The sequence below is a fragment of the Pseudorhizobium halotolerans genome (genome assembly GCF_902153235.2).
Lineage (GTDB): Bacteria > Pseudomonadota > Alphaproteobacteria > Rhizobiales > Rhizobiaceae > Neorhizobium > Neorhizobium flavum.
Map to the genome: position 1 here is coordinate 389,867 of NZ_CABFWE030000016.1, position 82,066 is coordinate 471,932.

Genomic DNA, 82,066 nt, shown 5'->3' on the forward strand with positions numbered 1-82,066 from the left:
GTCGGCGGCCGCCATCACCACCATGCCGGGCAAGGTGGCGAGGAAGGTCGTGTCGAAGGAGCCGGCATGGGTTGGGCCGTCGGCGCCGACAAAACCCGCCCGGTCGATCGGGAAGCGGACCGGCAGGCCCTGGATCGCCACGTCATGAACGACCTGGTCATAGCCGCGCTGCAGGAACGTGGAATAGAGTGCGCAGAACGGTTTGAAGCCTTCCGCCGCGAGGCCGGCAGCGAATGTTACCGCATGCTGCTCTGCAATGCCGACGTCGAAGGTCCGCGAGGGGAACACCTCGGCCAGCTTGTCGATGCCGGTGCCGTTCGGCATGGCGGCGGTGATGCCGACGATCTTCTCGTCGAACCTTGCCTCCTGCACCAGCGACTCGCCGAAGACGCTCGTGTAGCTCGGCGCATTGGGTTTGGCCTTGGCCTGTGTGCCGGTAATGACGTCGAACTTGTTGACGCCGTGGTACTTGTCGGCGGCTGCCTCCGCCGGGGGGTAGCCCTTGCCTTTCTGGGTGCAGACATGAATGAGCACCGGTCCCTGTCCGTTGTCGCGGACATTGCGCAGCACCGGGAGAAGATGTTCGAAGGAGTGACCGTCGATCGGGCCGATATGGTAGAAGCCCATCTCTTCGAACATGGTGCCGCCGGTCACATAGCCGCGAGCATGCTCCACCGCGCGGGTGATGGCGCGGTCGAAGCCCTTGCCGAGATAGGCCGTCAGTTTCTTGCCGATCTCCCGCACGCCCATATAAGTGCGTCCGGAGGCCAAGCGCGCGAGATAGGCGCTCATCGCACCCGTCGGCGGCGCGATCGACATGTCGTTGTCGTTGAGGATGACGATCAGGCGTGCGTCGAGGGCCCCGGCATTATTAAGCGCTTCATAGGCCATGCCGGCCGACATCGCTCCGTCGCCGATCACCGCGATTACGTGCCGTTTCGACCCGGAGAGGTCGGCGGCCACCGCCATCCCAAGGCCTGCTGAAATCGAGGTCGATGAATGGGCGGCCCCGAACGGGTCGTAGTCGCTCTCGGCGCGGCGGGTGAAGCCGGAGAGCCCGTTCTCCTGGCGCAGTGTGCGAATCCGGTCGCGGCGCCCCGTCAGAATCTTGTGCGGGTAGCACTGGTGTCCCACATCGAAGATCAGCCGGTCGTCCGGCGTGTTGAAGACCTTGTGGATAGCGATGGTCAGTTCTACCACGCCAAGTCCGGCCCCCAGATGGCCACCTGTCTTAGACACCGCATCGATCATCTCGTCCCGCACCTCGCGTGCGAGTTGCGGCAGGTCGCGATCCTCGATCATCCTGAGGTCGGCCGGGAACTTGACCGCATCGAGCAGGGGAGTCTGGGGAAGAGATGTCACGGAGTCTGGCCTTTTCTGCTCTTTCCGGAAGTGCTTGTCCCTCAAAATGAGGAGGAACGAGGCTTTTTCAAGTAAATGCCTTAGCGGATTTCACATATTGGGCAAGGGCACAAACTCTTCTTCGTCTCCCGGCACGATGTCGAAGCGTCCGGTTCGCCACTCTTCCTTCGCCTTCTCGATCCTGTCACGCGAGGAGGAGACAAAGTTCCACCAGATATAGCGCTTGGAGTTGAGTGCGGCACCGCCGACGAGCATCAGGTGGCAGCCCTGTGGGCCTGCTTCGAGGGTGATCTCGTCACCGGGGCGGAAGACGAGCAACTGGTCTGCGGCGAACCCGTCGCCCGCCACGTTGAGCTCGCCGGAAAGGATGTAGACCGCTCGCTCCTCGTGGGCTGCCGGAAAGGGAAAGCGCCGGGCCGGCGCGAGACGGAGATCCACGTAGAGCGTGTCGGTGAAGACCGGAACCGGCGATGAGAGGCCGGCGAAGTTACCAATCACCACCCGGCCGCTCGCTCCATCACTGTCGATCGCCGGCATGGCTTCGAAACCGGTATGGGAGAAGGCGGGGTCGATCTCCTCCCGGTCATCTGGCAGGGCGAGCCAGGTCTGCAGACCGGAGACGGAGAGCGGTCGCCCGCGCAGGTTCTCCGGCGTCCGCTCCGAATGGACGATCCCGCGTCCTGCCGTCATCAGGTTGATGTCGCCCGGCCGGATCACCAGTTCGGTGCCGAGACTGTCGCGGTGCTTGATCTCACCGTCGAAGAGGTAGGTGACGGTGGAAAGGCCGATATGCGGATGCGGCTTGACGTCGAGGGCTTCACCGGCGCGCAGCAGCGCCGGGCCCATGCGGTCGAAGAAGATGAAGGGGCCGACGAGGCGACGCTGACGGCTCGGCAGCGCGCGGCGGACAGCAAAGCCGCCGATGTCGCTCGATCGCGGGATGATCAGGTTCTCGATGGCGTCGCAGGCAAAGCGATCGCCGGCTTGTGGATCTGTTCCGGGGAAGAAGGACATGGCGGGCTCCTGTAGCGGAACCGTAGCGGAAAGCAGCCGTCTTTGCCAGTTTGGCGCGTTGGTAAGGGGAAGGCTTAGCTCGCGCCGCCGATCATGCGGCTCCATTGTTCGCCCGCCAGTCCATTGAGGAAGGCGTCACCGGATCTGGCCTTTTCCAGAAGAGCTTCATCGCGGGAATGGACGATGCTGGACCCGGTGTTGACGAGTGCTAGGCGGCGGCCGAGCATGGCGTTCATGAATGCCGGTTGCATGCGACCCCGCACGAGACTGGCGCCCCGTGCCGCCGCATCGACCAGGACCGCATCGAGGACCGGTCCTTCCTGCCCCGGCAGGGCAAGAAGCTGCAGGACCCGGGCAGTGGAGCCCGGCCGAACATGGTAGAAGCTGGCACCGATTGCCGTCTGTCTCCGGTCGAACATGCCGACGATGACAGCTTCACCGTAAGCCGGCTTTGTCATCGCCTGGCGGGCCAGTCGGGCGGTTTCTTCTGCTGGCCAGGCGGGCCGTAGCGAAAAGTGCCGGGTACAGGTCCCGAAGATGTCGGCGAACTCTTCCGGCTCGATGGTTCGTGTCGTCACCGCCTTCTGGTCGTTCGGAAAAGCCGCCCAGCGAAGCGGATCGGTCTGGACACGGCTGCGAACACGGCGACCCGCCATCCGGGCCAGAGGTTTCAGATGGCTGAGGAACGAAAGGCGGCACCCGGCACCATCCAGCAGCGCCATCGCCGGGTCGACGATGCGGACCCAGTCCAGGCTGTGTTGGGGAAGTGCCAAGCCGCCCAGGCCCCGCCACATGCGCAGGGAAACATCGCTGGCGGTATCGGTAAAGGAAAGGTCTTGGGGTCCCTCCAGCGCTGCCTTCAGCAGCTTGGCACCGGAAAGTGGTCCGGTTCTTTCCGCATCGACCATAATGGAGCTGCAGAGCGCCATGCGGAGCGGCCTGTCGTCGAGCGTCATGGCCAGCACGTGCCGCCCGATGAAGCCGCTCAGCGCTCCATCGTCCTCGACATGCACCAGGGATGGCAGTTCCGGGGCGCAGGCCTCGTCATCGAGATAGACGGCGCGGATATCCGCAAGCAAAGCGGCGGGTGGCGGCGTGTTCTGCCGGCGAAAGACGCGCTGGAAGAGCGCTGCCACGGCTCCAGCGTCACTCTCCGTCAGTGCTCGTATCCTGCCCATTTGGCTCCCGCGCCCGGATGTCTGCGCTGCAGCCTTAGGGCGTGAACCTCAAGAACGGGTTGACACCCGCTGATGAATTCCTGGTTATGGTGAAGATGACGTTATGGCTTCCCTGAAGGCTGGGTGCAGGGTTCAAGGACGACCGCGTCGCCGGCCGCGGCTCCGAGCTCCATGCAGCCACTGTCGTGGCAGAGCGTCCATCCCCTTCCGGTCGCGCCGGAGGCTGCAAGTGAGATCCGTTGCTGGGGCGCCAGTCCCGGCTCCCAGACCCACCAGCCTTCTCGCAATACGGCGTCAGGCCCGGGCTCCATGCCCGCCCCCGATCCCTTCACGGCAGCTTCCGCGAGTTCCAGCCCCGCCGGCGTCAGCTCCCAGTGCTCCCGCCATTCCGTCTTCTCGACGGAATGTGTCCAGGACAGGGTGAAGGCGGAGATGACAAGCGCGATGGTCTTGCCGCCCGCCAGCACGCAGAGGCTCACGGTACGGCGACAGGAGGCGACGATCGCCGCGCCCGCAGCCAGTGCTGACCCACCATGATGATGCCGAGCGCCCAGCCGAGTTCGTCGGTCCAGGGAAGGGCGAGCACGACGGAGGCCCCGGCAGCGAAGGCCAGAACCCGCTCCCACATCGCCAGCGGAGCGAAGAGGAAGCCTACGACGGCAACGCCCCAGAGGGCGATGCCGAAGCAGGCCTTGACGAAGATGTAGGCCACCTCCACGGGATATCCCCAGGCCGCGGCGATCGGCCCGGCATCCTGCAGCATCAGGGCCGGCGTGTAGACCGCCATGAAGGGCACGATGAAGCCCGCTGCTGCAAGCTTGGTGGCCTGGATCGATATCTTCAATCCCGATGTCTTGGCCATCGGCGCCGCGGCAAAGCAGGCGAGCGCCACCGGCGGCGTCAGGTCGGCCATGATCCCGAAATAGAAGACGAACATGTGGGAGACGAGAAGCGGCACACCGAGTTCCAGCAGGGCAGGGCCCGCGAGGGACGAGGTGATGATGTAGTTCGGGATGGTCGGGATGCCCATGCCGAGAATGAGGCACGTGATCATCGTCAGCACCAGCGACAGGAACAGGTTGTCCTCCCCCACCCGGATGATGAAGCCGATGAAGGTCGAGGCAATGCCGGTCAGGGTCAGCGTGCCGATGACGATGCCGACGATGGCGCAGGCGATGCCGACAGGCAGCGCGTTCTTTGCCCCTTCCGCCATGGCGTCGCGGCAGATCCCGAGAGTCTCGCGGCCTCCCTTGACGAAGAAGCAGGCGGCAATGAGTGCGAGGATCACGAGCGCCAGGAAGTTTACGCCGAACTTCAGGAAGGATGCGGCAGCAAGACCCACCGCCAGCCAGAACACCAGCCGGAAGACGAAGGGGCCGATCGACGCGGCTAGCGGCATGCCGAGGATCAGCACGACCACCAGCGCCAGTCCCATCGTGCCTGCGAAGATCGGCGTGTAGCCGGCAAATAGCAGATAGACGAGGACGGCGAGCGGCAGGACCAGGGGCCAGTGTTCCCTGACTGCATGCCAGGGATTAGGCAGTTCCGCCCTGTCCATGCCGCGCAGACCGGCCTTGCCGGCTTCCAGGAACACGGTCCAGAAGCAGACCCCGAAATAGAGAATGGCAGGGATCAGGGCCGCCTTGACGATGTCCGCATAGGGCACGTTCAGCGTCTCGGCCATGATGAAGGCAACCGCGCCCATCACCGGCGGCATGATCTGTCCGCCCATGGAGGAGGTCGCCTCCACCCCGCCAGCGAAGGACGAGCGGAAGCCAAACCGCTTCATCAGGGGAATGGTGAACTGGCCGCTGGCCACAACATTGGCGACGCCGGAGCCGGAAATCGTACCCATCAGCGCCGAGGACATCACGCAGACCTGCGCGGGCCCACCGCGCCAGGTGCCGACCAGTCCAAGTGCAAAATCATTGAACAGCGCCAGCATGCCGGCGCGCTCCAGGAAGGCTGCGAAGACGACGAAGATGAAGATATAGGCCGCGGAGACATAGATGGGCGTGCCGTAGATGCCTTCGGTGCCGAAGCCGAAATGCTCGACGATCAGTTCGAAATCGTAGCCGCGATGGATGAAGGGCGGCGGAAAATACTGGCCGAAGAAGCAATAGGCGAGGAAAATGGCGGCAATGATCGTCAGCGGCAGCCCCATCAGTCGCCGCGCACCTTCGAAGACCAGCACGATCATCACCGTCGCGACGGTCAGGTCGAGCGGCGTATGGAACCCGCTGCGCAGAATGAGTTGCTCGTAGAAGACCCAGTTGTAGATGCCGGTCAGGAAGCCGAGGATCCCGAGCGACCAGAACCAGACCTTCCCGGCCTTCGTCTTAGCGACTAGGTTGCCGAAGAGCACGAAGCCCAGCAACAGAAGGAAGCCCACATGCATGGCCCTTACGACCTGGCTCGGCAGAGTGCCGTAGGCGGCGGTCCAGAGCTGGAACAGCGAGAAGGTAAAGGCGATCCAGAAGGCGATCCGGCCGGCCATGCCGCTGCCGAAGCCAGAAGGCAGGCCCTCGATTGCCTCTTCCGCACTATGCGGGGCAGGCTTGCTCTCCACTGCTGCAAGATCGCTCATTCGTTCCTCGTCACCCGAAAGCTGAAACAGAAATCCCCGCGGCTGCTTTCACAGCCACGGGGATCGATGCGTTCCTGACCTTACTGCATCAGCCCGGCTTCTTTGTAGTAGCGCTCAGCGCCGGGATGAAGCGGAACGGGCATGCCGTCGAGCGCCTTCTTCGGGTCAATTGCCTTTGCCGCAGCGTGCGATGCTGCGAGGCGGTCGAGGTTCTCGAACAGCAGTTTCGTCATCTGATAGGCGGTCTCTTCCGAAACCCCCTCATGGGTGATGAGGAAGTTGCCGACGGCTGCCGTCGGAACGTCTTCGGTCTGGCCGTCATAGGTGCCGGCGGGGATGGTCACCGCCATATAGGGGGCGCCGATCTTTTCGACATCCGCCGCCGGAACGGCAACTACGTTGATCGGCAAGGAGGTTGCGAGGTCGCGGATCGAGGCAACCCCGAGGCCGGCCGACTGCAGTGTCGCGTCGAGCTGGCGGTTCTTGATCAGTTCAACGGATTCCGCAAACGGGAGGTATTCTGTCTTGCCGAGGTCCTCATATGACATGCCTGCAGCTTCGAAGATCGCCCGGGCATTCAGCTCCGTTCCGGACTTCGGTGCGCCGACGGACAGGCTCTTGCCCTTCAGGTCGGCCAGCGACTTCACGCCCGACTCCTGGCTGGCGACGATCTGGATGTAGTTCGGATAGATCGCTGCGATACCGCGCAGCTTGTCGAGCTTGCCGGGGAACCCTGCCTCGGTGTTGCCTTCCCAGCCCATCTGGACGGAGTCACCGAGCGCGAAGCCGATCTCTCCGCGGCCGGCCTGCAGCAGGTTGAGGTTTTCGACGGATGCCTTGGTTGCTTGCACCTGTGTGCGGACGCCCTCGATCTTCTCGCCATAGATTTCCGAAAGAGCGACGCCCAGCGGATAGTAGACGCCCGAGGTGCCGCCGGTCAGTACGTTGATGAACTCCTGCGCCCTGGCTCCCGTGGATGCGAAAGTGGCGGAAACCGCCAGGGTGGCGGCGAGCACGAGGTTGATTTTGCTTGATTTCACGATTGTTCCTCCCAAAGCCATCGTCAGCAGACGCTAAACATGCGGAACTGGAAGGGGGTCGTCAATCGCTTTGTGCCCGAAGTGGGGCAAACTTCTTACAAGCTTGAACTAATGCCGTGTTCACTCGCCGTCGAGGGGTTCCACGCCCTGCGGTTTGCCTGCTCGGTCGAGGCGGATTTTCTCGATTCGGTTCTCTGCCGCGGCAAGAAGTTTCTCGCAGTGTTTCTTCAAGGCTTCGCCGCGTTCGTAGATGGCGATGGACTCGTCCAGCGCCACGTCACCCCGTTCCAGCCGCGCAACGATGCTCTCGAGCTCCGCTACGGCCTTCTCGAAGGTGTAGCCGCTGACGTCGATGGTTTCCGCGGTCTCGGTCATGTTCAGCCCTTCATCAGTCTGCAGATGTGCAGCCCGGCTGATTCCGCCAAGCCTTCCAGATCATAGCCACCCTCCAGCAGGCTGATAAGCCGGTTCCCGGCATATTTCCCCGCTAGTTCCATGAGACGCCCGGTCGCCCAGTCGAAATCGTCGCCGACGAGGTTGATCTGCGCCAGCGGGTCTCGATGATGCGCGTCAAACCCGGCCGAGATGATCAGGAAGTCGGGGCGAAAGTTCTCAAGCGCGGGTATCACGCGGCTCTTGAACGCTTCCCGGAAATGCTCACTGGCGGAATCCTTTTCCAGCGGTGCGTTGACAATATTACCCTTCGTGCCGGTCTCGTCCTTCGCGCCCGTCCACGGATAGAGCGGCATCTGATGGGTGGAGCAGAACAGCACGGATGGGTCATCCCAGAAGATGTCCTGCGTTCCGTTGCCATGATGGACGTCCCAGTCGACGATCGCCACCCGCTCCACGCCATAGGTCTTCTGTGCGTGACGTGCGGCAATCGCGGCGTTGTTGAAAAGGCAGAAGCCCATCGCTTTGGTCTTTTCGGCGTGATGGCCCGGAGGGCGCGCAGCAACGAAGACATTGTCGGCGGCACCAGTGAACACGTCATCCACGGCTGCCGTGGCCGCACCGACGCCGGTCAGCGCCGCCTCCAGGCTTCGTGGACCGACGTAGGTATCGGCCTCGATCTGGTGAACCTCGTCCTCTTCCGGGATCTCGCGCACCACCGCCCGCAGGTGCTCCTCGGGATGGGCAAGCAGCACCGCATCCTCGCTTGCCTGCGGCGCCTTCTTCCGGTCCAGCTTCTCGAAATTGGGATGCTGGAGCGCGATAGCCAGCGAACGCAGCCGGTCGGCGCGTTCCGGATGACCTTCCGGCGTCCGGTGCTCCAGGAAGATGTCGTGTTCGTAAAGGCGGGTGGACATTCGGACCCTCGTATTCCGGTTTGCCACGAGATGGCGCAGATCACGCTCCATTTCAAGCAACTGCGCAGCCGCGCTTGTTTGAGGGCAAAGAATGGGCTTACATGATCAGGTCATGCCTGGAAGGTGCCGTGGATAGACAGCCCGCAGATTTCATCGAGTTTCAGGTCCCGTTCCGGGACGTCGACATGCATGGCGAGATGTTCAAGTCGGCTTACGTCGCGAGGGCGGAGGAAGCGCTGGCCTCCTTCTGGAAGCGGCGCCCGGCGGCGGCAGACGAACTCCATTTCACGGTCGGCAAGATCACCTGCAGCTTCCACGCCGCCCTGCGCCTGCACGATCAGGTTCGGATGGATGTTCATGTCAGCAAGATTGGCGGCAAGTCTGCCGGTTTCCTGGTTCGCATGGTCCGGGACGGCGAAAGCGACGCGGCGGCCGAGGCAGAGATCCTCTGGATTGCCTGCGATCGCCAGAACAAGGAGCCCGTCGCGCTCCCAGAGGACCTGAGGGACTGGCTATACGAGTTTCTGGATTAGTCTCTCGGCGACCTGCGAGCAGAACCCCGCGCGCCCTGGTTCAGCCGCCTGAGAAAACCGTTGACTCGGTATACAATCGACATCAAGATCACCAGCAGGGCGCCGTGTTGGGAGGCATCAGCGCCCGTGAAATATCCTGATACATAAATAGTTTACACACTGCGTAGGTCTCGCTGCGCGTGGCCTATGCATGATGCCGTGATCATTCTGGGAGGAAGTCATGAAGCATCTGATATCGTCCACGGCCATGCTCATGGTCACGACGACCCTGGCATATGCACAGACCCCGGCCGTGCCTGACAACCTGGAAAAGCTGTCGAATTTCCAAAGCACCGGCACGACCGAATTCACCGTCATTGAACAGAAGGGCGAGTTCGCCGACGGGGTCAAGAAGAACCTTGAGCGCATCAAGCTGCCCGAGGGGTTCAAGATCGAGCTCTACGCCATCGTGCCCGATGCACGTCACATGGCGGTTGGACCGCAGGGGATTGTTACGTTCGTAGGGACGAGGAAGGACAAGGTCTGGGCCGTCACCGATCGCAACAAGGATCGTGTTGCCGACGAGGTGAAGGACTTCGCGCCATCGCTGCAGTTCTCGATCCCCAACGGCCCCTGCTTCTCGAAGGACGGGTTCCTCTACATCGCGGAGCAGAACCGTGTCCTGCTGTTCCCGGCTGCGGAGTTCTTCTACGAGAGCCCGGACGTCGCTGCGTTCAACCTCGTGAAGAAGGGCGAGTTGATCCCGCCGGAGCATGAGAGCTTCAACCACACGGCGCGTGTCTGCAAGATTGGTCCCGATGGCAAGATCTACATCTCGCTGGGCCAGCCGTTCAACGTTGCGCCTGCGGAGAGCCTCGATACCTTCAAGGAGCACGGTATCGGCGGCATCATCCGCATGAACACCGACGGGACCGGACGGGAGGTCTATACCTACGGCATCCGCAATTCCGTAGGGCATGACTTCCATCCGGTGACGGGTGAACTCTGGTTCACCGATAACCAGGTGGACGGCATGGGCGATGACATCCCCCCGGGCGAGATCAACCGGCAGACGGAAGCCGGCCAGAACTTCGGCCATCCGTGGTATGGTGGCGGCTCCATCCGCACTACGGAATATGAAGGGCAGGAGGTCCCGGTCGAGGTTGTGATGCCGGCCGTCGAAATGGACGCGCATGCCGCAGACCTGGGGATGACATTCTACACCGGCAACATGTTCCCGGCGCGGTACAAGAACGCGATCTTCTCCGCACAGCACGGATCCTGGAACCGTACGACCCCGATCGGCGCCCGCGTGATGGTCACCTTCATCGATGAGGAAGGAAAGGCCACGAGCGAGGTCTTCGCGGAAGGCTGGATCGACGAGAACGGCGAGTATCTCGGTCGTCCGGTTGACGTCGCGCAGTTGCGCGATGGCTCTCTGCTGGTCTCCGATGACCTCGCCGGCGCCCTCTACCGCATCTCCTATGAGGGCAATTGATGCGAAGCGTGATGCTGGCATTCCTGGGTGGGGTTCTCCTCACCCAGGGCACGGTAGCCGGGGCGCAGGAACTCGCGGGCGATGTCGAAGCGGGTCGGAAGAAAGCCGGGATGTGCCGCACCTGCCACGGGATTGACGGGGTGGGCCGCATTCCGATCGCCCCCCATATCGGCGGCGAGAGTGCCGCATACCTGTCGCGGCAGCTTGCGGCCTTCCGCGACGGTACCCGCACCCACGAGATGATGTCCGTCGTGGCGAAGGGGCTTGATGATCAGGCGATCGCGGATCTTGCGGCCTGGTATTCGGCCCAGCAAGCGAGCGCGTCGCTGCCTTCGGACAAGAATGAAGACATGGCGCCCGCGGCCTGTGTCTCCTGTCATGGAGCGGATGGACTGGCGACCATCGACGATGCTCCGAATCTTGCCGGGGAGAATGCGATCTACATCGACACGCAGTTGAAGGCTTTCCGCAGCGGCAAGCGCAAGCACGAGATCATGTCGGAGATCGCTGCGGGCCTGAGCGACGCAGAAATCAGGGCCGTCGCCGACTGGTATGCCGGAACGAAGCTCGAGGTCGTTCCGGTAAAGTGAGGTGGGCGCAGGCGGATCGGATTATCGCCCACCTCATTCGATCAGGCTCTGGCCGGCAGCAGCGGATATCCGGCCATGACCGCGCGGCCGGCAAGCGCGGCCACGACTGCCTTCACGACATCGCCCGGGATGAAGGCCATGGATCCGAGGAAGGCCTTGGTAAAGCCCAGGCCGGAAACAAGTGCCAGATAGCTTATGCCGAAGACGTAGAGCACGACGACGCCGCCCGCCACGGCGGCTGCGAAGAAGCCGGCTGTCTGCAGCATGGCGCTCTGCGAACTGCGGACGAACCGTTCCGACAGATAGCCGGTTACGAAGGCAGCGAACACCCAGCCGATCAGGAAGCCGGTTGTCGGCGCAGCGAAGACGGCAAGACCACCGCGTCCACCCGAGAGTACCGGCAGGCCGATGGCGGCAAGCAGCAGGACCAGCAGCACGGCGATGGTCCCGCGGCGCGCCCCCAGGATTACGCCGGAAAGCATCACGCCCATCGATTGTGCGGTGATCGGCACTGGGATGAAACCGAGCATGATTGGCGGCAAGAGGCCAAGCGCTACGATGATGGCGGCGAAGAGGGCTGCGAGAACGAGATCGCGACTGCTCATATGGAAGCTCCTAGGAATCGGTGGAGTGCTTGTGCCCGCGGATGCCGCGAGCGTCAATGGCGGCAGCGATCTCATCCGCGGCCTTCAGGGTCTGGATCGTCAGCGGCGCAAGGACTGTGGTTGGGCGCAGCTTCAGCCCGCGAGCTCGATGCGCCTGCTTCAGGAGGTCATAGCGAGACAGGACCTCCGGTACGAAGCGGATGACGAGGCCGACCGCAAGCCCGATGTCGTCGGCCCGCACGAAGCCAAGCCGCTCCAGCGGTCGCGCCGCCCGGCTAACCACGTCGATGAAGGCACCCACCGGCGTTGTCGCGGTGACAGCGGCGGCAACCAGCATCAGCGTGGTGAGCCGCAGCAGCGCCACCATGCCCTCTTCCACCGAACCCAGAAGGACGGTCGCCAGCGCCACGACGACGATCGTCAGCAGGATTGGTCGCAGGCGGATCCAGCCGGCTCTGACGCCGATGCCGGTGGAGGCATAAAGGACAAACCCAGCGAGCGCTGAAGCTCCGAGGATAAGCGGCGAGCGCGTCAGGAACACCGCCAGGCTCACCACGAGCACGAGGATGAGTTTTGGTCCCGCGGAAAGCTGATGGAGCAGGCTTCTGCCCTGGATGTAGAGGGAATTCATGCCCCGGCGATCTCGCGGTAGCGCCGGATCGCGTCCGCCGGCAGCCCGTCCATCAGGATCTGGCCTTCGTGGAAGAGCAGGACGCGATCGAATGTTTCGACGAGTTCCAGATCATGGCTGATGACGACCACATCCTCCTCCAGCCGGTCGATTGTTTTCTGGACGAGGAGACGATTGCGCAGGTCGAGCTGGTTGGTCGGTTCGTCGAGGATCACTAGCGCCGGCTCGGTCACCAGGACCGATGCGAGCGCCGCAAGCTGAAGCTCGCCGCCGGAAAGTTCGTGCACCCGCCGGTCTGCCAGAGGCTCGATGCCGAAGCGGGCGAGCACGCCGTCGACCTTTGCTTTCACCTCGGTTCGCGTCAGCTTTTGGGCACGAAGTCCAAGTTCGACGTCCTCTCGCAGGATTGGCAGGATGATCTGGTTCTGGGGGTTCTGGAAGATGAAGCCGACCTGGCTGCGCACGCCTTCGCCATCTTGCGCTGTGTCCAAACCGTTGACGGACACGCGCCCATGGCTCGGCTGGACGAGCCCATTGATCATCCTGGCGAAGGTGGTCTTTCCCGAGCCATTGAGGCCGATGATCCCGATTCGCCTTTCCGTCAGGGAAACCGAGATCGGCCGCACTGCCATGCGGCCGTCGAAGCTCGCTCCTGCCTGGAGAAATCTGACGTCCAACTTGCGTCCTCTCGACTGTGGAGGGCTCCCTATAGACCGGATGCCGGGGCAGGGGAATGCAAAACATAAGGTGAACATTGAAGTGCGCCGATGATCGCCCTAATGTTGCGGACATGGCGATTCTTATCCCGAACGAGCAGGCGCGGCGGATCTTTCTTGAGCGGCAGGGCCTCTCCCTGCCCCCCTCCCGCAGCCTCGACAAGGCCGGACTGTTGAGCCTGATCGACAAGCTCGGCTTCGTGCAGATCGATAGTATCGCGACAGTCGAACGCGCCCATCACATGATCCTGTTCTCGCGCAACCAGACCTACCGGCGCGAGCACCTGCAGAATCTGCTGGAGAAGGACGGTGAGCTTTTCGAGCACTGGACGCACGATGCCTCGGTCATCCCGTCTGCTTTCTTCCGCTACTGGAAGCATCGCTTTGTACGCCGCGAAGCGGTGATCGGGGAGCGATGGAGAAAATGGCAGGGCGAGGATTACGACAGCGCCTTCGAGGAGACCTACCGGCGGATCGTCGAGGGTGGCCCTATCATGGCCCGGGAGATGAAGGCGGATGAGCACAAGTCCGGCGGATGGTGGAACTGGCATCCCAACAAGACGGCGCTCGAGTACTACTGGCACACGGGCAAGCTCGCCATCGCCGGGCGGGTGAATTTCCAGAAGGTCTATGACCTCACGGAAAGGGTGCTACCGGCGCATCATCACGAACCGGAGGTCAGCCACGAGGAATTCGTCGATTGGGCCTGCCGCAGCGCGCTCAAGCGGCTGGGATTTGCGACGTCCGGCGAGATCGCCGCGTTCTGGGCCCTCGTCACGCCGCAGGAGGCAAAGGACTGGGTCGACGCCCATCGCGACGAGTTGACGGAGGTGGTGATCGAAAGCGCCAATGGCAGCAGGCCGCGGGCAGCCCATGCCTTCCAGGATTTTCCCACTTCGCTGGATAATATTTCCGAGCCTCCGGGGCGCATCCGCGTCCTCAGTCCGTTCGACCCCCTGCTGCGCGACCGCAACCGGGCCGAACGACTGTTCAATTTCAGCTACCGGATCGAGATATTCGTGCCCGAGCCGAAGCGCCAATATGGCTACTACGTATTTCCGCTGATCGAGGGCGACCGGATGATCGGCCGCATCGACATGAAGGCGGATCGCAAGGCGGGATCTCTGGATGTCAGGCGTCTCTGGCTCGAGCCGGGCGTTCGCGCCTCGAACGGCAGGCTGGAAAAACTGGAAGCAGAGCTGTTACGCGTCGCGCGTTTCACCGGCGTGGAGCGCGTCAACTACCTGGCGGGTTGGCAGCCCTGAGGAAAGACATACATTGGACACTCTACATCAAATGATGTATATAGGAGCCATCATCTGAACGAGAGAGCGAGCGCATGGCAACAGCATTGGAACTTGTCTCACCGCAGAGCACCCGCCGACGCCAGACATTCGCATCGGAAGAGGACCGGGTCCGGCTGTCTGCCACCGCGCTCAAGGCTTTCGTACGTCTTGTGGAGGAATGGGATCTCACAGGGGCGCAGGCGGCTGCTCTTCTCGGCGTGTCAGTGAGCACCTGGGATCGGCTGAAGCCGGGAAGCGAGCGCAGGACGCTGAGCCAGGACCAGATGACGCGCATCTCCGTCCTGACCGGCATCTACAAGGGCCTGCATCTGCTGTTTGCCGACCGCATGGCCGACCGCTGGCCTTCTCTCCAAAACTCGGGGCCTCTGTTCAATGGCCAGACGCCGGTTGCCGCGATGATCGAAGGCGGTATCCCGCTCTTGCTGGACGTTCGGCGCTACATCGACGCAGTGCGTGGGGGACTGTGACCGGTGACGGATGACGTACCGGTCATCACCACGGCCTATTCGAGGACTGTTCGGCTGGTCACCACGGCAAGGCTGAGGGAGTCGGTGCTGGCGTCCCTGGTCGACGATGCCGACGAACTCGCGCAATTGGCCGAAATCGAAGGCGCCACCAGCAGCCGTAGCGTGGCCGAGACGACCGGCATTTCCGGCCTCGACGCGAATGAACTCGTCTACGACGTGCCTCATGCGCACTTCATCAATGCGAGTTTCGCCTATGCGAAGCCTCGCGAGCCCAATCGCTTCAACGGGGAAAATCGCGGTGCCTGGTATGCGGCACTCGAGGTCGAGACGTGCCTCGCCGAAATAACCTTCCACATGACCGAGTTCCTTGGCCGGACCGGTCATTTCGAAGCGACGGTCGAGTATGCTGAAATGTTCTGCAGCCTCTCCGGCGACTTCCTCGATCTGAGGCCGCTACCCAGTCACCCGGCGCTCCACCCGGACAAGGCGATCGGCTATCCCGAAGGCAATGCGCTTGCCGCCCAGGCTCGGGTACAAGGGCTGAACGGGATCATGTACCCGTCCGTCCGCCATTCCGGCGGCACATGTTTCGCAGTGCTTCGACCGGCTGCGGTTCAATCCGTCCGCCAGGGGGATGTCTACAGGTTGGTCTGGAGCGGGGACGCGTCTCCGACCGTCGAGGGGCCGATCAGCGCCTAGCCGCCACGACTGTGGCGGCCGATGCCAGCCTTAGCAGATCACCGTCTCAGCGATCCGGATGCCGAAACCTTCCAGCCCGACATAGTGCCGCTCGCTGCGGGTCAGAAGCTTGATGGATGTAATGCCGAGGTCCTTGAGGATCTGCGCGCCGAGGCCGATTTCTAGCCATTCGCTCTCGCGCGCCTGGGCCTGCTCATGCGCTTCCTGATCGTGGCGATACTTGCGCCCGTGATCCTTCTGGCCGACGCCGACGGAACCTTCGCGCAGATAGATGATCACCCCGCGGCCCTCGGTGGCGATCCTCTCCATGTAGGTATCAACCGCCCGCTGGGCGCCGAAGACATCGGCTGCCACGTTCTCGAGATGCAGCCTGACCGGGATGTCCACGCCGTCGCGTATGTCCCCGAAGACGATCGCGACGTGCTGCATCGGGTCCCAGGGCAGGGAATAGGCATGGCCCTTCGCCTTCCCGAAGCGGGTCTCCACATCGAAGCTCGACTGCAACTCGATCAGCGTTTCCTTGCGCTGCCGGTAGGCAATCAGGTCGGCCACGGAGACCTGCTTCAGGCCGTGCTTCTCGGCGAAGGCCGCGACCTGGGCGCCACGCGTCACGGTGCCGTCGTCATTGACGAGCTCGCAGATGACGCCAATCGGCGGAAGGCCCGCGAGCTTGCAGAGATCGACGGCAGCTTCCGTATGACCGGACCGCATCAACACGCCGCCTTCGCGCGCGACCAGCGGGAATATATGGCCGGGGCGGACGAAGTCCGAAGGGCCAACGTTGGGGTTGGCGAGGTTGCGGACCGTCAGCGTCCGGTCTTCGGCCGAAATCCCGGTCGTGGTGCCGTGCTTGAAGTCGACCGTTACGGTGAAGGCGGTGGTATGCGCGCTGTCGTTTTCCGCCACCATGGCATTGAGGTTTAGGCGCTTGGCCTCCTCGCGCGGCATGGGCGCGCAGACGATGCCGGATGTGTGGCGAACGATGAAGGCCATTTTCTCGGCCGTGCAGTGGACGGCGGCGACGATCAGGTCGCCTTCGTTCTCGCGGTCGTCGTCATCCGTCACGACGACGATTTCGCCGGCTTCGAAGGCACGGATAGCGTCCACGACGCGTTTCTGGTCATAGGCCATGAAGAAGGTCCTTATCGCTGCCGCCCGGTCTGCGCCCGGTCGCGGAGGTAGTGGTCGGCGATGGCGCAGGCTACCATGGCCTCGCCGATCGGTACGGCGCGGATGCCGACGCATGGATCATGCCGGCCCTTGGTGCGGACATCGACATTGTTTCCGTCGGCATCGATCGACTGCCGTTCCGTGAGTATGGAGGAAGTCGGCTTGATGGCGAAGCGCGCCACCACCGGCTGGCCGCTGGAAATCCCGCCCAGAATGCCGCCTGCATGGTTGGAGAGAAACAGCGGCTTGCCGTCATTGCCCATGCGCATTTCGTCGGCATTCTCCTCGCCGGAAAGTTCGGCGGTCGCAAAGCCATCACCGATCTCGACGCCCTTCACCGCATTGATCGACATGAGCAGCGAGGCGATGTCCTGGTCGAGCTTGCCGTAGATCGGCGCGCCCAGTCCGGCCGGGACGTTCTCGGCCACGACCTCGACGACTGCGCCGATCGACGAGCCCGCCTTCCGAATAGAGTCGAGATACTCTTCCCAGACCGGCACCGTCTCGGGGTCCGGGCAGAAGAACGGGTTCTGGTCGACCTGCGCCCAATCCCAGTTGGCACGGTTGATCTTGTGCTTGCCGATCTGCACCAGCGCTCCGCGGACCACGAGGTCTGGCACCACCTTGCGTGCCACGGCCCCAGCGGCCACGCGCGCTGCCGTCTCGCGGGCGGAGGAGCGTCCGCCGCCGCGATAGTCGCGGATGCCGTATTTTACGTCATAGGTGTAGTCGGCATGTCCCGGGCGATAGCGTCGCGCGATCTCGCCGTAGTCCTTCGAGCGCTGGTCGGTGTTCTCGATCAGCATGGAGATCGGGGTGCCGGTCGTGACCATCGTCTCGCCGTCCTCGGCTAGCATCACGCCTGACAGCACCTTGACGATATCGTCCTCGCGTCGCTGCGTCACGAACCGGGATTGTCCCGGCTTGCGCTTGTCCATCCAGCCCTGGATTTCGGCAAGCGTCAGGCGGATGCCAGGAGGGCAGCCATCGACGACACAGCCGAGCGCGGGGCCGTGGCTCTCGCCCCAGGTGGTAACTCGGAAAAGATGGCCAAATGTGTTGTGAGACATTGTGGATCGCCTGTGAAGAACGGGCCGTTGCCGGTTCCGACGGGGCTGTCTTAGGGAAAACGGCGCCGGGCGACAAGCGTTTCTTGTCAGGCTGCGGCACGCGCCCAACGGAGGATCGCCGACTCGGTGAACTCGGCGAACGACAGGGGTCTGGCAAAGGCGTAGCCCTGCAGCAGGTCGCATCCCAGTTCCCGCAGCATGGCGGCGTGCTGCATGCTTTCGACCCCCTCTGCCACGGTCTCGACGCCGAGCGAGCGGGCGATGTCGATGATCGAGCGGACAAGCGCCCGTTCCTGCGGCGAGTGCAGGATCGGCATGACCAGTTGGCGGTCGATCTTCAGGCGTTGCGGCTTGAGCTTAAGCACGCCGACGATGGAGGTATGGCCAGTGCCGAAATCGTCGATCTCTATATCGATGCCGAGGCCGCTTATCTGCTCGAGATTGCGCGCGACGACATCCTCATGTTCGTCCAGGAAGATAGATTCGACGAGCTCGAACGCGATCTGGCCGGGTCTGATATCCAGCAGCTTCAGGCCTTCGATCAGCTTTTCGTCATGCAGGCGACGGGACGATACATTGACCGACACGCGCGGCACGCTCACGCCAAGTTCCGCCCAGCGTTTGAGGTCCTTCAACACCGTTTCCAGAACGATCTGGTCAATGGTTGCGGCGACATTCAATTCCTCGGCAATCCGCAAGAAGCGGTCTGGGGTGAGGATGCCGAGATGGGGATGGTTCCAGCGGACGAGCGCCTCGACCCCCGCAAGCTGACTGGTGCGCGCATCGAACTGGGGTTGGTAGCGTGTCGTGAACTCATGGTTCTCGAGGCCCGCCAGCAGTTCGTCGGCCGTGCGCTTGTGGCCGACGATTTCGGCCTGCAGGTTCTGGGTAAAGAACTCGTAGCGGTTCCTGCCCATGGCCTTGGCCCGGTAGAGGGCAATGTCGGCATTCACGAGGACGCGGCGCGCATCGATGTTGACACCACTTGCCTGCGCGATGCCGATTGAGACGCCGCCGCGGCATGCAAAACCCTCGAAGTCGATCGGCTGGCGAAGCTCGCCGATGATGCGGGTCGCAAGCTGCGCGACGCGATCATGGCCGTTCTCATCGCGAATGAGGATGACGAATTCATCACCGCCGATGCGGGCGACGATGTCGTTCTCGCGAATATTGCGTGACAGCACTTCGGAGGCATGCACCAGCATCGCGTCTCCGGCCGCGTGTCCAAGCGTATCGTTGATCTGCTTGAAGCGGTCGAGATCCAGGTGGAGGATCGTGAGCTTCTGTCGTTCGGCTCGGCTCTGGCGCGACAGGAGATCCAGTTCCGCGTCCAGCTTGCGCCGGTTCCCTAGACCCGTCAGGGGGTCGTGCAACGCGTTGTGTTCGATGCGGCTCTTGGCGAATTCGAGTTCGATGTTCTTGGCATCAGACTCGGCCTTGGCAGCCTTCAATTGGGCCGTCAGAACGGCGTCTTCTGTTACGTCGAAGGCAATGCCAACGACCTTGCGGCGCCCGTTTCGATCGACCTGAAGCTGCCCGACGGAACGGATATAACGGACATCGCCCTCGCCCTGCGGAACGCGCACGACGAGCGTCTCCTTGATGCCGGAAGTCTGGAACTGATAGGAGACCGTCTTCGCCATCTCCCGGTCGTCGGGGTGCACGAGCTTGGACCATTCGTGGTGCGAGACGATCCCGTCCGTGTAGGGGATGCCGTAGAGCTGGCACATGCGCTCGTCCCATCGCTCCGTCCGTGTTTCCAGATCGACCTCCCAGATGCCGCAGTTGTACGAGGCGAGAGCGAGATCGAGCTTGTTCGAAAGTTCCTCGAGCTCCTGCTCGCGCTTGGAGAGCTCGTCGAGCGCCAGCTCCAGTTCGGCGTTCTTGATGTCGCTGACCGCCTTGGCGTCGCGCAGCATCTGCGCCATCAGCATGTCGGCCGTCACGTCCCAGACAATGCCCGTGCTGCGGAGACTTCCATCCGGATTGCGGTAACTTGCGCCGGCGGATCTGAGGTAGCGGACCGCCCCGTCCTCCGTCCTGACGCGATAAGTTTCTGTGCATGCAGTCTTGGCGCAGATGCAGTTGAAGAAGTGTGCTTCCGCCGCTTCCAAGTCCTCGGGATAGATCGCGCCGTGCCAGTCATCCAGCCTGTTGCGCACCCCATCTTGTTCGCAGCCATGCAGAGCAGCAGAACGGTCGTCCCAGAACAGGTGATGCCCGTTGTCGGTCACCTCCCAGATCCCGATATTGGACGCTTCCATGGCGAGGTTGAAACGCTGTGACAGTTCCAGAAGGTTCGCCTCGCGGGCCTTCAACGCGGTGATGTTGCGGTTGCGTTCGCCGATGAGGACACTCGCCAGCAGGATCGGGAGCATCACGCCGAGGCCGCCGAAGACCAGGGAGAAGCGGTATTCGGCTTGGTCTGGTGCGGTCACGTCCCACCCGGTCGATGGCGCAACGACGACCTGCCAGACGGCCGTCGCCAGCGGTATCTGCCATTCGAGCGGCTGAAGATCGCTGACGTTCGCTTGTCCGACGAAGGGGATCTGCACGCGGCTGTCGCGGATGGCTATCTCCAGTCCGGGAGCATTCGTCAGGCGTGCTGCATCGAGATCCGGGACGAACTCAATGCCGGATGCTGCCATCAAAGCGATCTTGTCGATCAGCAATGCTACGCTGATGGGCCGCTCCGCGCTTGCCGGGGCTTCGATGGGAGAGACGATGATGAGGAACGGGCTGTCAGGTTTCGACATGATCGCCGATGCCCGCATGGCCACCTGCTTCCGCACCGCGACAGCAAGCCTATCTCCATCGAGAGGTGACCGGCTGAGGAATGTGTCAAGGCCGTTTTCCGATGCGACCGCGATCGCCGCTACACTGGGATTCCGCTGCAGTTCGTGTTCCGCAAGCGCCTGGAAGAGCTCCTCCGACCCGAACGCTTGCGATTGATGCGCGAGAGCCAGCCGCCCGGTCGCCGCTACTTCGTCATCGATTTCCGATTTGATGCGCAGGGAAACGAACATGATCGCTCGCTCCGCGCGTTCGCGCAATTCTTCCTGATATTGTCGCCGGTGTCGCTCATCGAGCGATACGGCCAGGAGCAGGACCAGGCCGGCAACCGCCACGGTTGCTACTGCAAGAACCGGAGTCCTTCCGACGATTGGCCGCAGATGCGCGCGCAGCATTCCCCAGGCAGTCAAACTCGCCCCTTTTTATCTCACCTGACAAGCGACGGTTTTACATGGTCCGGGTTAATGGCTGATTGCGCCGTCCAGGAGCCTCATGCGCCGGGAGAGACAACATCCCCGCGTTAACGGAGGTCTGCGCTTAGAGGCTTGATCGGAATTAACAATCAGGTCACTACTTGCACGGAAAAAGTCATGACCGCGGGCGAATTTCGCCACAATCCGGAGACTATCTTGCGCCTCTATCAAGCCTGTCTGATTTGCCTGAAAGTCCCCGCCATGCGCTTCCTGATTGCTGCCCTGCTCGGAACTGCCAGTCTCCTCTCGCCGCTGAGCGGCTTCGCACAAAGTTCGGACGTGGAAGCCACCATCCAGTCGGTGGATCTCAACGACCTGACGCTGACACTGGATGACGGAAAGACCTACAAGGTTCCGGAGGAGTTCAATTTCGAGGGCTTGGAGTCCGGCGTGAAGGTGCTGGTCTTCTACACCGAAGTCGATGGCAGCCGCGTGGTGGATGATCTGGAGATCGTCCAGTAGGTCAGTGCCAGCCGAGGCTGCCTGAATCCAGGTCGACTTTCAGGATCTTGTCCTGTGGGACGTTCATCTTGGCCGCTTCCTCTTCGGTGGTATCTGCCACCAATCGGAAGATGGATCTTACGACGCCGCCGTGCGTGACGCAGATCGTCGGCCGGTCCAGTGATTTCAGCCAGGCCCCGACCCGCCAGGAGAGGATTTCGTAGCTCTCGGCATCCCTGCCCGGCGGAATGAAGTTCCACTTTTGCGCATCTCTCGCCAGCAGTCGTTCCGGTGCGAAATCGTGCACCTCTGCCAGCGTATGGCCTTCCCAATCCCCGAAGGAAAGTTCGAGCAGTCGCTCGTCCGTACGGTAGGCCGATGGGTCGAGCCCCATTGCGGTACGCAGCCGCTCCATGGTCTCCCGTGTACGGGAAAGAGGGCTGGCAACGAAATCGTAGGAGGACGGATCTCCGATCATCTCCAGGAGAACCCGCCCGTTGCGGGTCGCCTGAGAACGACCGCGCTCGTTGAGCGCAATGTCCTTTTGTCCCTGGAGGCGCCCTTCGGCATTCCAGTCCGTCTGGCCGTGGCGGACCATGTAGATGAGCACGGCCTTCGTCCCTGGCGTCAATCCTTGATGACGGAGATGTCCGGAGCATCGACGGCTTTCATGCCGACGACATGATAACCGCTGTCGGCATGGTGGACTTCGCCAGTAACCGAGCGCGACAGGTCGGACAGCAGGTAAAGGCCGACATCGCCCACTTCCTCGATGGTGACCGTGCGACGCAACGGGGCGTTGTACTCGTTCCACTTCAAGATGTAGCGGAAGTCGCCGATCCCGGAGGCAGCAAGCGTCTTGATCGGGCCGGCGGAAATGGCATTGACGCGGATATTCTTGGGGCCGAGATCCACCGCCAGATACTTCACGCTCGCCTCCAGTGCCGCCTTCGCCACGCCCATGACGTTGTAGTTCGGCATGACCTTCTCGGCGCCGTAATAGGTCAGGGTCAGCATCGAGCCACCGTCTGACATCAACTTCTCGGCGCGTCGCGCCACCGATGTGAACGAATAGACGGAAATCCGCATCGTCTTGTCGAAATTGTCGGCCGTGGTGTCGACGTAGCGCCCAGTCAGTTCATCCTTGTCGGAAAAGCCGATGGCGTGAACGAGGAAATCGATCTTCCCCCACAGCTTTTCGATCTCCGCAAATGCGGCATCGATGCTTGCCTCGTCGCCGACATCACAGTCGCCGGCAACCACGGCGCCGATCTCTGCGGCAAGCGGTTGGACCCGCTTGCGAAGGGCATCACCCTGGTAGGTAAGAGCGACTTCGCCCCCTTGTGCGTGGATGGCCTTGGCAATGCCCCAAGCGATCGAGCGGTTGTTGGCGACGCCCATAATGACGCCGCGCTTGCCTGCCATGAGGCCTGAAGCCTGAACCATGCTGTGTCCCCTGAGACCAAAGTCGAAACCTGAAAAAGTCAGGCCTGCCTATGGCATAGGCGGTTCAACCGTTCAAGTTGACTTGGATCATCTCATGTAGCCACTCGTAACAAAGAGTGCATGGCGAGGGGATGGGGCCAGCCAGGATCAGACGTAGAGGCCCTCGCGCATGTGCCGCATGAGGTCCGTCACTTTCGCGTCGGGTTTTTCCCACAGCATCACCCGCAGTTCGACCACAAGCTTGCCGCGATTGCCATCACCATCGGGGAGCCCGAGTTCGTCCAGTTCGATGGCCCGATCCGACCCTGACCATGGTGGGACCGTGATCTGTCTGGGTCCCTCCGGTGTGTCGACCTGGGTTTCGGTTCCGAGCACGGCGTCCTCGAGCGAAATCGGCATGATGGTGTGGATATCGTATCCCTCGACCCGGAACTTTGCGTCTGACACCAGTTTGAGGGTCACGAGCAGGTCGCCGCGCAGCATGCCCGGTACCTTCAGTCCCTGGCCCTTCAGGCGCGCAACATGGCCGGCGGTCATGCCGGGCTCCAGCCGGAAGTGAACCTCGCGATCCTCCGGCAGCTTGATCGCCACCCAGCTCTGCTTCAGAAGTTCTTCGAGCGAAACATGCGCTTCGACGGCATGATCCGGCGCCTTTTCCGGCGGAGCATTTACCCCGCGAATGCGGCGGACGAGTGACGCAATGAGATCAACCGCCTGCACGGGCAGCGGCCGCGGCTCCGGCGCGATATTGCCGCCTTCCGACGGATTTTTGTCCGTTCCGGCAGCTGAACCCGAGGAGAAAGATGAAGGTTGGGACTGAGCCCTTCCGCTTGCCTCGCTGTCCTGCCTCGTCCGGCCTTCGTCGGCGCTCGCACCTGCATCCTTCGCGGCGCCAAATATCCGTTCGACCATGTCTTCGGCAGCTTCCGTGTCGGGCGCTGCCGCCTTGGCATTCGCCTGTGCCTGCGCGCGCTGGGCATTGGCCCGTGCGAGCTCCTCCATGACCTTCTCGGCATTTGCCTTGGCCGCCTTGGCGCGCTCGGCAGCTTCGCGTGCAGCCTGGCGCTGCTGCAGGATCGTTTGGTGGGCGTCGACGGCGCGGTCGTAGCGCTTGCGGCGCTCAGGGTCCTTCAGAACCTCATAGGCCCGGCCGACTTCTGCGAAGCGGCTCGAAGCGCCGGGGTCGCTTTGATTGTGGTCGGGATGGACGGATTTGGCCTTCGAGCGCCAGGCAGCCTTGATCTCGTCTGCATCGGCATTTCGTTGCACACCAAGAACAGAGTACGGATCACGCATGAAAATGACCACCGGTTCAAAGAATGGCGTAACCCACGATGCGTGGCCCCGCCTGTTATAACGACGACAACGTTCACGGAGTCGACCGGTTCCTTTCCCGGTGTCTCCGCGGCACTGAAGGTTATCAGGACAATTGTGAATCAGTGGTTACGCGTGCCGTGCAGGGTGCCGGACGGTTAAAATTCTACTGACGATCGAAAGCAGTCAGCAACCAGTCGCCCCGACCGGTCATGCATGCCTGGCCGGAGAACATCGCTATTCCCTCGTAGGAATGACGGGTGGTCTTGAAGTCGCGACAGACCCGGCCTGCATTTCGCGCTTCCTTGATGGTCGATACCACGCCTGCGCTGCCGGTGGCCGTGTTTGCCCAGGGTAGGGGCGTATCGCCGACCTTGGCAAGATCGGCCGATGTCACGGCGTTGCGGACGGTCGCCTCGTCCGACTGGACGTCTTCTGATCCGCTGCGTGGCACGGTTCCCGTCGAGATCGAGCGGTCGACCTTCGATGCGCTGCCGAGCAGGTCGAGACTGCTGGTACATGAGGTCAAGGAAAGCGCGATCGATATCAGGGCGAACGCATGCGTACTTGTTCGGACCAGCCACTTTGAGCGCTTGTTCGACTTTGCTATCAGTACCACCTTGCGTCCTGTCCGGGCTGAGTCACGGGCAAATTCACCAGTCGGGAGTGTTTTAGTCAATATGTCTGAGAGTGGGTTAACAACGAGTGACTTCACCGAAGAACACGAGCCCTTTGCCCTGTTCGGAAAATGGCTGAAGGAAGCGGAGACATCCGAGCTGAATGATCCGACGGCCGTGGCGCTCGCCACGGTGGACGACCTTGGCATGCCCAACGTGCGTATGGTCCTGCTGAAGGGATATGACGAGCAGGGCTTCGTCTTCTACACCAACTTCGAAAGCCAGAAAGGCCGGGAAATCCTTGGCCAGAGGAAGGCGGCAATGTGCTTCCATTGGAAGTCCCTGCGTCGGCAGGTGAGGCTGAGGGGCGAGGTCGAGGTGGTGACCGACGCCGAGGCCGACGCCTACTACGCGACCCGTCCCCGCGGCAGCCGGATCGGGGCCTGGGCGTCGAAACAGTCCCGGCCTCTCGAAGGTCGGTTCGCGCTGGAAAAGGCCGTGGCTGAGTTCACGGCGCGATATGCGATCGGGGAGATCCCGCGCCCGGCGCACTGGTCCGGCTTCCGTATCAAGCCCGTTTCCATCGAATTCTGGCACGACCGCCCCTTCCGCCTGCATGACCGGATCGAATTCCGGCGTCCCTCTCCCGAAGGCGCTTGGGAAAAGGTCAGGATGTATCCCTGATCCTAACGCATCAGCTTGAAGGGGATGCCGGAAGCCAGCGCCGAAACGTAGCGGGGACGCTGGAAGTGCCCGTTCAGGGAAATCCGGGGCAGGGCGCTCAGCCGACCTGCTGAGCTTTCGTCGATCGTCCCGGGCTGCGTGGTGACCGCTACCTCGAAGCCGACCTCCCGTGCTATCTCCGTGTCCCGCTCAGTCACGGCAGCTGGAAATCCATAAGGATAGGCGAAGGCACGGGGGCGCTTGCCCGCGAGCGTCTCGAGCCAGTCCGCCGATTGCTCCAGCTCGCGGCCCGCCTCGGCCGTCGGAAGCCGGGCGACGTTGCGATGGCTGAGTGTGTGGGCGCCCGGGGACGCTAGGGGATGCGACGCGATCTGTCGAAGTTCGTCGCAACTCATGACGAGATCACCGGTGATCTTCAACGGATCGATCCCATGCTCGCGCGCAAGCCCATCGATCCGGGCAACCGCGACGTCCTCGGGCTCGGTCTCGACGAAGCGTGCGAAGCGATCGAACGCCTGCAGTTTCTGCGGCTCCGTGGAAAGGTTGAGGCTCTCTTCGCCTTGGCCGAAATCAAACCGAAGTGTGTCGTTGCAAGTGAGAAGACGTCCGAGCGTCTCCCACCAGAGCGTATGGGTGCGCTCGCAAAAGCCGCGGGTGAAGAAAATCGTGAAGGGAACGCCATGCCGCTCGAAGACCGGCAATGCGTGCTCCGCATTGTTGCGATAGCCGTCGTCCAGCGTAAAGACTGCGAACGGCTGTGTGCCAGGCGACCGCAGCCGCGCAGGAACCTCATCCAGCGGAATGAAGTCATACCCATCCTCTCGGAGCTGCGCGATCGCCTGATCGAGGAATTCGGGGGTGACTTCCAGATGCCTGTTGGCGGCAAAGGACGAGGCGTCTGCCGGGCGGACGTGGTGCAGCGTGAAAATTGCACCACGGCCCCTGGCCCGCCCGATGGCTCCGGCCCGTGAGAGCAGCGCCGCTGCCTCGAGTGCGCCGGCAATAGCCAATCGCTTGCCTCGTCGCTTCAGCAGCGCCTTCAACCGCATATTCATAGATATGGACCCGCCCCGTTGCCCCACCTGCCGGAGAAGTTAGACGGGATTGTCTTAATCGTTACTGAACCCGTTATCGGGCATCGGCCGCTCGTATCGGACCGAAAAGCCGATCACGTCTGAGTAGAAGGCGCGGCTCGTTCGCCAATCCGAGACGGCGAGTTCCGGAACCAGGGCGTTTGCCGCCAACGCTCTAAGTCCGCGTGCCGCCGACCGTGACCTGGTCCATGCGGAGATGCGGCTGGCCGACGCCCACGGGTACCCATTGCCCCGCCTTGCCGCAATTGCCGATGCCGGTGTCGAGCTTGCTATCGTTGCCGACCATCGAAACGCGCTTCATGGCCTCTGGCCCGTTGCCGATCAGCATGGCGCCCTTGATGGCCGGGCCGATCCTGCCGTTCTCGATCATGTAGGCCTCGGTGCACCCGAAGACGAACTTGCCGGAGGTGATGTCCACCTGCCCGCCGCCGAAGGAGACCGCATAGATACCCTTCTTGACGGAGGCGATGATCTCTTCCGGCGTCTTGTCCCCGCCCAGCATGTAGGTGTTGGTCATGCGCGGCATGGGCACATGCGCATAACCCTGGCGGCGCCCGTTGCCGGTCGGCGTCATACCCATCAACCGGGCATTCTGCCGGTCCTGCATGTAGCCGACGAGCTTGCCGTTCTCGATCAGGACGTTGTAGCCGGAGGGGGTCCCTTCGTCGTCGATGGTGATGGAGCCGCGGCGATTGTCGATCGTGCCGTCGTCGACGACGGTCACGCCGGGCGCGGCGACCATTTCGCCGAGCAGACCGGCGAAGGCGGAGGTTTTCTTTCGGTTGAAGTCGCCTTCAAGTCCATGGCCAACGGCCTCGTGCAGCATCACGCCCGGCCAACCGTTGCCAAGCACGACATCCATGGTGCCTGCAGGTGCCTCGATGGCTTCAAGATTGACCAGCGCCTGCCGGAGCGCCTCGTCGGCACCCGTCTTCCAGTTGCCGCTGGCGACGAAATCGCCGAAGCCCATGCGACCGCCGGTGCCGAAGGAGCCCGATTCCTGCCGGTCGCCATCACCCACCACGACGGAAATGTTCACCCGCGTCATCGGCCGGATGTCCTGCACCCGGTGGCCGTCGGCGCGCAGGATGTCGACCACCTGCCAGCTGGCGGAAGCCGTGGCGGTCACCTGCCGCACCTTAGGATCCTTGCCCCTCAGATAGGTGTCGATCTCCGTCAGGAGCTTCACCTTCTCCTCGAAGCTCGGCTGGCCGATGGGGTTCTCGTCGCCATAGTATTTCTTGTTGGTCCGCTGCGGTGCCGCGGCATAGGAGCCGGCATAGCCGGCCGTGACTGCCCGCACCGCATCGGCTGCGCGTGATAGGGCCGCCGCTGACAGTTCGCCCGCATGCGCATAGCCAACCGATTCCCCCGCAACGGCACGAAGTCCGAAGCCCTGGTCGGTGTTGAAGCTCCCGCCTTTCAGCCGGCCGTTGTCGAATGTGAGCGATTCCGCCTGGGCATGTTCCACGAACAGCTCGCCGTCATCGGCAGCCGAAAGGGTTTCAGAGAGAATGCGGCGCAGCCTTGCCTCGTCGCAGTCGAAAAGGCTCAAGAGGTCGGTGTTCATCAGTAAAAAGCTCCCTTGCTCCCCGATGACGGGAAGCGTGTGAAACCGATGTAGGTCCGGCTACCGGCCGAAGCAAGGATCAGGGCAGGGCGTCGTAGCCGGCGGCGAAGCCGGTCAGCTCGATCGGAATGCCGACGCGGTCCTGGTCGACCGATTCCCGCAACGCGAAAACGGCGTTCTTGCCGGCCCGCAGAATGCGCATCAGCTCGTCGTCGATCTCCACCTCCACATAGCATCCCTCGGAGAAGCAGCGGGTGAAGTAGGCGCGACCGATATTGTTGTTGTCGACGAAGAGTTCCATGCCGTCCTTGAGCAGGACGCCGAGCGGCGCGAGGATGCGAAGGATCTTCGCCTTGCCGTCGGCAGTCTTCAGCACAACCACCGAAAGGCCGACTTCCGGTCGGTCATCGGCGATGACGTTCTGCATTAGCGCACACTGCTCCGACGAGGCACCCGCAGGCTGGTCGCAAATGATCGACCATGCGCCGTGGTTGGAGCGCACTGCGCCGGGCTGCTGCCCCGATGGCGTCGGTACGCGATCCTCGGGGGAAGGCGCAGCCTCCGTGCCGGGCGCCGGTGCAGCAGGTTGCTGTGCCTGCGCGGAAAGCGTCGAGCCGGCAAGGACAGCAACGAGACAAGCGGCAATGATCGAGGAGCGACCCATAAAACCCTCTGGACAGCGAATCGGTGCGGCTATTCTTGGCGTTGCAGGCGCGAAATGAAAAGCCCCGACCTCTTCCCAATCGAGTGAGGCGAAAATGGGACTGGTGTCCCGAGGGAGGGAGGTGGCGCACCCGGATTTTGTGCCAAAACCCGTGAGACTCTTGGCATTTGACGAAGCGCAAAAATGCCGCACGGCGTTTTCCCGCCAGATATTGCGGCGACCGTCAAACTGTGATTGAAGCAGGTCACATAGCCTGGATTCTGCGTTTGAGGTTGATCCAGATCAAACGCCTGAGGAGAATTAGTGATGAACAGAGCTTTTGCGGTGATGACGGCGCTCATCTGTCTGCTCTTTGCTTCTGCCGGTTTCGCCGATCAGCCCACGCCGTGGCAGGTTGACCTGCAGGCCCCCGCCACCCCGATCATGCAGGAAATCAAGTGGTTCAATAACTACACACTGTGGTTCATTGTCCCGATTACCTTCCTTGTTCTGATCCTTCTGGTCGTCGTCGTCATGAAGTTCCGCGCCAGCGCCAATCCGGTGCCGTCGCGCACGAGCCACAACACGATGATCGAAATCATCTGGACCATCGGGCCGGTTCTCGTTCTCTTCCTCATTGCGATTCCTTCCTTCAATCTCCTAAACGCGCAGCTGACGATCCCGACCAACCCGGATCTGACGGTCAAGGCAACCGGCACCCAGTGGCTGTGGAGCTATGAATACGAGGGTGGCGAAACTCCGCTCGCCTTCGATTCCTATATCCTCAGGGACGAAGACCGTGCCGCGGCCGGCAAGGAAGATCTCGCCGCCTATCCGCGCCTGCTCGCCGTCGACAACGAAATGGTCGTGCCGGTGAACAAGACTGTTCGCCTGCTGGTAACGGCAGCGCCGACCGACGTCATCCACGCATTCGCCATGCCTGCCTTCGGCCTGAAGATCGACGCCGTGCCGGGCCGTCTCAACGAGACATGGTTCAAGGCGGAGCGGGAAGGCATGTATTATGGCCAGTGCTCCGAGCTCTGCGGCAAGGACCACGCCTTTATGCCGATCGCGATCCGCGTCGTCTCCGAAGAGCAGTACAAAACCTGGCTCGCGGCCGCTCAGTCAGACCTGGCCGGCGCCAATCGCGCCCTGATGGCTGCAGTTGACGAGTCGGATGATGCCGTTCGCCTTGCGGCAACCGAATCCAAGTAACGAGGAGTGAGGACAATGGCTGGACCAACCGCTCACGACGATCACGCTCACGCCCGCACTGCCTCGCACGACGATGCGCACGGGCATCATGACCATAAGCCGGGCTTCTTCGCCCGCTGGTTCCTTTCGACCAACCACAAGGACATCGGCACGCTCTACCTGATCTTCGCGATCATCGCGGGCATCATCGGTGGCCTCATGTCCGTCGCGATGCGCATGGAGCTCCAGGAGCCCGGTATCCAGATCTTCCACGGCCTCGCGGCCATGGTCTACGGCTTCGAGGGTGACGCTGCCATCGACGGCGGCAAGCACATGTATAATGTGTTCACCACTGCGCATGCTCTTGTCATGATCTTCTTCATGGTCATGCCGGCGCTGATCGGCGGCTTCGCCAACTGGATGATTCCGATCATGATCGGCGCTCCGGACATGGCCTTCCCGCGCCTCAACAACATTTCCTTCTGGCTGTTGCCGCCGGCTTTCCTGCTGCTGATGCTGTCGCTCTTCGTTGAGGGGCCTGCCGGTGCCTACGGTGCAGGTGGCGGCTGGACGCTCTATCCGCCGCTGGCGACGGCTGGCCATCCGGGCCCTGCCATCGACCTGGCGATCTTCGCGCTACACGTTTCGGGCGCGTCCTCCATTCTCGGTGCGATCAACTTCATCACCACGATCCTGAACATGCGCGCTCCAGGCATGACCATCCACAAGATGCCGCTCTTCGCATGGTCGGTGCTGGTCACCGCATTCCTGCTGCTGCTCTCGCTTCCGGTTCTCGCAGGCGGCATCACCATGCTGCTGACCGACCGTAACTTCGGCACCACCTTCTTCGCACCGGAAGGCGGCGGTGACCCGATCCTCTACCAGCACCTCTTCTGGTTCTTCGGTCACCCGGAAGTCTACATTCTGATCCTGCCGGGCTTCGGCATCATCAGCCACATCGTGTCGACCTTCTCGCGCAAGCCGGTCTTCGGTTATCTCGGCATGGCCTATGCCATGGTCGCTATCGGTGCCGTCGGCTTTATTGTCTGGGCTCACCACATGTATACGGTCGGCCTGTCGCTCGATGCGCAGCGCTACTTCGTCTTCGCCACGATGGTCATCGCCATCCCGACGGGGATCAAGATCTTCTCATGGATCGCGACAATGTGGGGCGGCTCGCTCACCTTCCGCACGCCGATGATCTGGGCGATCGGGTTCATCTTCCTGTTCACCGTCGGCGGCGTGACGGGCGTCCAGCTCGCCAATGCCGGCCTCGACCGCTCGATGCACGACACGTACTACGTGGTTGCACACTTCCACTACGTCCTGTCGCTCGGCGCCGTCTTCGCCATCTTCGCGGCCTGGTACTACTGGTTCCCGAAGATGTCCGGCTACATGTACTCCGAAATGCTGGGCAACCTTCACTTCTGGGTCATGTTCATCGGCGTGAACCTGGTGTTCTTCCCGCAGCACTTCCTGGGTCTGGCAGGCATGCCGCGCCGCTACATCGACTACCCGGATGCCTACGCAGGCTGGAACTGGGTGTCCTCGATCGGCTCGTACATCTCCTTCCTCGGCGTCATCATCTTCCTCTACATGGTATGGGAAGCCTTCGCGAAGAAGCGCGTCGCCGGTGACAACCCGTGGGGCGAGGGCGCCAGCACGCTCGAGTGGCAGCTCTCTTCGCCGCCGCCGTACCACCAGTGGGAACAGCTGCCGAAGGTCCGCTGATCCAGGCCTGAATAGAACAGGGCACCGCTCCCGGCGGTGCCCTGAGCAATAACAGAACGGACAAGATGATGACGGTAATCGATCACGATGCAGTTGGCGACGAGAGAGGCATCAGCCTTTCTGAAGCCAGTGCGCGCGATTTCTTCGAGCTCCTGAAGCCGCGGGTGATGTCGCTTGTGGTCTTTACCGCGCTCGTAGGGCTGGTCGTGGCGCCGGGTAGCATCAACCCAGTCCTGGCTGCGATCTCCATCCTGTGCATCGCCGTCGGCGCCGGCGCATCCGGGGCCCTGAACATGTGGTATGACGCCGATATCGATGCCGTCATGTCGCGTACGGCGAAGCGCCCGATCCCGTCCGGACGGATCGAGCCGCGCGAGGCGCTGGCCTTCGGCCTCACGCTCTCCGTCTTTTCCGTAGCGATCCTTGGGCTCGCCGTGAACTGGGCCGCTGCCTCTCTGCTGGCCTTTACGATCTTCTTCTATGCCGTCGTCTATACGATGTGGCTGAAGCGCTCGACGCCGCAGAACATCGTCATCGGCGGTGCCTCCGGTGCATTTCCGCCGATGATCGGCTGGGCCTGCGTCACCGGCAGCGTCTCGCTCGACAGCATCCTGCTCTTCCTCATCATCTTCCTGTGGACGCCCGCGCATTTCTGGGCGCTGGCGCTCTTCAAGATGCGCGACTACGGCTCGGTCGGCATTCCCATGATGCCAAACGTCGCCGGTGAGCGCTCCACGAAGAACCAGATCGTCGTCTATGCCGTCCTGACTGCGGCCATCGCCGTCGCGCCCTATCTCACGGGGTTGGCGAGCCTCGGCTATGGCCTGTTCGCGGCGGTGCTTGGCGCTGTCTTCATCTACTGTTCCATCGCCGTCTGGCGCATGCCGGATGGCGACCAGAAGATGATCGCGGCAAAGAAGATGTTTGCCTATTCGGTCTTCTACCTCTTCGCGATCTTCTCCGCCCTGCTTGCCGACTATTTCGCGGCCGGGCTGGCCAATCTGGCGGGAGGCATACAATGATCGAGACCGTAAAGGTGACCGACAAGCAGAAGAAGTCGCGGCGCAACCGCAATGTTGCGCTCGGGCTGCTCCTCGCGGGGCTCGTCGGGCTCTTCTATGTCATCACCATCGTGAAGATCGGCGGCATCGGCGGTTGAGGAGTGGAACATGACGCAGGTTAAGGCATCACAGGACAGACGGGTCGGCAACGGCACGATCATGGCGATGTGCTTCGTCTTCGTCGGCGGCATGATCGGCATGGCCTATGCGGCGGTGCCCCTCTACCAGCTGTTCTGCCAGGTGACCGGTTACAATGGCACGACCCAGCGGGCGGAGCAGTATTCCGACGTCATTCTGGATCAAACGCTCCCTGTAACCTTCGACGCCAACACGTCGAACGGCCTGAACTGGGATTTCAAGGCGGCGAAGCGCATCGAGCCGAAGATCGGCGAGACCGTGCAGGTGACATTTACCGCGACGAACAGGTCGAGCGAACGCACCACCGGTACCGCGGTCTTCAACGTCACGCCCATGGAGGCGGGGGCCTACTTCAACAAGGTCGAGTGCTTCTGCTTCACGGAGACGACGCTCCAGCCGGGCGAGAGCCTGGAAATGCCGGTGGTGTTCTTCGTTGATCCGGAGATCACCAAGGCCGAGGAAACAAAGAACATCAAGACGATCACGCTGTCTTACACCTTCTACCCCTCGCAGCCGTCCAAGCCTGTTGCGGCGGTTCAGGAAAAGGGTAAGCCGGTCAATGGGCAACTTTGAGAGGATTCGCCGGTTTTCCGGCGAGCATGCAATGATCCGGGGATTCTGACATGGCCGACGCGCATCAGAAACATCACGACTACCACATCATCGACCCGAGCCCCTGGCCGCTTATCGCGTCCATCGGCGCCTTTATCATCACCTTTGGCGGTGTCGGCTACATGCGCTACCTGAACGGTGGCGAGTTCAACATGCTCGGCATCAACTGGGCGTCGCCGTGGCTGTTCTACATTGGCCTCGCTATCATTCTCTACACCATGGTGGGCTGGTGGAGCGACACCATCAAGGAAGGCCGCGAGGGCAACCATACGCGGGTCGTTTCCCTGCATCTCCGCTACGGCATGATCATGTTCATCGCCTCCGAAGTCATGTTCTTCGTGGCGTGGTTCTGGGCCTTCTTCGATGCGAGCCTTTTCGCCAACGAGGCGATCCAGGCTTCGCGCGTGGAGTTTACGGGTGGACAGTGGCCGCCGGCCGGCGTCGAGGTTCTCGACCCGTGGCACCTGCCGCTCTACAACACCGTCATCCTGCTTCTCTCCGGTACCTGCGTGACCTGGGCCCACCACGCCCTGCTGCACAATGACCGCAAAGGGCTCGTGAACGGGCTCGCACTCACTGTCGCGCTTGGCCTGTTGTTCTCCTTCGTGCAGGCCTACGAATACGCAACCGCTCCGTTCGAGTTCTCCAATTCGATCTATGGCGCGACCTTCTTCATGGCGACTGGCTTCCACGGCTTCCACGTCCTGATCGGTACGATCTTCCTGATCGTCTGCCTCATCCGTGCCATGCGTGGCGGGTTCACCCCGCAGCAGCACTTCGGGTTCGAGGCTGCGGCATGGTACTGGCACTTCGTCGACGTGGTGTGGCTGTTCCTCTTCTTCTCCATCTACATCTGGGGTGGTTGGGGTGCTCCGCTCGCCCATTGATCGGGCGGGTCCAGAAGACCACATAGTTTCGAGGGGGCGGCGCAAGCCGCCCTTCTGCTTTCGAGGACTGACGAGCGGCATGAACGGATGAACCACAACACGAAACCCCACCCAACGAGCCGGCTCAGGTCGGTCGTGACGTCGATCCTCGTTCTGCTCGCTCTTGCCATCCTTCTCTCACTCGGCACGTGGCAGGCGCAGCGTCTGGTCTGGAAGGAGCAGTTGCTCGCAGACATTGCGGAGCGTCACGCAGCGCCGCCGTTGGATGTCACGGAGATCGAGGCGCTGCTGGCCCGGGGCGAGGCTATCGAATACCGCGCCATGACGGCGAGGGGCGTTTTCGATCACGACCGGGAACGGCACTTCTTCGCTACCCATGAAGGACGTACCGGCTTCTACATCTACACACCGCTGACAGTCGCGGATGGCCGAAGGCTCTTCGTCAACCGCGGCTTCGTGCCGTATGATCTGAAAGATCCAGCTCTGCGCCCGCAGGGCCAGGTTGAAGGAGAGGTGACGGTGAGCGGTTACGCCCGCTCCGAGCTGCTGGAGAAGCCTTCGGCCATCGTTCCCGATAACGACATTGCCAAGAACCTCTTCTACTGGAAGGATCTCGAAGGGATGGCCTCGTCAACCGGTCTGGACCGACGGGAGGTCCTCCCCTTGTTCATGGATGCCGATGAGTCCGTGACAAATCCCGGTGGGTGGCCGCAGGGAGGCGTGACGCAGTTCTCGCTGCCCAATAATCACCTGCAATATGTGGTGACCTGGTACGGACTGGCAGCGGCGCTGGTCGCGGTTGTTGCGGGTGTCTGGTGGCGCCGCCGCCGGGGCTTGAACGACACCTGACGAAGTTTTGGTTGGCGGTCGGAGAAGGGCTCGCCTATATGAACGGCAACATCCAGTTCCCAGCCAGCGGGTCGCATGAACATCCATACCGAACAACACTTGGCCAAGCCGCCTCTGACAATCCGTCTCTGCGGCCCTCGCGGGTTCTGCGCCGGCGTCGATCGCGCCATCCAGATCGTTGTCCTCGCACTCAAGGCCTATGGAGCGCCGGTCTATGTCCGGCACGAGATCGTCCACAACCGCTATGTGGTCGAAGGGCTCGAAGCCAAGGGCGCGGTCTTCGTCGAGGAGCTTGACGAAATACCGCCGGAGCATCGCAACCAGCCGGTGGTATTCTCCGCGCACGGGGTCCCGAAGTCGGTACCGGCCGATGCGCAGGCCCGAAACCTCTTCTATCTGGATGCTACCTGCCCCCTCGTATCCAAGGTCCACAAGCAGGCCATGCGCCACCAGCGCCTCGGGCGGCACGTCATCCTGATCGGCCATGCGGGCCATCCAGAGGTGATCGGCACCATGGGGCAGCTTCCGGAAGGCAGCGTTTCCCTGGTCGAGACCGTGGAGGATGCCGAAGTCTATCTGCCGGAAGATCCGGACAATCTCGGCTTTGTGACGCAGACGACGCTTTCCGTCGACGATACCGCCGGCGTGATCGCCAAGCTGCAGGAGAGGTTTCCCAGTCTGCAGGCTCCGGCTGCCGATTCCATCTGCTATGCCACTACCAATCGCCAGGATGCCGTCAAGGAAGCAGCGCCCGGGTGTGACCTCTTCATCGTCGTCGGCGCCCCCAACTCCTCCAACTCCAAGCGCCTTGTCGAGGTGGCACTGAGGGCGGGCGCCCAACGCTCGCTACTGGTGCAGCGCGCCTCGGAACTGGATTGGGACGAAATCGGTCCGATCTCCACTCTCGGCATATCGGCCGGCGCGTCTGCTCCGGAAGTCATCGTGGATGAGATCATCGAGGCCTTCCGTGCCCGCTATGACGCGACCGTCGAACTAGCCATCACCGCCGAGGAAACGGAGAACTTTCTCGTCAATCGCGAGTTGCGCGGCGTGCCTCTCACGCGAGAGGACATGGCCTTCGTCAACGGGTGACTTTTCGGCCGCTGGCGCGATAGTGTAGCGCCGATTCCCGAGGCGCCTCAGCGCCTCGCGCCGTTCATTGCGAGACACAGCCTTGGCCGTTTATACAGATATCACCGAAGACGACCTCAGAGACTTCCTGACCCAGTACGACGTCGGTGAGCTTACCTCCTACAAGGGCATCGCCGAGGGCGTCGAGAATTCGAACTTCCTGCTGCACACCACCCGTGAGCCGCTCATCCTGACCCTCTATGAGAAACGGGTGGAGAGGGCGGATCTGCCCTTCTTCCTCGGCCTGATGCAGCATCTGGCTGATCGCGGTCTCTCCTGTCCGCTGCCTCTGCCGCGCCGCGATGGTGCATTGCTCGGAGAGCTTTCAGGACGACCGGCGGCGTTGATCTCCTTCCTTGAGGGCATGTGGCTGAGGAAGCCGGAGGCGAAGCATTGCCGCGAAGTCGGCCGCGCCCTGGCGCAGATGCATCTTGCCGGGGAGGGGTTCCAGCTCACACGCCCCAACGCCCTGTCGCTGGAGGGCTGGAAGACCCTCTGGGAGAAATCCGCCGACCGTGCCGACGAAGTCGAGGCGGGACTGGAGGAGGAGATCGGGTCAGAACTCGCCTATCTCGATTCATGCTGGCCCCGCGACCTGCCGTTCGGTGTCATCCATGCAGATCTCTTTCAGGACAATGTCTTCTTCCTCGGAGACCAGTTGTCCGGCCTGATCGATTTCTACTTCGCCTGCAACGATATGCTCGCCTATGACGTCGCCATCTGCCTGAATGCCTGGTGCTTCGAGAAGGACGGCTCCTACAATCTCACGAAGGGTATGGCGCTCCTGGAAGGCTATGACGCGGTTCGCCCGCTTGCCGAGCCGGAGAGGGACGCGCTACCCGTCCTCTGCCGGGGATCCGCCCTGCGCTTCTTCCTGACCAGGCTTTATGACTGGCTGACCACACCGGAAGGAGCGCTTGTCGTGAAAAAGGATCCGCTCGAATACCTGAGGAAGTTGCGCTTCCATCGGTCGATTGCCTCGAGCGTCGAGTATGGCCTGCCGGCGGAAGCGGTCTGATGAAGCACGTCGAGATATTCACGGACGGGGCATGCTCCGGCAATCCCGGCCCCGGTGGATGGGGCGCGATCCTCCGCTATGGCGAGACGGAGAAGGAGATGTCCGGCGGCGAGGCGCAGACGACCAACAACCGCATGGAACTGATGGCCGCCATCCAGGCGCTCAATGCTCTCAAGACCCCCTGCGAGGTGGATCTCTATACCGACAGCGCCTACGTGAAGGACGGCATCTCGAAGTGGATCTTCGGCTGGAAGAAGAACGGCTGGAAGACCGCCGACAAGAAGCCGGTCAAGAATGCTGAGCTTTGGCAGCAGCTGGAAGAGGCGCGCAACAAGCACAAGGTGACGCTGCACTGGATCAAGGGCCATGCCGGACATCCGGAAAACGAGCGCGCCGACGAACTGGCGCGGCTCGGCATGGCGCCTTTCAAGAAACGCTGACCAAGTTCTACCGCTCTCCTGCACTCACCCCGCAGGCTTCATCCGGAGCGAAACAGTCTCGATCCATAGCCGAGTTGCGGGGTTGCCCCACGCTCGGCGATACCTATTGTGCTCCACCGGACCATCGGGAGGTTGGAATGATCCTTCATTGTGTATTTCTGAGATTCAAGTCGGCCGTCCAGGCGCAGGAGAAGCAGGAGATCTACGACTCCATCAGCGCGCTCGTTGGCGCAGTACCCGGGATGATCGATGTGAAACACGGGCCGAACGTCTCGCCCGAAGGATTGAACAGCGGTTTCCGCGACGGGTTCATCGTCCGCTTCGAGGACGCCGAGTCCAGGGATGCCTATCTGGTGCATCCGGACCACGTCGCCGTCGGTGACCGTATCGTCTCGCTGACGGATGGAGGACTTGCCGGCCTCATGGTCTTCGACATGGACGTATGAAAAAAGGAAGCCGTTCGGCTCCCTTTTACAATGGGATGGTCGAGAGCGTTACAACTGCTCGATCATCGCCGCGGCGCCCGACACGGTGGCCTGGCCGGGGGAATCTTCGACATTGAGGGACTTTACGACTCCGTCCTCGACCAGCATGGAGTAACGCTTCGAGCGAACACCGAGGCCGCCGGCAGATAGATCCACATCGAGGCCGAGCGCCTTGGTAAAAGCGCCGTCCCAGTCGGACAGGTAGTGGATCTTGCCCATCCCGCCCGATGATTGTGCCCAGGCACCCATCACATGCCAGTCGTTGACCGCAACGACGGCGATATCATCGACGCCGCGCGACAGGATGGTGTCGCGATTTTCGAGATAGCCGGGCAGGTGATTGAGCGAGCAGGTAGGCGTAAAGGCGCCGGGCACAGCAAAGAGGACGACGCGCTTGCCCTTGAACAACTGCTCCGTCGTGATTTCCACGGGGCCGTCGGCCGTCTTTTCCTTGAAGGTTGCGGAAGGCAGCTTGTCGCCGATGGCAATGGTCATGGGAGTCTCCTCATCGATGGGCGCCCCAGCGCCTTCATCGGCACTATAGGTATGCTTCAGTTGAAGACAAGCGAGCTTTCCATTGCCCGGTCACCGGCAATTACCAGTACCCCCCAGGTCTTGCCTTTGACGTCATATCCATGGGGCAGTTTGTCGATCGGGATGTCGAGGCTGTAGTCGCGGCCTGTCACTTCTCCCTTGCCGCTGTCGAAAAATGCGTGGCCCTCCGGACCGGTTACGATCACCTGAGGGGCCCCGGCTGTCTCGGCTGGCAGTCGCAACTGAAGCTTCAGTAGATCCTCGTCCGAAAGGGCGTGATGGATCACCTTGAAATCGTCCGAGGCGGGCTCGGGTAGGCGTGTTTCGGCGGAGGCGAGCAGCATGGCTTCCTCCATCGACGGGCCGGTATCTGCAAGCTCGAGGGCAAAATCCGCTTGGAAGGGAATGCAGATGTTGCGGCACAGCCCAACGAAGGCCGAAACGCCCACCTTGACCGGCTTGCTAATATCTTCCACCTTGAGTTCGAACGGCAGCGTTACTGGGTGATCGTAGCCGATATCCCGCAGGTCGCCGCTGTCGATGCGCTTCGGCACCGGATATTCCATCTTCTTCAGTTGGACCGCCGCTTCTTCGGGAAAGGTCAGTTGCGGCGGGATGCCGGCGTCGCCAGGCTCCCTCCAGTAGGTCATCCAGCCTGGATTCGGTTCGATCTGCAGCGCGCCGCGGATCGTGCCATCGCTTGCAGGAGGCAGGGCGACAAGCCGCATTCGCCCGCCCTCATTCGTGGCCCAGGGTGTTGTCTCGGAAAAGGCAGGCGCTCCGAGACTGACTGCGATTGCCACGCCCAGAGCCACGCTTGTGGCCCGGCTGCTCGCGAAACTGTGTCTGACGGCGCCTGTTCTCATGGAAGCAATGCTCTACCTCAGCCTTTAAGATCAGGCCAGTCACCAGATTGGCGGCGCCGATCATTTTCGGTTGATTGAGCCAGGGCGCTGCCCCATCTTCAAAAGGTCAGGCTCGCTTCGGCACGGTGGGTCGAACGCGGCAAAGGAGGTCCAGATGGTCGAGACAAGTCTTCGGGATGCGGGCGAACCAGGCTTTCTGGATGGCCAGTTCCTGATCGCCATGCCTGGACTGCAGGACGGCAATTTCGTGAGGTCGGTGATCTACATATGTGCCCATTCCCCCGCCGGCGCGATGGGATTCATCATCAACCGCGCACAACCTGTGTCCTTCGTTGACCTCCTGCTTCATCTCGATCTGATGGAGGGGCGCGACATTCCCGGACTGCCTGAAACAATTTGTCGTTTCCCTGTGCTCATGGGTGGACCAGTCGAGACGGGGCGGGGTTTTGTCCTCCACTCCGACGACTATGAGAGCGAATCCAGCATTCCCGTCAACGAGGATATTTCGCTGACAGCGACGCTCGATATCGTGCGCGCGATCACTGAAGGACGGGGACCGAAGCGGGCTACCATGCTGCTCGGCTATGCGGGCTGGGGACCAGGCCAGCTCGAAGCGGAGCTTTCGAACAATGGATGGTTGAACTGCCCGGCGACCGAGGCATTGATTTTCGATACCGCGCTCGACACGAAATACGACCGGGCGCTGGCCTTGCTGGGCGTCACGCCCGAAGCCTTGTCGACAGACGTCGGCCACGCGTGATCCGTTTGGCGGAACGAAGCCCGGCCCGCCACGTTATCCTGACGAAGGCAATTGTGCCGTCGACAAGGAGAACAAGACATGGGTAGCACCAGCGACAAGATGGCAGGCAAGGCTAACGAACTGGCCGGCAAGGCGCGGCAGGCTGCCGGCGACGCAATGGACGATCGTGAGATGGAAGCCAAGGGCGCCGCACAGGAAGCCAAGGGCCACGGCCAGCAGGCCAAGGGCGAACTGAAGGAAGGCGTCAAGAACGTCGTCGACCGGGCCTAACAGGCTGGAGCTTGATAACAAAAGCCCCGCACCAACGATGGCGCGGGGCTTTTTCGTGCTTGGATTCCCCTATCCTATGCCCGCTTCGTCAGCGGGAACCGCTCCCTGAGAAGCCGCAGCGTCGCCTCGCTGCTGGTCGGTGGCCCAAACAGGAAGCTCTGGCCGAACTGGCAGCCCATCTTCGCAAGTTCGGCCGCATCCTCGTCGGTTTCGATGCCTTCTGCGACGACGGCCATCTCCAAAGCACGCGCCATCGCGATGACGGACCGAAGCAGGACAGCCCGCCTTTCTCGAACGTCTCGAACGAGCGCCTTGTCCACCTTGATGGTGTCGAACGGGAACTGCGTCAGATAGGCGAGCGACGAGTAGCCGGTTCCGAAGTCATCGAGCGCAAGCCCGATCCCCAGTTCCTTCAGCTTCGTCAGGACGAGCCGCGCCTGTTCCGGATTCTCCATCATCACGGACTCAGTCAGCTCCAGCTTGAGCTGGCGCGGGTCGCATTCGCTCTTTGCCAGCAAGGCCCGCACGTCATTGTAGAGGCCGTTGTTCAACACCTGGGCGCTGGAAAGATTGACTGCGACGAAGATCGGCAGGTCGCCCGTCTGGCGCTGCCAGCCGATCAGGTCACTCGACGCCCGTTCGAGGGCAAACATGCCGAGCGGCTCGATAAGGTCGGAGCTTTCGGCGATCGGAATAAACTCGGATGGCGGAATGCTGCCCTTGCGCGGGTGGTCCCAGCGCAGCAGCGCCTCAAAACCGGCAACCTCGCCATCGCTCAGCCGGATGACCGGCTGGTAGGCGAGCGACAGTTCCTTCCGCTCGATGGCGCGACGCAGGTCCGTCTCGATTTGCAGTCGGTCCGTACCCGAGGAGCGGAAGATCGGCCGGAAGGGCTCCACCCGGTTGCCGCCGCCGCGCTTGGCCCGATACATGGCGAGCTCGGCATTGCTGAGCAGCTCGTTGCCGCTTTCCTGCTGGTCCACCCAGGACGCCAGCCCGATAGAGGCCGTCAGGATAATCTCGCGATTGGCGAAATTGATAGGCACCATAATCGCCTTGGAAATCGCGTCGGCGAAATCAGCCACCTTCACGGGATCCTGCTCGGACACCAGGATCAGTCCGAACTGATCGCCGGCAAGCCTGGCCAGCGTATCCTGCGGGCGCAGGAGGCGGCGGAGGCGGCGCGTCAGGGCAATCAGGATGTTGTCGCCCGCGGCGATCCCAAGGGCATCGTTGACCTGCTTGTAGCGGTCGATGTCGATCGCCATCACCGTCGGCCGGACGCTATCGCTGCTCGAAGCGAGCGTCAGCACGGCCTGCAGCCGGTCGAGGAAGACCTGCCGGTTCGGAAGGCCCGTCAGGTTGTCATGCATGGCATCCTGCAGCAGCCGTTCGACCGAATTCCTCTGTTCCGTGATGTCGATGATGGTGCCGACGCAACGGATGATCTCGCCGTCGGAGCCGAGGACGGGACGCGCGCGGATCTGCATCCAGTGGAAGTGTCCGTCCTCCGCCCGCAGCCGGAATTCGTGGGCCAGTCTGCCGCGCCGGTGTTCCAGCAGGACGTCGAGCGTGGCCTTGAAACGGTCGCGGTCGTCGGGGTGGAGCCGGGGCAGCCAGTTGCGAACCGGCCCATGCATCAGTCCGGCGGGCAGCCCGAGCTTGAGCGAGACATCCGGGATCGTCACCACCCGGTCGCGTGCGACATCCCAATCCCATACGGTGTCGCCGGAGCCGGTCAGCGCCAGCGATTGGCGCTCCAGGTCCGAGAACAGGCCCTGTTGATAGGCACCGCCGGCAAAGGCGTGCTGCATGACCGTGAAGCCGATGAGAAGCACGATGAGGACCAGCCCTCCACCGAGTGCCGGCTGGATGATGTCGTTGTCGAGCTGGCCCGTCACGGTCAGCCAGGCGCCGAACAGCCAGACAAGGGTGAGCGCCCAGGTGGGGACGAGCAGGATCGCCCGGTCGTAGCGGTTGAGACCGAGGTAGACGATCAGCAGTATCCCGGCCGTCGCCGTCAGTGCGAACGACAGGCGCGCAATTCCTGACGCGACGGAGGGGTCGTATATGGCGACCCCGAAGAGGAGGGCGAGGCAGAAGATCCAGGCCAGTGTCGCGTAGCCGAGATTGACGTGCCAGCGATTGAGATTGAGGTAGGTAAAGAGAAAGATAACCAAGCTGGAGGCGAGGGCGACCTCGGCACAGGCACGCCATACGCGCTGGTCGCTGGCCGTGATGCTGATCAACTGGTCCAGGAAGCCGAAATCGACGCAGATATAGGCAAGCACCGCCCAGGCGAGCGCCGCTGCCGCCGGCAGCATGGATGTGCCCTTGACGACGAAGAGAATGGTCAGGAACACTGCGAGCAGTCCAGCGATGCCCAGTACAATGCCGCGATAGAGCGTGAAGGCGTTGACCGTATCCTTGTAGGCGGCCGGCTCCCAAAGATAGAGCTGCGGCAGGGAAGGGGTCGAAAGCTCTGCGACGAAGGTGATGACGGACCCGGGGTTGAGCGTGATCCGGAAGACGTCGGCATCGGGGCTGGGTTCGCGGTCAAGAGCGAAGCCCTCGCTCGGGGTGATGGCCATGATGCGTTGCGAGCCGAGGTCGGGCCAGAACATCTTCGAACCGACCAGACGGAAATGCGGCGCCACGATCACACGCTCGAGCTGTTCCTCGGACACGTTGGCCAAGGCGAAAACCGCCCAGTCCCCCTGGTGTGTCGGCGAGCTGGAGCGAACCTCGATGCGACGGCGGATGCCGTCGGCACCAGCTGCCGTGGAGACCTGGAAGGCCTCTCCCTGATTGGTATAAATGTCCGTCATCTCGGTGAGATCGAGAGCGGTATCGTCCCGGGAGATCTTCACCGGCTCGGCGGCGTGGACATCGGATGCAAAGGGGGCGGCGCTCGCTACGAATGCAGCGAGAAGGAACAGCATCACGCGCGAGGAAAGCCTGGTCAGACTGCGGACATTCATGGCCGCGTCATCTTCCCGAATTCACCATCTTCCGGCAGTCGGGAGAACATCACGTGATCGCGCCATTCCCCGTTGATCTTCAGATATTTTCGCAAAAGACCTTCTCGCTCGAATCCGGCTTTGTCCAGCAACCGGACACTCTTCCAGTTTTCCGGAATACAGGCTGCTTCAATCCGGTGCAACTGAAGTTGCCCGTAGATGTAGGGGATGGCGATTTTAAGGGCGGCGAGCATGTGCCCCTGGCCGGCATGGCGCTCACCCATCCAGTAGCCGATCATGCAGCTCTGGGCGGCGCCGCGCCGGATATAGCCAATGGTGAGTCCCCCGAGCAGCGTCAGGTCGGGACGACTGAAGAGCAGCAGTGGGATCGCATAGCCCGCCCGATATTCCTCGCTGCTGCGCTTCACCCGTGCCCGGAACGAGGCTTCCGACAGTTCGTCGTCCCGCCAGGTCGGCTCCCAGGGCTGGAGAAAGCCGCGGCTTTCCGCTCGCAGGTCCGACCATTGTGGGAAATCGCGGTTTTGCGGAAGGCGAAGCAGATGGCTTTCGCCATACAGAAGAGGGCCCTGCGGCTGTCGTGACAAAAACCGAAAGATCGATCCCGTCATGTCCACTCCAGATGGTCGTCGGGCGGCGAGCGCGCGGTCTGTGAAGGACGCTGCCGAGGGCCTCGGCCGCGTTGGTTTGAAGCTGAGACCGGGCTGAGGTCCCTTCAGCAGCGGTGCTTAGCCCGCGGCCCGCTCCCCCGCCTTCGCGGAGGGCGCAAGACTCACGGAAATCTCCTCCATCGAAGCAAGCTTGTCGATCGGACCGACGGCAGAAAGCGTGGGCTTGGTGTCGAAGAACAGTCTCCCGGAGAGGTCCGTCAGCCGCTGCGTGGTGATCCCCTGGAGCCGTTCCATCATCTCATGGTTGGGGATCGGCCGGCCGTAAAGGATCATCTGGCGGGCGATCTGTCCGGCGCGCGCGGCGGGGCTTTCCTGTCCCATCAGCAGCTGCGCGCGGATCTGCGCCCGGGCCCGGTCGATCTCCTGCTCATGGATCGTATCGGAGGCCTTGCGCAGTTCCTCGATGATGACCGGCAGCAATTGCGGAATGTCCTCGCCCCCTGTCGCGGCATGGATCCCGAAGATGCCGGTATCGGAAAAGCCCCAGTGGAACGAGTAGACCGAGTAGCACAGGCCGCGATGCTCGCGCACCTCCTGGAAGAGGCGCGATGACATGCCGCCGCCGAGGATGTTGGCGAGGATCTGCGAGCAGTAGAAGTCCCGCATGTGGTAGGCCTTGCCCTCGAAGCCGATGAGAAGCTGCGCATCCATCAGATCGCGCACTTCCCGCATCTCCCCGCCGGTATAACGGGCAGTCTCGAGAACAGGCGGGGCGCTGGGCGTCAGCGGCAGGCCTGCAAACCGCTCCTCGACCTGCTTGCAGAACTGGTCGTGGTCGACCGCGCCTGCCGCCACGACGAACATGCGGTCGGTGGTGTAGTTGCGTGAAAGGTAGTTGCGGATCTGCGTCGGCGTGAAGCTCTTCACCGTCTCGGGCGTGCCCAGGATAGGTCGTCCTATCGTCTGGTGCCGATAGGCGATCTCGGAGAACTTGTCGAACACGACATCGTCGGGCGTATCGTTCGCAGCGCCGATCTCCTGCAGGATGACGTGCTTTTCCCGCCGCAACTCCTCCTCGTCGAACAGGGACTCTGTCAGGATGTCGGCCAGAAGATCGACGGCCAGCGGTACATGGTCCTTGAGCACGCGCGCATAGTAGGAGGTCGTCTCCGTGGAGGTGGCAGCATTCAGCTCCCCGCCGACATTCTCGATTTCCTCGGCAATGTCGCGGGCGCTGCGCCTTGCTGTGCCCTTGAACGCCATGTGCTCGAGGAGATGGGCAATCCCGTGTTCGTCTTCGGTCTCGTTGCGAGAGCCGGACTTGATCCACACGCCGAGGGCGACGCTCTCCAGATGGGGCATTGCCTCGGTTACAACCGTCAACCCGGAAGAAAGCCGGGTTACCTGTACATTCATCGCTTGTCTTTCTGGCGCTGCCGCCATTCACTTACCTGCACGGGCATGGTCGCCGATGAACTTCTCGACGGCCCTGATCTCCGCAGGCAGGATGTCGAAGCGCTCCTCCCTGTTCATGAGATCGCCGAGCCATGATGGGAGCGCCGGGTCAATTCCGCAAGCGGATTTTACCGCGGCCGGGAACTTGGCGGGGTGGGCCGTGGCCAATGTTACCATGGGGCTGCTTGGTTTTGCGTGCTTCCTGGCCACGAAGACGGCGGTCGCCGTGTGCGGGTCGAGCAGGTACCCCGTATCGGCCAGCGTTTCGCGGATTGTCGCAGCGACCTGCTTTTCAGTCGCTCGTGCAGCGCGGAACTCACGTCGGATCGCCTTCAGGGCATTCGTCTCTATTTCGAAGGCGCCGGACTGCTTGAGGCCAGCCATGGCGGCACGAACGGCCACCGAGTCGCGTCCATGGGCCTCAAACAGAAGTCGCTCGAAGTTGGACGAGATCTGGATGTCCATCGAAGGCGAAGTAGTCGCCTTGACGGCGCGCATTTCGTAGCGACCGGTCTTCAGGGTGCGAGCAAGGATGTCGTTGTCGTTCGTGGCGATCACCAGCCGCTCGATGGGCAGGCCCATGCGCTTGGCGACGTAGCCGGCAAAGATGTCACCGAAGTTTCCGGTCGGAACCGTAAAGGAGATCTTCCGGTCAGGGCCGCCGAGCGATAGCGCTGCCGTGAAGTAGTAGACGACCTGGGCCATGATGCGGGCCCAGTTGATTGAGTTCACGCCCGAAAGCCTGACGCGGTCGCGGAAGCCCGCATCGTTGAACATCTCCTTCACCAGCGTCTGGCAGTCGTCGAAATTGCCTTCGATCGCCAGCGCATGCACGTTGGCATCCGGCGACGTGGTCATCTGGCGTTGCTGGACCGGCGACACCTTTCCCTTGGGGAAGAGAATGAAGATATCGGTCCGGTCACGCCCCGCGAATGCATCGATTGCCGCGCCGCCCGTGTCGCCGGATGTCGCACCGACGATCGTGGCCCGCTCGCCGCGCTCGGCAAGGACATGGTCCATCAGCCGCGCAAGCAACTGCATGGCGACGTCCTTGAAAGCCAAGGTCGTGCCATGGAAAAGCTCAAGAACGAAATCATTCGGCCCCGTCTGCACCAGTGGTGCAACGGCGGGATGCCGGAAGGTGGCATAGGCTTCGTCGATCATGGACCGCAGCTTGTCGGCAGGGATCTCCTCGCCCGTGAAGTGGCGCAGGATCTCGAACGCCACCTCCTGGTAGGACTTGCCGCGCAGGCCCCGGATCTCCCGCTTCGTCAGGACCGGCCACTCACGCGGCACATAGAGGCCGCCATCGCGCGCGAGGCCTGCGAGAAGCGCATCACGGAAGCCGAGAACCGGTGCTTCTCCGCGGGTAGAAATGTACTCCACTACCTTCAATCCCCAATCGATTTTTGTTCGCGCCGCTGATATAGACCACTAAAATCGGCGGCGAAAGGCCGGAAGACAGCATCTTTCGGCGCGTTTGGTGCAGACCCGAATGGTCGAGCCGGAATTGTATGGAGAGGATCGAGTACAGTGATTGGTACAACAGCGCGTAGTCTTCTGTCGGTATCGCTTCTGGCCGTGCTTGCCGGCTGCAACTCATCCTCACCCACTTCGGGCCTCACGGGCGCTGCGCCAGCCGCTACGGCGCAGGCCGAGCCCACGCCCGTCGTCCAGGCATTCTGCCCGCCCGTTGTGATGCGCGAGGAAACGGCGATCCATCGGGCCTATGCCCGCGGCGGTCAGGACAATCCCGAAAAGCTGATGTATCAAGCCTCGCTCGCCGATGCGACGCGCGCTTGCACCGCAAACGAGACGACGATAACCATCAACGTCGTTGCGCAGGGGCGTATCGTGGCAGGCCCGGCGGTGAGCGCCGGACAGGTGAACCTTCCCGTGCTCGTGGAAGTGGTTGACGGCGACAACGTGATCTATTCGCAGACCGTTAGCTTCCCGGTGGAACTGCCGACCACGGGCACTCAGTTCGTCTTCAGCAAGCCCGATGTGCAGATCCCGAATGCGCAAGGGGGCGCCTCACGCTTCACGCGCGTCCGCCTCGGCTTCGACACCGGCTCGAAGCGATAAAGCTGTTCCAGCAAACGTGGAAGCCGGTTTCACGTCCGGGATTGCTTTGGAATAGACAACCTCAGAGGGCGCCGGCCCATTCGGTCAGCGCCGCGGTCACGGCCGGCAGGTCCATCATCCGCGAGATCACCGTTTCAGCACCCGCATCGGTGAGCCGGTCGGCATGGCTCGGATAAGTGTGCGACGCGCCTGTGAAGCCCACGACTCGCATGCCCGCTGCCCGCGCGCCGTGGATGCCGTGGACGGAATCCTCGATGACCAGCACGTTTGAAGGCGACACGTCGAATTGCTGTGCGGCATGCAGGAAGATGTCCGGCTTCGGCTTCACACGGTCGGGCCCGAGGTCCTTCGCGGAAAAGATGTGCGGGGCGAAGTAGGGCTTCAGGCCGACCTTCTCCAGCATCATGTCCAGCCGGTGCGCGCTGGAGTTCGAGCAGATGCATCTCTGCGTCGTCAGCCGCGACAGTGCGAACGTCACCCCTTCGATTATCTTAACGTCGCGGGCGAGACGGGCATCGAGAAGCTTTTCCGACTTGTCGATGAGTGAAGCGGAGAGGGGGATGTCGACCTCCTTCTCGACCTGCAGAAGGATGTTGCGCCAGGTCATACCGGCAAAGCGCTCGCCCATCTCCTCGACGCTGATGGGATAGCCGGCCTCTGTCAGCAGCTTCGATTCGACCTGTGCTGCGATGATTTCGGAATCGACGAGCACGCCGTCGCAGTCGAAGATGATGAGGTCGAAACCGCTCATGATGGAAAACTCTTTGGCTGGGGAGGACGAGGGCGCTCTACATCACGGCGGCGCCGGCCACAATGTGGGGGCTGTCTATTCCAACGGAAAGAGGGCGAGAAATTGGCGCTCACCTGTCTGGGTGAAGTGGACCGCCCGGCTGTTGTCGCTGCGCTTTGCCCAGCCCTCGCTAAGAAAGCGGGAAAGCAGCGCCTTTCCGAGTGTGCCGGCGAGGTGCGAGCGGCGTTCGCTCCAGTCGAGGCAGGACTTGCACAGGGGACGCCGCGAGGCGGTCAGGGCATCGAGATCGACGCCGATCCTGTGCAGGCCTTCGCGGCCGGTCTCGGTGACGATAAGCTCGCCTCCCGTGTCCGCGATGGCGCCACTTCGAATGAGGCTGTCGAGCATGCGAACGCCATAGTCGCCAGCGAGGTGATCGTAGCACACCCGCGCCTTGCGGAGCGCCGGGTCTTTCGGGCCCGGTCGGTGGCGGAGATGCCCGCGGCTGGCAGCAAAGCCCATGATCGTCTCCAGCAGCGCTCCCGTCGCCGCATCGGCCAGCGCGAAATAGCGATGCCGCCCCTGCTTGCGCTGGTGCACCAGCCCGCCCTCTTCCAGTTTTGACAGGTGGGAGCTTGCCGTCTGCAGCGTCACGCCGGCGGCCTGCGCCAGTTCGGTTGCCGTCAACGCCTGCCCGCCCATCAGTGCCGTCAGCATGTTGGCGCGGGCTGGGTCCCCAATGAGGGTGCCGATGCGGGCAATGTCAGGGCCTTCTTTCATAGTTCGATCGTAGCCGAAGCATATGCGACAGACAAGGCGCTATCCTGTAGGCGTTCAATTGGAGATAACCATGATCACCTGCTTCATCCGCTACGAGCTTGACCCCTTCGCGAAGGACGCTTTTGCTGACTATGCGCGAAACTGGGGAGAGGCCATTCCCCGCTGCGGCGCCGACCTCATCGGGTATTTCGCGCCCCATGAGGGATCCGCCACCACTGCCTACGGCATCTACAATATCGAAAGCCTTGCCGCCTACGAAGCCTATCGGCAGCGCCTTGCGCAGGATCCGCTGGGGCAGGAGAACTACAGGTTTGCGAGCCGTGAGCGCTTCATCCTGCGCGAGGATCGCATCTTCCTGAAGAACGTCTCCCTGCCGCACGCTCCTGTGGTGAAGCCATGATCGCGGTTATCTTCGAAGTCGTGCCCTACATGGGCGAGCGCCATCGATATCTGGATCTTGCGGGAGAGCTGCGGGCGGAGCTGGAAAAGATCGACGGCTTCATCTCGATCGAGCGGTTCGAGAGCCTGACCATGCGCGGCAAGATCCTGTCGCTCTCCTTCTGGCGCGATGAGGAAGCAGTCCGCCAATGGCGGAACCTGGAGGCGCACAGGGCGGCGCAGCAGGCGGGCCGCAACGGCATCTTCGCAGACTACCGCCTCAGGATCGGCCACGTGGTCCGCGACTACGGCATGTTCGAGCGCGCGGAGGCGCCGGAGGACAGCCGGGCGCTGCATGATGGATAATCAATCTTTGGCTGCGGCCTCGTCTATGGCTTGCATGGCGATACGCAGCTTTTCGAAGCTCATCGACAACCACACCCCAGATAATCTTGTCCGAAAGGCCGTGGTACTCATGCCTCAGAACATTTCCGATGCCACGTACCCTCCGCCATTCGATCTCGGGGCGAACCGCCAGCAACTCGTCCGGTATTCTGCGGCTTGCCTCGGAGACGATTTCGATCGCGCGTTCGACTGCAAATCGTAGACGCTGTCCCTCTGGTAATCGTCGAATGATTTACCTCCGACTGCCTGATCTACGACGGTGATTGCTCGAACGATATCCGCGATGAAATGACGAACCTCCCGCGCCACTAGAACACTCGCAAAGCGTTCGTTTCGATCCGGCTCCTCAGCACTGGGTGAAGGCTGTCACGTGTCGTGATGTCAACGGAGTGGTGGAGTTCATCCTCCAGGAGAAGCTTGATGCCAACAAGGTCAAGCGCATTGAAGTCGCTTTCGGGATCATAATCGATGAACAGGTCGAGGTCACTCGTATCGCTTGCCTCGTCGCGGGCCACCGAACCGAACAGGTAAAGCGACGTGGCGCCACGCGCCTTTATGGCGTCCGCCTTTGCTTTCAGCTTCTCGATCGCCTCGCTTCTCTTCATGCGGAAATTCTACCGTACTCGAAGCTTCGTTGCCATAGAGGCAGATAATTCGCGAAATCGCTGTCACCTTCAGGCTTTGGTAACCAACATGGGTAACCATAACGGACAGTAAAGTACCGAGTAAGCGTAACAGCGAGTATCCCATGGCAGCAGTCCTTCCGCTTGCCGATCTGCGTCAGCAGGATCGGCCGGGCACCTGGCTCAATACCATCATCAAGGGCGACTGCGTCGCCGCACTCGAGGCGCTGCCCGATCATTCGGTCGACGCGATCTTCGCCGACCCTCCCTACAACCTGCAACTCGGGGGTACGCTTCACCGCCCGGACCAGTCGCTGGTCGATGCAGTCGACGACGACTGGGACCAGTTCGCCTCCTTCCAGGCCTATGACGCCTTCACCCGGGCATGGCTGCTTGCCTGCCGCCGGGTTCTGAAGCCGAACGGCACTATTTGGGTGATCGGCTCCTACCACAACATCTTCCGCGTCGGCGCCATGCTGCAGGACCTGAACTTCTGGCTCCTCAACGACATCGTCTGGCGCAAGACGAACCCGATGCCGAATTTCAAGGGCCGCCGTTTTCAGAACGCCCATGAAACGATGATCTGGGCAAGCCGCGACCCCAAGGCCAAATCCTACACGTTCAACTACGATGCCCTCAAGGCCTCCAATGACGACGTGCAGATGCGCTCCGACTGGCTCTTCCCGATCTGCTCTGGCGGCGAGCGCTTGAAGGGTGAAGACGGTAAGAAGGTGCACCCGACGCAGAAGCCGGAAGCGCTGCTCGCCCGCGTCATCATGGCCTCGACCAAGCCCGGCGACGTCATCCTGGATCCATTCTTCGGCACCGGCACGACCGGCGCCGTCGCCAAGCGCCTCGGCCGCAACTTCGTCGGCATCGAGCGCGAGCAGGACTATATCGAAGCTGCATCGGCGCGGATCGCGTCGGTCGAGCCGCTCGGCAAGGCGGAACTGACGGTGATGACCGGCAAGAAGGCCGAGCCGCGGGTCGCCTTCAACACGCTCTTGGAAAGCGGCCTCGTGAAACCGGGCCAGGTCCTGACGGATGCCAAGCGCCGCTGGAGTGCCATCATCCGTGCCGACGGAACGCTGGCCGCCGGTGGCGAGGCGGGCTCCATCCACCGGCTTGGGGCGAAGGTGCAGGGTCTGGACGCCTGCAACGGCTGGACCTTCTGGCATTATGAGGAAGCGTCTGCTCTGAAGCCGATCGATGAGTTGCGATCGGTCATCCGCAGCGGCTTGGCGAACCTCGACTGACGATCCACCGTCACGCGAGGCTTTGGCTTCCCCGGCCGGTTTTGTACCTCTAGTCCCGGCTGGGGATAATTGACGCCCGGAGGAGGCTGACCTCCGGGCGTCAATCTTGTTCAGTCATCGATGCCGAGGGAGGCAAGGTCGCACCTCAGTTTCTCGGCGCCGGTGAAATGCACCGCCTGCCAGCCGGCTGCTCGTGCGCCTTTGACGTTGGCCAACGAGTCGTCGATGAAGAGTGTCGCTTCCGGGGCGAGGTCGAAATCCCGCGCGTGCTTCTGATAGATCGCGACGTCGGGCTTGATGAGCTTGATCTCTCCGGAAACGGTCACGCCGCGCGGCTTGTTGAGGAATGGATACATCTCGCGGGCGTGACGGAACGTGTCGGCCGCGAAGTTCGTCAGCATGGTGACGTCCCGCCCGGCATCGATCAATCCTTCCATGATTGCGACGCTGTCCCCGTAGGCATAGGGCACCATCTCGTGCCAGTACCGCCGGAAGTAGCGGATCTGCTCCTCCTTTTCGGGAAACTGCTCGATTAGCAGGGCCTCGGCATCCTCCCAGCTCCGTCCGCGGTCCTGTTCGAGGTTCCAGTCGTGGGTGCAGACATTCTCGAAGAACCATGCCCGCTCTGCATCGTCGGGAATGAGCCGGCGATAGGGAAGGTTCGGGTCATAGTGGATCAGCACCTTGCCGATGTCGAAGACGATATGGTCGATCGGGCCTGCCATCATATTTCCTTAGCGGTTGGGATCTTTCTCGAAAGCCAGGGGAATAGCCTGGCTGATGACCTTTTTCATGACGGTCGGCAAGGCCTGCGCCCCGAGATTGGCGACCGGTTCCCACCATCCCCCGGGATGAATGGTCTCGTCGGCTTTGGCCCGGAACACCGAGAGCCGCAGTTCGAAATGCGTGAACACGTGGGTCACCGTCCCGCAGGATTGCCAGGCAGATCGAAAGGGAGCGTGGTCGGCGGTCTGGCCACCGTCCTGGCGGGCGGTCCAGTCGGTCGTCGGGACCTCCGTCATGCCGCCAAGGAGCCCGCTGTCGACCCTCCGTCGCAGCAGGACCTCTCCTTCCGGATTGACGGCCACGAAGGCGGCGCCGAAACGCACTGGTTTTTCCTTCTTCGCCGCTTTCACCGGAAACCGCTCCGGGTCGTGCTCGGAAAATGCCAGGCAGTGGTCGCGAAGGGGACAGATGGCGCAGGCGGGCCTTTTCGGCGTGCAGATGGTCGCGCCGAGATCCATCATGGCCTGGGCAAAGTCACCAGGGCGGTCCTCCGGCGTCAGGTCCCGCACGCGCGTTTTCATCAGCGGTTTCGATCCGGGAAGGGGTGCATCTATCGCGTAGAGGCGGGAGACAACCCGCTCCACATTGCCGTCCATGACGACGGCAGGGCGGTTAAAGGCGATCGCGGCAACGGCGGCAGCCGTGTAATCGCCGATGCCGGGCAACGCCCGCAAGCCGTCTTCGGTATCGGGGAATACCCCGCCGTACAACCCGGCCACGGCCTCCGCGCATTTCTTCAGGTTACGGGCGCGGGCATAGTAACCGAGCCCGGCCCAGGCGGCCATCACATCCTCGGTCGGGGCCGCCGCCAGATCCGCTACGGTAGGCCACGCGGCCAGGAACTTGGCGAAATAGGGCTTCACCGCCTGAACCGTGGTCTGCTGCAGCATCACTTCCGACAGCCAGATATGGTACGGGTCGGGACGTTTTCCCTGCGCCGCCGCGGTGGGCGTCACGCGCCATGGCAGGTCGCGATGGTGCCTGTCGTACCATGCGATCAATTGCCGTATGATGGCCGGGGGAGTGGTCACGTGCTGGAAATGCCTGTGCGTCTGGTCTAGATGCTCTCCTATCGTCTCCATGATCACGCCGTCAACGAGAGCTGAGCGGCGTGCCGTGGTGAGACCGCCTCCGGTTCGCGGACTTGCGGAAGGATTGTCGATTGGCCAACGAAGCGAAGACCTTTGCTCGCAAGCGCGAGATGCAGATTGCGGAAGTCGCGAACGGCATCATCGATCCCGTGCTTGCGCGGCGCGCCGGCATCTCCACCGCCCTGCTGGGCTCCTGGGACGAGATCGCCGGCGAGGAATTCGCCGATTGCAGCCGCCCGGAGAAGATCGCCTGGCCCAGGCGCGACGCCTCAGACGAGGCAGGCGGCTATCAGGCGGGCGTCCTGACGATCGCCTGCGAAGGTGCGCGGGCTCTCTTCCTGACCCATGCACAGGGGGAACTGATCGCCCGCATCAACGCCTTCTTCGGCTTCCCGGCTGTGCGCCAGATCCGCATTGTCCAGAAGCCCGTCTCCCAGGCCGTCCGACACCGGCGCGCTTTACCGCCGCTGAAGGGGGAGGCGGCGAGACGGCTGGAGGACATGATGGAGGGGATCGATAACGATGCGCTGAAGAAGGCGGTCACCCGGCTCGGCACAGCTGTTCTTCAAAAGAAGCGCTGAAATGTACAGGCGCTGTTCAGCTTCAGGCTGTCACAAAGCTTTGAAGAATTTCACGAAGCCATCCCTTGTTCGCTTCCGGGCGGCAGGATACGGATGGCGGCAAATTTGAAGTTAAGGCAGGTGTTCGATGAAAAAGACCGAAGTCACCCTTACCCGGCGCGCTCTTCTCGGAGGCGTGGCAGCCACGGCTCTGGTTCTGGCCCTTCCGCTCGCTGCAACTGAAGCTTTTGCCCAGGAATTGCCGGAGTCCCAGGGTGACGTGGACATGGCGGAGGTCGTCAAGCCCGGTCCGCTGCCGGAAATGGCGATCGGGGAAGAAAACGCACCCGTCACCATCGTCGAGTACATGTCGATGACCTGCCCGCACTGCGCGACCTTCCACAACAATACGTTCGACGAGATCAAGAAGAACTACGTGGATACCGGCAAGGCCCGCTTCATCATCCGCGAGTTCCCCTTCGATCCGCGCGCTGCTGCGGCCTTCATGCTGGCACGCTGCAATCCGACCAAGCCTGAAGAAGCAAGCACACCGGCACAGTATTTCCCGATGGTTTCCATGCTGATGAAGCAACAGGAAGCCTGGGCCGGAGCACAGGATGGCCGCGCAGCCCTGCTGCAGATGTCGAAACTCGCCGGTTTCTCACAGGAGACTTTCCAGGCCTGCTTGACGAACCAGAAACTTCTCGATGATGTGAACGCGACGATGAAGCGCGGTGCCGACGAATTCGGCGTCAATTCGACGCCGACATTCCTCATCAACGGTAAGCGCTATGCGGGGGCCATGTCTGTTGAAAGCATGTCGGCTCTTATCGACAGCCTTCTCTGAGCCCGTTCATGACATGAGCGGCGGTCGCACCGGTGCGGCCGCTTCCTTCCTTCGGTGCGCGGCATGAAGTTCAATAAGCTGCGCGTCCTCGGCTTCAAGTCCTTCGTCGAACCCACGGAATTCATCATTGAGCGCGGCCTGACCGGCGTGGTCGGCCCCAATGGCTGCGGCAAGTCCAACCTTGTCGAGGCGCTCCGCTGGGTGATGGGGGAAAATTCCTACAAGAACATGCGCGCGTCCGGCATGGACGACGTCATCTTCTCCGGCTCCGGAAACCGACCTGCCCGCAATACGGCGGAGGTCATGCTCTTCCTCGACAATTCCGACCGGACCGCACCTGCCGCCTTCAATGATTCCGATGAGATCCAGGTATCGCGCCGCATCGAGCGGGAGAATGGTTCGGTCTACCGGATCAATGGCAAGGAAGCCCGCGCCAAGGATGTCCAGCTTCTCTTTGCCGATGCATCGACGGGCGCGCGCTCGCCCTCCATGGTCGGGCAGGGCCGGATCGGCGAGCTGATCAACGCCAAGCCGCAGGCACGCCGCCAGCTGCTCGAAGAGGCGGCCGGGATATCCGGTCTGCATTCTCGCCGTCACGAGGCCGAATTGCGATTGCGGTCAGCCGAAGGCAATCTGGAGCGGCTCGAAGACGTGACGGCGCAGCTGGAAAGCCAGATCGAAAGCCTAAAGCGTCAGGCGCGCCAGGCAAACCGCTTCAAGATGCTGTCGGCCGATATCCGCGCCCGCGAGGCTATGCTGCTGCATATCCGCTGGGCTCAGGCGACGGAGGCGGAGGCGGAAGCGAACACCGCTCTCAACCAGGCAACAATGGTGGTCGCCGAGAAGGCGCAGGCGCAGATGGAGGCGGCGAAGGCCCAGGCGATCGCTGGCCTGAAGCTGCCGGAACTGCGGGAGGAAGAAGCCAAGGCCGGAGCCGCGCTGCAGCGGGTCCAGATCGCCCGCACCCAGCTCGACGACGAGGCCGGCCGTCTCATGAAGCGACGCGACGAGCTTTCGCGGCGCCTGCTGCAGCTGGCGGAGGATATCCGACGCGAGGAGCGCCTGGTTCAGGACAATGCTTCCTTCCTGGCCAAACTCGACGACGAGGAGGGAGAGATCAACGAACTCCTCGCCGGTTCCGGAGCCGAGGCAGAGGATCTGCAGGAGGCGTTCCAGACGGCCGCGGCGGTCCTGTCGGAGAGCGAAAAGCTTTTCGCAGCGATTACGGCCGAGAAGGCCGAGGCGGCAGCGTCGCGCACGCAGCTTGAACGGCTGATCCGCGACATCGGCGAGCGTCACCATCGGCTCGATCGTCAGCGACAGGATGCCGAGGCGGAACTGCAGGCGATCGCCGGAAGACTGGCTGATCTAGACGATCCCGCCGAGCGTCGCGAGGCCGTCGAAGCAGCGGAGTTCGCCTTGGAAGAGGCTGGCGCGGCTGTGGAAGAGGCCGAGGTGGCACTTGCGTCCGCCCGCTCGTCCGAAGCCATGGCTCGAAAGCCCGTGGAAACTGCGCGCTCGCGCCTGAACGCTGTGGAGACCGAAGCGCGCACCATCTCCAAGATGTTGGCAGCCTCTGAAGCCTCCGGCGATTTTTCTCCCGTGGCGGAGGCGATTCGCGTCGACCGGGGCTATGAGGCCGCCCTCGGTGCGGCCCTGGGCGACGATCTGGAAAGCTCGACGGATCCCGGCGCTCCGGCATATTGGACGAAGAACGGCGACGTCGCAGAGGATCCGGCGCTGCCTGCCGGATGCGAGCCGCTGCTTCAGCGCGCGACTGCGCCCCCAGAACTGACGCGCCGTCTTGCCCAGATCGGCGTGGTTGCGCAGGAGGATGCTCTGCGGCTGATGCCGCAACTGAAGCCCGGCCAGCGGCTGGTGACGCGGGAAGGGGCAGTCTACCGCTGGGACGGACATATCGCCGGATCTGAAGCGCCCGGAGCGGCAGCACTAAGGCTCTCGCAGAAGAACCGTCTCGCTGAACTGGAAGGGGAGCTGGAGGAGGCGCGGATCGTGCTCGCGGATGCGGAGGAAGCTCTCTCCGACGCCGCAGCCGGAATTACCACCGGCGAAGCCCGTCTCGCCGAGGCACGGGATCGTAGCCGCATGGGGTCTCGCCGGCTCGCGGAAGCGCGGGAGGCACTTGCAGCCGCCGAGCGGGCTTCAGGCGATCTCTTGCGTCGCCGCGATGTCGTCGCGGAGGCGCTGAGCCAGGTTCGCGGCCAGATCGAGGAGGTGCGGCTACAGGAAGAGAATGCTCGGGTTGAACTGGAGGACGCCCCCGATCTGTCAGCGCTGGATGAGCGTCTGCGGGACCAGCAGGCGGCAGTCGCGACGGACCGCGGTATCCTGGCCGAGGCGCGTGCCCGGTTCGAGGGGCTGAGCCGCGAGACCGAGGGGCGTAGGCGCCGCTTGGCGGCGATCGCCCAGGAACGTTCCGCATGGCAGGCACGCGCAGCGAGCGCCGAGGATCATGTGGCGACCCTGCGCGAACGCGAGGAGGAGGCGCGCGAGGAACTTGTCGACCTGGAGGCGGCGCCCGAGGAGTTTGATGAGCGCCGCCGCATGCTTCTCACCGAGCTTCAGAAGGCCGAAGAGGGGCGGCGGGCCGCTGCCGATCGCCTTGCGGAAGCCGAGACGCGGCAGCGTGAGGCGGACCGGCTGGCAGCCACGGCGCTCTCGGAGCTTGCCGAAGCCCGTGAGAAGCGAGGTCGTGCTGAAGAGCGGCTCGTATCCGCTGCCGAACGTCGTCACGATAGCGAGGTCTCGATCCAGCAGGCGCTCGGAGTAGCCCCGCAGGAAGTGCTGCGGCTTGCCGGTCTGGCGCCGGGCGCAGAGCTTCCCGACATGCGCGACATCGAGCGCGAGGTGGATCGCCTGAAGATGGAGCGGGAGCGGCTGGGCGCCGTAAACCTGCGCGCGGACGAGGAGCAGAAGGAGCTTTCGGACAAGCTGGACGCGCTGATCCGCGAAAGGGACGATGTCATCGATGCCGTCCGCAAGCTGCGCGGAGCGATCCAGAGCCTCAATCGTGAGGGCCGTGAGCGGCTGATCGCCGCCTTCGATGTCGTCAATACCGAGTTTCAGCGACTGTTCACCCATCTCTTCGGCGGCGGGACTGCCGAACTGCAGCTGATCGAATCGGATGATCCGCTGGAGGCGGGCCTTGAGATCCTGGCCCGGCCGCCGGGCAAGAAGCCGCAGACTATGACGCTCCTGTCCGGCGGCGAACAGGCGCTGACTGCGATGGCCCTGATCTTTGCGGTTTTCCTCACCAACCCGGCACCAATCTGCGTGCTCGACGAAGTGGACGCGCCGCTCGATGACCATAATGTCGAGCGCTACTGCAACCTGATGGATGAGATGGCTGCCTCCACCGAGACCCGCTTCGTCATCATCACCCATAACCCCATCACCATGGCCCGCATGAACCGCCTCTTCGGCGTCACCATGGCGGAGCAGGGGGTTTCGCAGCTCGTATCCGTCGACCTGCAGACGGCCGAACTGCTGCGCGAGGCGGTCTGATCCCCGCGATTGTTGCGTTGCAACATAATCCGACCCTCACGCGTTTTCAAACGGCTGCAAAAGCTGTATGCGTCCTGAGACAAGCGAGGCGGGTGGAGAGCGTTTGATGAAGAAGTGGGTTTACCGCTTCGGTGGAGGAAAGGCCGAGGGAGGCGTGGCCGATGTCGCGATGCTGGGCGGCAAGGGTGCCAACCTGGCAGAGATGGCAAGCCTGGGACTGCCCGTTCCTCCCGGTCTGACGATCGTTACCGACGCGTGTGCCTGGTATTTCGAGAACGGCAAGACGCTTCCCGACGGGCTGAAGGAACAGGTCCTGGAGGGAATATCCGCCATGGAGGCGGAGACCGGCAGGACCTTCGGCGGCTCGACCCGCCCGCTCCTCCTGTCCATCCGCTCGGGCGCCCGTGCGTCCATGCCCGGCATGATGGACACGGTCCTCAACCTCGGACTGAATGACGAGACGGTTCAGGCGCTCGGCCACGATGCCGGGGATGCCCGCTTTGCCTGGGACAGCTACCGGCGCTTCATTCAGATGTATGCCGATGTCGTCATGGGACTGGACCATGAGGTCTTCGAGGAAATCCTCGAGGACGAGAAAGCCCGGTATGGCCATGAATACGACACTGATCTTTCCTCCGTCGAATGGCAGCACGTCGTCAGCCTGTACAAGCAGGTGATCGAGGAGGAATTGGGCGAGAGCTTCCCGCAGAATCCGCACGTGCAGCTCTGGCAGGCGATTGCCGGGGTCTTCTCGAGCTGGACCAATCCCCGCGCCACGACCTATCGCAGCCTCCACCGCATCCCCGAACACTGGGGCACGGCCGTCAACGTGCAGGCCATGGTCTTCGGCAATCTCGGTTCCTCCTCGGCGACCGGTGTCGCCTTCACGCGCAATCCCTCCACTGGCAGGAAGGAGCTTTACGGCGAGTTCTTGGTCAATGCGCAGGGCGAGGATGTCGTGGCGGGGATCAGAACCCCTCATTCGCTCACCGAGGATGGGCGTATTTCCTCCGGCTCCGACAAGCCGTCGATGGAAAAGCTGATGCCGGACACGTTCCGCGAATTCAAGGCGATCTGCGATCGGCTGGAAGCCCATTATCGAGACATGCAGGATCTCGAGTTCACCGTTGAGCGCGGCAAGCTCTGGATGCTGCAGACCCGTTCCGGCAAACGCACCACGCGTGCCGCCCTGAAGATCGCCGTCGATCTGGTGGACGAGGGCGTGATTACGCAGGAGGAGGCGGTGTCGCGCATCGAACCGCCCTCGCTCGACCAGCTCCTGCATCCGACCATTGATCCCAGGGTCGAACGGGTGGTGCTGGGATCCGGCCTGCCCGCATCCCCCGGCGCGGCGGCTGGCGAGATCGTCTTTACGGCAGAGGAGGCAGTGGAGGCCGAGGCTGCAGGCCGCAAGGTCATCCTGGTGCGGATCGAGACGAGCCCGGAGGACATCCACGGCATGCATGCGGCCGAGGCCATCCTGACGACCCGAGGCGGGATGACCAGCCATGCGGCCGTCGTGGCCCGCGGTATGGGCATCCCCTGCGTCGTCGGGGCAGGCACGATAAGGGTTGATCTGCGCAACGAGCAATTGCTGTGTCCTGGTGGCGTGATCCTCGGTCGCGGCGACACGATCACCCTCGACGGCTCGTCGGGGCAGGTGCTTCGCGGTAACGTCCCGATGATCCAGCCGGAGCTTTCCGGCGACTTCGGCCGCCTCATGGAATGGGCCGACAAGGCGCGCCGCATGTCCGTGCGCACGAACGCCGACACGCCGCAGGACGCCCGCTCGGCACGCTCCTTCGGCGCGGAGGGAATCGGTCTGTGCCGGACCGAACACATGTTCTTCGAGGGCGACCGCATCCAGGTGATGCGCGAGATGATCCTTGCAGAGGATGAAGCGGGCCGTCGCGAGGCGCTTGATCGGCTCCTGCCGATGCAGCGATCGGACTTCACCGAGCTCTTCGCGATCATGCATGGCCTGCCGGTGACGATCCGCCTGCTCGACCCGCCGCTCCACGAATTCCTGCCGAAGTCGGACGAGGAGATTACCGAGGTGGCACGGGCGATGGATCTGGAGCCGGCCTTCCTGCGCCGCCGGATCGATGCGCTTCACGAGTTCAACCCGATGCTTGGCCATCGAGGCTGCCGGCTTGCCATCTCCTATCCGGAGATCGCCGCCATGCAGGCGCGTGCGATCTTCGAGGCGGCCGTGGCTGCCGCTCGGTCGACGGGCGAGGCTGTCGAACTGGAGATCATGGTACCGCTGGTCGGGCTTCGCTCGGAACTCGACTACGTCAAGGACTGCATCGATCGCGTGGCAAGTGAGGTGAGCCGGGAGGCCGGCATGTCGATCAACTATCTTGCCGGTACGATGATCGAGCTGCCGCGCGCGGCCCTGCGGGCCCACGTGATTGCAGAGACGGCCGAATTCTTTTCCTTCGGTACGAACGACCTGACCCAGACGACTTTCGGCATGTCGCGTGATGACGCCGCGGCCTTTATCCCGACCTACCAGCGGAAGGGCATCCTCGAAGAGGATCCCTTCGTCTCACTGGATTTCGACGGGGTCGGCGAACTGATCCGGATCGCCGCGGAACGGGGCCGTGCAACCCGCCCGAGCTTGAAGCTTGGTATCTGCGGCGAGCATGGCGGCGACCCGGCCTCGATCACCTTCTGCGAGCAGACCGGCCTTGACTACGTATCCTGCGCCCCCTTCCGCGTGCCGATCGCCCGCCTTGCGGCGGCGCAGGCAGCGATCGCACAGCGAAGGGGCAGCGCAAGCCGAACTGGGTGAGGCAGCCGCCTTAGTGGCTGGCAAAGACTTCGGTGCGGCCGTCCCTGCGGATGAGGAGAACGTCATAGGGTTCCGCGCCAGCACCTTCCATTCCCGGGGAGCCGACCGGCATACCAGGTGCCGAGAGCCCGATCGCGTCTGGGCGCTCGGCTATCAGGCGCCGTACGTCCGATGCCGGAACATGCCCCTCGACAACATAACCGCCAACGAGCGCCGTGTGGCAGGAGGCTGTGTCTGCGGTAATGCCGGCTTTCGCCTTCACGACGTCCATCATTTCAGGCGCAACATTGGTAGCCGAGACGGCGAAGCCGTTTTCTCTCATGTGCGAGATCCATCCGCCGCAGCAGCCGCAGCCGGCATCCTTGAACACGCTGACGCTTGCCGAAAGCGCGACGGATGCAGAAAGCAGGCTGAAGGTTGCGCTCAGGAAGAGGGTTCTTAACGTCATGGCACGGCTCCAGAGAGTTGGGTCTGCCTCCGGATGAGGCTGATCTTTTCGTAGCTGCAACACAGCGAACGCTCCTTGCGCTGGCTCAAGCTGTCAGTCCCCGTCCTTGATGATGATGCGACGCTCGACATACATGGGCCCCCACATCGTGCTGGCCTGCCTGTCGCGCCAGCTGCGCATCTCCGCGCGGCGGTCGAGCTCGAGGTCGAGCAGGCACTGAGCCATCGCATCCGTTCCTGGTCTGAACCCGTATCCGGCACAGGTTCGCTCGTCGGCTGCCCGGCGTTCTTCCGGCGTCATGGTCTGGCAGGCCGCCAGCGGCATGCACAGGAGAGCAAGGACGATGCTCAGTGGTCGACGCATGCAAAGCTCCAGATGCGGCGTTCAATGGGACGCGTTTCCTTATCACGCGTCATGTTCTACACAGACAGGCATGCCGTCGCAAATCCAGGTACCGCTGTTTCCATGACCGTCCGCTATGTCCGGCCCGTTTCCCATTCCGCTTATGCCGCCCGTCGCATGGGCCTTGCAGCCCTGGTCCTGTTCGTGCTGGCCCTGCTCGCCCATCGCTTCGGGCCCCTGCGCACGCCTGACTTCCTGGCACTCGTCCTGATGTCCGCCGCCATTGCCGCCGCAGCCGTGCCGCTGGCGCTGGTGGGGCTGATCCGCCTCTGGCAGAAGGGTGCTGAGGGCGGCATGGCTTCGGCAAAGGCACTTGTCTATGCCGGCGTGCCACTTGGCTTCGTCGCCGCCGGGGCCGTTCTCTACCTGACACGGCCGCCGCTCAACGAGGTGAGCACGGATCTGGAGGATGTTCCGGCCTTCCTCTCGCGCCCGCAATACGACCAGCAGTGGTTGACGACCGTCGCGACAACACGAGCCGCGGAGCGCCAGGCACAGCTTGCGGCCTATCCCGGTCTCGCCGGCCGCCGTTATGAGGGGGCGCTCGATCGCGTTCTCCAGGGGGTCGAGGCCGCGGCTATTTCAGCTCGGATCGACATCACCGACCGGAAGGGGGTGGAGTTGCCGGAGCTGCAGGACGCGCTCCCCGGTCAGGAGCCGCAACCGGACGACGCGGTCGCCGAGGTCGGTGAAGTACCGATACCCCTGCCTCGGCCGGAGCCGGCTCTTCCCGGCATGGTCGCGTCGCTGGCCGATCAGGATGTCCTGCTGCAGGGTGAAACGGAGACGCTCGTCCTGGGGCTGCCCTTCGATATCGTCATTCGGCTGCGCGAGGATGTCGAAACCACCTTCGTCGATGTCCGGGTCGCCTCACGCTACGGCGCCCACGATCTCGGCATGAGTGCCGAGATCGCCGACGATTTCCTCGATCGGCTGGACGCCGAACTTCTGGGGATCGCGGGAGGCTAGGGGAAAGCCTCGGCCCCGCATCCGAGGGCTCAGTCGCTGCCGAGGCCGAGCTTCTCGAGATCGACAGCCGCTGCGCCTTCGAGAACCTCGCGTGTCAGGGTGGGGCCCATCACCCGAATATCGTCGCCTTCGCGGGTGATCTCCAGCGCGCTCCAGTCGACCAGGACATCCTTGTCGCCGATCCCGAGAAAGCCGCCGACCTCGACGGCGACCGCCGCGACCGTGCCGTCCAGGTTGAGGAGCACGTCCTCGATCTCGCCGATCTCTTCTCCATCCGCGCCGTAGATGTCGAGGTCATCGATGCGGCCGGCAAAGAGATAGCTGGGCGCTGCCCCCTGGACAGCATCCGGCAGTACGACGATGGGTGCCTGGATCGGAGCCTGGGCAAATGCTGCTGCGGAGAAAAGGGTGATGGCCGTCGCGGTCGCGATTAGGGTGGTCTTCATGCTTGCCTCATCTGTTCGCTTGGCGGCGCAGCCGGACAGCTGCACCGGACGGCGGACAACGGCGCTTGGCGCCGGATGTTCCCGGAGGCTCAGTAGAGTTCAAGCGGGGAAGTAGACGCCCTTCAGGGAGGGTGGTCCTTCCGTTGTCACCCGGCCCTTTTCAACCAGGTCTTCCAGATGCGCCAGTACGGAAAGTGCGGCAGCGCCATGAAGGCGCGGGTCGGTTGTCGCATAGATCGCGTTCACCATGTCCGGGATCAGCCGGTCGCCCGATCTGATCCTCTCGAGAACCGCCCGCTCGCGCATCCGGCGATGGGCGCGCAAGCCCCTGAGGAAGGATGCCGGTTCCCGCACCGGACCCCCGTGGCCGGGAAGGAAGAGGCGGTCGTCGCGGGCAAGCAGTTTTTCCAGCGAGGCCATGAAGTCCGCCATCGACCCGTCCGGCGGTGCGACGATCGTGGTCGCCCAGGCCATGACATGATCGGCGGAGAAGAGGAGGCCGGTACCGTCGAGCGCGAAGGCGGTGTGGTTGGCGGTATGGCCGGGCGTGTGGATGGCCGTCATCCGCCATCCATCGCCTTCGATTGCGTCACTGTCGGAGACCTGGATGTCGGGCACGAAATTCGTGTCGGCGCTTTCGGCGAAGGGATTGGCCTCGCCCGCGAAGAGCGGCCGCGCCGACCGGTGCGGCCCCTCCGCGATGATCGATGCGCCGGTCTCCTGCTTCAGCCGCCGGGAAAGCGGCGAGTGATCGCGGTGGGTATGGCTGACGAAGATATGCGTGACCTCCCGGCCCTTGAGAGCCGCCATTAGCGCCCGGAAATGCGCCTCGTCCTCGGGGCCGGGGTCGATGACCGCGACCGAGGAACGCCCGACGATGTAGGTATTGGTGCCGTGGAAGGTGAAGGGCGAGGGGTTGTTGACGGTGATGCGCTGCACATTGTCGGCCACCGGCACAGCCTCCCCATGGGCCGGGTGGAAGGCAAGGTCGAATTCCGGTTGCCGCAGATCGTCATTCTCGGCCATGTATTCTCCCTAGCGCCGGGGCCTTTTGCTTCGCCTCGCTCTAGCACGAGCGCCTGGCGGAAATCTTCAAAAACGTCAGCCGGGATCATTGCCGCCGGAGCGAAGCTTTGCTAGAGCAACCGCACTCGCCGGCCAGCGACCCAATACGCGTCGCGGCCTGCCATGGTGGGGCGTAGCCAAGCGGTAAGGCAGCGGTTTTTGGTACCGCCATCCCCTGGTTCGAATCCAGGCGCCCCAGCCAAGCCTCCCTTTTCAAGCCAGCAATCCAGGTTTTCCGGCATTTCCAGCTTAAATGGGGATCGAGATTCGCAAGCGTATCCCGGTGACCCAATCCTTAGATCGCGTTACGTTGACGCTCCAGCAGCACTCCCAGGCGCAACGTCTCCTGGACGAGGATGTCCGGATCCTCGCGCTGCGTCCGATGAATTTTGATCGCCACCCGAAGACAGTGCTCACCATGGACAGTCGTGTCCGAAAGAGCGGCGGTCCCCTTCTAGCCTGCACCCATTGGGAGCGGTACTGCTTCGAGGCCTCGATATGGCGCTCTCTGAGCATCGATCAACCTTCAGGCTTCCGTTGCTCAGGCCTCTCTCGAGACCACCACTGGGGCCTAACCGGCTTTATTCCTAATAGGGTTTCCTTGGGTGCTATACGATGCAGCTATAGCCGCCACCTGGCCGCGCCGCCCAGTGTGGGTAGCGTTATCCTGACGAGAGACTAGCCTGCCAGTCGGTCGCGGTGACGCCTAAAGACGCGATCAATCACTTTGCCTGCAAGGTATCGCTAGTAGACCGCGCCTCTGGTTCGGCAGAGACGCGTCAGGTGAATAGGATTCATCGAAAGATGAGATGTAAGAATTTCTCTCGTCCAATCTTCCATGCCACGTTTGCTGAGGTCTGTAGCGAGGAGGCTGCATTACCGGCCCGTCATCATCAGGTGAGGGTCCAGGCACGTCGTGAGTGCGATAGAACGATGGGAGGGAAACTTGAGAAAAGACAATCCACGTAGGACGGTCGTTGCCGCCGCATTGGCAGGAGTGGTTGCAGGCTCAGTCGGGACAGGCGCCGCTGCTGCGCAGGATTTGGCGGGCAAGACCGTCGAATTTGTCATCCCGTTTGCTGAATCGGGCGGCTCAGCAGCATGGGCAAACTTCTTCGCGCCGCTTCTCAGCAAGCATCTCGCCGGCAATCCGACGGTAGTCGTGCGCTATCGCCCGGGAGCCGGATCGACAGAGGGTGCGAACTGGTTCCAGGAGCAGAAGACGGCCGACGGAACGCTGATCTTCGGGACCTCCGGCAGTACGCAGTTTCCCTACCTGCTGGATGATCCCCGGGTCCGCTACGAGTACAAGGACTGGAAGGTCGTCCTTTCATCCGGTACCGGCGGCGTCGTCTATCTGCCGCCGGATCTGGGCGAGCGGTACGACGGCGACTTTGACGACCTGAAGGATGAGAATTATCTCTACGGCTCCCAGGGAGCGACAACGCTTGACCTAGTGCCGCTGCTCGCCTTCAAGCTTCTCGGACTGCAGGTTGATCCTGTCTTCGGGATCGAAGGCCGTGGCGACGGACGCCTGATGTTCGAGCGTGGCGAGGCCAACATCGACTACCAGACCACCTCCGCCTACCTCAAGAGCGTGGTTCCGCTGGTCGAGCAGAAGCTCGCGGTCCCAGCCTTCTCCTACGGTGCGCTCGATGCCGATGGCAACATTGTCCGCGATCCGACTTTCCCCGACCTGCCGAGCTTCAAGGAAGTCTGTGAGGCGACCGAAGGGTGTGAGACCTCCGGCGTCGGCTGGGATGCCTGGAAAGCTTTCTTCGTCTCGGGATTCGCTGCGCAGAAGCTGATCTACCTGCCGGGTGGCGCAAGCCAGGAAGTGGTGGACATGTACACCAAGGCATTCGAGGACATGATCGCGCAACCGGAGTTTGCCAAGAACTCGGAAGAAACGCTCGGTGTTTATCCGCAGGGCGTCGGCAAGGCTGCGGTGGCAGCCCATGAACAGGCCATCACCGTCACCCCTGAAGCCAAGCAGTACGTCCTCGACTGGCTGAAGGAAGACTACGGCATCACCATGCAATGATCCGACTTGGCGCCTGGCGCGGCCATTGGTCATGCCGGGCGCTTCGTCACGTCGTTTGCAGCTGAAAGGCCTTCTTCATGGATATCTTCTCTACGGCCCTGCCCGCCCTCGGCGAGGCCTTTCTCCTTCTGTTGCAGCCGCAGCAGTTGATGTATCTGATCCTGGGTGTGCTTCTCGGTCTAACGGTGGGTATCTTGCCAGGCCTGGGAGGGATCGCCGGGTTGTCCCTCGTTCTGCCCTTCATATACGGAATGGATACGGTATCGGGACTTGCGCTGATGGTTGGTCTGATCGCGGTCATTCCAACATCCGACACGTTCTCCTCCGTTCTGCTCGGCATCCCCGGATCGAGTTCCGCTCAGGCGACGGTACTTGATGGCTTTCCCTTGGCGCGCAAGGGGCTTGCGGCCCGCGCTCTCTCGGCCGCCTTCATGTGCTCGCTTTATGGCGGCCTGATCAGCGCCGCCATCTTGACCTTCTTCATCTTCATTGCCCGCCCGCTTATCCTGGCATTCGGCCTTCCGGAAATGCTGATGCTGACCGTGCTCGGCCTGTCCATGGTCGCAATTTTGGCGGGGAGGGTGCCCCTGAAGGGGATCGTTGCTGCCGGCATCGGACTGCTCGCCGGCACGATCGGAGCGGCGGGTGCCGGCGGCAGCCTGCGCATGACCACTTACGATTTCCCTTACCTTGTAGACGGTTTGCAACTGATTATCGTCGGTTTGGGCATGTATGCGGTACCAGAGATCGTCTCGCTGCTGAGGGAAGACCAGAGCGTGGCGCAGGGCAACAAGCTTGGTGCCGGCTGGTTCGACGGGGTCCGTGACTGGTGGCGCAACAAGTGGCTATCCACCAAAGGTGCCATAATCGGTGTCGTCGTCGGGATCATCCCCGGCCTGGGCGGATCGGTCGTAGACTGGATTGCCTATGGCTATACCGTGCAATCCTCAAAGGACCGCGAGAACTTCGGGAAGGGCGACATCCGCGGCGTGATCGGGCCGGAATCCTCGGCCAACGCCACCATGGGCGGAGCCCTGGTTCCGACCCTGATTTTCGGAATCCCGGGATCAGGTACGATGGCCGTCTTTCTCGGTGGGCTCGCGCTGCTCAACCTGTCGCCCGGGCTGCACATGGTGCGCCAGAACCTCGACGTGACCTATACGATCGTCTGGTCGCTGGCCTTGGCAAATCTCATCGGAGCCGGGCTCTGCATCCTCTTGTCCGCACAGATCGCGAAGTTCTCGAAGATCCGATTCGCGATCCTGGCGCCATTCCTGTTCATGCTGATCTCGTTTGCAGCATTCCAGTCGCGGCAGTCGATCGGAGACCTCATAGCCCTGATCGCCATCGGCTTCCTCGGTATCCTCTTGCGTCGGTTTGACTATTCTAGGCCAGCCTTCCTGATCGGTTTCGTTCTTTCCAACCAGGCAGAGGCATTCGCCAACATGGCGAACCAGATTGCAGGAGCACGCTTCAACCGTGGCTTCTGGGCCGGCATGGAGTATATCGCATCGCCGCTGGCGCTGACGATCCTTGCGCTGACCATCGTGTCGATCGTCGTCGGGCTGCGCAGCGCGAAGTTCATCAACGAGCATGACGCGGAAGCGAGCGGGGTAAAACGGACCTCCGTGATCTTCCTTCTTTGCATCACGACCTATGTTGCGGTCTCGGTCATCGATGCGGCGATGATATCGCGGTTCGGAGATAAGATCTTCCCACTCACCGTTGGGCTCGTCACGCTTGCGGCCTGTGCGGGCCTGCTGGTCCGGATGCGCCGCGCCCCGGAAACGGATCCCGTCTTCGTCGATCTCGAACGCGGTGGGCCCGACGAGAAGCTTCCGGTCGGACTATGGTCGACGCTGGCCTGGTTCGCCATGCTTCTCGTGGCCTCTCTGTTGTTCGGATTCGTGATCGGACTCACGCTCTTCCTGCTGGCGTTCTTCCGCACTCGGGCAAAGCTCGGGCTGCCGATGACGCTCGTGTATACCGCGGGCGGAGTTGCTGCGATCATCCTCTTTGCCGGGGTCCTGGGACGCGATTTCCCGCCCGGCCTCCTGCAGGCTTACACCGATCTGCCCTGGCCGCTGAGGTAAATTCGCACCTATCGCCCCGGCCGGCGCCGGGGCGGTTCATCCGCCCTTACAGGCGAACGATCTTCTCACGATTCGATTGGAGTTGCTGCGTGGTTGAACGCAAGATGTATGGTTGGCTGGCAGAAGCATTCAGGCAGGAGGGGGTCGATACGTGTTTTGCCCTTCTGGGCGATGCCAACATGAACTGGGCAACTGCCCTTTCAGGGCTCGGCACCGGCATGGTCTATGTCCGCCACGAACATTGCGCAGTTGCGGCTGCCATGGCCTATGCACGGAAAACCGGAGACGTGGGTGTGGCAACGGTAACCTGCGGTCCAGGGCTGACGCAGGTTCTCACGGCGCTGCCAGCGGCCGTCCGGGCGCAACTGCCGCTTGTCATCTTTGCCGGAGAAGCGCCCCTTAAGGCGGCCTGGTACAATCAGGCGATTGACCAGGCGCCGTTCATCCGTGCGACCGGCGCAACCTATCATTCCCTCCATTATCCGCCTCGCATGGCTGAAGCGATACGTGATGCGTTTCTCGAGGCGAGGACAACAAACCGGCCCGTCGTGATTGGCGTGCCCTTCGATCTCCAGGACCTCGATATCGTCGAACCGCTGACCTTGCCTCGTCCCTCGACCGAACTTGTTCCTAAAGTTGGTCCGATCCCGCCGAACAAGGACGATATCGCCGAGGCGGCGGCACGTATAAACGGGGCAAAACGCGTCGTGGTGATGGCGGGCATGGGCGCGGTCGCCGCGGGGGCAGGACCTGCCTGCCGTATGCTGGCGGAACGATGTGATGCAATGCTCGCTACCACGCTTCCGGCACGCGGCCTGTTCCATGACGACCCCTATTCCATCGGGGTAGCTGGCGGTTTCTCCAGCGCCGCCGCGCGGAAGTTGCTGGGCGAGGCGGATCTCGTCATCGGTGTCGGGACGATCCTCGCCCATCATAATGCGGAGGGCGGAAGGCTCTTCGGGCAAGCGCATGTCCTGCAGATCGACGTGGAGCCCCTGACGGTCAGCCAAGGACGCATCGCTGCCCACAGCCATGTCCGCGCCGATGCCCGGCTAGCCGTGGAAGCGCTCGCGGAGCTCGTCAAGCCCCGTCAGCCCGCGTGGAGGAATGAGGAGACGGCTACCCTTATCCGGGAGGCGCCGATCGATCCTGAGCCTTATGCCACGGAACCCGGGCTTCTCGACCCCCGCGACGTGGTGGCGGCGCTTGAGGCAGCACTGCCGCGCGAATGGGAGATGGTGAATTCCTCCGGCCATTGTTCATTCTACTTCGCACACATGCCGTCGCGACCTCAGGAGCGGTTCCTGACCATCCGCGAGTTCGGCGCAATTGGAAACGGGATCTCCTTTGCCATGGGGGTGGCGGCCGCTCGCCCGGACGAAACTGTCGTCTTGTTCGACGGTGACGGGAGCCTGCTGATGCATATCCAGGAAATCGAAACCATACGTCGACACGGAATGAAGATCCTCATCTGCGTGATGAACGACGGTGCCTATGGCTCGGAGATCCACAAGCTGCGATCGGAGGGCTTGCCGGACGATGGAGCCGTCTTTGGCCGGCCTGACTTTGCGGCGATCGCCAAGGGGTTCGGCATCGGTGGCGTGACTATTGAGGATCTTGCCGATCTGCCCGGGCTGGCGGCCGAGTTCAGCCGGCGCGGTGGCGCGGCTATCTGGGACTTTCCCGTTTCCGACAAGGTGCTGTCACCGGTTATTCGGCGAGCGCATCCTCAACGAATGTCCAAGTGAGTGAGCCGGATGACGTGGGCCGGCCGTATGCGAGTGACGCCGGCGGCAGAACCCGAGACGTCCGGTTCGGTGCCGTCAAATATCGGCGAGGCGATGGCGGATCATCTCAAGCAATGCTTCCGCCGGTGGCGAGAGTGGAACGCCCCGCCTCTTGATCGCGCCGATCCGGCGCGTCAGGTCCACATCGGAAAAGGGCAGGCCGACAATATTGGCCGGCGACTGATGCATCGTCAGGCGGGGCAGCACCGTCAATGCGACACCGGAGGCCACCAGCGCCATGGCCGTGGCGGCATTCTGCACCTCGAACCGCCAGTCAACCTGCTTGCCGACATCGCCCAGCGAGTTTTCCACCAGCTGGCGATTTGTCGACTGCGTGCGAATCCGAACCATAGGCTCTCCCAGGAGATCGGACCTTGTTACGTGGTCTTGCCGGGCAAGCCGGTGCCCCTTGTTGACCAGCAGCACGTAAGGCTCGGTGCACAGAGGTTCCGCTTCGATGTCCCAAGGAGTGGCGCTGATGATGGTAATCCCGAACTCAGCCTCGCCCTCCTTCACCAGATCCATGACGTGACCCGTGGGTTGGTCGAGAAGCACGACCTGAAACCCTCGGTGAAGGTCTGCAAACGATTTCATCACGTCGGGCAGGTAATAGCCGGCAATAGTCGGCAAGCAGGCGAAAACCAGGCGCCGGCGTGCCTCGCGGCCACTCTCCCTCACTCCCTGGTAGAGGCCGGAAAGCGTCTCCAGATGGCGCCGCACGTCCGGCAGCAGCGCCTGGCCTGCCTTCGTCAGAGAGACGTCATGAGAGGTCCTGATCAGGAGGCGTGTATTGAGATCCTCCTCGATCTTCCGGATGCGGTGACTGAGCGCCGTCTGGGTGACATTCAGCTTGGCCGCAGCCTTGGAGAAGCTTCCGAGTTCGGCCACCGCGATGAAGGCTTCAAGCCCCAGATAATCCACCCGCATTCCGCTACCCCGGTGCCGACGAAGAGCCACGTTCCCACAAGAGATCGCATGCGGCAATTGCCGCCAACTTTGCGAAGGCGAAGATGAGCCACTTGCTGGACTTTCTCATGCCGCCCAACGTGGAGCCGACGGCGGCCCTCGCCATGTTGGCAGCGAGCACGGCTGCATCCTTCATAACCATTGCGTTCGGAATCGGTGGTGGCGTTCTGCTGCTTGCCGTCATGGCGATCCTTGTCCCGCCGGCGGCGCTCATACCGGTGCATGGCATCATCCAGTTCGGCTCCAATATCGGTCGTGTCGTCTTCATGTTCCGGTATATCAGCTGGGCAAGCACATGGTCGTTCATGGCGGGGACCGTGGTCGGCGTGATCGCCGGCGGAGCGGTGGCGCCCAATCTGTCGCCTGCGGTCGTGCAGATGGGCGTCGGCCTGTTCGTGCTCTGGTCGGTCTTCATGAAACCGCCTCGCTGGCTCAGCCGCATTCCGCTGGTCACGGGTGTCGTCTCGAGCTTCCTGACCATGTTCTTCGGTGCCACAGGTCCGTTCGTTGCGACGTTCACCAAGTCGCTGGCGCTTGACCGCCATCGCCACGTCGCAACGCACGGCGCCATGATGTCGGTGCAGCATCTCCTCAAGACGCTCATGCTGAGCTTCCTTGGCTTCGCATTCGCACCATGGATCGGCTTCATTGGTGCGATGATCATCTGCGGTGCCATCGGAACCTTCCTCGGCAGGCTCATTCTCGACCGGATATCGGACAGGCGGTTCCGGCTGGCACTCGACATCACGCTCGTCGTCCTATCGCTCCGCCTGATCTGGTCGGGGAGTTCCATGCTCTGAGCGGGCAGGCCGGCATCAGCCGGCCGTCTCCATCTCGCGCTTTTCCTTCGCGTAGCGAACGAGCGCCAGGAATCGGTAGATGCCGTGCATGAACTTGCCATAGGGCATGGTGATGAAAAGGCTGAAGACGACGCCGAGATGCACCGCAAGCAGAATTCCCATGGCGGGTGTCGCCCGGAAGACCAGGAGCAGCAGGCCGGTCGCGCTCGTCAGGAACAGCATTGCGAGAAACGCAACGTCCATCCCCATCCGCGAATGATCAAGCAGAAGGGGATCACGGTGCCATTTCGCCTTGAGAAGTCCGATCGGCCCAATGATGAGGCCGATCCCGCCGACTGTCCCGAGGATGACCGGCAGGTCATACCAGAAGTAGGGAGCCTCCCGGCCAACGATGTAGTGGTAGACCGTCGCTACGGACGTAGCGGCAAAGCAGAGCATGAAGCCGTAGAAGGTCAGGTGATGGTAAAGCCGGCGCCGATCGGTAGGCTTATCATCCTCGTTCATGCAACCGACGCCGCCGCCGTCGAGATAGCGCAGGGTACAGGCGTCCTTCATGGCCTGCCAGACTGACGAGCCTTCCCGCAATGTCGCGGCTGGTTCGCCGATATCGCGCCAGAACAGCCGGATTCCCATTGCGATGGCGAAGAGCGCGTAAAGCGATGCGCCCAGGAAGATCAGGACCATCGTGTTGTGCGGCATCAGCCGGTAGAAGGCGCCCGGCCCGGTGTGGACGCCGAAGAGCACTTCGGGATCGGTCCAGCCAACAAAGCTGATGATGAAGAGTGCTACCGAGACGGCTGCGATGATGCTGATAGCCAGCCCGTTGCGTTCGAACAGGCCAGCCAGCGGCCGAGGCCAAGCATAGGCCTGATAGCTATCGCCACGGAGTTTCGCCAGCGTCTTCGGCACGTTGACATCGAATTCATGCGGAGGAGCGAACTGACAGTCGTGCAGGCAGGCACCGCAACTGTGGCAGAGGTTTGCCAGGTAGTTGAGGTCTCCGTCGGAGAAGGAGCGGCGCATCTCCATGGCCGGAAAGACCGCGCAAAGGCCTTCGCAGTAGCGGCAGGAGTTGCAGACCGTCATCAGCCGGTCAGCCTCGGCAAGGAGGGGGCTGGCATGAAGGGTCTCGGGTGCAGCGTGAATGTTCATGCAATCTCCATTGCAGCGGAAGCCGTTGAATTGGCGCGTACTTCTGCGGCCGCTTCGCGGCCGGCGATGCGGCCGAACACGCTGCCGATCGTCATGCCGATACCGGCTGCATAGCCCTGGCCCAGCACATTGCCGGCCATGATCTCGCCCGCGGCGAACATGTTGGCGGCTGGCCTCCCGTCCGCCATCATCATCCGGGACTGCTCGTTCACCCGTACACCGAGATAGGTGAAAGTGATGCCGGGCCGCACGGGATACGCGTAAAAGGGTGCCTCCTCGATCCGTCGCGCCCAGTGTGTCTTGGGCGGAGAGAGACCTTCGGTCCGGCAGTCATCGAGGCTTGTGTGGTCGAAGGTTCCGGGCTGCACTGCAGCGTTGAAGTCCGACACGGTCTTTTCAAGCGCGGACGCATCCAGGCCCAGCTTGCCCGCGAGATCGGGGATGGTCATCGCCTTCACCGGCGGGAAGAGCGAGGGCATGAACAGCTCGAGCGATCGGGCGTCGAAGATGATGTAGGCGATCTGGTCGGGCTGCGCGGCGACAAGTCGTCCCCAGATCGCATAGCGTTTTGGCCAGACGTCCTCTCCCTCATCATAGAAACGCTGCGCATCTCTGTTGACGACGATGCCGAACACCACGCAGTCGAGGCGGGTGATGATGCCGCCGTCATATTTCGGAGCACGTGCATCGATGGCGACGGCATGACACTGGGTCGGATCGCCGATCTGTTGCGCGCCGCTCTCGATCAGCATCTTGAGGACCGTGCCACGATTATAGGGCGTGCCGCGAATGAGGAAGTTCTCCGCGATCTCGCCCCATCCTTCTTTCAGCCAGTCGATGTTCGCCTCGAAGCCGCCGGAGGCGGCCACGAATGCCTTGGCGGCGATCGATTGCCGCTGGCCGCGATGGAGAACGGTTGCGGAGCGGAAGCGTCCGTCGACGATATCGAGATCGACAACCTCCGTGTCATACCGTACCTCGACACCCAGTTGCTCGGCCGTACGGTACAGGGCGTTCAACATTGCGCGGCCGCCGCCCAGGAAGAAGGAGTTGGTGCGTCCGAGGCTCAAGGTCCCCCCAAGGGAGGGCTGGAAACGCACGCCCTGCTCGACGATCCAGTTCAGCATGTCCTTCGACTCGGCGATCATCATCCGAGCAAGTTTCTCGTCTGTCTTGCCGCCAGTCACCCGCAACAGGTCCTCGAAGAACTCTTCCTCGTAATAGGGACCCGAAAGTGTCTCGGTTGCGCTGTCGTGGGCGCAGCGCATGTTGCGCGTATGGCGGGTATTGCCGCCGCGGTAGAAGCGCGGTGCCGCCTCCACGACCAGCACGGATGCGCCGTTGCGCCGGGCGCTTATCGCCGCGCAGAGTGCTGCATTGCCGCCGCCGGCGATGAGGACGTCATAGTCTGCAGTCGTCATATCAAACCACCATCTATTCCAGCCGTCATTACTGCACACATTTGTATACAGTCAAGTGGCGTGACGTGGTAGGGATGATGCGTTTCAACATGGTTTCTCGCGAGGATGCGCGGCGGTGTAAAGATGGCACCGCCCTTTGCGCCTTGGGCGGTTTCGTGCCAGCCTCCGCCCACGAGCTTGCTCCTCGGCGGAATTTGAAGGGGTAATGACATGACTTCGACGAGGGCACAGGCTCCTCTTCGCCATCTTCTCGCTCTCGTCGGCTGGTCGGACGATCTGCTCCAGCGGCTGGTGATCGAGGAGAGGCCAAAGGTTCTTGCCACGCCCTGGCCGATCGGCCCGATGGCTACAGCCGTGCTTGGTGCCGTGGGCATCGCTGCCTCCCGGATCCACGAGATACGTACCGGTCAGAAGCGGCAGGTGACTGTCGACACGCGAGCAGCGGAACTTGCCATGGCAAGTTCCAATTATCTGCTCCTGGACGGGAAACCGGCAAAGCAGATGGAGCCTTTCACCGGCTTCTACCAGACTGCCGGTGGCCAGTGGGTCTATCTGCACGGCAACTTCGAGCACCTGCGTGAAGGCCTGATGAAAATGATTGGCGCGGGCGAGGATCCATCAGACGTCCGGACGGCCTTGCTGTCGTGGGAGGCGGAGGAGGTCGAGGCCGAAGCGATCCGCCGCGGCCTGTGCGCTGCCCGGGTGCGCAGCCGCGCGGAGTGGCTGGAGGACCCGCATTGCACTGCCATCAGTCGACTTCCCCCGATCCGGTTTGAAAAGCTCGCGTCCGCCCAAAATCGGGAACTTGGCTCGGGTGGCAATGGACCGCTTGCGGGGCTGCGCATGCTCGACCTGTCGCGGGTAATTGCCGGGCCCATGGCAGGGCGGGCAATGGCGGAACATGGAGCAACCGTCATGCTCGTATCCAGCCCGAACCTGCCGTCGATCGTCCCGCTGGTCATCGATACAGGTTTTGGCAAGCGCTCGACCTTCATCGATCTCGATACGGCCCACGGGCGGGATCTGCTTCGCTCACTGGTACTGGATGCCGATGTCTTCCTGGACGCCTATCGTCCTGGCTCGCTCGAGCTACGCGGCTTCGGCCCGCATGAGCTTGCGAGGATGAAGCCGGGCCTCATCTCGTTGTCGATATCGGCCTTTGGTGGACCGGGTCCGTGGCAGGGAAGGCGGGGTTACGACACCTTGGTGCAGGCGACCACGGGCATGGCCTATCGGGAGAACCAGCCGCCGCGTCTTCTGCCGTGTCAGCCGCTAGACTATCTCACCGGCTATCTCTGCGCCTTTGCGGCAATGGTTGCGGTGATCCGGCGCCACGACGAGGGAGGGAGCTGGCATGCCAGTCTGTCCCTTGCAGCAACGGCGCAATGGATGTGGTCGATGAGGGATGAAATCGGCGATGAGGAGCCCTATCCACCTGCCAACCCCGGTCCCGACCAAGTCTCGGACCTTCTGTGGCGACACGATACGGCATTTGGTGAAGTCACTGCCCTTGCGCCTGCGCTCCGTTTTGACGGCGAAGCGACGCGCTGGAGGCGGCCCCCCGTTCTATTGGGAAGCGACCCGCCGGCCTGGCCCCGGGAGTGAAGCCTCTGAGGCTCAGGACCCGAATGTCACCGGTCAAGAACCCGGATTGGAAATGGCGAGCCGCACCTCGAGAGCGGCCTTGATGTGAAGAATCGCGGCCGTCTCGGCGGCTTCAGCATCGCGGCTGCGGATCGCATCGAGAATGGCGACGTGCTCCCTGGCTGCCGTCGCCGTCCTGCCTTCCTTGATGAACGTCGTGTCCGGCAACAGCGCAATCGTCTCCTGAAGGTCTTCGACCGCCTGGCGCAGATACCGGTTGCGGGCCGCATCATAGATCCTGGCATGGAACTGACGGTTCAGTTGCGCTGCAAGCTTCGGATCGTCAGCGGCGGCGGCAAACTTCTCGTTGATCTGCGTGAGGTTGGCGATCTCGGCTTCGGTCGCATGCCAAGCTGCGAAGCGTGCCACGATCCCTTCCAGTTCTTCGCGCATGGCATAAAGCTCGAAGATCTGTTGCATGGAAAGAACCGCAACCGCCACGCCTCGGCTGGGGGCTGCCTCGAGCAGGCCCTTTTCCTGAAGTCGTCCAAGAGCCTCGCGGACAGGCGTCCGGCTGACGCCGAGCCTCATGGCGACTTCCTCCTCCCGAAGGGGATCGCCCGGGTGGTAAATTCCGTCGCGAATTGCCGCCAGGATCGCCTGGTACGTGCTCTGTCCGCGCGTCCTTGAGGACAGTTCCTTCGGTTCGCTCATCGTCGCCTCTTTCTCCGATAGCCTATTCGGCTACCGAATGATCGGACAGTTGTCCACGATGATCACGGGCGAAGGCGACATCCAACGGAGGTTACTTGCATACGGCGTGGTCGTCCCTATTCTGACCCACGAAGACCAAAATGGAAGTTGATGCCGTTATTGCCGAATTGCGATGGTGGCGTCGCCAATCGACGCTACCGAAGACAAGGGGAACACGGTACAGGATGAACATCCCAAGACCACTTTCCGGCAGTAGCCATCATGATCCTCTCCTTTCTTGCCGCTCCCTTCAAAACCCTCGAGCGCTATGTATCCTTCGTGCAGCGTTTCAACAGCTATCAGTCGCGCGTGATGGACGAAGCGACCCTGCTGCGCATCCGGCGCGATCTGGGGTTGGCGGACGAGTACCACCCAGCCGCGAAGGAGGTTCGGCATGCTGCCGTTCGATCCGGTAACGGCACGTCTCATCGTCGCCATAGCGCAGCACGGCTCCATCGGGCGGGCAGCGGAGCGTGAAAACATCGCCTCATCGGCTGTCAGCCGACGGCTGAGCGATATCGAGGCCCGCCTCGGTGTCGCACTCTTCGATCGATCGCTTCAGGGGGCTCGACTGACACCGGCGGGCAAGGTCTACGTGGCCGGTTGTCGCGATATCCTGCGCAGGATCGAAGACCTCAACACCCAGATGTCGGATTTCGGAACGGCAGAACATGGGTGGCTTCGCCTCGCCTGCACCAGCTCGTCGCTGTCCGGGCGGCTTCCTGAACTGCTGGCACGCTATGCGGCGGCCCATCCCGGCGTCCGCCTCGACATCCAGGAAATGTCAGCGCCAAACGCCCTTGCGGCAATCGACGATGGCCAGGCCGACATCGCGTTCGTTGCTGACAACAACGAGCTCGCCCGTTTCGAAACCGGCGCTTTCGAGGACGATGACGTGCTCGTTCTCTGTTCGCCTGATCATCCGCTGGCGGCTCGAATCGGATCAGGTCGCCTAATCTCCTTCGACGAAGTTGCCGAGCACGAAGTCGTAGGCGTCCACCATTCGGGCGCGATGGACCGGCTGCTCAGCGCGGCTGCCGCCGCCACCGGACGCATCCTTGGGGAGCGCGTCAAGGTTGAGACGTTTCCTTCGCTGGTGAGAATGGTCGAGGCGGGATTCGGCATCGGTTTCATGCGCTCGACAAGCCTGCATCTCCTGGCCGGAACCGACGTCATCAGCGCTCGGCTGTCAGATGACTGGGCGCGCCGGAAACTCGTCCATGTGAGACGACCGGCAAGCCCGCTTTCCCAGCCGATCAAAGCGTTCCTTACGCTTGCGGCAGGGACGTACAAGAAAGCCGGCTAGCCCGACTAGGTCTGCTCGCGTCCTTGAGAGGATATCTGATGGCACTGCTGACGTCCTCGTGGAAGCCAGAGGGCTGGACGAAGTTGCTGGACGAAAACTATCGACGGGCGCCTGAAGCCCGGATGGCCGCATCTTGGCTCTCCAGCGCTTCGATCAAGGCTTGCGTGAACGCGCGTGTTCCCAGTTGCCCTCCGAGATCCCTGGTGCGGGTAGCGGGATCCGCAATCAGATGATCGACCGTTTCATCGATGCTCGTGGCGGCATCGATGTAGCGCCGTTCGCCGCTCCTCTTGCCATGCCACTGCAGAAGCATTGCAGCGGACAGGATCATCGAGACCGGGTTGGCCCTGTCCTGTCCTGCGATATCCGGGGCAGAGCCATGCTGCGCCTGAGCGACCGCATGATGTTCTCCGGCATTGAGCGAGCCTGCGAGACCCAGGCTGCCCGAGAGTTCGGACGCGAGATCAGACAGCGTGTCGCCGTAGAAGTTCGTCGTGCAGATGACGTCGTAGCGACCGGCATCACGAACCAGAAGGGCTGCCATTGCATCGACCAGCACTTCCTCAAGTTCGACGTCCGGACATGCTGCCGCGACCTTTCGCACCTCCCGCAGGAACAGCCCGTCAGTCAATACGAATGCGTTAGCCTTGTGGACGGCGGTGACCTTCTTGCGGCGCGTCCGTGCCAGGTCGAAGGAGGCGCGCGCGATCCGCTCGATCGCCTTGGCCGTCACCTTGCGCATCGAAATAGCCACGTCTTCGGTCGGCATGTATTCGCCACTGCCGGCATACATGTTGCGGTCCGGGTACATGCCTTCCGTATTCTCGCGCATGATGACGAGGTCCATCGCCGTGCCGCGGTGGAAGACGCCCTGGCGCGTGCGGGCGGGACGTATGTTTGCGAAGAGATCGAGTCTGGTGCGGAACGCTGCGGAGACATTGATGCCGCCCGTCTCGCGTGGCGGATAATCCAGGTGCGAGATTGGCCCAAGCAGCGTCCCGTTCACGCTTCTGGCCAGCTCTATGACGCCATCAGGTAGCGTGGTTCCGGACTTCTCAAGAGCGGCGAAGCCGATGTCGCGGGTTAGGTAGTCGATGCCGAGCGAGAAACGCCGGTCGACGGCATCGAGCACCGCAAGCGTCGCATTGACGATCTCCGGGCCAATCCCATCGCCCGGAAGAACAAGCAACCTCATGCAGCAGTTCTCGCCTCGAGTATCCAGGAGGGGACGAAAACATGTCCCTCCATCAGCTTTCGAGCTGTTCGTATGACGCCGCCGCTGATGATGTCTATGCCGTTACCATCGACGCGCGTCGTCATCGCCACGTCGATGAGGCCCGAGGGGTGCTCGATCCAGACGGTACAATCACCTCCGTCCGGCCGTTTTGCGATACCTTCAGCGACCGTGCCAGGGGCCATGACGCAGGAGGAAACGCAGAGTGCTCCAGTCACCGCAAAGGCCGCATGTGTCTTGTGCGGCACGAAATAGCGTGCAGCGACACTGCCTTCGCTTCGCGGAGCGGCGAGCATGGCGATCTTGGGCACGACGCGTCCGGTGACGTCTCCGAGCCCCATCCGGCGACCCGCATCGAGGCGCATAGCCTCCATGCGTGCGAAGAAGTCGCGATCGGCATCGAGTTCGGCCGAGGATTCGTAGCCGGTCTTGCCGAGATCCGTCGCGCGGAAGATCATCATCGGCACGGCGACGTCGATCAACGTCACACGCACGCCTTCGATCTCCTCCACGGGCAGCCCGGTTGGGAATAGGGCTCCGGTTTTTGAGCCGACGATATCCATGAAGTTGAGCCTGATCTCGGCAGCCGTCCCGGGTACTCCATCGATCGCTGTCGCCCCCTCATAGTTGACCGCACCGTCTGGCGTATCGACCACCGCCTCGATGCGGCTCTGGGTATTGATGTCGTAGATGACAACGCTGGTCTTGTCGCCCGTGATCGGCACCATCCCGGTTTCGATCGCAAACGGACCGACGCCGGCAAGCATGTTGCCACATGACGGGGAGGTGTCCACAATCGCCTGGTCGACAGAGACCTGGGCGAAAAGATAATCGACATCGACACCCTCGCGACCCGATGGCCCCACCAGTGCGACCTTGCTGGTCAAAGTATCGGAACCGCCCAGACCGTCGATCTGTCGGGTATCGGGTGATCCCATGGCGGCGAGCAGAACCTGCGCCCGCACTTCGGCGTTCTGCGGGATATCGTCCATCCGAAAATAGGGTCCCTTGGAGGTGCCTCCGCGCATCAGCGTGCAGGGAATCGAAACCTGTCTGGGCATCGCCGCTCCTTTACATGCGATTGAGTGCATTTGTATACAAAAAGCGTAAGCGAAAATCTAGTGATGAGAGCGGGTGCGCCGAGGTTTACCCTCGGCGCAATTTTCTAGTGTGGTTTTGTCGCATAATCATTTGGGGGGCGCTAATCGCAACGCATTGGCGCTGGCTATCAGGTGCCGATCGTCGAGGCGGCAAAAGGGACGTCAGTGTGGCTAACTTTGCCTGCCATGATACCGACACTGAACAGCCGAATGTTATCATAAAGGAAGGTAAGGCAGATTCCGTTGCTTTGGGACGACGCATCCTCGTCGATCCTCGCTTGCCTTGACGTGCAGCTGCTCCGACATCTCCTGGCCGTCGGTCCTTAAATCGATCAAACAAAGCACGCGAAACTCAACGACCATGGCAGAGAATTCGCCCGACGATACTCAATCCCACGGCCGGCGTTCCGGTTGGCGAATGCAGTTATCTGGTGTCGCGCCTCGTTTCACTACCACGAAACTGACCGTGCTGTTTTCCGCGAATAACGCGAGTAACAGCACGGATCAGGCCGTTTCTGCCAGAGCTTTTCAACTCTCTGCCGACGCCGAATAGGCTACGCGGCAGCCTCAAGGAAGGTCGCGCGGAGGTTATCGTTGATCTTCTCCAAGAACGCTGTCGTGGAGAGCCACGGCTGATCCGGGCCGATGAGCAGTGCCAGGTCCTTGGTCATGAAGCCGGATTCGACCGTTTCGATGCAGACTCGCTCGAGCGTCGCGGCGAAGCGTGCGAGTTCGGCATTGTCGTCCAGCTTGGCGCGGTGGGCGAGGCCCCGGGTCCATGC

General features: G+C 62.4%; 80 protein-coding genes, 1 tRNA gene and 2 pseudogenes (1 of these 83 only partly in view). 37 read left to right on the plus strand and 46 right to left on the minus strand.

Annotation, left to right across the window (positions count from 1 at the left end):
- The 8 genes from dxs to FN060_RS22185 form a co-directional block, all read right to left on the minus strand.
- Positions 1 to 1,362, minus strand: partial view of a 1-deoxy-D-xylulose-5-phosphate synthase gene (dxs, locus tag FN060_RS22150; RefSeq protein ID WP_142590071.1) — the 5' portion only. The gene continues 558 nt to the left of window position 1, outside the view; 1,362 of the gene's 1,920 nt are visible here — the first part of the coding sequence; its start codon is at positions 1,360 to 1,362; its stop codon lies off the left edge, out of view.
- A gap of 90 nt (positions 1,363 to 1,452) precedes the next feature.
- Entirely contained in the window at positions 1,453 to 2,376 is a 924-nt protein-coding gene (locus tag FN060_RS22155; protein WP_077548127.1) for a pirin family protein, read from the minus strand.
- A 74-nt stretch (positions 2,377 to 2,450) separates the two neighbouring features.
- The gene (locus FN060_RS22160) at positions 2,451 to 3,554 is read right to left on the minus strand and encodes a GNAT family N-acetyltransferase (protein WP_139346227.1); all 1,104 of its coding nucleotides are present in this window, start codon (positions 3,552 to 3,554) and stop codon (positions 2,451 to 2,453) included.
- 101 nt (positions 3,555 to 3,655) lie between these two features.
- The gene (locus FN060_RS22165) at positions 3,656 to 4,033 is read right to left on the minus strand and encodes a DUF1850 domain-containing protein (protein ID WP_142590072.1); all 378 of its coding nucleotides are present in this window, start codon (positions 4,031 to 4,033) and stop codon (positions 3,656 to 3,658) included.
- Positions 4,030 to 6,141: a TRAP transporter permease gene (locus FN060_RS22170; RefSeq protein WP_142590073.1), complete on the minus strand. Its 2,112-nt coding sequence runs from the start codon at positions 6,139 to 6,141 to the stop codon at positions 4,030 to 4,032. Before FN060_RS22170 ends, FN060_RS22165 begins: the two co-directional genes overlap by 4 nt.
- An 80-nt stretch (positions 6,142 to 6,221) precedes the next feature.
- Positions 6,222 to 7,166, minus strand: a complete 945-nt coding sequence (locus tag FN060_RS22175; protein WP_413243652.1) for a TAXI family TRAP transporter solute-binding subunit — start codon at positions 7,164 to 7,166, stop codon at positions 6,222 to 6,224.
- Positions 7,167 to 7,301: 135 nt separating this feature from the next.
- Positions 7,302 to 7,556 carry an exodeoxyribonuclease VII small subunit gene (locus tag FN060_RS22180; protein ID WP_077548122.1) on the minus strand — a complete coding sequence of 85 codons (255 nt, stop codon included), beginning with the start codon at positions 7,554 to 7,556 and terminating at the stop codon, positions 7,302 to 7,304.
- Between the two features lie 2 nt (positions 7,557 to 7,558).
- Positions 7,559 to 8,491: a histone deacetylase family protein gene (locus FN060_RS22185; RefSeq protein ID WP_142590074.1), complete on the minus strand. Its 933-nt coding sequence runs from the start codon at positions 8,489 to 8,491 to the stop codon at positions 7,559 to 7,561.
- 128 nt (positions 8,492 to 8,619) lie between these two features.
- Between FN060_RS22185 and FN060_RS22190 the strand changes: the two genes are divergently transcribed.
- The 3 genes from FN060_RS22190 (at position 8,620) to FN060_RS22200 (ending at position 11,091) form a co-directional block, all read left to right on the plus strand.
- On the plus strand, positions 8,620 to 9,024 hold the full coding sequence (locus tag FN060_RS22190) for an acyl-CoA thioesterase (RefSeq protein ID WP_235864257.1): 405 nt from the start codon (positions 8,620 to 8,622) through the stop codon (positions 9,022 to 9,024).
- 220 nt (positions 9,025 to 9,244) lie between these two features.
- Complete coding sequence (locus FN060_RS22195; protein ID WP_077548120.1) at positions 9,245 to 10,501, plus strand: PQQ-dependent sugar dehydrogenase; 1,257 nt, start codon at positions 9,245 to 9,247, stop codon at positions 10,499 to 10,501.
- Positions 10,501 to 11,091, plus strand: a complete 591-nt coding sequence (locus tag FN060_RS22200; protein ID WP_077548119.1) for a c-type cytochrome — start codon at positions 10,501 to 10,503, stop codon at positions 11,089 to 11,091. The genes FN060_RS22195 and FN060_RS22200 overlap by 1 nt, the downstream gene beginning before the upstream one ends.
- Before the next feature lie 41 nt (positions 11,092 to 11,132).
- Here the strand turns inward: FN060_RS22200 and FN060_RS22205 are convergent, their stop codons facing one another.
- The 3 genes from FN060_RS22205 to FN060_RS22215 are packed head-to-tail and all read right to left on the minus strand — an operon-like array spanning position 11,133 to position 13,004.
- Positions 11,133 to 11,696 carry a biotin transporter BioY gene (locus FN060_RS22205; RefSeq protein WP_142590075.1) on the minus strand — a complete coding sequence of 188 codons (564 nt, stop codon included), beginning with the start codon at positions 11,694 to 11,696 and terminating at the stop codon, positions 11,133 to 11,135.
- A gap of 10 nt (positions 11,697 to 11,706) precedes the next feature.
- Entirely contained in the window at positions 11,707 to 12,327 is a 621-nt protein-coding gene (locus FN060_RS22210; RefSeq protein ID WP_142590076.1) for an energy-coupling factor transporter transmembrane component T family protein, read from the minus strand.
- A complete protein-coding gene (locus FN060_RS22215) occupies positions 12,324 to 13,004 on the minus strand; it encodes an energy-coupling factor ABC transporter ATP-binding protein (protein WP_244665912.1) in 681 nt (226 codons plus the stop codon). The genes FN060_RS22210 and FN060_RS22215 overlap by 4 nt, the downstream gene beginning before the upstream one ends.
- Before the next feature lie 113 nt (positions 13,005 to 13,117).
- On the opposite strand from FN060_RS22215, the gene FN060_RS22220 reads away from it, so the two are divergent.
- The 3 genes from FN060_RS22220 to FN060_RS22230 all read left to right on the plus strand — a co-directional run bounded on the left by FN060_RS22220 (position 13,118) and on the right by FN060_RS22230 (position 15,516).
- Positions 13,118 to 14,308, plus strand: a complete 1,191-nt coding sequence (locus tag FN060_RS22220; RefSeq protein ID WP_142590078.1) for a winged helix-turn-helix domain-containing protein — start codon at positions 13,118 to 13,120, stop codon at positions 14,306 to 14,308.
- Between the two features lie 74 nt (positions 14,309 to 14,382).
- On the plus strand, positions 14,383 to 14,817 hold the full coding sequence (locus FN060_RS22225) for an antitoxin Xre-like helix-turn-helix domain-containing protein (protein WP_142590079.1): 435 nt from the start codon (positions 14,383 to 14,385) through the stop codon (positions 14,815 to 14,817).
- A gap of 3 nt (positions 14,818 to 14,820) precedes the next feature.
- Entirely contained in the window at positions 14,821 to 15,516 is a 696-nt protein-coding gene (locus FN060_RS22230; protein ID WP_142590080.1) for an RES family NAD+ phosphorylase, read from the plus strand.
- Between the two features lie 30 nt (positions 15,517 to 15,546).
- On the opposite strand, the gene ribB is transcribed toward FN060_RS22230, so the two are convergent.
- The 3 genes from ribB to FN060_RS22245 all read right to left on the minus strand — a co-directional run bounded on the left by ribB (position 15,547) and on the right by FN060_RS22245 (position 20,959).
- The gene (ribB, locus tag FN060_RS22235; RefSeq protein ID WP_142590081.1) at positions 15,547 to 16,647 is read right to left on the minus strand and encodes a 3,4-dihydroxy-2-butanone-4-phosphate synthase; all 1,101 of its coding nucleotides are present in this window, start codon (positions 16,645 to 16,647) and stop codon (positions 15,547 to 15,549) included.
- 11 nt (positions 16,648 to 16,658) lie between these two features.
- The gene (aroC, locus tag FN060_RS22240) at positions 16,659 to 17,756 is read right to left on the minus strand and encodes a chorismate synthase (protein WP_142590082.1); all 1,098 of its coding nucleotides are present in this window, start codon (positions 17,754 to 17,756) and stop codon (positions 16,659 to 16,661) included.
- Between the two features lie 86 nt (positions 17,757 to 17,842).
- Positions 17,843 to 20,959: a bifunctional diguanylate cyclase/phosphodiesterase gene (locus FN060_RS22245; RefSeq protein ID WP_244665913.1), complete on the minus strand. Its 3,117-nt coding sequence runs from the start codon at positions 20,957 to 20,959 to the stop codon at positions 17,843 to 17,845.
- A gap of 264 nt (positions 20,960 to 21,223) precedes the next feature.
- Here FN060_RS22245 and FN060_RS22250 point away from each other — a divergent pair, with 264 nt between their 5' ends.
- A complete protein-coding gene (locus FN060_RS22250) occupies positions 21,224 to 21,484 on the plus strand; it encodes a DUF1344 domain-containing protein (RefSeq protein WP_052641748.1) in 261 nt (86 codons plus the stop codon).
- A gap of 1 nt (position 21,485) precedes the next feature.
- On the opposite strand, the gene FN060_RS22255 is transcribed toward FN060_RS22250, so the two are convergent.
- The 4 genes from FN060_RS22255 to FN060_RS22270 all read right to left on the minus strand — a co-directional run bounded on the left by FN060_RS22255 (position 21,486) and on the right by FN060_RS22270 (position 24,842).
- Positions 21,486 to 22,073, minus strand: coding sequence for a histidine phosphatase family protein (locus FN060_RS22255; RefSeq protein ID WP_183949847.1), 588 nt, complete (start codon positions 22,071 to 22,073; stop codon positions 21,486 to 21,488).
- A gap of 17 nt (positions 22,074 to 22,090) precedes the next feature.
- Positions 22,091 to 22,909 (minus strand): enoyl-ACP reductase FabI, encoded by an 819-nt coding sequence (fabI, locus tag FN060_RS22260; protein ID WP_142590083.1) that lies wholly within the window; start codon positions 22,907 to 22,909, stop codon positions 22,091 to 22,093.
- A gap of 147 nt (positions 22,910 to 23,056) precedes the next feature.
- The gene (locus tag FN060_RS22265; protein WP_142590084.1) at positions 23,057 to 24,205 is read right to left on the minus strand and encodes a DnaJ C-terminal domain-containing protein; all 1,149 of its coding nucleotides are present in this window, start codon (positions 24,203 to 24,205) and stop codon (positions 23,057 to 23,059) included.
- 184 nt (positions 24,206 to 24,389) lie between these two features.
- Positions 24,390 to 24,842, minus strand: coding sequence for an RT0821/Lpp0805 family surface protein (locus FN060_RS22270; RefSeq protein ID WP_142590085.1), 453 nt, complete (start codon positions 24,840 to 24,842; stop codon positions 24,390 to 24,392).
- Between the two features lie 61 nt (positions 24,843 to 24,903).
- On the opposite strand from FN060_RS22270, the gene pdxH reads away from it, so the two are divergent.
- Complete coding sequence (gene pdxH, locus FN060_RS22275; RefSeq protein ID WP_142590086.1) at positions 24,904 to 25,524, plus strand: pyridoxamine 5'-phosphate oxidase; 621 nt, start codon at positions 24,904 to 24,906, stop codon at positions 25,522 to 25,524.
- A gap of 2 nt (positions 25,525 to 25,526) precedes the next feature.
- Here pdxH and FN060_RS22280 read toward each other — a convergent pair whose 3' ends face one another.
- The 4 genes and pseudogenes from FN060_RS22280 to FN060_RS22290 form a co-directional block, all read right to left on the minus strand.
- Positions 25,527 to 26,579, minus strand: a complete 1,053-nt coding sequence (locus tag FN060_RS22280) for a polysaccharide deacetylase family protein (protein WP_142590087.1) — start codon at positions 26,577 to 26,579, stop codon at positions 25,527 to 25,529.
- Between the two features lie 63 nt (positions 26,580 to 26,642).
- Positions 26,643 to 26,768: pseudogene (locus FN060_RS23485) on the minus strand (bleomycin resistance protein); the annotation flags it as partial.
- Positions 26,769 to 26,772: 4 nt separating this feature from the next.
- Positions 26,773 to 28,188: a metalloprotease TldD gene (gene tldD, locus FN060_RS22285; RefSeq protein ID WP_142590088.1), complete on the minus strand. Its 1,416-nt coding sequence runs from the start codon at positions 28,186 to 28,188 to the stop codon at positions 26,773 to 26,775.
- 79 nt (positions 28,189 to 28,267) lie between these two features.
- Entirely contained in the window at positions 28,268 to 28,852 is a 585-nt protein-coding gene (locus FN060_RS22290) for an invasion associated locus B family protein (RefSeq protein WP_142590089.1), read from the minus strand.
- A 306-nt stretch (positions 28,853 to 29,158) separates the two neighbouring features.
- Between FN060_RS22290 and coxB the strand changes: the two genes are divergently transcribed.
- The 11 genes from coxB to FN060_RS22345 all read left to right on the plus strand — a co-directional run bounded on the left by coxB (position 29,159) and on the right by FN060_RS22345 (position 38,338).
- A complete protein-coding gene (gene coxB / locus FN060_RS22295; protein WP_183949845.1) occupies positions 29,159 to 30,046 on the plus strand; it encodes a cytochrome c oxidase subunit II in 888 nt (295 codons plus the stop codon).
- Between the two features lie 15 nt (positions 30,047 to 30,061).
- Positions 30,062 to 31,756 (plus strand): cytochrome c oxidase subunit I, encoded by a 1,695-nt coding sequence (gene ctaD, locus FN060_RS22300; protein ID WP_142590091.1) that lies wholly within the window; start codon positions 30,062 to 30,064, stop codon positions 31,754 to 31,756.
- Between the two features lie 68 nt (positions 31,757 to 31,824).
- Positions 31,825 to 32,778, plus strand: a complete 954-nt coding sequence (locus tag FN060_RS22305) for a heme o synthase (RefSeq protein ID WP_142590092.1) — start codon at positions 31,825 to 31,827, stop codon at positions 32,776 to 32,778.
- Positions 32,775 to 32,915 (plus strand): hypothetical protein, encoded by a 141-nt coding sequence (locus FN060_RS22310; RefSeq protein ID WP_172977787.1) that lies wholly within the window; start codon positions 32,775 to 32,777, stop codon positions 32,913 to 32,915. The genes FN060_RS22305 and FN060_RS22310 overlap by 4 nt, the downstream gene beginning before the upstream one ends.
- Before the next feature lie 10 nt (positions 32,916 to 32,925).
- Complete coding sequence (locus tag FN060_RS22315) at positions 32,926 to 33,528, plus strand: cytochrome c oxidase assembly protein (protein WP_077548103.1); 603 nt, start codon at positions 32,926 to 32,928, stop codon at positions 33,526 to 33,528.
- Positions 33,529 to 33,578: 50 nt separating this feature from the next.
- Complete coding sequence (locus FN060_RS22320; RefSeq protein WP_077548102.1) at positions 33,579 to 34,454, plus strand: cytochrome c oxidase subunit 3; 876 nt, start codon at positions 33,579 to 33,581, stop codon at positions 34,452 to 34,454.
- An 87-nt stretch (positions 34,455 to 34,541) separates the two neighbouring features.
- Positions 34,542 to 35,303 (plus strand): SURF1 family protein, encoded by a 762-nt coding sequence (locus FN060_RS22325; protein ID WP_077548101.1) that lies wholly within the window; start codon positions 34,542 to 34,544, stop codon positions 35,301 to 35,303.
- A gap of 75 nt (positions 35,304 to 35,378) precedes the next feature.
- Entirely contained in the window at positions 35,379 to 36,395 is a 1,017-nt protein-coding gene (ispH, locus tag FN060_RS22330) for a 4-hydroxy-3-methylbut-2-enyl diphosphate reductase (protein ID WP_142590093.1), read from the plus strand.
- Positions 36,396 to 36,477: 82 nt separating this feature from the next.
- On the plus strand, positions 36,478 to 37,452 hold the full coding sequence (locus tag FN060_RS22335; RefSeq protein WP_077548099.1) for a homoserine kinase: 975 nt from the start codon (positions 36,478 to 36,480) through the stop codon (positions 37,450 to 37,452).
- Entirely contained in the window at positions 37,452 to 37,892 is a 441-nt protein-coding gene (rnhA, locus tag FN060_RS22340) for a ribonuclease HI (protein ID WP_052637217.1), read from the plus strand. The genes FN060_RS22335 and rnhA overlap by 1 nt, the downstream gene beginning before the upstream one ends.
- Before the next feature lie 137 nt (positions 37,893 to 38,029).
- Positions 38,030 to 38,338 carry a Dabb family protein gene (locus tag FN060_RS22345; protein ID WP_142590094.1) on the plus strand — a complete coding sequence of 103 codons (309 nt, stop codon included), beginning with the start codon at positions 38,030 to 38,032 and terminating at the stop codon, positions 38,336 to 38,338.
- A gap of 48 nt (positions 38,339 to 38,386) precedes the next feature.
- Here FN060_RS22345 and FN060_RS22350 read toward each other — a convergent pair whose 3' ends face one another.
- The gene (locus FN060_RS22350) at positions 38,387 to 38,872 is read right to left on the minus strand and encodes a peroxiredoxin (protein WP_142590095.1); all 486 of its coding nucleotides are present in this window, start codon (positions 38,870 to 38,872) and stop codon (positions 38,387 to 38,389) included.
- Positions 38,873 to 38,928: 56 nt separating this feature from the next.
- Positions 38,929 to 39,639 (minus strand): protein-disulfide reductase DsbD domain-containing protein, encoded by a 711-nt coding sequence (locus tag FN060_RS22355; RefSeq protein WP_244665914.1) that lies wholly within the window; start codon positions 39,637 to 39,639, stop codon positions 38,929 to 38,931.
- 292 nt (positions 39,640 to 39,931) lie between these two features.
- On the opposite strand from FN060_RS22355, the gene FN060_RS22360 reads away from it, so the two are divergent.
- Together FN060_RS22360 and FN060_RS22365 are read left to right on the plus strand one after the other, a co-directional pair.
- On the plus strand, positions 39,932 to 40,537 hold the full coding sequence (locus FN060_RS22360; RefSeq protein WP_142590097.1) for a YqgE/AlgH family protein: 606 nt from the start codon (positions 39,932 to 39,934) through the stop codon (positions 40,535 to 40,537).
- 78 nt (positions 40,538 to 40,615) lie between these two features.
- Positions 40,616 to 40,807, plus strand: a complete 192-nt coding sequence (locus FN060_RS22365) for a CsbD family protein (protein WP_142590098.1) — start codon at positions 40,616 to 40,618, stop codon at positions 40,805 to 40,807.
- A 74-nt stretch (positions 40,808 to 40,881) separates the two neighbouring features.
- Here the strand turns inward: FN060_RS22365 and FN060_RS22370 are convergent, their stop codons facing one another.
- From FN060_RS22370 to thrC, 4 genes are all read right to left on the minus strand, one after another.
- Entirely contained in the window at positions 40,882 to 43,788 is a 2,907-nt protein-coding gene (locus FN060_RS22370) for an EAL domain-containing protein (protein WP_142590099.1), read from the minus strand.
- Entirely contained in the window at positions 43,785 to 44,396 is a 612-nt protein-coding gene (locus tag FN060_RS22375) for a GNAT family N-acetyltransferase (protein ID WP_077548091.1), read from the minus strand. Before FN060_RS22375 ends, FN060_RS22370 begins: the two co-directional genes overlap by 4 nt.
- A gap of 117 nt (positions 44,397 to 44,513) precedes the next feature.
- Positions 44,514 to 45,812, minus strand: coding sequence for a M16 family metallopeptidase (locus FN060_RS22380; protein ID WP_142590100.1), 1,299 nt, complete (start codon positions 45,810 to 45,812; stop codon positions 44,514 to 44,516).
- Between the two features lie 27 nt (positions 45,813 to 45,839).
- On the minus strand, positions 45,840 to 47,237 hold the full coding sequence (gene thrC / locus FN060_RS22385) for a threonine synthase (protein ID WP_183949843.1): 1,398 nt from the start codon (positions 47,235 to 47,237) through the stop codon (positions 45,840 to 45,842).
- 147 nt (positions 47,238 to 47,384) lie between these two features.
- Between thrC and FN060_RS22390 the strand changes: the two genes are divergently transcribed.
- A complete protein-coding gene (locus tag FN060_RS22390) occupies positions 47,385 to 47,936 on the plus strand; it encodes a PilZ domain-containing protein (protein WP_142590102.1) in 552 nt (183 codons plus the stop codon).
- A 61-nt stretch (positions 47,937 to 47,997) separates the two neighbouring features.
- Here the strand turns inward: FN060_RS22390 and FN060_RS22395 are convergent, their stop codons facing one another.
- Entirely contained in the window at positions 47,998 to 48,687 is a 690-nt protein-coding gene (locus tag FN060_RS22395) for an HAD family hydrolase (protein ID WP_142590103.1), read from the minus strand.
- A gap of 75 nt (positions 48,688 to 48,762) precedes the next feature.
- Positions 48,763 to 49,446 (minus strand): ArsR/SmtB family transcription factor, encoded by a 684-nt coding sequence (locus FN060_RS22400; RefSeq protein WP_142590104.1) that lies wholly within the window; start codon positions 49,444 to 49,446, stop codon positions 48,763 to 48,765.
- A 70-nt stretch (positions 49,447 to 49,516) separates the two neighbouring features.
- On the opposite strand from FN060_RS22400, the gene FN060_RS22405 reads away from it, so the two are divergent.
- Both FN060_RS22405 and FN060_RS22410 read left to right on the plus strand, forming a co-directional pair.
- Positions 49,517 to 49,846 (plus strand): NIPSNAP family protein, encoded by a 330-nt coding sequence (locus tag FN060_RS22405; RefSeq protein WP_142590105.1) that lies wholly within the window; start codon positions 49,517 to 49,519, stop codon positions 49,844 to 49,846.
- Positions 49,843 to 50,190, plus strand: a complete 348-nt coding sequence (locus FN060_RS22410) for an antibiotic biosynthesis monooxygenase family protein (protein ID WP_142590106.1) — start codon at positions 49,843 to 49,845, stop codon at positions 50,188 to 50,190. The genes FN060_RS22405 and FN060_RS22410 overlap by 4 nt, the downstream gene beginning before the upstream one ends.
- Here the strand turns inward: FN060_RS22410 and FN060_RS23330 are convergent.
- Together FN060_RS23330 and FN060_RS22420 are read right to left on the minus strand one after the other, a co-directional pair.
- The gene (locus FN060_RS23330) at positions 50,105 to 50,461 is read right to left on the minus strand and encodes a HepT-like ribonuclease domain-containing protein (RefSeq protein WP_342345195.1); all 357 of its coding nucleotides are present in this window, start codon (positions 50,459 to 50,461) and stop codon (positions 50,105 to 50,107) included. The two genes, FN060_RS22410 and FN060_RS23330, sit on opposite strands and share 86 nt — an antisense overlap.
- A gap of 76 nt (positions 50,462 to 50,537) precedes the next feature.
- The gene (locus FN060_RS22420; RefSeq protein WP_142590107.1) at positions 50,538 to 50,834 is read right to left on the minus strand and encodes a nucleotidyltransferase family protein; all 297 of its coding nucleotides are present in this window, start codon (positions 50,832 to 50,834) and stop codon (positions 50,538 to 50,540) included.
- A gap of 143 nt (positions 50,835 to 50,977) precedes the next feature.
- Here FN060_RS22420 and FN060_RS22425 point away from each other — a divergent pair, with 143 nt between their 5' ends.
- Positions 50,978 to 52,108: a site-specific DNA-methyltransferase gene (locus FN060_RS22425; RefSeq protein ID WP_142590108.1), complete on the plus strand. Its 1,131-nt coding sequence runs from the start codon at positions 50,978 to 50,980 to the stop codon at positions 52,106 to 52,108.
- A 110-nt stretch (positions 52,109 to 52,218) separates the two neighbouring features.
- Here FN060_RS22425 and FN060_RS22430 read toward each other — a convergent pair whose 3' ends face one another.
- Together FN060_RS22430 and mutY are read right to left on the minus strand one after the other, a co-directional pair.
- Positions 52,219 to 52,833, minus strand: a complete 615-nt coding sequence (locus tag FN060_RS22430) for an HAD family hydrolase (protein WP_142590109.1) — start codon at positions 52,831 to 52,833, stop codon at positions 52,219 to 52,221.
- A gap of 9 nt (positions 52,834 to 52,842) precedes the next feature.
- Positions 52,843 to 53,976: an A/G-specific adenine glycosylase gene (gene mutY / locus FN060_RS22435; protein ID WP_142590110.1), complete on the minus strand. Its 1,134-nt coding sequence runs from the start codon at positions 53,974 to 53,976 to the stop codon at positions 52,843 to 52,845.
- Positions 53,977 to 54,095: 119 nt separating this feature from the next.
- Here mutY and FN060_RS22440 point away from each other — a divergent pair, with 119 nt between their 5' ends.
- From FN060_RS22440 to ppdK, 4 genes are all read left to right on the plus strand, one after another.
- Positions 54,096 to 54,566, plus strand: a complete 471-nt coding sequence (locus FN060_RS22440) for a DUF721 domain-containing protein (protein WP_142590154.1) — start codon at positions 54,096 to 54,098, stop codon at positions 54,564 to 54,566.
- A 127-nt stretch (positions 54,567 to 54,693) separates the two neighbouring features.
- Complete coding sequence (locus FN060_RS22445; RefSeq protein ID WP_142590111.1) at positions 54,694 to 55,392, plus strand: DsbA family protein; 699 nt, start codon at positions 54,694 to 54,696, stop codon at positions 55,390 to 55,392.
- 63 nt (positions 55,393 to 55,455) lie between these two features.
- Positions 55,456 to 58,917 carry a chromosome segregation SMC family protein gene (locus FN060_RS22450; RefSeq protein ID WP_142590112.1) on the plus strand — a complete coding sequence of 1,154 codons (3,462 nt, stop codon included), beginning with the start codon at positions 55,456 to 55,458 and terminating at the stop codon, positions 58,915 to 58,917.
- A gap of 106 nt (positions 58,918 to 59,023) precedes the next feature.
- Positions 59,024 to 61,714 carry a pyruvate, phosphate dikinase gene (gene ppdK, locus FN060_RS22455; protein WP_142590113.1) on the plus strand — a complete coding sequence of 897 codons (2,691 nt, stop codon included), beginning with the start codon at positions 59,024 to 59,026 and terminating at the stop codon, positions 61,712 to 61,714.
- A 10-nt stretch (positions 61,715 to 61,724) separates the two neighbouring features.
- On the opposite strand, the gene FN060_RS22460 is transcribed toward ppdK, so the two are convergent.
- Positions 61,725 to 62,162, minus strand: coding sequence for a DUF411 domain-containing protein (locus FN060_RS22460; RefSeq protein WP_142590114.1), 438 nt, complete (start codon positions 62,160 to 62,162; stop codon positions 61,725 to 61,727).
- 93 nt (positions 62,163 to 62,255) lie between these two features.
- Positions 62,256 to 62,525 carry a hypothetical protein gene (locus FN060_RS22465; RefSeq protein ID WP_142590115.1) on the minus strand — a complete coding sequence of 90 codons (270 nt, stop codon included), beginning with the start codon at positions 62,523 to 62,525 and terminating at the stop codon, positions 62,256 to 62,258.
- A 102-nt stretch (positions 62,526 to 62,627) separates the two neighbouring features.
- Between FN060_RS22465 and FN060_RS22470 the strand changes: the two genes are divergently transcribed.
- Positions 62,628 to 63,533: a DUF1499 domain-containing protein gene (locus tag FN060_RS22470; RefSeq protein WP_142590116.1), complete on the plus strand. Its 906-nt coding sequence runs from the start codon at positions 62,628 to 62,630 to the stop codon at positions 63,531 to 63,533.
- A 29-nt stretch (positions 63,534 to 63,562) separates the two neighbouring features.
- Here FN060_RS22470 and FN060_RS22475 read toward each other — a convergent pair whose 3' ends face one another.
- Entirely contained in the window at positions 63,563 to 63,979 is a 417-nt protein-coding gene (locus FN060_RS22475; RefSeq protein WP_142590117.1) for a PRC-barrel domain-containing protein, read from the minus strand.
- 99 nt (positions 63,980 to 64,078) lie between these two features.
- Entirely contained in the window at positions 64,079 to 64,987 is a 909-nt protein-coding gene (locus FN060_RS22480; protein WP_142590155.1) for an MBL fold metallo-hydrolase, read from the minus strand.
- Positions 64,988 to 65,171: 184 nt separating this feature from the next.
- On the opposite strand from FN060_RS22480, the gene FN060_RS22485 reads away from it, so the two are divergent.
- From FN060_RS22485 to FN060_RS22500, 4 genes are all read left to right on the plus strand, one after another.
- Positions 65,172 to 65,246 (plus strand) — tRNA-Gln (locus FN060_RS22485).
- Positions 65,247 to 65,990: 744 nt separating this feature from the next.
- Positions 65,991 to 67,088 (plus strand): type 2 periplasmic-binding domain-containing protein, encoded by a 1,098-nt coding sequence (locus FN060_RS22490; protein WP_142590118.1) that lies wholly within the window; start codon positions 65,991 to 65,993, stop codon positions 67,086 to 67,088.
- Positions 67,089 to 67,165: 77 nt separating this feature from the next.
- Positions 67,166 to 69,181, plus strand: a complete 2,016-nt coding sequence (locus FN060_RS22495; RefSeq protein ID WP_142590119.1) for a tripartite tricarboxylate transporter permease — start codon at positions 67,166 to 67,168, stop codon at positions 69,179 to 69,181.
- A gap of 89 nt (positions 69,182 to 69,270) precedes the next feature.
- The gene (locus tag FN060_RS22500; RefSeq protein WP_244665915.1) at positions 69,271 to 70,929 is read left to right on the plus strand and encodes a thiamine pyrophosphate-binding protein; all 1,659 of its coding nucleotides are present in this window, start codon (positions 69,271 to 69,273) and stop codon (positions 70,927 to 70,929) included.
- Between the two features lie 75 nt (positions 70,930 to 71,004).
- Here the strand turns inward: FN060_RS22500 and FN060_RS22505 are convergent, their stop codons facing one another.
- On the minus strand, positions 71,005 to 71,895 hold the full coding sequence (locus FN060_RS22505; RefSeq protein WP_142590120.1) for a LysR family transcriptional regulator: 891 nt from the start codon (positions 71,893 to 71,895) through the stop codon (positions 71,005 to 71,007).
- Positions 71,896 to 71,978: 83 nt separating this feature from the next.
- On the opposite strand from FN060_RS22505, the gene FN060_RS22510 reads away from it, so the two are divergent.
- A complete protein-coding gene (locus tag FN060_RS22510) occupies positions 71,979 to 72,734 on the plus strand; it encodes a sulfite exporter TauE/SafE family protein (RefSeq protein WP_142590121.1) in 756 nt (251 codons plus the stop codon).
- 15 nt (positions 72,735 to 72,749) lie between these two features.
- Here the strand turns inward: FN060_RS22510 and tcuB are convergent, their stop codons facing one another.
- Both tcuB and tcuA read right to left on the minus strand, forming a co-directional pair.
- The gene (gene tcuB / locus FN060_RS22515) at positions 72,750 to 73,886 is read right to left on the minus strand and encodes a tricarballylate utilization 4Fe-4S protein TcuB (protein ID WP_142590122.1); all 1,137 of its coding nucleotides are present in this window, start codon (positions 73,884 to 73,886) and stop codon (positions 72,750 to 72,752) included.
- Positions 73,883 to 75,307 (minus strand): FAD-dependent tricarballylate dehydrogenase TcuA, encoded by a 1,425-nt coding sequence (gene tcuA, locus FN060_RS22520; RefSeq protein ID WP_142590123.1) that lies wholly within the window; start codon positions 75,305 to 75,307, stop codon positions 73,883 to 73,885. Before tcuA ends, tcuB begins: the two co-directional genes overlap by 4 nt.
- 210 nt (positions 75,308 to 75,517) lie before the next feature.
- On the opposite strand from tcuA, the gene FN060_RS22525 reads away from it, so the two are divergent.
- Positions 75,518 to 76,912, plus strand: coding sequence for a CoA transferase (locus FN060_RS22525; protein WP_142590124.1), 1,395 nt, complete (start codon positions 75,518 to 75,520; stop codon positions 76,910 to 76,912).
- Between the two features lie 33 nt (positions 76,913 to 76,945).
- Here the strand turns inward: FN060_RS22525 and FN060_RS22530 are convergent, their stop codons facing one another.
- Both FN060_RS22530 and FN060_RS22535 read right to left on the minus strand, forming a co-directional pair.
- Complete coding sequence (locus FN060_RS22530) at positions 76,946 to 77,605, minus strand: GntR family transcriptional regulator (RefSeq protein ID WP_142590125.1); 660 nt, start codon at positions 77,603 to 77,605, stop codon at positions 76,946 to 76,948.
- A gap of 156 nt (positions 77,606 to 77,761) precedes the next feature.
- Complete coding sequence (locus FN060_RS22535) at positions 77,762 to 78,040, minus strand: hypothetical protein (protein WP_142590126.1); 279 nt, start codon at positions 78,038 to 78,040, stop codon at positions 77,762 to 77,764.
- Between FN060_RS22535 and FN060_RS22540 the strand changes: the two genes are divergently transcribed.
- On the plus strand, positions 78,039 to 78,950 hold the full coding sequence (locus FN060_RS22540) for a LysR family transcriptional regulator (RefSeq protein WP_142590127.1): 912 nt from the start codon (positions 78,039 to 78,041) through the stop codon (positions 78,948 to 78,950). The two genes, FN060_RS22535 and FN060_RS22540, sit on opposite strands and share 2 nt — an antisense overlap.
- Positions 78,951 to 79,047: 97 nt before the next feature.
- Here FN060_RS22540 and FN060_RS22545 read toward each other — a convergent pair whose 3' ends face one another.
- The 3 genes and pseudogenes from FN060_RS22545 to FN060_RS22555 form a co-directional block, all read right to left on the minus strand.
- Positions 79,048 to 80,145: an isocitrate/isopropylmalate dehydrogenase family protein gene (locus tag FN060_RS22545; protein ID WP_142590128.1), complete on the minus strand. Its 1,098-nt coding sequence runs from the start codon at positions 80,143 to 80,145 to the stop codon at positions 79,048 to 79,050.
- Positions 80,142 to 81,245, minus strand: coding sequence for a 4-oxalomesaconate tautomerase (locus tag FN060_RS22550; RefSeq protein ID WP_142590129.1), 1,104 nt, complete (start codon positions 81,243 to 81,245; stop codon positions 80,142 to 80,144). Before FN060_RS22550 ends, FN060_RS22545 begins: the two co-directional genes overlap by 4 nt.
- Positions 81,246 to 81,838: 593 nt before the next feature.
- A pseudogene (locus FN060_RS22555) lies at positions 81,839 to 82,066 on the minus strand (isocitrate/isopropylmalate family dehydrogenase); the annotation flags it as partial.

What these genes read in the sequence shown, in the direction of transcription:
- FN060_RS22155 (WP_077548127.1), bottom strand. Translation starts at nt 2,376, where the DNA reads ATGTCCTTCTTCCCCGGAACAGATCCACAAGCCGGCGATCGCTTTGCC.
- FN060_RS22160 (WP_139346227.1), bottom strand. Translation starts at nt 3,554, where the DNA reads ATGGGCAGGATACGAGCACTGACGGAGAGTGACGCTGGAGCCGTGGCA.
- FN060_RS22170 (WP_142590073.1), bottom strand. Translation starts at nt 6,141, where the DNA reads ATGAGCGATCTTGCAGCAGTGGAGAGCAAGCCTGCCCCGCATAGTGCG.
- FN060_RS22180 (WP_077548122.1), bottom strand. Translation starts at nt 7,556, where the DNA reads ATGACCGAGACCGCGGAAACCATCGACGTCAGCGGCTACACCTTCGAG.
- FN060_RS22185 (WP_142590074.1), bottom strand. Translation starts at nt 8,491, where the DNA reads ATGTCCACCCGCCTTTACGAACACGACATCTTCCTGGAGCACCGGACG.
- FN060_RS22195 (WP_077548120.1), top strand. Translation starts at nt 9,245, where the DNA reads ATGAAGCATCTGATATCGTCCACGGCCATGCTCATGGTCACGACGACC.
- FN060_RS22200 (WP_077548119.1), top strand. Translation starts at nt 10,501, where the DNA reads ATGCGAAGCGTGATGCTGGCATTCCTGGGTGGGGTTCTCCTCACCCAG.
- FN060_RS22205 (WP_142590075.1), bottom strand. Translation starts at nt 11,696, where the DNA reads ATGAGCAGTCGCGATCTCGTTCTCGCAGCCCTCTTCGCCGCCATCATC.
- FN060_RS22210 (WP_142590076.1), bottom strand. Translation starts at nt 12,327, where the DNA reads ATGAATTCCCTCTACATCCAGGGCAGAAGCCTGCTCCATCAGCTTTCC.
- FN060_RS22220 (WP_142590078.1), top strand. Translation starts at nt 13,118, where the DNA reads ATGGCGATTCTTATCCCGAACGAGCAGGCGCGGCGGATCTTTCTTGAG.
- FN060_RS22225 (WP_142590079.1), top strand. Translation starts at nt 14,383, where the DNA reads ATGGCAACAGCATTGGAACTTGTCTCACCGCAGAGCACCCGCCGACGC.
- ribB (WP_142590081.1), bottom strand. Translation starts at nt 16,647, where the DNA reads ATGGCCTATGACCAGAAACGCGTCGTGGACGCTATCCGTGCCTTCGAA.
- aroC (WP_142590082.1), bottom strand. Translation starts at nt 17,756, where the DNA reads ATGTCTCACAACACATTTGGCCATCTTTTCCGAGTTACCACCTGGGGC.
- FN060_RS22250 (WP_052641748.1), top strand. Translation starts at nt 21,224, where the DNA reads ATGCGCTTCCTGATTGCTGCCCTGCTCGGAACTGCCAGTCTCCTCTCG.
- fabI (WP_142590083.1), bottom strand. Translation starts at nt 22,909, where the DNA reads ATGGTTCAGGCTTCAGGCCTCATGGCAGGCAAGCGCGGCGTCATTATG.
- FN060_RS22265 (WP_142590084.1), bottom strand. Translation starts at nt 24,205, where the DNA reads ATGCGTGATCCGTACTCTGTTCTTGGTGTGCAACGAAATGCCGATGCA.
- pdxH (WP_142590086.1), top strand. Translation starts at nt 24,904, where the DNA reads ATGTCTGAGAGTGGGTTAACAACGAGTGACTTCACCGAAGAACACGAG.
- FN060_RS22280 (WP_142590087.1), bottom strand. Translation starts at nt 26,579, where the DNA reads ATGAATATGCGGTTGAAGGCGCTGCTGAAGCGACGAGGCAAGCGATTG.
- tldD (WP_142590088.1), bottom strand. Translation starts at nt 28,188, where the DNA reads ATGAACACCGACCTCTTGAGCCTTTTCGACTGCGACGAGGCAAGGCTG.
- FN060_RS22290 (WP_142590089.1), bottom strand. Translation starts at nt 28,852, where the DNA reads ATGGGTCGCTCCTCGATCATTGCCGCTTGTCTCGTTGCTGTCCTTGCC.
- coxB (WP_183949845.1), top strand. Translation starts at nt 29,159, where the DNA reads ATGAACAGAGCTTTTGCGGTGATGACGGCGCTCATCTGTCTGCTCTTT.
- ctaD (WP_142590091.1), top strand. Translation starts at nt 30,062, where the DNA reads ATGGCTGGACCAACCGCTCACGACGATCACGCTCACGCCCGCACTGCC.
- FN060_RS22305 (WP_142590092.1), top strand. Translation starts at nt 31,825, where the DNA reads ATGACGGTAATCGATCACGATGCAGTTGGCGACGAGAGAGGCATCAGC.
- FN060_RS22310 (WP_172977787.1), top strand. Translation starts at nt 32,775, where the DNA reads ATGATCGAGACCGTAAAGGTGACCGACAAGCAGAAGAAGTCGCGGCGC.
- FN060_RS22315 (WP_077548103.1), top strand. Translation starts at nt 32,926, where the DNA reads ATGACGCAGGTTAAGGCATCACAGGACAGACGGGTCGGCAACGGCACG.
- FN060_RS22320 (WP_077548102.1), top strand. Translation starts at nt 33,579, where the DNA reads ATGGCCGACGCGCATCAGAAACATCACGACTACCACATCATCGACCCG.
- FN060_RS22325 (WP_077548101.1), top strand. Translation starts at nt 34,542, where the DNA reads ATGAACCACAACACGAAACCCCACCCAACGAGCCGGCTCAGGTCGGTC.
- ispH (WP_142590093.1), top strand. Translation starts at nt 35,379, where the DNA reads ATGAACATCCATACCGAACAACACTTGGCCAAGCCGCCTCTGACAATC.
- rnhA (WP_052637217.1), top strand. Translation starts at nt 37,452, where the DNA reads ATGAAGCACGTCGAGATATTCACGGACGGGGCATGCTCCGGCAATCCC.
- FN060_RS22345 (WP_142590094.1), top strand. Translation starts at nt 38,030, where the DNA reads ATGATCCTTCATTGTGTATTTCTGAGATTCAAGTCGGCCGTCCAGGCG.
- FN060_RS22350 (WP_142590095.1), bottom strand. Translation starts at nt 38,872, where the DNA reads ATGACCATTGCCATCGGCGACAAGCTGCCTTCCGCAACCTTCAAGGAA.
- FN060_RS22355 (WP_244665914.1), bottom strand. Translation starts at nt 39,639, where the DNA reads ATGCGGCTTGTCGCCCTGCCTCCTGCAAGCGATGGCACGATCCGCGGC.
- FN060_RS22360 (WP_142590097.1), top strand. Translation starts at nt 39,932, where the DNA reads ATGGTCGAGACAAGTCTTCGGGATGCGGGCGAACCAGGCTTTCTGGAT.
- FN060_RS22365 (WP_142590098.1), top strand. Translation starts at nt 40,616, where the DNA reads ATGGGTAGCACCAGCGACAAGATGGCAGGCAAGGCTAACGAACTGGCC.
- FN060_RS22370 (WP_142590099.1), bottom strand. Translation starts at nt 43,788, where the DNA reads ATGAATGTCCGCAGTCTGACCAGGCTTTCCTCGCGCGTGATGCTGTTC.
- FN060_RS22375 (WP_077548091.1), bottom strand. Translation starts at nt 44,396, where the DNA reads ATGACGGGATCGATCTTTCGGTTTTTGTCACGACAGCCGCAGGGCCCT.
- FN060_RS22380 (WP_142590100.1), bottom strand. Translation starts at nt 45,812, where the DNA reads ATGAATGTACAGGTAACCCGGCTTTCTTCCGGGTTGACGGTTGTAACC.
- FN060_RS22395 (WP_142590103.1), bottom strand. Translation starts at nt 48,687, where the DNA reads ATGAGCGGTTTCGACCTCATCATCTTCGACTGCGACGGCGTGCTCGTC.
- FN060_RS22400 (WP_142590104.1), bottom strand. Translation starts at nt 49,446, where the DNA reads ATGAAAGAAGGCCCTGACATTGCCCGCATCGGCACCCTCATTGGGGAC.
- FN060_RS22405 (WP_142590105.1), top strand. Translation starts at nt 49,517, where the DNA reads ATGATCACCTGCTTCATCCGCTACGAGCTTGACCCCTTCGCGAAGGAC.
- FN060_RS22410 (WP_142590106.1), top strand. Translation starts at nt 49,843, where the DNA reads ATGATCGCGGTTATCTTCGAAGTCGTGCCCTACATGGGCGAGCGCCAT.
- FN060_RS22420 (WP_142590107.1), bottom strand. Translation starts at nt 50,834, where the DNA reads ATGAAGAGAAGCGAGGCGATCGAGAAGCTGAAAGCAAAGGCGGACGCC.
- FN060_RS22425 (WP_142590108.1), top strand. Translation starts at nt 50,978, where the DNA reads ATGGCAGCAGTCCTTCCGCTTGCCGATCTGCGTCAGCAGGATCGGCCG.
- FN060_RS22430 (WP_142590109.1), bottom strand. Translation starts at nt 52,833, where the DNA reads ATGGCAGGCCCGATCGACCATATCGTCTTCGACATCGGCAAGGTGCTG.
- mutY (WP_142590110.1), bottom strand. Translation starts at nt 53,976, where the DNA reads ATGGAGACGATAGGAGAGCATCTAGACCAGACGCACAGGCATTTCCAG.
- FN060_RS22440 (WP_142590154.1), top strand. Translation starts at nt 54,096, where the DNA reads ATGCAGATTGCGGAAGTCGCGAACGGCATCATCGATCCCGTGCTTGCG.
- FN060_RS22445 (WP_142590111.1), top strand. Translation starts at nt 54,694, where the DNA reads ATGAAAAAGACCGAAGTCACCCTTACCCGGCGCGCTCTTCTCGGAGGC.
- FN060_RS22450 (WP_142590112.1), top strand. Translation starts at nt 55,456, where the DNA reads ATGAAGTTCAATAAGCTGCGCGTCCTCGGCTTCAAGTCCTTCGTCGAA.
- ppdK (WP_142590113.1), top strand. Translation starts at nt 59,024, where the DNA reads ATGAAGAAGTGGGTTTACCGCTTCGGTGGAGGAAAGGCCGAGGGAGGC.
- FN060_RS22460 (WP_142590114.1), bottom strand. Translation starts at nt 62,162, where the DNA reads ATGACGTTAAGAACCCTCTTCCTGAGCGCAACCTTCAGCCTGCTTTCT.
- FN060_RS22465 (WP_142590115.1), bottom strand. Translation starts at nt 62,525, where the DNA reads ATGCGTCGACCACTGAGCATCGTCCTTGCTCTCCTGTGCATGCCGCTG.
- FN060_RS22470 (WP_142590116.1), top strand. Translation starts at nt 62,628, where the DNA reads ATGACCGTCCGCTATGTCCGGCCCGTTTCCCATTCCGCTTATGCCGCC.
- FN060_RS22475 (WP_142590117.1), bottom strand. Translation starts at nt 63,979, where the DNA reads ATGAAGACCACCCTAATCGCGACCGCGACGGCCATCACCCTTTTCTCC.
- FN060_RS22495 (WP_142590119.1), top strand. Translation starts at nt 67,166, where the DNA reads ATGGATATCTTCTCTACGGCCCTGCCCGCCCTCGGCGAGGCCTTTCTC.
- FN060_RS22505 (WP_142590120.1), bottom strand. Translation starts at nt 71,895, where the DNA reads ATGCGGGTGGATTATCTGGGGCTTGAAGCCTTCATCGCGGTGGCCGAA.
- FN060_RS22510 (WP_142590121.1), top strand. Translation starts at nt 71,979, where the DNA reads ATGAGCCACTTGCTGGACTTTCTCATGCCGCCCAACGTGGAGCCGACG.
- tcuB (WP_142590122.1), bottom strand. Translation starts at nt 73,886, where the DNA reads ATGAACATTCACGCTGCACCCGAGACCCTTCATGCCAGCCCCCTCCTT.
- tcuA (WP_142590123.1), bottom strand. Translation starts at nt 75,307, where the DNA reads ATGACGACTGCAGACTATGACGTCCTCATCGCCGGCGGCGGCAATGCA.
- FN060_RS22525 (WP_142590124.1), top strand. Translation starts at nt 75,518, where the DNA reads ATGACTTCGACGAGGGCACAGGCTCCTCTTCGCCATCTTCTCGCTCTC.
- FN060_RS22530 (WP_142590125.1), bottom strand. Translation starts at nt 77,605, where the DNA reads ATGAGCGAACCGAAGGAACTGTCCTCAAGGACGCGCGGACAGAGCACG.
- FN060_RS22540 (WP_142590127.1), top strand. Translation starts at nt 78,039, where the DNA reads ATGCTGCCGTTCGATCCGGTAACGGCACGTCTCATCGTCGCCATAGCG.
- FN060_RS22535 (WP_142590126.1), bottom strand. Translation starts at nt 78,040, where the DNA reads ATGCCGAACCTCCTTCGCGGCTGGGTGGTACTCGTCCGCCAACCCCAG.
- FN060_RS22545 (WP_142590128.1), bottom strand. Translation starts at nt 80,145, where the DNA reads ATGAGGTTGCTTGTTCTTCCGGGCGATGGGATTGGCCCGGAGATCGTC.
- FN060_RS22550 (WP_142590129.1), bottom strand. Translation starts at nt 81,245, where the DNA reads ATGCCCAGACAGGTTTCGATTCCCTGCACGCTGATGCGCGGAGGCACC.